Raw genomic sequence first — 111,295 nt, forward strand, 5'->3', positions numbered from 1 at the left:
CCGCGAAAGGCAGGGAGCCGAGCAGGTAGGCAAGCGCCGCCGCGAACAGCGCAAGGATCATCGATACAGGTTCCATCGCAGCGGATTCTAGTGTCGGCCCGGACGGCGAACAGCCCGTCAGGCGCCCAAGCCCTAAAATGCGGGAATGTCCGATGCGATCAACGCCGACCTGCACTGTCACTCCCTGGTTTCCGACGGAACCCTGGCCCCGGCCGTGCTGGCGCGGCGCGCGCGCGACAACGGCGTGCAACTGTGGGCCCTGACCGATCACGACGAACTCGGCGGCCTCGCCGAGGCCGCGCAGGCCTGCGCGGAGATCGGGCTGGACTTCGTCACCGGCGTGGAAGTGTCGGTGTCGGTGGACGACCAGACCGTGCATGTGGTCGGCCTGGGCGTGGACCCCTCCCACGAAGGTCTGCGCACCCAGCTGCGCGCCATGTCCGAAGGGCGCGACGCGCGCGCGCACCGTATTGCCGAGGCCTTGCGCGAGCACACCGGCGTCGAGGACGCCTACGCGGGCGCCAGCCGCCTGGCCGGCAACCCGGCGCTGATCTCGCGCACCCATTTCGCGCGCCATCTGGTCGAGCGCGGCGTGTGCTCGAACACCGGCGAGGTGTTCTCGCGCTTTCTCACGCCCGGCAAGCCCGGCTACGTGGAACACGCCTGGGCGACGCTGGAGCAGGCGCTGGGATGGATCCAGGACGCGGGGGGGCTGGCCGTGCTGGCCCACCCGGGACGCTACCGCTTCACGCCGCAGCGCGAGCGCGAACTGCTGACGCGTTTCGTGGACCTGGGCGGCACGGGTATCGAGGTGGTCACCGGCAGTCACAGCGCGGCCGACTGGCGCAAGTACGCCGCGCTGGCGGGCGAGTTCGGGCTTCGCGCCTCGCGCGGCTCGGACTTCCACTGCCCGCGGGAGAGCCGTTGCGACCTGGGGCGCCTGCCGGCGCTGCCGCAGGGCCTGCGCCCCATCTGGGATCTCCTGCACTGAACGGCGAGCGCCGTCCCTGCGACACCCTGCCCATGGCCCAGTACTTCAGCCTGCACCCTGACAACCCGCAACAGCGCCTGATCAAGCAAGCCTGCGCGATCCTGCACGCAGGCGGCGTGGCGGCGATTCCCACCGATTCCTCCTACGCGCTGGTCTGCCACCTGGACGACAAGGCCGCGGCCGAGCGGTTGCGGCGCATCCGCCAGGTCGACGCCAAGCACCATCTGACCCTGCTGTGCAGCGACCTGTCGGAGCTGGGCAACTACGCGGTGGTGGACAACCGCCAGTTCCGCCTGCTGCGCGCGGCCACGCCGGGGCCCTACACCTTCATCCTCGAAGCCACGCGCGAAGTACCGCGCCGGGTCTCGCACCCCTCGCGCAAGACCATCGGCGTACGCGTCCCCGAGCACGCGGTGGCGCGCGCGCTGCTGGTCGAGCTCGGACAGCCGCTGCTGGCCACCACGCTGATCCTGCCCGGCGACGTCGAACCCCTGAACGAAGCCTCGGAAATCCGCACCCGCCTGGAAAAACAGATCGACCTCGTGCTGGACGCCGGTCCCTGCCCGCGCCAGCCCACCACCGTCATCGACCTCAGCGGCGCCACGCCCGAAGTGCTGCGCCAGGGGCGCGGCGACGTCGAATCGCTCGGTCTGGAGCAGCCGGACTGAGCCGGCCCGCCCCATCCACTCCCACACCATGGACCAACTCATACAGGCCATCACCGTCTACGCGCTGCCCGTGCTGTTCGCGATCACGCTGCACGAGGCCGCGCACGGCTACGCCGCGCGCCATTTCGGCGACAACACCGCCTACATGATGGGGCGCCTGTCGCTGAACCCGGCGCGCCACATCGACCCCGTCGGCACCATCCTGGTACCCCTGGTGCTGTACTTCGCCACCGGCGGCTCCTTCCTGTTCGGCTACGCCAAGCCGGTGCCGGTGAACTTCGGCGCGCTGCGCAATCCCAAGCGCGACATGGTCTGGGTGGCGCTGGCCGGGCCGGCCTCGAACTTCGCGCAGGCCTTCCTCTACGGCCTGGCGGTCCTGGTGATGAACCGGCTGGGCGTGCGCGAATTGTTCTTTTTCGACGTCGCCCGCGCCGGCATCCTGGTCAACCTGGTGATGTTCGTGTTCAACCTGTTCCCGATCCCGCCGCTGGATGGCGGGCGCGTGCTGGTGGGCCTGCTGCCGCTGCGCCAGGCGCTGGCGCTGTCGCGCATCGAGCCCTACGGCTTTTTCATCGTCATGGCGCTGGTGCTGACCAACATCGCCACCACCGTGTGGCTGATCCCGCTGATGCGCGTGAGCCAGACCCTGCTCGGACTGCTGCTCAGCCCCTTCGGGATGATCCTCTAGTGTCCTGTCACCCGCGCGACGCCATGCCGGGGGTGGCGGCGCCGCGCGGCTTCCTTCCGCTTCATTCGCCCGAGGATCGAACATGAACCACAGTCCCCGCCCGCTCGCCGCCTGGCGCGCCGCAGCCGCTGCCGCGATGGCCGGCGCCCTGCTCGCGGCCGCGCCCGCGCACGCCTCCGAGGTCTCGCTGCTCGCCGGCTCCTTCGACGGCTACCACAACCTCAGCGCGGCCTGGCAAAGCGACGCGCTGTGGGCGCACGATTTCGGCTCCGATCGCCTGGACTTCAGCGTGGAAGCCTCGGCCGGCCGCGTGTTCGGGCCTGCCGGCAAGCCCGGCGCACCGCTGTGGCACGTGGGGCTCACGCCCTTCCTGCGCTGGTGGTTCACCCAGGACACGGCCGTGGAGGCCGGTATCGGGGCCAATTTCTTCTCCGGCACCTACATCGGGTCCAAGACCATTTCCACCTCCTACCAGTTCGGCGATTCGCTGGGGCTTTTCCATCGCATCCAGGACAGCCCCTGGGGCGTGGGGCTGCGCTTCACCCATTATTCGAACGCCGACATCAAGCGCCCCAACCCGGGGCAGAACTACCTGCAATTGCGTCTGAGCTATGAATTGCGCTGACACCTTTCCCGAACGCGTGTTGTCGGGAATGCGCCCGACCGGCGCGCTGCACCTGGGCCACTATCACGGCGCGCTGAAGAACTGGGTCCGGTTGCAGCAGGACAAACCCTGCTACTTCTTCGTCGCCGACTGGCACGCGCTGACCACCCATTATGAATCCCCCGAGGTCATCGCCAGTCATACCCATGACATGGTGATCGACTGGCTGGCCACCGGCGTGGACCCGGACAAGGCCACGCTGTTCGTGCAAAGCCGCCTGCCCGAGCATGCGGAGTTGTTCCTGCTGCTGGGCATGGGCACCCCGCTGGCCTGGCTGGAGCGCGTGCCCACCTACAAGGAGCAGATCTCCAACCTCAAGGACAAGGACCTGCTGACCTACGGTTTCCTGGGCTACCCGCTGCTGCAGGCGGCCGACATCCTGATCTACCAGGCTCGCTGGGTTCCGGTAGGCGCGGACCAGGTGCCGCACATCGAGATCAGCCGGGAGATCGCGCGGCGCTTCAACACCCTGTACGGCAAGGACCCCCAGATCGAAGCCAAGGCCCGCGCCGCCGCGGCGCATCTGCCCGACGAGGAGCGCCAGCGCCTGCTGGCGCTGCGCCGGGGCGCGGACCAGGAAGGCCACGTGGACATGCGCGAGCAGGCGCATGCGCTGATCTCGGCAAGCAAGCTCTCGCGCCCCGACAAGGACGCGCTGCGCGCGCAGGTTGACGGCGGCCGGCGCAGCATCCTGCGCGAACCCGAGGCGCTGCTCACGCCGGAATCGCGCCTGCCCGGGCTGGACGGGCGCAAGATGTCCAAGAGCTACGGCAACTCCATCGCCATCCGCGAGGAACGGTCCAGCGTGGAGCACAAGATCCGGCGCATGCCGACGGATCCGGCGCGCGTGCGCCGCACCGACCCCGGGGATCCCGAGAAATGCCCGGTGTGGCAGTTCCACCTCGCCTACAGCGACGAAGCCTGCCGCGAATGGGTGCGCCGCGGCTGCACCAGCGCCGGCATCGGCTGCCTGGAATGCAAGCAGCCGGTGATCGATGCGGTGCTGCGCGAGCAGCAGCCCATGCTCGAGCGCGCGCAGCCCTACGTGGACAACCCCGCGCTGGTGCGTGACATTCTGGATGCCGGCACGGCCAAGGCCCAGCAGACCGCGCGCGAGACCATGCGCGAGGTGCGCGACGCGATGGGCCTGCGCAGCGCCTGATCAGAGGCGGCGCGGCGGCCCGGAGGCGTCGCCGCGCGCGGAGCCGGCGCGGCGCGCCAGCGCGCGCCGCATCCACGCGCGCAGCGCCAGGCGCGCCAGCCACGAACCCAGCAGCACCAGGGCGAGCAACAGCAGCAGCCCGAATTCGAAACCGGCCAGGCGCCTGGACACATGTTCCCAGGCGTGCCCGAAACCCCAGCCCAGGCCGGCGACCAGCGGCGCCCACAGCAGCGCACCCAGCACGTTGAACACCGCGAAGCGCGCGGGCGTGACGCCGGCGGCGCCGATCAGGATGGGCCCGGCGATGCGCAGGCCGTAAAGAAAACGCACGGCCACCACCGCGCCGCCGGGATTGCGCCGCAACAACAGCAGCACGCGCTCCAGCTTGGCCTGCAGGCGCGGCAGCCGGCGCAGCAAGGCGCCTCCCCACAGGCGCCCGATCCAGTAGAAGGTCTGATCGCCTGCGCTGGCGGCGAGCACCGCCACGGCGATCACGCGCCAGAGTTCCAGCCACCCGGCACGCGACGCGTAGCCGGCGGCCAGCAGCACCGTCTCGCCCTCGGCGAAGGCGCCGACGGCCACCGCCAGGTAACCCCAATCCTTGACAAACTGGTCCAGCAAGTCCGGCTCCCGAAGCGGCGCCGCGGCGCCGCGCATGGACATGCATGATGCATCCGCCGGCGTGCGCGCGCGTGCCGGACACAAAAAAGCCGACCCTGCCGGGTCGGCTTCTCGACAACACAACACCTGCACGTGCCCGCGGGCGGGCACGCTCGGCGACACCAGCCGAACAATCCCGCGCCGCGATGCCGCGAGGGACGCCCGGAATGGCAAAACGCCCGGCTATCGCCAGGCGCTGTATCTACGATCCTGCGGAATACTCAGAGCACGCGGATCTGCGAGGCCTGCGGACCCTTCGGGCCGGCCTTCACGGTGAACTCCACGCGCTGGTTTTCTTGCAGCGTGCGGAAGCCCTTGGCCTGGATTTCGCTGAAGTGGGCGAACAAGTCCTCGCCGCCTTCGTCGGGCTTGATGAAGCCGAAGCCTTTGCTCTCGTTAAACCATTTGACGATGCCGGTGGGCATGATCTTCCTTTCAAGTACTGAATATCAATGACATGCAAATCTTCAACAAGCCCAGCCGGTTTATCGAGTGTCTCCAAACCCAAACTGTGCGCAGCAAAGCGCCCGTCTTGATGCGACTGCAGGGCTTACTATACACCGATTGGCGCTTTTGCAAGCATTCCCCGCACCCGCGCTTCCCAATCGCCGGACACCGGGGTGGCCGGCGTTGTCGCGGGGCCACAATCGTGGTGCTCCCGCCGGAGCACCGGCGAGGGGATCGCTGCTGCACAAGCCATCCGGCCCTACCCGGCCCGGTATAACCCACCATCTTCCCATGCAGGTATTCCGAGGTTTTCAGCACGCGGCGCTGCAGCAACCCAGCGCGGTCAGCATCGGCAATTTCGACGGCGTGCACCGCGGCCACCAGGCCATGCTGGCGCTGCTCGTGCACGAGGCCAGGCAGCGGGGCTTGAGCCCCTGCGCGCTCACCTTCGAACCCCATCCGCGGGATTATTTCGCCGCCGCGCGCGGGCAGCCCGAACTCGCTCCGGCGCGCGTGGCCGGGCTGCGCGACAAGCTCGACGGCCTGGCGCGCTGCGGTGTGGAGCGGGTCGTGGTGCTGCGCTTCGACGCCGCGCTGGCTTCGCTGGCCGCGCAGGATTTCATCCAGCGCGTGCTGGTCGACGGACTGCACGCCCGCTACGTGCTGGTGGGCGACGATTTCCGTTTCGGCGCGGGACGCGCGGGCGACTACGAGATGCTCGACGCCTGGGGTCTGCGCCTGGGCTTCGAGGTGGCGCGCATGAATGCCTACGAGGTGCATTCGCGCCGCGTGTCCAGTTCGGCCGTGCGCCAGGCGCTGGCCGCCGGCGACATGCGCCTGACCGCCAGCCTGCTGGACCGCCCCTACTGCGTCAGCGGACACGTCCAGCACGGCGCCAAGCTGGGCCGCGAACTGGGCTTCCCGACCCTGAACCTGCGCTTCGGCCACGCCCACCCGGCCGCGCAGGGCATCTTCGTCGCGCGGGTGCACGGCCTGCAGGCGCAGCCTCTGCCGGCGGTGGTCAGTTTCGGACGCCGGCCCAGCGTCGACGATTCGGGCCGCGTGCTGCTGGAGGCGCATGTCCTGGATTGGAGCGGGGACGCCTACGCTAAACTCGTGCGGGTGGAACTGCTGCACAAGCTGCGGGACGAAGTCCGCTACGACGGTCTGCAAGCCCTCACCGCCGCGATCGCCGCTGACGTGCGTGACGCGCGCGCGTGGTTCGCCGCCCAGGCCGCCGACTCCCCCTGAACCCAGGTGTCGCCCGGACCGCGCGGGCGTGGGCCTGCGCGACGCCGCGCGGGCAGCCTGCGCCGCCCGCCCGAACAGTCTCCCCAGCCCGTCCGAAGCCCGCCCGATCGCCCGCGCCGCCAGCGCGCAACCGCATGCCATGACCGAACCCGACGCGTCCGCCAAGCCCGATTACCGCTCGACCCTGAATCTTCCCGACACGAGTTTCCCGATGCGCGGCGACCTGCCGCGGCGCGAACCCGGCTGGGTGCAGCGCTGGCAGGACGAAGGCGTGTACCAGCGCCTGCGCGCGGCGCGCGCCGGGCGCCCGCGCTTCGTGCTGCACGACGGCCCGCCCTACGCCAACGGCCAGATCCACATCGGCCACGCGGTCAACAAGGTCCTCAAGGACATGATCGTCAAGGCGCGCCAGCTGGAGGGCTACGACGCCGTCTACGTGCCGGGCTGGGACTGCCACGGCCTGCCCATCGAGAACCAGATCGAGAAACTCTACGGGCGCAAGCTGGGACGCGACGAGATCCAGGCGCGCAGCCGCGCCTACGCGACCGAACAGATCGCCGGACAGATGGCCGACTTCAAGCGCCTGGGCGTGCTGGGCGACTGGGAGCACCCCTACCGCACGATGGACTTCGGCAACGAAGCCGACGAGATCCGCGCCCTCAAGCGCGTGGTCGAGCGCGGTTTCGTCTACCGCGGCCTCAAGCCCGTGCACTGGTGTTTCGACTGCCACTCCTCGCTGGCCGAGTTCGAGATCGAATACGCCGACAAGACCTCCCACACCCTGGACGTGGCCTTCCCCTGCGAGGAACCCGCGCGCCTGGCTGCCGCCTTCGGGCTGGACGCCCTGCCCGGGCCGGCCTTCGCGGTCATCTGGACCACCACCGCGTGGACCATCCCGGCCAACCAGGCCCTGAACCTGAACCCCGAACTGGACTACAGCCTGGTGGACACGCCGCGCGGCGTGCTGCTGCTGGCCAGCGCGCGCGTGGAGCCCTGCCTGAAGCGCTACGGTCTCGAAGGGCGCGTGCTGGCGACGGTGCGCGGCCAGGCGCTGGGCGGACTGCGCTTCCGCCACCCGCTGGCCGCCATGCACCCCGGCTACGAGCGCAGCAGCCCGGTGTACCTGGCCGAATACGCCACGGCCGACGACGGCACCGGCATCGTGCACTCCTCGCCCGCCTACGGCGTGGAGGACTTCAACTCCTGCATCGCGCACGGCATGCGCATCGAGGACGTGCTCAACCCGGTTCAGGGCGACGGCGTGTACGCGACGGAGCTGCCGCTGTTCGGCGGCCAGCAGATCTGGCGCGCCGCGCCGGCCGTGGTGCAGGCGCTTCGCGACGCCGGGCATCTGCTGGCCACCGAGGACATCCGCCACAGCTACCCCCATTGCTGGCGCCACAAGTCGCCGGTGATCTACCGCGCGGCCAGCCAGTGGTTCGTGCGCATGGACCAGGGCGAGGGCGTGTGCACGGTCGACAAGGCGCCGCGCACGCTGCGCGAGACCGCGCTGGAGGCGGTGGAGCAGACCGCCTTCTATCCGGCCGGAGGCAAGGCCCGGCTGCACGACATGATCGCCGGACGCCCCGATTGGTGCATCTCGCGCCAGCGGGCCTGGGGCGTGCCGCTGCCCTTCCTGCTGCACAAGGCCAGCGGCGAGCTGCACCCGCGCACGCTGGAGCTGATGGACCGGGCGGCCGAGCTGGTGCAGCGCGAAGGCGTGGAAGCCTGGTCGCGCCTGGACCTGCGCGACTGGCTGGGCGACGAGGCCGAGGACTACGAGAAGTCCCAGGACATCATCGAGGTGTGGTTCGACTCCGGCACCACCCACTGGCACGTGCTGCGCGGCAGCCACCGCGAACAGCTGGCCTGGCCGGCCGACCTGTACCTGGAAGGGCACGACCAACACCGCGGCTGGTTCCACTCCTCGCTGCTCACCGGCTGCGCCATCGACGGCCGCGCGCCCTACAAGGCGCTGCTCACCCACGGCTTCACCGTCGACGGGCAGGGGCGCAAGATGAGCAAGTCGGTGGGCAACGTGATCGCGCCGCAGAGCGTGAGCGACAAGCTCGGCGCCGAGATCATCCGCCTGTGGGTGGCCTCCACCGACTACTCGGGCGACCTGGCGATCTCCGACGCCATTCTCAAGCAGGTGGTGGAGAACTACCGCCGCGTGCGCAACACCCTGCGCTTCCTGCTGGCCAACGTGTCGGACTTCGATCCCGCCACGCAGGCCGTGGAGCCCTCGCAAATGGTGGAGATCGACCGCTGGATGCTGGCCCACGCCGGCGCCCTGCAGCGCGAGATCCTGGAGCATTACGCGGCCTACGAGTTCCATCCGGTGGTGGCGAGGCTGCTGGTGTTCTGCTCCGAGGACCTGGGCGGCTTCTACCTCGACGTGCTGAAGGACCGGCTGTACACCACGCAGGCCGACGGGCCGGCGCGGCGCAGCGCCCAGACCGCGCTGTGGCATCTGGCGGCGGCGATGCTGCGCTGGATCGCCCCCTTCCTCAGCTTCACCGCCGAGGAGGCCTGGGAGCACTTCGCGCCGCAACGGGCGCAAGCCGACCGCAGCATCTTCGTGCAGACCTTCCACGAACTGCCGGCCATCGACGACGCGGCCGGGCTGCTGGCGCGCTGGGCGCGCATCCGCGCGCTGCGTGACGAAGTCAACCGCGCCGTCGAGCAGGTGCGCGCGGAGGGCCGCCTGGGCTCCTCGTTGCAGGCCTGGGTGGACCTGGGCCTGAGCCAGCCGGACCTGCAACTGCTGGCCGGCCTCGGCGAGGAAGCTCGCTTCGCCTTCATCGTCTCCCGCCTGAAGCTGCACGCGGCCGACTCCACGCAGGTGCGCGTGCAGCCGGCCGAGGCCGCCAAGTGCGAACGCTGCTGGCACTGGGTGGACGATGCCGGCGCCGATGCCGCGCATCCCGGCCTGTGCGGGCGTTGCGCCGGCAACCTGTACGGCGACGGCGAGGTGCGGCGCCATGTCTGAGCCCCTGCCGCTCGCGGGCCGGCGCGAGGCCGCGTCGTGGCCCTGGCTGCTGCTCGCGCTGGCGGTGCTGGCGCTGGACCAGTTCAGCAAATGGCTGGTGGCGCGCGAGCTGCCGCTGGATGCCTCGATCCCGGTCACCGGCTTTTTCAACCTGGTGCACATCGAGAACCCCGGCGCGGCCTTTTCCTTCCTGGCCGGCCAGACGGGCTGGCAGCGCTGGCTGTTCACCGCGCTGGGCCTGGGCGCCTCGCTGCTGATCATCGTGCTGCTGTTGCGCCGGCGCCGGCGCCCGCTGCTCGGGCTGGCCCTGGGCCTGATCCTCGGCGGCGCCCTGGGCAACGTCGCCGACCGCGTGCTGTGGGGCCACGTCACCGACTTCCTGGACTTCTACCTGCGCACCGCGTCGGGATCCTGGCACTGGCCGGCCTTCAATCTCGCCGACACCTCGATCTTCCTCGGCGCCGTGGCCTTGCTGCTCGACGAGCAGCGCGAGGCACGACGGCGCGCCGTGCGCCCCGGGTAGACCCGGCCTTGCGGGGAACTCCCGGGGGTTATAACCTCGCACCCATCATGGTTGTATCCAGACATGACGGGACCCGCCGATGACCCCCGAGGAAGCCAGGCGCCAGCCTTTGGCGCGGCAACGATCCCCCCGTGTGAGCGTGTGCACCCTGGGCTGGCGCGACCCGCTGCGCTGGCTGGCGGCGGGAGCTCGCGACATGCGCGCCTGCCCCGCCCTCAGCCTGGGCTTCGGAGCCCTGTTCACCGCGGTGGCCTGGCTGCTGGGCCTGAGCCTGCGCAGCAGCCCGCAATACGCCCTGCTGCTGGCCAGCGGGGTCATGCTGCTCGGGCCCGCCCTGGCCATGGGGCTGATCCAGGCCAGCCGCAGTTGCGAGGCGGGCCAGCGTCCGCGCCTGCGCCCCTGCCTGCTGTGCTGGTGGCCGGCGCGCTCCAGCGTGGCGCTGTTCGCCGGCCTGCTGCTGGTGCTGGAACTGCTGTGGGCGCGCAGCGCGCTGATCGTGTTCGCGCTGTTCGCCGATTCCATGGCCCCGGAGCCCTCGCTGTCGGGCCTGTTGCTGGATCCGGCCAACCGGCCCTTCCTCGCCGCCTATGGCGCCATGGGTGCGCTGTTCGCCGGCTTCGCCTTCGCCTGCAGCGTGATCGCCGTGCCCATGCTGCTGGACCGCCCGGTGGACGCCATCACCGCCGCGCTGAGCAGCCTGCGCGCCTGCCTGGAGCACCCCTGGGTGCTGCTGCTCTGGGGCGCGCTGCTGACCCTGCTCACGCTGCTGGCGTTGCTGCCCGCGGGCCTGGGCCTGCTGTTGGTGGGCCCGCTGCTCGGGCATGCCAGCTGGCATGCCTACCGCGGCATCGTGTGCCCGGCCCAGGCGCAGCCCGAGCTCCAGCCGCGGCCCCATTGAGCGCAGGGCCGCGCGGGAGTTCAGGGCTGCAGCACGATGCTGCCGGTGGTCGCGCGGCTTTCCAGCGCGCGGTGCGCGTCGGCAGCGTCGCGCAGTGCGTAGCGTTGCCCGATCAGCGGCCGCACCTTGCCCGAAAGCACCACGTCGAACAATTCGGCGGCCATGTCCAGTTGGGTCGCGCGGTCGGCCAGATGGGTCATCAGCGTCGGGCGGGTCACGTACAGCGAGCCGCGCGCCGCCAGGTCGCCCAGGGTCACCGGGGGCACCGGGCCCGAGGCGTTGCCGAAGCTGACCATCAGCCCGAAGGGCTGCAGGCAGCCCAGCGAGCGCTCCCAGGTGTCGCGCCCGACCGAGTCGTAGACCACCGCGACGCCCTTGCCGCCGGTGAGTTCCCGGACCCGCGCCACCAGATCCTCGCTGCGATAGTTGATGCAATGGGCGTAGCCGTTGTCCAGCGCCAGGCGGCACTTCTCGTCGCTGCCGGCGGTGCCGATGAGCTGCACGCCCAGCGCCTTGGCCCACTGGCCGGCGATCAGGCCCACGCCGCCGGCGGCGGCGTGGAACAGCGCCACGTCGCCGGCCTGCAGCCGGCGCGTGCGGCGCAGCAGGAATTGCGCCGTCAGCCCCTTGAGCATCATGGCCGCGGCGGTCTCGAATTCGATGCCCTCGGGCAGCTTCACCAGCACGCGCGCCGGCATCACGCGCGCCTGCGCGTAGGCCCCGGTGGGCCCGTGGCAATAGGCCACGCGGTCGCCTTCGCGAAACTCGCTGACGCCCTCGCCCACCGCCTCGATCACGCCGGCCGCCTCCAGCCCGATGCCCGCCGGCAGCTGCAGCGGGTACAGCCCGGTGCGGTGGTACACGTCGATGAAGTTCACGCCCACGGCGGCGTTGCGCACGCGCACCTCGCCCGCGGCCGGCTCGCCCGGCTGCACCGGCTGCCACTGCAGCACCTCGGGTCCGCCGGTACGCTCGATGCGAATCGCATGGGTCATTGCAATCTCCGTTTTCCCTGGTTTCATTCGCGCGCGCCCCGCGGGCCCGCGCACAGGGAATAATTGTGCCCATTGCCGCGCGCCCCTGCACGCCCCCCTTGCCTCCGATTGCCTGGAACCTGCCCGATGCGCCTGCTGCTGGTCGAAGACGACATGATGATCGGCGAAAGCGCGCTCGACGCGCTGCGCGCCGAGGGCTACGCCGTGGACTGGGTGCGCGACGGCCGCGCCGCCGATGCCGCCTGGAGCAGCGAGCACTACGACCTGGTGCTGCTGGACCTGGGGCTGCCGGCGCGCGACGGCCTGCAGGTGCTGAAGGCCGCGCGCGAACGCCACGACGCCACCCCGGTGCTCATCGTCACCGCCCGCGACGCCGTCGACGAACGCATCCGCGGGCTCGATGCCGGCGCCGACGACTACCTGCTCAAGCCCTACGACCTCAACGAACTGCAGGCGCGCATCCGCGCGCTGGTGCGGCGCGCCGCCGGACGCGCCGAGCCCGCGCTGAGCCATGCCGGCGTGTGCCTGAACCCGGCCACGCGGGAGGCCACGCTGCACGGCCAGCCGCTGGTGCTGTCGCAGCGCGAATGGGCGGTGCTGGAGGCGCTGATGCGCCGCCCCGGGGTGATCCTGTCGCGCGCGCAGCTGGAGGAAAAGCTCTACGGCTGGAAGGACGAGATCTCCAGCAACGCGGTCGAGGTCTACGTGCACAGCCTGCGCAAGAAGCTGGGCGCCGAGTTCATCCGCAACATCCGCGGCATGGGTTATGTGCTGGCGCGTGACGACGGCGCCGCCGGCGGAGAGCCGGCATGAAATCCCTGCGCGCCAAGCTGCTGGTGCTGCTGACGGCGGCGGTGCTGACCGCCGCGCTGGTCCAGTCGGTCGCGGTGTTCCGCAACGCCATGCGCGAGGCGGACGCCGTGTTCGACTACCACCTGCAGCAGATCGCGCTGTCGCTGGCCACCGGCGAGCTCGGCCTGCCGGGCTTCGGCCCGCGCGGCCATGCGCGCGACGACCTCGACTACGTGTTCCAGGTCTGGGCTCCGGACGGCCAGCGCATCTACGTGTCGCGCCCGCGCGTGGAACTGCCCGACCAGGCGGTGCTCGGCTACGCCAACGTCGCCGTGAACGGGCAGAACTGGCGCGTGTTCTCGATGCAGGCGGGGGGCCGCACCATCCAGGTGGCGCAGCCCCTGCTGAGCCGGCGCGCGCTGGCGCTGACCTTCGCGCTGAACTCGGTGTGGCCGATGCTGCTCATCGTGCCGCTGCTGCTGCTGGTCGTGGCCTGGGTGGTGCGGCGCTCGCTGGCCCCGCTGCGCGCGCTGTCCACGGAACTGGAAAACCGCGCCGCGACCTCCTTCGACCCGCTGGACCCCGGAGCCGCGATGCTCGAGATGCGCCCGGTGGTGCGGGCCATGAACGGCCTGTTCGCACGCACGCGCCAGGCCTTCGACGCGCAGCAGATGTTCGTGGCCGACGCCGCGCATGAGCTTCGCTCTCCGCTGGCGGCCCTGAAGTTGCAACTGCAGATGCTCGAGCGCGCCTCCGACGATCCGGCGCGCCGCCTGGCCGCGCAGCGCCTGGACGCCGGCATCGACCGCGCCACCCATCTGGTCGAGCAGTTGCTGGCGCTGGCGCGCGCCGACTCCGGCGGGCGCGAGACCCCGGCGAGCAGTTCGCTGACCGACGCCGCGCGCCAGGCCCTGGCCGACACGTTGGACCTGGCCCAGGCGCGGGGCATCGACGCCGGGCTGGAACAGGCCGAGGAACGCACCGTGCTGGCGCCTCCACAGGGCCTGCGCATGCTGGCACGCAACCTGGTGGACAACGCCGTGCGCTACAGCCCGCGTGGCGCGAGGGTGGATGTGCGGGTGCGCGAACAGGACGGCAAGGTCCTGCTGGAGGTGGACGACTCCGGCCCCGGCATCCCGGCGGCCGATCGTCCGCGGGTGTTCGACCGCTTCTACCGCCGGGCCGACGCGCCCCCCGGCGGCAGCGGCCTGGGCCTGGCGATCGTGCGCAGCGTGGCCGAGCGCAGCCACGCCAGCGTCGAATTGCTGGATTCCCCGCTGGGCGGCCTGCGGGTGCGCGTGAGCTTCCCGCGGCCGTCCTGAGCCCCGTAGCCGCCTCTCAGGCGCCGGGCTGCGCGTCCAGGTCGAAGGCGCGGTGCAGCGCGCGCACCGCGAGCTCGAGATACTTTTCGTCGATCAGCACCGACACCTTGATCTCCGAGGTGGAGATCATCTGAATGTTGATGCCCTCCTCCGACAGCGTGCGGAACATGGTGCTGGCCACGCCGGCGTGCGAGCGCATGCCCACGCCGACGATCGAGACCTTGCAGGACTTCGGGTCGCCCAGCACGTCCTTGGCGCCGATGTGCGCCTGCACCTCGTTCTTCAGGATCGCCAGCGTGCGCGCGTAGTCGTTGCGTCCGACGGTGAAGGAGAAATCGGTGAACCCGGCCAGGCTCTGGTTCTGCACGATCATGTCGACTTCGATGTTCGCCTGGCCCACCGCGCTGAGGATCTGGTAGGCGATGCCCGGCCGGTCGGGCACGCCGACCACGGTGATCTTGGCCTCGTCGCGGGCGAAGGCGATGCCGGAAACCACGGCACGTTCCATGTTCTGGTCCTCTTCGAAAGTGATCAGGGTGCCGCTGCGCATCTCTTGCTCCAGCGGAATGTCCCAGGGCGTCAGGCTGGACAGCACGCGCAGGCGCACGCGGTACTTGCCCGCGAATTCCACCGAGCGGATCTGCAGCACCTTCGAGCCCAGGCTGGCCATTTCCAGCATCTCCTCGAAGGTGATCGAGGGCAGCTTCGAGGCTTCCGGCACCACCCGCGGGTCGGTCGTGTACACGCCGTCCACGTCGGTGTAGATCTGGCATTCGTCGGCGCCCAGCGCCGCCGCCAGGGCCACGCCCGAGGTATCCGAGCCGCCCCTGCCCAGCGTGGTGATGTTGCCTTGCGCGTCCATGCCCTGGAAGCCGGCGACCACGACGATCATGCCCTGGTCCAGGTCGGCGCGGATGCGCTGTTCGTCGATGGACTCGATGCGCGCCTTGGTGAAGGAGCTGTCGGTGTGCACCCCCACCTGGAAACCGGTGTAGCTGCGCGCCGGCTGGCCCAGCGACTTGAGCGCCATCGCCAGCAGCCCGATGGTCACCTGCTCGCCGGTGGCGGCCACCACGTCGAGCTCGCGCGGGTCGGGCTCGGGCTGGATCTCGCGCGCCAGCGCGATCAGGCGGTTGGTCTCCCCCGACATGGCCGACACGACCACCACGACCTGGTGGCCGGCCCCGGCCCATTTGATCGCGCGCCGGGCGACGTTCTTGATGCGTTCGACGGAACCGACCGAAGTGCCGCCGTATTTCTGGACGATGAGCGCCATGATGGGATGAGCACGCCGAACGCGGCGACGCAAAAAGCTGCCGATTATAGTTCGCCCCCAGGGCCGGGCTACGCCCCGCCCGCTTCGCAGCGCAACCACTCGCCGTCGCGCCACAGCCGCGCGCGCCCGATCCCCACCAGCACCGGCGCCTGCGCCGGCGCGTCGAGCTGGCGCAGCAAATTGTCCAGTTGCTCGGCGTTGCTGCGCAGCCCGAGTTCGGCCAGCCAGGCGCGCAGCACCTGCGCACGCCGCGGCGGCTCCCAGCCGGCCAGATCGGCCAGGCGCAGCCCGGCCTCGCCGCGGCAGGCGCGCAGGTCCCGCCCGGCCTGCGCGCTCAGCTGCTCCGCCGCCTGCGCGCACAGGGAGGCACTGCGCCCCAGAGTGCGGCGCCACGCGGGCTCCAGGCGATCGAGCACCGGCAGCAGTTCGCGGCGGATGCGCCCGCGGCGCAGCGCGGGGTCCTCGTTCATCGGGTCCAGCACATAGGGCACGCCGGCAGCGTCCAGCTGCGCGCGCAGCTGCGGCGCCGCGCATTCCAGCAGCGGACGTCCCAGCCACAGGCCCGCGCGGTTCGCGGCCGCCGGCATCGCCGCCAGCCCGGCCGGACCGGCGCCGCGCAGCAAGGCCAGCAACAGGCTCTCGGCCTGGTCGTCGGCATGGTGCCCGAGCAGCAGCCAGGCGCAGCCCAGCTCGCGCGCCGCGCGGTGCAACGCGGCGTGGCGCGCCAGCCGGGCCTGCTCCTCCACGCTGTCGCCGCGGGCCTGGCGCACCCGCACGTGCAGCACCCGGCAGTCCAGGCCCCAGTCGTCGCAGCGCGCCAGCGCGTGCGCGGCGAAGTCGTCGGCCGCGGGCTGCAGCCCATGGTGCACGTGCAGCGCATGCACCGCGCGCCCCGGCCACAGGCGCAACGCGGCCAGCAGCAAGGCAGTGGAATCGGCGCCGCCGCTGAAGGCCACGGCCAGCGGACGCGCCGCATCGGCCAGGGCCTCGCCCTCGGCGCGCGCGCTGCGCGCGCGCACGAAGCGGCGCAGCGCGGCCAGGGCGCCGCGCGTGGCCGCCGCCGGCGGCCTCAGCGCGCGGACTTCGTGTCCTGGAAGCGACCGAAGGCGCACAGCCGCTCGTAGCGCTGGCGCACCAGATCGGCGGGCTTGATGCCCTGGAACTGGCGCAGGCTCTCGCCCAGGGCGCGCTTGAGCGAGGCCGACATGGCCTGCGGGTCGCGGTGCGCGCCGCCCACCGGCTCGCTGACGATCTTGTCGATCAGCCCCAGTGCCTTCAGGCGGTGCGCGGTCAGGCCCAGCGCCTCCGCGGCGTCGGCCGCGCGCTCCGCGCTTTTCCACAGGATGGACGCGCAGCCCTCGGGGGAGATCACCGAGTACACCGAGAACTGCAGCATCAGCACGTGGTCGGCCACGGCGATGGCCAGCGCGCCGCCCGAGCCGCCTTCGCCGATGATGGTGGAGACGATCGGCACTTCCAGCTGCGCCATCTCCAGGATGTTGCGCCCGATGGCCTCGGACTGGTTGCGCTCCTCGGCGTCGATGCCCGGATAGGCGCCGGGGGTGTCGACGAAGGTGAACACCGGCAGGCCGAACTTCTCCGCCAGCTTCATCAGGCGCAGGGCCTTGCGGTAGCCCTCGGGCTTGCTCATGCCGAAGTTGCGCATCGCGCGCTCCTTCGTGTCACGCCCCTTCTGGTGCCCGAGCACCATGCAGGCCTGGCCGTTGAAGCGCGCCAGGCCGCCGACGATGGACAGGTCGTCGGCGAAATGGCGGTCGCCGTGCAGTTCGTGGAAATCGGTGAACAGGCTGGCCACGTAGTCCAGCGTGTAGGGACGCTGCGCGTGCCGGGCGATCTGCGTGACCTGCCAGGGACTGAGCTTGCTGTACAGGTCCTTGGTCAGCTGCAGGCTCTTTTTCTGCAGGCGCGAGATCTCCTCGGAGATGTCGACCGCCGACTCGTCCTGCACGAAACGCAGTTCCTCGATCTTGGCCTCGAGTTCGGCCACCGGCTGTTCGAAATCCAGAAAGACTTTCTTGCTCATGATGTGATCGGTTCGCCGAGAAAGGCCCCGCGGGGGCCCGCGGACCGCGCGCGCGGTCGGAATTCAGTATTCCACCGGAATCGGGTCCAGGCTGCGCCAAATATACCAAGTACCCACGGAACGCCAGGGTTCCCAGGCCGCGGCCACCTCGCGCAGCTCGCTGCGGCTGACCGCCTCGCCGGAAAAGTAGCACTGGCTGATGCCCTTGCGCAAGCCGAGGTCGTCCAGCGGCAGCACGTCCGGCCGCAGCAGGTGGAACATGAGGAACATCTCCGCGGTCCAGCGACCGATGCCGCGGATGGCCACCAGTTCCCCGATGATCGCCTCGTCGGGCATCTCGTGCCATTGCCCGGGATGCACCAGCCCCTGTTCGAAACGGGTGGCCAGGTCGCGCAGGTATTCGGCCTTGCGCTGGGACAGCCCTGCCTGGCGCAGGGACTGCGTGTCATGCGCCAGCAGGCGCTCCGGGCGCACCGGGCCGACCAGGGCGAGCAGGCGCTCCCACACCGATTGCGCGGCGCTCACCGAGATCTGCTGGCCCACGATGGAGCGCGCCAGGGTCTGGAAGGCGTCGCCGCGGCTTTGCAGCCGCGCCTTGCCGTACTCGGGAATGAGCCTGCGCATCACGCGATCGGCGCGCATGAGCTCGCCGCAGGCCTCGTCCCAATAGGACGGGGTTCCCGCGGCGGGCTGCCGGGTCCTGGGGCCCATGGCTCAGGCCCTGCGCCACAGCGTGATGCCGCCGGGCTTGTCCTCGAGCTGGATGCCGCGCTCGAGCAGAGCGGCGCGGATGCGGTCGGCGCTGGCGTAGTCGCGCGCCTGCTTGGCCTGCGCGCGCAGGCGCAGCTGCTCCTCGATCCAGGCCTTGTCGGCATCGTCGGTGCCGCCCTGCAGGAAAGCCTGCGGCGCGCTTTGCAGCAGGCCCAGCGTGGCGCCCAGCCCCTTGAGCAGCGCGGCCAGCGCGGGATCGCCACTGCGATTGAGTTCGCTGGCCAGCTCGAACAGCACCGCCAGCGCCTCCGGCGTGTTGAAGTCGTCGTCCATCGCGGCGCCGAAACGCCGGGCCAGCGGATGCTCCCAGTCCACCGCGGCGGGCACCGCCGCGTGCTCCTGCAGTGCGATGTACAGGCGCTCCAGCGCGCTGCGCGCGTCGCGCAACGCGTCGTCGCTGTAGTTCAACGGGCTGCGGTAATGGGCGCGGATGATGAAAAAGCGCAGGGTCTCGGGGTCGACGGTCTTGAGGACGTCACGGATGGTCAGGAAGTTGCCGAGGGACTTCGACATCTTCTCCTCGTCCACGCGCACGAAACCGTTGTGCATCCACGTGCCCACCCAGGGCTTGCCGGTCACGCCCTCGGTCTGCGCGATCTCGTTCTCATGGTGCGGGAACTGCAGGTCCGCGCCGCCGCCGTGGATGTCGAACTGCTCGCCCAGCAGCTCGCAGCTCATGGCCGAACACTCGATGTGCCAGCCCGGGCGCCCCTGGCCCCAGGGCGAGTCCCAGCGCACCTCGGCCGGTTCCTCCGGCTTGGCACGCTTCCACAGCACGAAATCCAGCGGGTCACGCTTGGCCGCGTCCACCTCGACGCGCTCGCCGGCGTGCAGCTCGTCCAGCGACTTGCCCGACAGGCTGCCGTAGCCGGGGAAGCTGCGCACCGCGAAATCCACGTCGCCGGCGGCATCCTGGTAGGCCAGGCCGCGCTCGACCAGCTGGCCGATCATGCGCTGCATGGCCGCGATGTGCTCGGTGGCGCGCGGCTCCATGTCGGGCCGCTCGATGCCCAGCGCGTCGGTGTCCTCGTGCATGGCCTGGATGAAGCGGTCGGTGAGCTCGCGCACGCTCACGCCGCTGTCTACCGCGCGGCGGATGATCTTGTCGTCCACGTCGGTGATGTTGCGCACGTAGGTCACGCGCAGGCCGCGCGCCTTGAGCCAGCGCTGCACCACGTCGAACACCGCCATCATGCGCGCATGCCCCAGGTGGCAGAAGTCGTACACGGTCATGCCGCACACGTACATGCGCACATGCCCGGGCTCCAGCGGCACCAGAGGCTGCTTGCTACGCGACAGGGTGTTGTAGATGTGGACGGTCATGGGGTACGCGGAGGGTGGCGCAGCGCGCAAGGGCGAAAACTTAGCACAGGCTGCCGCTTCACGGCGCCGGCGCCGCGGTCACGCGGCTGCGGAGTCAAAGCCCATGCTGTGGGAACTGAGCAATACCGGCGTGGGCATATCGAGGCCTCCGCACGCGGCGCAGCCAATCGGAGTGCAATCAAGCCGAAGCGCCGCAATGCGGCCGTACGCCAACGCCGGAGGATTCGCATGCCATCGCAGAGTTCCGTCGCACCGAAGGAGCGCGTCAACATCGTCTACCGCCCGGCCACCGAGGGCGCCCAGGCGGAGGTCGAGCTTCCCCTGAAGCTGCTGGTGCTGGGCGACTACACGCTGCGCGATGACGACACGCCGCTGGAGGATCTCGAGCCCGTCGCCGTGGACAAGGACAATTTCGACCACGTGCTCGCGGCGCAGGCGCCGCGCCTGCAGCTGCAGGTGCCGGACATGCTGCAGCGCCAGCGTGGGCGCACGCTGCAGGTGGATCTGCGCTTCGCCCGTCTTGACGACTTCTCCCCCGACGCCCTGCTCGCCCAGGTCCCGCAACTGCACGCACTGCTGGAGCTGCGCGAGGCGCTGAAGGCGCTCAAGGGCCCGCTGAGCAACATTCCCGCCTTCCGCAGGAAGCTGCAGCAGATCGCCGCCGAGCCCGAGCTGCGGCGCCGCCTGGCCACGGAACTGCGGCAGGCGGCCGCCCAGCCGGGCCAGGCCGCGCACGAAGGCCAGGACGCGCAGGAGGCCCAGGACGCGCAGCAAGCGCCCGCGGACCCGGCGGAGGCGCCATGAACGACACCGCGCAGCCCGCAAGCGCCCGGCACGACGCACCCGGCGAGACCACGCCCGTGCTCGACGAACTCGCGCTGAGCGCGCGGGTACGCCCCGGCGACGAGGCCTACGCGCTCACCCGCCGCGGCATCGAGGCCCTGCTCCAGCACCTGCTCGAACCCGAGGCGGATGCGCAGGCGGATGCGCAGGCGGGTGCGCAGGCGGGTGCGCAGGCCCCTGAAACGCCTCCGGCCCTGCAGGCCGCGGCGTCTCCCGCCGCCGCGCCGCAGCCGCCCGGCGCGGCGGCCGACCCGCGGCTGGTCGACGCGCTGATCGCCGAGATCGACCGCCAGCTCTCCGACCAGGTCGACGCCATCCTGCACCACCCCCGGTTCCAGAGCCTGGAATCGGCCTGGCGCTCGCTAAAGTTCCTGGTCGACCGCACCAACTTCCGCGAGAACACGCGCATCCACTTCCTGTCGCTGAGCAAGCAGCGCCTGATGCGCGACTTCGCCGACAGCCCCGAGATCGTGCGCAGCGGCCTATACCGGCTGATCTACACCGCCGAATACGGCCAGTTCGGCGGCCAACCTTATGGCGCCATCGTGGCCGACTACGAATTCGGCCCCTCGGCCCCCGACATCCGCCTGCTGGAGAACGCCTCCAAGGTGGCCGCGATGGCCCACGCGCCGCTGCTGGCGGGGGCCTCGCCGCAGTTCTTCGGGCTCGAGTCCATGCAGCAGCTTCCCGCGCTGAAGGACCTGGCCTCGCTGCTGGAGGGCCCGCAGTTCATCGCCTGGAACTCGCTGCGCGACAGCGAGGACGCCCGCTACCTGGGCCTGGCCCTGCCGCGCTTCCTGCTGCGCCTGCCCTACGGGCCCGACACCCTGCCGGCGCGCGCCTTCCAGTACCAGGAAAGCGTGGGCGAGGCCGGTGCCGGCTACCTGTGGGGCAACGCCGCCTTCGCGCTGGCCAGCAGGCTGTGCGACAGCTTCGCCGAATACCGCTGGTGCGCCAACGTGATCGGCCCGCAGGGCGGCGGCGAGGTCGGCGGCCTGCCGATCCACACCTACCCGTCGATGGGCACGCTGCAACATCGCCTGCCCACCGAGGTGCTGATCTCCGAACGCCGCGAGTTCGAACTCGCCGAGCAGGGGTTCATCGCGCTGACCATGCGCAAGAACAGCGACCGCGCGGCCTTCTTCTCCGCCAACTCGGTGCAAAGGCCCAAGTTCTTCGGCACCAGCGAGCAGGGCCGCGAGGCCGAGCTCAACTACCGGCTCAGCACCCAGCTTCCCTACATGTTCGTGGTCAGCCGCCTGGCCCACTACATCAAGGTGATCCAGCGCGAGAACATCGGCACCTGGAAGGAACGCGGGGATCTGGAGAACGCGCTCAACCTGTGGATTCGCCAGTACGTGGCGGACATGGACAACCCCGCGCCCGGCGTGCGCAGCCGACGCCCGCTGCGCCAGGCGCAGGTGCAGGTCAGCGACATCGAAGGCGAACCCGGCTGGTATCGCGTCGACCTGCGTGTACGCCCCCACTTCAAGTACATGGGGGCGTCCTTCACCTTGTCCCTCGTGGGCAAGCTCGAGAAACGTTGACACCAGGAGATCATCATGCCGATGCCGTGCTACCTCTCGCTCGAGGGCCAGACCCAGGGCGCCATCCAGGGCTCCAGCAAGGCCCAGGGACACGAAGGAAAGATCCTGGTGCAGGCCGTGGAGCACCTGGTCGAGATTCCCAGCAGCCCGCAGAACGGCCTGCCTTCGGGCAAGTGCGTGCTCGGGCCGATGACCCTGAGCAAGGAAGTGGACAAATCCTCGCCCAAGCTGTTCCAGGCGCTGAGCCAGGGCGAGCAGATGAGCAACGTCACCCTCGAATTCATGCGCATCTCCCCCAAGGGCACCGAGGAGAAGTACTACACCGTCAAGCTCAAGAACGCCATCATCACCCGGCTGCGCACCTGGGTGCCCCTGTGCATGGCCCAGGAGAACCAGCAGATGGGGCACATGGAGGACGTGTCGCTGACCTACGAGAAGATCACCTGGACCTTCGAGCCCGACGGCATCGAGGCCGAGGCCTCCTGCGTGGCCCCGCGCAACTGAGGCCGTCCGCGCCCACCGGGAGTTCCGCATGCACCGCGCACGCCTGCTCGAACGCGTGGCAGCCCGCGAAGCCGGCGTGTCCGGCGCGGCCGCCGCGCCAGGTGCGGGCCCCGGCGCCGCGCCCCTGGCGCCGGCCGCGCCGGCGCTGCTGCGTTCGGTGATCGCGCATCTCACCCGCGTGCTCAACACCCGGCGCGGCAGCGTGCCCATCGACGCCGGCTTCGGCATGCTGGATTTCGGCCCTGTCGACGCCGGAGCCAGCGACGTGGCCGATCTCGAGGCCCGCCTGCAGACCCTGATCGAGCGCTACGAACCTCGCCTGCTGCACCCCCGCGTACGCCTTCGCGGGGAACGCAGCGACGCGCTGTGCATGAGCTTCGACCTCGAAGCCTCCATCCTGCAGGCCGGTCGCGAGCAGCCCTGGTGCCTGGCCACCCGCATCGACGCCCAGGGTCGCGTACGCATCGACGATGCGCCCGAGTGAAAGCACAGGCCACGTGATGTTCAACCGGCATTTCGAGGATGAGCTCGGCCGCCTGAAGAATCTGGCCGCCGAATTCGCGCGCGACAACCCCGCGCTGGCGCCCATGCTGCTGGGCAGCAGTGCCGACCCCGACGTCGAACGCCTGCTCGAAGGCACCGCCTTCCTCACGGCCCTGCTGCGCCGCAGGCTCGACGACGGCCATCCGGAATTCGTGCAGGACCTCACGCGCCTGCTGTTCCCGCAGCACCTGCTGGCCCTGCCCGCGTCGGCCATGGTCGCCTTCGAGCCCACCATCGAGGACGCGGGCGAGGTGAAGGTCCCGGCGCACACCGAGTTGCTGTCCGTCCCGGTGGACGGAACCTGCTGCCGCTTTCGCACCAGCCACGAGCTGCAGTTGCAACCGGTGCGCATCGAGGACTGCGCGATGCACCACGCTCCCGGCGCGCCGCCGCTGCTGCGCCTGCGCCTGCGCGCCGCCACGCGCGCGGTGCGCCTCGACCATCTGCTGCTGTACATCGACGCCAGCCACGCCGAGGCCTGCCATCTGCTGCTCCTGCTCACGCGCCATCTGCGGCACCTGCGCCTGCGCGCAAGGGGCGCGCAGGCGGACGACGCGCTGGAATGCCTGCTGCCCGCGCACTGCGTGCAGCCCCGAGGCTTCGAGCACGCGCTGCTCGACTACCCGCCCCACGCCTTCGACGGCTACCGCGTGCTGCAGGAATACTTCGCGCAGCCCGCCAAGTTCCTGTTCGTGGGCGTCGAGGGGCTGCAGGGCCTCGCGGCGGGCTGGCGCGAACTGGAACTCGACTTCGAACTCGACCGCGCCTGGCCCTGGATGCCCGAGGTGCGCGCCGATACGCTGCGCCTGGGAGTGGTTCCCGCGGTGAACCTGTTCGACATCGACGCCGAGCCCATCGCCTGCGACCATCGGCGCAGCGAATACGCGCTACGCGTGCTGGACGAGCCGCACGAGCACTACGAGGTGCACGACATCCGGCGCGTACTCGGCAGCGCGCGAGGCGAGGCCCAGGCACGGTCCTGGCAGCCCTTCCAGCTTTACCCCGGCGCGGGCGAGCAGGGCCATCCCAGCTATCGCAGCGTGATCCGCCCGCATCCCCTGCGCGACACACCACAGACCTTTCTCGCACTGTGCTATCCGCCGGGGCAGGCCGCGCGCTCCGAGGTGCTCAGCGTGCGCCTGCGCTGCAGCAACGGCGCGCTGCCGGAGAACCTGGGCCGGGGCGATATCTGCCGTGCCGGCTCGAACACGCCCGACCGGGTGCGCTTCCACAACCTGCAGGCGCCGAGCGCCTACCGCCGCCCGCGCATCGATGCGGATCTCATGTGGCGCCTGCAGTCCCATGCCGCGCTGAACTACCTGTCCATCGCCGACGCCCCCACGCTGCGCAGCATGCTCCGGCTGCACGCCGACGCGCAGCAGGCCGGCGGCACGGCGGAGGCGGTGGCGCAGCACGCGGCGAACCGCAGGCGCATCGAGGGCATCGAGTCGGTGCAGGCGAGTGCGCAAACCCTGCTGGTCGGCAATTGCAGCCTGTTGCGCGGCCAGCGCCTGCGCGTTTGCTGCCGCGGCGAGCATTTCGGCGGGCTCGGCGACCTGTACCTGTTCGGCTGCGTGCTCGACGCCTTCCTGGCCGACTACGTGGGCATGAACAGTTTCGTGCTCCTCGAGCTCGAGGACACGCAGACCTCCCGGATCTTCACATGGCCAGCCAGAATCGGAACGCGCCCGACGCTGTGAGCTCGCCCACGCCGCAGGACCTCGAGCGCGACGCCACGCGCTACGAGTACCTGCAACTCCTGCGCATGCTGCGCCTGATCGGGGTGGCGCCCGACGACGCCGCGGCGCCGCGCGGCGTGCGTACGCGCCCTTCGCTCACGCTGGGCATCGAAGCCGGCGAGGTGGCGTCGGCGAAGCGCCTGCCCGACGGGCGCTGGAGCATCACGGCCAACGTGTTCGGCCTGTACGGGCCCGGCTCCCCGCTGCCGGTGTACTACACGGAGGATCTTCTGGAAGAGGCGCGCGAGGGGCGGCACGCGACCCGCGGACTGATCGACCTGCTGAACCACGTGTTGTATCCGCTGTTGTTCCGCTGCTGGGAGAAGGACCGCATCGCCCAGCGCATCGTGGAAGCCCTCGACACCCGGCTGTTGCAAGGCCTGCAGGGTTTCGCGGGAGTCGTGGCGCCGCGCCCCGCCGTGCTGCCCGCGCCGAAAGCGCTTCCGCCGTTGCTGTACCTCGCGCTGCTCCAGCAGCCCCCGGCACGCGTGCGCATGGCCACCCCCTACGCCGGCAGCCACCACGGCCTGCACCTGCCCCTGCTCGCCGGCACCGAGGTCCTCGTCGCCTTCCGCGACGGCGACCCCGACCAGCCCCTCATCACCGCCGCCGTCCCCAACTCCGAAAACCCCAGCCTCGCTCGCCACGACAACGCCTTCATCCACCAGCTGCACACCGCCGGCGGCAACACCCTGCTCCTCGACGACCGCGACGGCCGCCAGGCCCTGCGCATGCACTCCCCCTCCTCCAACTCCTCCCTCAGCCTCGGCTCCTCCAGCCCCGACTCCGACTCCGCCGGCATCGAACTGAGCACCAGCGGCGGCCGCGCGGCGGTGATCGCCGGCTCGCGCTACGACATCAGCTTCGGCGGCGCCCAGTCCACGTCCCTCGGCGTCACCGGGGTCCTGCATGGCGCCTACTCCATCGAGGCCTCGATCCTGTCGGCCTGCGAATGCAACCTGCGCGGCCGCGTCGCCTGGAGTCGCCAGCCGACCCAGGCGATCGGCAATGGCTCGTGGGAACAGCGCGGGCCCGAATGCCAGCTGCAGGCCGACTCGGACTTGCGCCTGGGCGCCGGCCTGGACGCGGCGACCGTGCAGGAGCTGGAGGGCTATCGCCGCCGCATCCGCAGGGCCATCGCCGCCGCCTCGCTGGGCTACCTGGGCATCGGCGCGTCGCTGGTGGCGGTCGACTTCTGGCGCAACCGCGGCCCCCAGGTGCCGAAACCTGATTCGGTGCACTGGCTGAAGACGGCCGCGATCACCCTCGTCCGCATGGCGCCGTCGCTAGCGCTGCATCGCGTGGTCGACGCGGCCTTGCGTGCGATCGACCAGCGCAGCAGCGGCCGCTACGCGTCGAGCCTGGAACTGCAAAGCCAGGGCTCGAATCTGCGCCACAGCGGCGAACAGGGACAAGAGCAATCCCTGCGGGTCGAGGCCGGGCTGCTGCAGCTGCGCAGCGAAACGCCCGAGGGCGCGGCTTCGGAGTTGCGCGTGGAGGCGGATGCGCTCGAGCACTCCTCCCCGAACACACGATTGCGCTGCGAGAGCGAGCCAGCCAGCCTGAAGCTGGCTGCGGGGCCCGGCACGAGGCTGGTGGCTCGCGAGGATTCGCTGCTTCTCGAGGCCGACCGGAGCCAAGCGCGAGTCCTGCTGCAAACCACGGGCGTGCGCGTCTCCTGCCGCCACCTGCAGGTGTTCGAATCCGAGCGAGTCCGGATCGACTGACGCCGAATGGCCGTTCCAGGCCTGCGAGCCACCATGCCCGTCCCTTCCGCCCCTTCCGCTCCCTTCGCCGCCGGTGCCGATGCTGCCGGGGCGCCGGGCTTCGTCTCCCAGGGCTGCGATCCCGGCAGCCTCGAGCTGCTCGAGGCCCGACCACGCGATGGCCGCCAGGCCCTGCGCATGCACTCCCCCTCCTCCAACTCCTCCCTCAGCCTCGGCTCCTCCAGCCCCGGCTCCGACTCCGCCGGCGTGCACATCGCCACCGAGGGCGAACAGCGCTCGATGATCGTCGGCGAGTCACTCAGCGTGACCGGCGGCACGGTCGACAGCCGCCTCGAACTCGACGCGGCAGGCGCCCGACTGGCAGCAGCGGCCCCGCCCGACGCCGCGCCGACCTGCCTGAGCGTGGACGATCACGGCGTCCTGCTGCGCAGCGGCCAGGCCGGCCTGCGGCTGAGCGCGAATCCCGCCTGCGTCCAACTGGGGGTCGAGGGCCGTGCCGGCATGCGGGCCGACGCGCAGCAGACCTCGCTGGAGGTCGGCGCCGACACGGTGGCGCGGCTTCTTGCCGACGATTCGGCGCTGCTGACCGCCAAGCCGCGGCGGAGCCGCGAAAACCGCAGAAGCCTGCTCTGAAGCCGCAAGACCACGACCAGCCTCGGACCATGCCCGTCCCTTCCGCCCCCTCCGCTCCCTTCGCCGCCGGTGCCGATGCTGCCGGGGCGCCGTGCTTCGTCTCCCAGGGCTGCGATCCCGGCAGCCTCGAGCTGCTCGAGGCCCACGGCAGCGAGGCCCTGGGCGAGCCCTTCGCCTTCGAGCTCACCCTGGCCAGCCCCAGCCCCGAGCTTGATCTGCACGCCCTGCTGCGCAGCCCCGCCTGCCTGCGCCTGCGCCACCTCCACCCCGAGCTGCCCGACCTCCCCTACCACGGCATGCTCGAGCGCTTCGAGCAACTCCACTCCACCCCCTCCCACACCCTGTATCGCGCCCGCCTCGTGCCCCGCCTGCAGCGCCTGGCCCTGTGCCGCCACTCCCGCAGCTTCACCACCGAGCGCAGCGTCCCCGACACCCTGCGGCAGCTCCTGCTCGACTCCGGCGTCCACCCCCTGCGCATGCAACTGCGCGCCTCCTACCGCCCCCGCAACTTCCTCTGCCAGTACGACGAGTCCGACCTCGACTTCCTCCACCGCTGGCTCCAGCGCGAAGGCCTGTTCTACCTCTTCGAACACGGCCCCGACGCCGAATCCCTGCTCCTGCTCGACCACCACGAGCTGCTGCCCCCCGACACCCTCGACGTCGCCTGGCAGCCCCTGCCCCACCTGCCAGGCTCCGACTCCCACCCCGCCGTGCACGATTGGCACGCCCTGCTCCAGCCCCTGCCCCGCCAGCTCGTGCTCCACCAGCGCAACCACCGCAAGGCCGCCGTCGAGCTCAGCGTGCGCCGCACCCTCGACCCCGACGGCCTGGGCGAACTCGTGCTCGAACACCTCGACTTCCGCGACCACGACGAAGGCCGCCACTACGCCGACATCCTCGCCCAGCAACTGCGCTGCCGCGCCCAGCGCTTCCTCGCCAGCTCCTCCTGCCGCGGCATGCGCTGCGGCCAGACCCTGCGCCTGCACGGCCACCCCCGCGCCGACTTCAACCGCTCCTACCTCGTCACACGCGTCACCCACCACGCCACCCGCTCCACCCCCGCGCTGCCCGGACGCGACAACGCCTACTCCTGCCAGCTCGAACTCATCGACCTCGCGCTGCCCTTCCGCCCCCAGCCGGGCGATGCGGATGCACAAGAGCCTCCAGGTCCGCGGCGAGCCGCGCCCCGATGCCGCCACCCCGGTGGACCTGCCCGAACTCGGCCCCCTGCAGGCGCGCCTGCCCGCCGACTCCCGGGCCCGCGACCAGGCCCGGGCTCACGCCGCGGCATGGTTGTCGGCATGGCCGCACGGGGCCGGCACGACCGGCCCCGTGGCCCCGGCCGATCAGTGCCTGGCCGAGGGCCTGGTCGGCGACGAAAGCCTGGAAATGCTGCACCTGCACCCGCTGCACCGGCTGCTTCGAACCCGGCTTCCCGGCCTGCGCCCGCGCTGCCTCTGGACGCTTCCCCCCGGACCTGCCGGTGCCGGGCACCCGGGCCCGATCGAGCTGCCGCTGCGGGCGTGCACGCTATGGCTGTTTCCCGACAGGCTGCGCGCCATCCTGGTCTTCGAGGCGCGCGTCGCGACCACCGCCGCGCACTCGGTGCGGGACGAGACCTTGCTGGCGCGCTGGGTGCCTTGCGCCGAGCAAGGCTCCTTTTCCATGAGTCCCTCCCCGCGCCAGGACGCGCCCGCCGGCCTCCCGTCCTTCGCCGGCGCGGCCGACGCCACGCCGAAGGCCTCCGATGCCAAGCCCCCTCCCCGCCCCGAGCCTGCCGCGCAGGCTCGCGAGATGCGCGGCCAGATGGCCGAAGCGGCGCGCCAGCGCCTGCGCGAGCAGGGGTGGAGCCAGGCACGCCTCGAGCAACTGGACGCAAGCGGCTGGACGGGCGACCCTCCCGAAGCCGCCCTTCCCCTCGAGGACCTGCTGAAGCAATTGAACGAGCAGACCGAGACCTTGCGTCGAACCCACGGCATCGACGACCCCACGCTGCAACGCTTCCTGTCGCTGGCCGAGCGCGAGCTGCAGGACTCCGCTCGGCAAGGCTCGGCGCCGCAAGCCCTGGCCCGGGCCCTGCAGGATCTCGATGCGGCCACGCACAAGGCCCTGGCCGACGCCGGCCTGGACGCCCAGCGGGCGCAGCGGATGCTGCGCCGCTACCAGCCCGAAGCGGCCGATGCGCTGCAGGCCGCGCTGGCCGAGGCGCCGCCCGCGTCGGGCGCCGCGGCCGGCCCGCGAGCTGCCCCGCCCCAGGACAAGGCCGAGCCGGCGCGCGGCGCGCGCGCAAGCGGCCCGTGCACGCGCGAACAAGTCCGCGAATGGCTGTCCGAGGGGCGTTCGCTGCGCGGCGCCAAGCTGGACGGACTGGACCTGCGCGGCCTCGACTTGTCCGGGGCCGATCTGCGAGAGGTCCAGGCGCGCGGCACCCTGCTGGCCGCGTGCACCCTGCGCCGCGCCGACCTGCGCGAGGCGCTGTTGCACGACGCCGACCTGCGCCGCGCCGATTTGCGCGAGGCCCGGCTCGGCGGCTGCAGCTGCGCGCGCGCCCGGCTGGACGGCGCGTGGCTCGACCAGGCCGATTGCGGCGACGCCGACTTCACGCAGGCCGGGCTGGCCCAGGCCTCGCTGCGCGGCGCCTGCCTGCGGGACTGTGTGTTCGAGCAGGCGGATCTGCGCGCGGTGTCGGCCGAGCGCTGCAAGGCCGACGGCGCCCAATTCGGAGAATGCACCCTCGACGACGGCGATTGGCGCGGCAGTTCCCTGCGTTCGGCCGCGTGGCTGGATTGCAGCCTGTCGCGCCTGCGCGCGCACCACGCAGACGCGCGCGACCTGGCGCTGCAAGGCTCGCGGGCACGCGAAGTCGTCTTCGAGCATGCTGACCTGCGCGGCTCGCGCGCCGGCGGGAGCACCCGGCTGGTCGGTGCGCGGCTGGAGGGAGCCGACCTGCGCGACGCCTGCTGGGAGGGCAGCGTGCTGGCGGCGGCCGATCTTCGTGCCTGCCGGCTCGATGGCGCCAATTTCTCCCGGGTGCGGGCGCGCGGCGCGCGCATGTCCGGCGTGCACGGGAGCTGGCTGCGCCTGGACGAAGCGGACCTGCGTGGCGTCGACCTGCGCGGTGCGAAGCTGCTCCAGGCCAGCCTGGCCGGTGCCGACCTGCGCGGTGCCAGCCTGGCCGGAGCCCTGTGCTTCGGTGCCGACCTCGCCGACACGCGCGGCCCGGCGTCCACCTGGCGCGGCGCTGATCTGCGCCGTACGGTACTGGCGGCACGCAGCGCGGCGTCCGCGCGCCCCGAGGGCCTCTGCGCGGAGCCCGCATCGTGACCCCCGAGCTACGCGAGATCCTGCAGGCGGCGCGGCCCCGGCGCCTGCTGCGCGGTGCGGATCTGCGGGGCCAGGACCTGCGCGGCGCCGACCTGCGCGGCTGGACCCTGCGGGAGTTGTGCCTGGACGACGCCGATTTGCGCGAGCTTCGCCTGGACGACGCCGTGCTGCAGAGCTGCACGCTGCGCTGCGCGGACCTCGGCGCCAGCACGCTGGGCGCGGCCTGGCTGACCGACTGTGATCTCGCGCGGGCGCGCCTGGCCGGCTGCCAGGCAGCGGCGGCGAGCTTCGAGCGCTGCGACCTGCGCGGCGCCGACTGCAGCGGCGCCGATTTGCGCAAGGCCTTGCTGCAGGACTGCGCCCAGGAGGGCGCCGATTACTCCGATGCCGATCTCGGGCGCTGCATGGCGGAGGGCTCCGACTGGCGCGGCGTGCGCCTGCGCGGCACGCGGCTGCAGACCGCCTTCCTGCAGGAGCTCCGCCTGGACGATCAGGACCTTCGCGCCTGCGATCTGCTGGCCTGCGACCTGGGCGGAGCAAGCCTGCGCGGCTGCCGCCTGGACGGCATGGAGCTGCTGCGCACCCGCCTGGCGGGGGCATGCCTGGACGGCGCGAATCTCGACCATGCGCGGCTGGAACTGGTCCGCCTGGAACAGGCCAGCTTGCGTGGCGCTCGACTGGCGGGGCTGCAGGCCCGCCGCGTGCAGGCCGAAGCAGCCTGCCTGGAGGCCTGCGCCGCCGACACCTCGATCTGGCGGGAATGCCAGCTCGCGCATGCCAGCTGGCGCGGCGCCCATCTGCGCGACACCACCTTCGAGGCCTGTGACTGGTCCTTCGCGCGGCTCGACGCCGCCGAGCTGGGCGGCTCCAGGCTGCACGACCTGAACCTGCACGCCTGCGATCTCGCGGGCATGCGATCGGGGCCGGCCGAGATGCTGCGCTGCCGCGCTACCGACGCGGCTCTGCTGGAGGCCCAGCAATGGCAGCCGCGCCCGCCTTCCACCCCCCCAGAAACCCAGGAGCCTGAACCATGAGCGCAGTCGCCTTGCATGCCCTCCATCCCGAGCAGGGTGCCGTACTCGCGCGCGGCATGGTCGAGCGCGAGCACGATGGCCTGTGCCGCGTGCTGTGCGAGGGCCGCTTCCTGGCCGCGAGCCCTGCGGTCAGTTGCCTGCTGCGTCCACGCCAGGGCGACGAGGTGCTGCTCGTGCTCTCCCCCGACCAGGCGCCCCTGGTGCTGGCCGTGTTGCTGCGCCAGCAGGACGAAGGACGGCTGCGCCTGCCCGGCGGCGCCGAACTGCAGGGCGATGCCGAGGGCTTGCGCGTGCGCGCGCCCGCGCTCGACCTGTGTTGCGAGCGCGTGGAGTTTCGCGCCACCCAGGTGCGCGCCCTGTTCGGGCGCCTGCAGGCGGCGGGGCACGAATGGCTGGCGCGCCTGGAACGCAGCCTGGTCGACGTGGGCGACAGCATGCGCAGGGTGCGCGGCATGGACGAGACACGGGCCGCGCAGCAGCGCGTGCACGTGCAAGGCCGCATGCACCTGCGGTGCGACGACGCCAGCCTGGTCGCGCGGCGCCGCGTGCGGATCGACGGCAGCCACATCGACCTCGGTTGAACTCACTCGAAGCGGAACACGCCATGTACGCGCTCACCCTCGAAGGCGGCCAGTGCCTGGCCGCGGCCGACCTGTGCCTGACCCCCACGCCCGGCGGCCCGGTGCCGGTGGCCTATCCCGACGCGGGCTTTCCCGGCATGGCCGCCAACACCTGCACCAAGGTGTTCGTGCGCGGCGTGGCCGCCTTGCACAAGGCCTCGCGCATCGCGCCTTCCAACGGCGACCAGGCCGGCACCGGAGGCGGCGTGATCAGCGCTAGCGTGATGGGCAGCGTCAGCTTCGCCCAGGCCAGCCGCATCGTGCGCCTGCAGGGACACCCCGCGGTGCGCCTGGGGGACGCCACGCGCCACAACGACGGCAACGCCGGCGGCGCCGTGGTCCAGCCCGGGCAGATCCAGTTGTCGATCGCGCGCTGAACCGAAGGCACCGATACGCGCAATGACCCGAGTACTTGCCTCGCTGCAAGGGTCTGGGGCTTGGGCCGATAGTGCCGGCATGCAACGTGATGGCTCCCGTCGTTTCGCTTCCCGGCTCGCCCCCGCCGCGCTGCGGCGCGGTTTGCGCCAGGCCCTGGGCCTGAGCCTGCTCGGCCTGGGCTGCGCCTCCTGCGGGCTGCTCGGATCCTCCCCGCAGGTCTCGCGCGAACAGGCGCTGGCCGCCCCCGACGCCCCCTTCGCCGCGCAGGCCATCGTCGTGCACGTGGAAGCCGCGCCGGAACTCAACGCGGTGCAGGGCCAGGCCCACACGCTGGTGCTCGGCGTGCTGCAGGCGGCCCGCTCCGACACCCTGTCCGCGCTGGCCAACCAGCCCGAGCAGGTGGAGCAGGCTCTGGTGGAGGCACGCGAGGCGCCCGGGCTGCTGCAGATCACCCGCTTCGTCATCCATCCCGGACAACGCTGCACCGCGCGCGTGGACCGCGTGCGCGGCACGCTGGCCGTCGCGCTGGCCGCCGGCTACGCGCAGCCGGGCTCCGGCCGCGCGCCGCGCGTGTTCGACATCGCGCTGGAGCTGCGCTCCAGCGGCTGGATCCGGCGCAGCTACAACGCCAGCGCGCGTCGCTTGGACCTTCGCCTGCGCCTCGGCCCCACCGGGGTGCTCGCCGCCGAGGCCATGGCGGGCGCCGAGGCGCCGGCGGCCGCGAGCTCGGCGCCCGGCCGCGCCGCGGCCCCGGCTTGCCAGGCCCTGGCCGACACCTGAGCCCCGTGGAGGAAACCGGCCGATGAACCGCCCCGAACCCGTGTTCTGGCACCAGGGCATGTTCCTGCAGCCCCAGCATTTCCAGGCCGATGCGCTGCACGCGCAGGCACGCCTGGGCGACCTGATCGACGCCATCGCGCCGGACCTGTGGGGCCTGGCCGAGCTGGAGATCGCGCAGGCGGCCTTGGCCAACCACAGTTTCCAGGTCCGGCGCGCGCGCCTGCGTTTCGCCCGCGGAGAGGTCCTGCACTATCCCGGCAACGCCGTCATCGCGCCACGCAGCTTCGACCCCGCGTGGTTCGACGCCGGCGCCAAGGTGGACGTGTACCTCGGCCTGCGCGCGATGACCGAGGACACCCCCAACGTCAGCCTGTGCGACGGAGCCGAGCCGGCCGCGCAAGCCGCCACGCGCCTGGCCACGCAACTGCGGCCGCCCGAACGCGCCGACCTGTATTCCGACGGCCCGGCGGCGCAGGTTCGCACGCTGCAGCACGTGCTTCGCGTGTCCTTCGAACCCGAGCTGGAACACCTGCACGGCTACGAGCTGCTGGCGGTCGCCCGCCTCGTGCACGACGGCGAAGGCGTGCGCCTGGACGAAAGTTTCATCCCGCCCTGCTACGCACTGGGCGCCTGCGAACCGCTGAGCCAGATGCTGGCGGACATGCGCGACGAGATCGGAGCACGTCTGCGGCAACTCGAGGAGCTCAAGAGCGATCCCGGCAGCCAGCCGGGCGAACGCACCGGCGCGCGTCGCGACGACCTGCAGCTGATGCTGGCCCTTCGCGCGCTGGCCGGCGCGAGCTGCTGGCTGACGCAGGCCTGCGACAAGCGCCACGAGCGGCCGGCGCTGGTGCATGCCCGCCTGCGTGAACTGGTGGCCGAGCTGAGCTGCTTCTCCACCCGCTGCGACGCCCTGGGCGCCACGCCGGCATGCCCGGAGGGCCTCGCTCCCTTCGACCCGCTGCATCTGCGCGAGTGCTTCTCGCAGCTCCGCCAGCTGCTGCGCCTGCTGCTGCAGGACATCAGCGTGGGCCCGGCCTACGTGCTGCCGCTGGTGCCCTGCGACGGCGCCCTGTGCGCCAAGGTGCCCGAGGCCGCATTCGGGCGGCGCAACGAATTCTTCCTCATGCTCAGCGCCGCCACGGCGCCGCCCCGGTGGGCGCCCCAGGTGGAGTTCCAGGCGCGCCTCGCGGCGCCGTCGACCATGGCGGCGCTGGTCACGCACTCGCTGCCGGGCATGGCACTGCACGCGCTGAGCGCGGTGCCCCCCGGGCTTCCCGCGAGACCGCGCAGCGCGTACTGGCGTGTCGGTCACTCCGGCTCGCTGTGGGATGCGGCGCAGCGCGAAGGCGCGCTGCAACTGCACTGGCCGGCCGCGCCCGCCGAGCTGCAGGCCAGTCTGGTCGTCGTGGAGCGTGCCCGGTGATGCGCCTGATCGACGCCTACGTTCCGTGGTTCGCGCGCGTGCAGGCCTTCCTGCAGGGGCCCACCGGCAGCGTCGACGAGGCGGCGGCGCGCATCGAAGAATGGTTCCGCGACGCCCGCGCGCAGGCGGCCGCGGCCAGCTGCCCGCGAGAACATGCCGAGCTGGCTGCCTACGCGGCGGCGGCGTGGGCCGACGAGCGCCTGCAGAGCGGCGATTGGGAGCATGCGCGCGCGTGGCATGCGCATCTGCTGCAGCGGCGCCATTTCGGGGTGGTCGACGCCGGGGAGGGTTTTTTCCGGCATCTGCGCCAGCTCGGCCCCCAGGAGCAGGAGGTGCGCGAGGTGTTTGCCCTGGCCTTGTTGCTGGGGCTGCGCGGCCAATTCGCGCTGGATGCCGACGAACGCGCGTGGAGAAAGACCCGCGACGCCGAGCTGGCCCGCGTTCTCGAGGCCTCGCCGGGCTCCGAGAGCCTGCTCGCGGGCCTCGCTGCGAATGCGGGCGCCCACGGGCCGCCGCGGCGGCGGCTGGCGCAACGGCTTCGCAGCCCCGGAGCCGCGGCCGCCGCGGCGATCGTCGCGCTGGGCCTGCTGTTCGGCCTGTACGCGCTGTGGCTGCACCAGGCCGTGCGCAACTGGTTCAACGCCTGAGGCTCCGTCGCGCATGGCGCCTCGGGCCTCGTCGCCCATGCCCCCATGACCACCCAATTGCTTCGTCTGCTCGCCATCCTGCTGCTGCTCGTGCTGGTGCAGGCCGGCGCGCTGGCTGCGGCCGTGCTGGCCCATGTGCCGCCCTGGTGGAGTCTGCTGATCCTGCCGGCGGCGCTGCTGGCCTGGGGCGGGTTTCGCCTGCTGCGCGCGACCGCGTCGTGGCTGCGCAGCCGGCGCCGCCGCCCCGCCTCCCAGGTTCCGCCCGACGCCGCGCTGGCCCGCGCCTGGCAGCGCGCGCTGGCTCAAGGGGGCGCCGCGCACGACGGCGCCCGCCTGCCCTGGATCCTGTTGCTGGGCCCGCCCGGCGCCGGCAAGACCACGGCGCTGAGCCAGGCCCGCATTTCCAGCCCGGTGGCGCCCATCCAGGACCGTGACGATGCCGAGGCGAGCTTCGGCTTGTGGTACCTGAACCGCCTGGTGGTGCTGGACTGCGGCGACTGCGTGCCGCGCCGCGACGCACCGGCGGCGGAAGGCGCGCGCTGGGCCTACCACCTGCGCATGCTGCAGCGCCTGCGCCGCCGCGAAGGCCTGGACGGCGTGGTCGTCGCGCTCAGCGCACGCGAGCTGCTGCGGGGCGACCGCGAAGCCCTGGCCGAGCAGGCCCGCTGCCTGCGCGGCTGCCTGGAGCAACTCATCCAGCTGCTGCGCGAGCGCTTCCCGGTCTATGTGCTGGTCACCCATTGCGACGCGCTTTACGGCCTGCAGGCCTGGGCGCAGGCGCTGCCGCCTCAGCGCCTGGAGCAGCCCCTGGGCTACCTCGAGCAGGGGGACGCGCCGCAGGCACAACACGACTTCGTGAACCGTGCATTCGACGCCGTGGGCGTCCGCCTGGACAGGCTGCGCTGGGAGCTGCTCACCGAGGGCCACGCGCCCGACGCGGGGCTGCTGGCCTTCCCGCTGGAATTGCAGCGCCTGCGCGCGCCCCTGCAGGTGTTCGCCGACAACGGACTGGCACCCCACCCCTACCTGGAACGCCTGATGCTGCGGGGCTTGTTCTTCAGCAGCGGCAAGCAGCAAGCCCCGGCCGATTCGCAGGTGCTGGGCGACGCTGCCAGCACGGCGGCGACGCAGCAGGCAGCAGCCCGCGGCCTGTTCCTGCACGAGTTGTTCGCCCGCGTGCTGCCGGCCGAGCGCGGCCTGCGCCGGGCCTCGGCCGCGCAGTTGCGGCGCCAGCGCCGCGCGCGCGGCGTGCTGCTCACGCTGGTGCTGGGCCTGGCGCTGCTCGGGGCCGCGGCGCTGAGCGCATCCTTCGCGGACAACCTGCGCGCCCTGAAGGGCTTGCGCGCCGCGGCGCCGTTGCCGCCGGCCGAAACCGCCGCGCCGCTGGCCCGGCGCGCGGCGCAACTGCTGGAGCGCGAACAGGCCATCCGGCGATTCGAGGCCGCCGGGGAACGTCCGCTGGCGCAGCTCACGCTGCCCGCCACCGGCTGGCACGAACTGCTGAGCGCGCAGAAGCTCCAGTTCGTGCAGGCTTGCCAGGGCCTGCCCGAGGCCGACTCGGCGGCGCTGCCGATGGAGCCGCAGCGCGGGCCCGGCACCACGGTGCTGGGCCTGCTGCGGCGCATGGCCGTATTGCAGGCCCGCAGCGAGGGCGCGGGTCTGGCACAGCTGGAACTGCTGGCGCCGGCGCGAGCGCCCGAGGGCCGCGCGGGCGAGCTCGCCAACACGCTTTGGCAGATCGAGCTGGCGCGCCTGGCCTGGAGCCCGGCGCAAGGCGTCGAGCGGCCCCTGCGCAGTGTGCGCGCGCGGCTGGACCAGTTCGGCCTGAGCGATCCGGCGCTGCAATGGTTGCGCCAGACCCCCGCCCTGGACGGCATCGCCGCCATCCACCTGGCGCCGCTGCTGCTTCCCGGTGAGTTGCCGGGCGAGCTTCCCGGCACCGGCTCGAGCCTCGAACTGCCGGCCGAATTCACGGCCGCAGGCTTCGCCCACATGCGCGAGGTGCTGGCCACGTGGCGCCGTCTCAGCGCCTCCCCGAGCCAGGTGGACGGGGCCTGGCAGGGTTTCGTCACCGACTGGCGGGAGCGCCAGCAGCTGGCGTTGCGCGCCCTGCTCGAGGGCCTGGTGTCGAAGCCTCCCGCGTGGCGCTCGCGCGCCGCATGGCGCGCGGCCCTGCCGCTGCTGGCCGGTCCCGGCAATCCGTACTGGGCCGTGAGCCGCAAGCTGCTGCTGCAGTTTCCCGATACCGCCGAGGCCGCGCCCGCGCAGGTCCCCGAAGGGAGCGAGCCGCGTTGGATCACCGGCCTGCGCGACCTGGAATCCTGGCGTGCCCAGGCCGCCGCTGCCAACCCGGGCGCCGTGCTGCAGTCCCTGCGCGACTGGAGCGAGCGCGGCTTGCGCGACGCAGCGGCGCGCGGAGCAGGCGGCGCCGCGACCGCCGTGCGCGCCAACTTGCAAGCGGCCGCGGACATGCGCGAATACCTCAAAGCCCTCGAACTGCTGGCCCGCCAGCTCCAGCTGGGGGACGCGCAGGCCACCGCAGTGGCGGCGGATTTCCAGACCTACGGCACGGATCCGAGGACCGACAAATCCCTGGCGCGCGACGCCCAACGGGCGCTGCAGCGCATGGACCGGCTGCTGGAGGACGCCAGCGCAGCGCCCGAAGCGGAGCCAGGCGCGCAAGGCCGCGAGGCGCCTGCGCCCGCGACCGGCGCGGCCCCGCCCACCTCCTCCACGGCAGCCTCCTCCACGGCCGCCTCCTCTACGGCTGACCGGCAGGCCGCGCCGGCCAGCTACCCGGCCGGCGCGCTGCTGGCGGCGCCCTGGCGCGAGCTCATGCGCTACGCCGACGCCGCCGCCGCGTGCACGCTGCAGCGCCGCTGGCAGGCCGAGGTGCTGTGGCCCCTGCAGACCGCGGCGACGCGCGCCGATGCACTGGGCCAGGTGTTCGGTCCGCAGGGCACGCTGTGGGCCTTCGTGCAGGGCCCGGCCGCGCCCTTCCTGCAACGCGACCAGCGCCTGTACCGCCCGACGCGAACCGCCGGCCTCGGCGTGGCCTTCACCCCCCAGTTCCTGGACCTGCTGAACCATGCCGCCGGCCAGCTCGCGTCGCAGCAACTGCGTAGCGAGACCGAGCAACGTCTCGCGCTGGAACAAGGCGCCCGGCAAAAGCGAACCCAGGCCGAGCTGCAGCAGGCCCAGGCGCAGGTTGAGCAAGCAGCCCGGCAGGCGCAGTCGGCGCAGGCCGCGCGCTCGACGGTGAGCATCACGGCGCTGCCCACCGACGTGGACCCCCCCGGCACCGCGACGGTGTCCCAGACCCGCCTGAGCCTGCGCTGCGGGGCCGGCAACTTCGAGCTGAACAACCTCAATCTGACGGTGCAGGGCTCCGTCACCTGGAGCGCCCAGGACTGCGCGGACCTGCGCCTGGCCGTGTCCATCGCCGGCATCCACCTGCAGCGGAACTACCCCGGGGCGCTGGGCTTCGCGGATTTCCTGGCCGACTTCCGCAGCGGCACCCGCGCCTTCACGCCGCAGGACTTCCCCGCGCAGTCGGCGCGACTGCGCGCCCTGGGGGTGCAGCGCATCGTGCTGCACTACCGCATCGAGGGGGCGGACGGCGTGTTGGGCTCCGCCGATGCGCTGCGTAGCGCGAAGCGCGCGGGCGACCAGGCCTCCCGCGCCCTGCAGAGCCTGGGACAGCGCCAGCAGCAGTTGCTGCAGGCCGCGGTCGCGGCCTCGGCGCCGCAGGCAGCCGGCAGCGGGCCCGCGGGCCCGCTGCCGCAGCTGCCTGCGCGCATCACCGACTGCGCGGATGACCCACGGCCCGCGCAGGCGCCAACATAGAATGGGCCGGCCTATCCCGTACGAACCCGTCATGATCCCCATCCCCGGCCTGCGTCGCTTCCGCCGAGCCTGCCTGCTGTGCCTGCTGCTGCTGGGCTGTGCGAGCGCGCCGGCGCAGGCCGACGCGCTCGACCCGATCCGGCAGGCCCAGGCCGCGGGCCACCTCGAGCAGGCGCTGCGCGAGCTGCGCGAGCTGATCCGGCAACGGCCCGGCGATCCCCAGTACCGGCTCACCGAGGCGCTGATCCTGCAGCAGCAGCATCACGACGGCCAGGCCATCGAGGTGCTGGAACAACTGAGCCTGAGCTATCCGGAACTGCCCGAGCCCCACAACAACCTGGCCGTGCTGTATGCGGCACGCGGGCAGACGGCGCGGGCGCTGGAGCAACTGAACATGGCGCTGCGCGCCAACCCCGACTACGCCACCGCACGCGCCAACCTGGGCGACGTGTACCTGCAACTGGCCGAACAGGCCTACCAGAAAGCCGCCGACAGCGCGGGCGACGCCGCGGCGCGGGCGCATGCGCTCGCCGCCCTGCAGGGCCTGCGCAAGCTGGGCACACCCCCACCGGAGATCCACCGATGAGCCTTTTCCGCCATGCCTGCCCCGCCAGGGGCTTCACCCGCCGGCTGTTCCTGGGCCTGGGCTGCGCCGCGGCCCTCGCCGGCGTGGCACCCGGCGCGTCGGCCGCACCCGCGGGCGCCGCGGCGAAGCCCCCCCGCGTGCAACTGGTGACCAGCCAGGGCACCATCGTCGTGCAGCTGGACCCGCAGCGCGCCCCGGCCACCGTGGCCAACTTCCTGCGCTACGTGAACAAGGGCTTCTACGCCGGCACCGTGTTCCACCGCGTGATTCCCGGCTTCATGATCCAGGGCGGAGGCTTCACCGAGCAGTTGCAGCAAAAGCCCACCGATGCGCCGATTCCGCTCGAGAGCCGCAACGGCTTGCGCAATCTGCGGGGCACCATCGCCATGGCCCGCACCAACGACCCGAATTCCGCCACATCCCAGTTCTTCATCAATCTGGTGGACAATTCGAGCCTGGACTATCCGCAACCCGACGGCAACGGTTATGCGGTGTTCGGCCAGGTGGTCTCCGGCATGGACGTGGTGGACCGCATCGCCGCGGTTCCCACGCATGACGTGGGGCCGATGCAGAACGTGCCGGTGAAGCCCGTGGTGCTCGAATCCGCGAAGCTTCTGCCCTGAGCCCGGGGGACTCCCCCCACATACGCCGCGCCGCCATTTCCCTTTTTCTCCGAGGCAAGCATCATGGTTGAACTGCACACCAACAAGGGCGTGATCCGCCTGCAACTCGACGCCGAGAAGGCGCCGAAGTCCGCCGAGAACTTCCTGGCCTACGTGCGCAGCGGGCATTTCGACGGCACCATCTTCCACCGCGTGATCGACGGTTTCATGATCCAGGGCGGCGGCTTCGAGCCCGGCATGAAGCAAAAACCCACGCAGGCGCCGATCGCCAACGAGGCCGACAACGGCCTGAAGAACAAGCGCTACACGGTCGCGATGGCCCGCACCAACGATCCGCACTCGGCCACCGCGCAGTTCTTCATCAACGTGTCCGACAACGCCTTCCTCGACCACAGTTCGCCGAGCCCGCAGGGCTGGGGCTACGCGGTGTTCGGCCATGTCGTGGAAGGCCAGGACGTGGTCGACGCGATCAAGGGCGTGAAGACCGGCAACAAGGGATTCCACCAGGACGTGCCGGTGGAAGACGTGGTCATCGAAAAAGCCGTTGAAGTCTGAATCGGCGCATGCGCGAGCGCAGGACTGTGCTCCCTGCGCCTCGCTGCGGGCGCCCGCGCATTGGCGCTGCCTGGCGCTGGTGTCGGACCTGCACCTGGGTCCGCAGGCCCCGCGCACCAGCGCCGCCTTCGTGCGGTGGCTGCGCGGCCTCGGCGGGCGTGCCGACGCGCTGCTGATCCTCGGCGACCTGTTCGAGGCCTGGATCGGCGACGACCTGCTGGAGCAGTCCCCGCGCGACGAGCACCACGCGGTGTGCGAGGCGCTGGCCGCGCTCGCCGCCAGCGGCTGCAGCATCGGCGTGCAGCGCGGAAACCGTGATTTCCTGCTCGGCCCCGGCTTCGCGCGGCGCAGCGGTGCCCGCCTGCTCGACGACCCCTGCATGCTGGAGCTCGGGGGGCAGCGCATCCTGCTCAGCCACGGCGACGCGCTGTGCATCGACGACCACGCCTACCTGCGCTGGCGCCAGACCTGCCGCGATCCGCGCTGGCAGGCCGGCTTTCTCGCCCAGCCCCTGGAGCAGCGCCGGCAGCAGGCGCTGGCCGCGCGCGAGCAAAGCCGCCAGAGCCAGGCCGCCATGGAACAGCTCGGCGACGCCGACCCCGGCGAGGCGCGCAACTGGTTGCTGCGCGAGCAGGCTCCCTGGATGATCCACGGCCACACGCACCGCCCGCGCGAGCACTGGCAGGGCGCGCAACTGCGCCAGGTGCTCAGCGACTGGGATCTGGACCATGCGGCCCCCGGGCGCGCGCAGGTGCTGTGGCTGCATCCACGCGCACGGTGGATCGGGGTGGAGCGCGAAAACCTGGGCGCCGGCCCCGCCCCTACTTGACCAGCTTCTCGAAGCTGTCCTTGTCGAAGTGCTCGGTGCGCATGGCGTCCTCCGGCGCCACCTGCGCCGAGCACACGCCGCGCTTTTCCAGCTCGCGCCACAGCAGCGCGACCTGGTGCTCCAGTTGCGCGGCGTGGTCCACCAGGCCGAGTACCGCCTGGCTCAGCGGGTCGTCGCCGTTCTGGGTCACCGCGTAGGCGGAAAAGCCCATGCGCGTGGCCGCGGCCTCGCGTTGCTGCTCGCCCTGCTTGTCGATGACCCGCGCCGGGTTGCCGACCGCGGTGGCGCCCGCCGGCACGGCCTTCACCACCACGGCGTTGGAGCCGATGCGCGCGCCGCGCCCGACGGTGAAGCCGCCCAGCACCTTGGCACCCGCGCCCACCACCACGCCTTCCTCCAGCGTGGGGTGCCGCTTGGTGCCCTTGTACAGCGAGGTTCCCCCCAGGGTCACGCCCTGGTAGATGGTGCAACCGTCGCCCACCTGCGCGGTCTCGCCGATGACCACGCCGAGTCCGTGGTCGATGAACACGCGCCGGCCGATCCGCGCGCCGGGGTGGATCTCGATGCCGGTGAGAAAGCGGCTCCAGTGCGAAGTCCAGCGCCCCAGCCAGTGGTAGCCGGCGCCCCACAGCCGGTGCGCGAGCCGGTGCATCCACAACGCGTGCAGCCCCGGATAACAGGTCAGCACCTCCCAGCGCGAACGCGCCGCGGGGTCGCGCTCGAGAATGACCTGGATGTCTTCGCGCAGGCAGCTGAACATGGGAGACGGACGGTGGTTGGCAAGGCCGCCGGGCCTGGCTGGGCAATGCCCGGACGGTTTGTCAGTGTATTGGACCCCGCCGCGGCGCGCTCGGCGGCGGCGCCGCGCTCAGTCGCCCTGCCCGGCGCGGCTTGCGGCCTGGCGCAGCGCGGCATGACAGATGCCCCGCAGGATCTGCACTTCCTGGCGGGTCAGCGCCGCCCTCGAGGCCAGCCGGCTCAGGCGCGGAAGCAGGCGCCGCGGCGCCTGCGGGTCCAGGTAGCCCAGCGCCAGCAGGGTCTGCTGCACATGCTCGAGCAGGCCTTCCACTTCGGCGTGGGTGGCGGGCGCCTCGGGCGCCGGCCCCGGCGCGGCGTGCTCGAAGGCGCCGACGGCCTTGCGCCATTCCCAGGCCACGATCTGCACCGCCTGCGCCAGGTTCAGCGAGCCGTACTCGGCCGAGGTGGGCAGGTTGAGCAGCGCGTCGCAGCGCCAGACGGTCTCGTTGTCCAGGCCGTAGCGCTCGCTGCCGAACACGAAACCCACGCGCCGCCCCTGCGCGGCAGCCATGCGCGCGAGGGCGGGCAGCCACTGCGGCCCCTGCAGCGGTGGGCCGAAATCGCGCACCCGCGCCGACAGCGCCACCAGCAGGCCGCAATCGCCCGCCACCTGGTCCAGGCGCTCGCCCTGGCGCGCCTCGCGCAGCACGTCGTCGGCACCGCTGGCCATGGCCAGTGCCTCCGGCTGGCTGCGCACGTCGGCGAAGCGCGGCGCCACCAGGCCGAGATGCCGGAAGCCCATGGTCTTGATGGCCCGCGCGGCCGCGCCGACGTTGCCGGCGCGACTGGTACCCACCAGCACGAACAGGGCCGGCGCGGGCGCATCGCCCGGGGACTCCCGCCCTTGGATAAAATCGTTCACGAAGTTCCGCTCTTTCACGACAACCCGCACATTCTCGTCGAGGCGCGCCCACCGCGTCCGCGCAGCCCACCATGCATCCCATGATCAACGTCGCCGTTCGCGCTGCCCGCGAAGCCGGCAAAATCATCAACCGCGCCAGCCTCGATCTCGACCTGCTGCGGGTGTCCGAGAAATCGGCCAACGATTTCGTCACCGAGGTCGACCGCGCGAGCGAGCAGGCGATCATCGAGGTCCTGCTCAAGGCCTATCCGCAGCACGGCATCCTCGGCGAGGAGACCGGAAGCACCCACGGCCGCGCCGATTCGGAGTTCCAGTGGATCATCGATCCGCTGGACGGCACCACCAATTTCATCCACGGGCTGCCGATGTACGCCGTGTCCATCGCCCTCGCCCACCACGGCGTGGTGCAGCACGGCGTGGTCTACGACCCCTCGCGCGACGAACTGTTCACGGCCAGCCGAGGCGCGGGCGCCTTCCTGGACAACCGGCGCCTGCGGGTGTCGCGGCGCACGCGCATCGAGGACAGCCTGATCGGCACCGGCTTTCCCTTCCGCCGCGGCGACGACCTGGACACCTACCTGGAGATGTTCAAGAAGATTTCCCAGCGCTGCGTCGGCCTGCGCCGGCCCGGCGCCGCGGCGCTGGACCTCGCCTACGTGGCCGCGGGGCGCTACGACGGCTTTTTCGAACAGGGGCTCAAGCCCTGGGACGTGGCCGCCGGCTCGCTGCTGGTGACCGAGGCGGGCGGCATGGTGGGCAACTTCACCGGCGAAGCGGACTTCCTGCACCGCGGCGAGGTCATCGCGGCCAATCCGCGTGTGTACGCGCAGATGGTGTCGCTGCTCAGGGTCTACGCCGGCCGCGGCCAGGCCGGCGACGCGGGTCCGGCCGCCTGAGCCCGCGCCGGGGGCGAATCCTGCCCCCGTTACATGCCGTTGCGTTCCTGCGGGTAACGGTATACCACGAAACGCAAATTTGTCGTAATTTCCGTCTGCGGCGGCTGGAACGTGCCCGCACATTCGTCGGCCGGCTTCGACAAGTCCCTGCCTTTCCATGAACTCGCCGAGTTTCGCCGGCCGACGCAGCGTCCCCCCGCGGCATCGGCGCAAGACAGCGTTATTTCCCTGTAATTCCCGCGAATAACTCTGTTAATCACCACTTGCCAACGGAACGATGCCAACCTAGTATCAACGCGAAAACCCGAGGAAAATGCGTCCGCGATCGCTTTCCCATGTCGCCACCCCGGTTAACGAAAGGAGCCCAGACAAGGACATTTCCAACCCGCTGAGCCGGACAGCCGGCTCCGATGCATGGCGGTGCCTCTCGCCCTTTCCTACCCAGGAACTCCCATGACGACGCAAGCCAAACGATCCAGGATCGAAATCCAATTCCTCGGCCAGGTCCAGGTCCACGCCGAAACCGGCTCGATCGTGATCAACGACAAGAAGGCCATCCTGTTGATGTTCGTGCTCGCGGTACGCGGTGCGACCAGTCGCCAGCAGATGGCTTCCCTGCTATGGCCGGGAACCGACGCCGAACATTCGCAAGGTAGTCTTCGCCTACGCATCCACAAGATCAACCGGCTTTGCCCGGGATTGATCCAGAGCCATTTGAATTCGATTTTCTTCAGCACCGCGACCGGACACGACATCGGATTCCTGACGGCCGACGAGGAGATACCCATTTCCGTGGCCCTGGATGCGCACAGGGATAATCTGATCGGCGCACTGGATTTTCCGGAGAATCCGCAGCTCAACGCGATCCTGAGCCATTACAAGAACCAACTGGTGAGCAAATCCACCAGCCTGCTCTACCGGCATGCGCGTGCCGCGGCCACCAGCCGCAGCCTGGACCAGGCCGTGTACTTCCTGAACCGCATCCTGTTACTGTCGCCGCATAACGAGACGGCCTGCCGCAACCTGATGCGGGTGCACGTGCTCAACGGCTGCCGGGCCACGGCCATCGAGACCTACGAGGCCTTCCGGCGCAACATGCGGGAAAGCCTGGGCATCGAGCCGGACTCGAAGACCAAGCGCCTGCACCTGGACATCCTGTCGACGCAGGAGGATCCCGAGTACCAGACCCGCATCAGCGAAGCACTGGACTCGATGATCCTGTAGTACGACCGGGTGTAGTACGACCGGGACGAAGGCGCTGCCCGGCCTGCGGCCAGGCTAGCGCCCGCGCGCCCAGGCCCCCAGCAGCGCCCTCTCCCACTGCGCCACGCCGCGCTCGAAGCGGCTGGCGTCGAGCAGGGACGCGGGCATCACGCCGCTGCGCACGGCGGCCGCGTACTGGGCCCGAAGTGCATCGAAGGGCAGCGCCGCGGCCCGGCGCGCCCACTGCTCCCAGGCCTGCCCGGCCTCGGAGCAGGCCGGAACCCAGGCGGGCAGGCCCAGCGGCGCGCCCGACAGGCGGCTCATCACCACGCCGCCTGGCCGGAATGGGCCAGGTGGTGCATGCGGCGCTCGAGTTCGTAGATGTCGCGCGACTGCGCGAGGTAGCTCTCGGCCTGCTCGCGCTCGCCGACGCCGGTCAGCAGCAGGGAATGGATCAGATTCAGAAGGGTGGTCATGGCAGGCTCCCGCTCGTGACGGTGGAAATTCGGGTTTTCCCCTATAGGGTTAACCCGAGTGTAGCAGCCTGCCGAAACTCCTGCACAACCCTGTTGCACCGCAACGCCGGCGCGCCTCGCCCCACCCTGCGAGCGGGCCCGGCTTGCGCCGGATCCGGGCGCCTACTGGCCCAGCTTGAGCACACGCAGATAGGGCTTGAGGGTCTTCCAGCCCTGCGGAAAGCGTTCGCGGGCCGCCTCGTCGCTGACCGAGGTCGGGATGACCACGTCACCGCCGGGGCGCCAGTTCGCCGGGGTGGCCACGCCATGACGCGCGCTGAGCTGCATGGCGTCCAGCAGGCGCAGGATTTCGTCGAAGTCCCGGCCGTTGCTCATCGGATAGGTCAGCATGGCCTTGACCTTCTTGTCCGGTCCGATGAAGAACACGCTGCGCACCGTCGCGTTGTCGTTGGCGCTGCGCCCCTCGGCTGCCCCGGTTTCGGTTTCCGGAAGCATGTCGTACAGCTTGGCCACGTTCAGGTCGGTGTCGCCGATGATCGGGTAGTTGGGCGCCATGCCCTGGGTCTCGGCGATGTCCTTGGCCCAGAGGTGGTGCCGGTCCACCGGGTCCACCGACAGGCCGATGAGCTTGCAACCGCGCTTGTCGAACTCGGGCTTCAGGCGCGCCACCGTGCCCAGCTCGGTGGTGCAGATGGGGGTGAAGTCCTTGGGATGGGAGAACAGGATCGCCCATTGGTCGCCGATCCACTCGTGGAAGCGGATCGGGCCCTCGGAAGTCTGGGCGGTGAAATCCGGGGCGGTACTGCCGATGCGCAGGCTCATGCTGGGGCTCCTCGTCGGTGGGACCGGCGCGGAAATCGCCGCGCCCGAGACCGCTAGCCTACGCCGAGCCCGCGCCCGCTGCCAACCAAGGCTTCGGCAGATGGATATGACTTCCAGTCAGAAGGCGCGGGGCGGCGCCCACTTCAGCCTCCCGGCTCACTGGTACGTGAGGGTGTAGGTCGCGGTGGCGGTCACCGCGCCCGGACTCACCGCGCCTGTCGCGAAATAGCGCGCGATGTAGGTCTGCGCCGACACCGCGCCCACCGCGTCCACCGTGCCGGCCTGCGTGCCCGCGGATACGCCGCTGCTCACCGGCGTGCCGCCGGCGTCGAGGATCTGCACGCCCACGTTGCCGGCGGGTGCCGCCGCGGCGTTGGCGATCACCGAGGGATAGCCAGGCACGGAATTGAAGCTCCAGCTCGCATAGACCGCGTAGGGAGTCGAGGCCACGGCCTGGCAGCTCTGCAGCGGGAAGCGGAACGCGGTGTCGCCCGCGCTCTGCCCCGGCGCCGCCAGCGCCGCCACGGAGACCTGCGGCAGCGTGACCGTCAGGGCCAGCGGGGAGACCGTGCAGCCCCCGCCCGACACCAGCGGGATGGCGGCCGAGAGTCCCAGGCTCACCGTGCTGCCGCCGGCCGCCACCGGAAACTTCATCCAGTCGGGGCCGGTGCCGCCCAGCGGATTGGTGGCGGCGATGTCGCTGCCCAGCGCGCTGGTTCCGCGCACGATCTCCACCGGCGCCACCAGGCTTCCGCTGCAGGTCCCCGCGGCCGTCGACACCATGCGGAAGCTCCAGGACCTGGCCCTCTGGGAAAGGTTGCCCAGGGTACAGCCCGGTGCGCTCAGGTTCAGCACGGGCGTGCCGGTGGACACGATGGACACGCCGTCGGAGGCTCCCGCCGAGGACACCATCGCCTTCTGGCTCGAGCCTCCCAGCGCGACCCCGCCCCCCAGCTTGGCCCCGCTGCCCGTGGCCGTGCAGGAAAAGCCCAGCGACAAGGTGCCTCCCCACAGCGCGGAGCCGGCGCTCATCGACGCCGGCACGATGATGCGCGGCGGCGCCGGGCTCAGCTGCGCGAAGCTGGCGGTGGTGCAGCTCATCGCCGCGCGCGCGGCGCGTGCCTGGGGGCCCAGCGCGGCCGGCGCCACCAGCAAGACGGCCATCGCTCGCCGCAGCACGCGGCCTTGCATGGCGCACCGCTTCATCGCGCGGCCTCCGGCCGCGGCGGCCCGCACACCGCGCCCTGCACGAGGACCGGGAGACTGCCGCCGGCGCCCGGCGGCAGCCGGTAGTCGATGCGGCAGCTGCGCTGCGCCGCGTCGCCCCAGCGCAGCAGCAGGCTGCCGGCATCGCGCAGCAAGTGGGCATCGATGCGGCTGCCCTGCCCCACGTAGCCGACCAGGCGGCCCCGGGTGTCGAACACCTGCGCCGCGAAGGGCAAGGGGGAACCATCGGCGAGCCTCCCCGACAACAGCGCCCAGCGACCGCGCCAGGCCCGCAGACGCACCGCCACCACGGCGCCGGCACGTGGAATCACGCTGGCCGAACTGCGCTCCAGCAGCGCGGTGTTGCTGGGATCGATGCCCACCGTGTCGGCCGCGTAAGGCGTCAGGTAGGGGGCGACGCCATAGCCCCTGGAATCGATGCGCGAACCGCCTCCGCCGAGCACCGCGGCACCCTCGGCGCCTTGCGCCTCCACCAGCGCGATGGTCTCGCCCAGGAAGGGCGTGAGGGTCAGCCCGCCGGCGAAGGCCACGAGGCCTCCACTGGCGCTCAGGGACAGCGAAGCCGCGGCGCCGCCGGCTCCCGCGGCCTGCGTGGCCGCGGCGCCGAGGCTGCCGCCGGCGCCGCGCCAGGTGGCCTGCACCGCGGCGCTGCGCGATCCCGCGCCGGCTCCCAGCTGCGTGCCGTAGCTGAACTCGCCATCGGGCCCCGCGCTCGCCGACAGCGACCACTGCGCGGAATCTCCACCCACGCTGTCGTGCTGCAGGCCGAAGGCGGACGTGGCCGATCCGGGCCGCGGCCCCAGGGGAAGGGAAAGCCCCAGGCTCAGCAGCTTGCGCGCCGCGCCGCCACCGCTGCCCAGCTGGCGCCCCAGCGACAGCGTCAGCTGCATCGTGCCCAGGCTGCGCACATAGCCGCACTGGTAGCTGCTCTGGCGCCCGGGGGTGCCCCAGTAGCGCGTACTCGAGCCGCTGCAATAGGCCGAGCCGCGCGGCCCGAGGGCCTGGGTGAGCCCGAGCTGCAGTTCATCGCGCACGCGCTGCAGCCCGCTCACCACCACACCGCCACCGTCCGCCGCGCCGAGCAGGGACAAGGCGTCCTGCGGGCCGTAGTAGCCGCGTGATCTGCGCGATGCGATCAGGCTCAGCCCGCCGCCGGCCGAGGCCAGGTTCCACATCACGCGCAGGCGCCGGCCCTGCCGATGGCCCAGCCAGGGCCGCGCGAAGCGGGCAAGGCCCAGGTCCAGCCCGAAGGCCCCGGCGCGGGTGTTGAAGGCCGCGCCCAGCACCTGGGCGTGGTAGCCGCGCGCGGCCACCACGCCGGCCTCGGCGGTGACGCTGTCATCGATTCCATACAGCAAGGTCCCCAGCAACACCGGCATCGCCGCTCCCGGCTCCGCCCCGCGCAGGCTCCCCGCCATCAGCTGGTAGCTGGCCTGGCCCGCCCGCTGCAGCTGCGCGAGCTCGGACATGGGCACCGTGAAACGGCTGGCGGCCCCGCCGATCGGAGTCACGGTGACCTGCAGCGCGCTGCCTGCCGCCGGTGCGTACAGGTCGTCGATCTCGAAGGCCCCGGCGGGCACCGAGGTCTGGTAAAGCAACACACCGTTCTGCGTGACGCGCACCGTCGAGGCCGCCGGCGCGAAACCGTGGATCACCGGCGCGTAGCCCTGCCGGGAAGCCGGTTGCATGCGCGAATCGCTGGCCAGCAGCACACCGCGAAACGCCACGCTGTCGAACAACTGCCCATCGGTCTGGCCCTGGCCGAGTTGCACGTAGCCGCCCAGGCGCGTCAGGTCGTGGCGCAGATCGGTGCGCGAGCTGCTGTAGTGCAGGCCCTGCTCCGTGCCGCCGTCCAGGGTGCCGGCGTGGCGCAGTTGCCAGGCGCCGGCATTGAGCCCCCCGGCCAGCCCCAGGAACACCTGGGTAGTGTCCCCGGCGGCCAGACCGGAGTGGCTGCGCACCGCGTTGAACTGGTAGTTCAGGCGCCCCGCCACGATGCCGTCGCTCCATGCACGCGGCGACACCCAGCCGCGCGGGCGGTGCTCGAGCAGCACGGCGGGAGCCTGGATGTCCACGCGCAGGCGCGCGAGGTCGAAGCTCGCGCGCAGCCCGTCGGCGACGCGGCCGGGCGGCAGGCACCGCGGCGCGGATGTGCCGGCGAGCCAGGACCGCGCCGACTCGCGCAGGCGCCGCGGCGCCAGGTCCAGCCGGCGCAGCAGCTCGCGGTCCAGGCAGACCTCGTCGACCGCGTCCGCCGCACCGGAGCTGCCGGCGCCGATGCGCACGTCGCGCGTGTCCACGTAGCGCCCGTTGAAATAGATCTCGCTGCGATAGCTCCCTGCCGGCACCGAAGGGGAGCCTTCGAAGCGCGACAAGGCGCCGGCGCCCGCGCCGCCCCCGAACACCAGGCGCGGATCGAAGCGCAGCCGCGGCGCCGGCTGCGCTTCGGCGCCGGCCGCGCCGACCAGCCAGGCAGCCAGACAGGCACCCAGCCACAGGCCCAGCCAGGCACCCGTGAGCTCCTTGTGCCCCTTGTGCCCGCCGGCGCGCGCGCGGCGTAGCCATGCGAGGCTGCTGCGCGGGTGCGAGCGCGGAGGCGAGCGCATGGCCTGCGCCCTTCAGGGAGCGAGCGCTTCGCGGGCATGCACCAGGGCTCCGTAATCGTTGATCACCGCATAGCTCACGGAACGGATCCTTTGCGAGGAATGCACCGGCCAGCGCGCCGAGCCGAAGGGCATGGCGGTGCCTTGCAGGTCTCGGGCCAGCACCTGATCCCCCGCCCGGCAGCGCAGCTCCACGATCGCGATCGCATAGGGGGTGGGGTTGTCCACCCGCAGCGAACAGCGCCCGGCCGAGCAGAGTTCGCGCCAGCGCAGCGCGTGCATGGCCTGCTCCGGGTTACCGTGCAGCGCCATCGGCCGGTACAGCAGCTTGATGCGGGTGCGCACCGCGAACTGCAGGTAGTTGTGCCCCGCCCCGGCCGCCGGCTTCGGGGGAATGTCCAGCACGTTGAGCCAGAACACGCTCTCGCGGTCGGCCGGCAGCGCGGGGCCGGTGAACACCACGCCGAGGGTCTGGCTTTGTCCGGGATCGATGCGGGCCATCGGCGGGGTCAGCACGAAGGGAACCTGGATGTCCTGCGGGCGGGCCTCGGGATCGCCGGCGTCGATCCACGCCTGCATCAGCGCAGGCTCGGTCCCGACGTTGAGCACGCCGATGCGCACCTGGCGCGCCGCCTGCGGGTAGATCAGGCGCGTGCCGGCGAGCACCAGCGCGCCATGCGCCGCCGGCAGCGCGCCGACCTGCAGCGCCAGCAGCAGGCTCAGCAGCAGCCTCAGGACTGGCAGCGCCCGTCGCCCGGGCTGGCGGCCGCGCTGCGCCATGGCTCCTGCCCCGCGCGGCCCTGGCGAATCACTGGTACACGACGGAATAGGTGACCTGGGAGGTGTAGCTGCCGGGCGTCGCGGCTCCGCCCGCCGCCGAGTACTGCACCAGGAAGGTGTCGGTTCCGGCGCTGGCGCTCAAGGTCGCCGCCGTGGCGCCTTGCGAACCGCTGGCCTTGCTCATGTCGATGGCGCTGCCGTCGGCATTGGTGAAGCACACCTCCACGTTGGTGGGGCTGGTGGCCGCCGTGTTCTTCAGGCATCCGGTGCCCTGGTCCACGTTCGCGCTGGCCTCGAAGTACATGGTGGCGCTGACCAGGCCGGCGGAGCAGGCCGAATAGCTCATGGTCACCGCGGTGGCCCCGGCCACGGCTCCAGCCGGCAGCGCCACCGTGGACACGGTGGGCAGGGTCACGGTCATGTTCGGCGTGCCTGCGTTGATCGTGCAGGTGTTGGCGGTGACCTGCCCGTTGACCGTGATGGTGCCGTCGCTGGCTTGCGCGTTCAGCGGAAGCAGCAGCCCCGCCAGCAGCGCCGACGCGGCCGCCAGGGCCCATGCGCCCGGGCTTCGAAGGTTCCTGAAGTTCATGACCATCCCCCTGCTCCATGCTCGACGAAAGGCGTGGGATCACGCTCTGAAACCATCATAGGATCGGGGTCGTTAGCCGGATGCGAGGGAATGCGGACCTGCGCGTTAGACCGGTTTGCAGCGCACCGTGCCCGCGGCCGCCTGGCGTGCGCGCGCATGTGAGAAACTTCGCGCTTGCCCAGTCCCGCTCTGCCCGGGCGCGCCCACCGTTTCCACTCCATGCCCCATCCCCAGCCCGCCCCCGACAGGGAGCTTGCCCAGCACACTCCGATGATGCAGCAGTACCTGCGCATCAAGGCCGAGCACACCGAGCACCTGCTGCTCTACCGCATGGGGGATTTCTACGAACTGTTCTACGCCGACGCCGAGAAGGCCGCGCGCCTGCTCGACCTCACGCTGACCCGGCGCGGCCAGTCGGCCGGGGAGCCGATCATCATGGCCGGCGTGCCGGCGCAGGCGCTGGACAACTACCTGGCCAAGCTGGTGCGCCTGGGCGAGTCGGTGGCCATCTGCGAGCAGATCGGCGACCCGGCCACCAGCAAGGGGCCGGTGGAGCGCCGGGTCGAGCGCGTGGTCACGCCGGGCACGCGCGTGCACGACGGCCTGCTCGACGAACGCAGCGACTGCGCTCTGCTGGCCGTGGCGCCTGCGGCCTCGCGGCGCCAGCAGGAGCTCGGGCTGGCCTGGCTGGTGCTGTCCAGCGGCGCGCTGCGCGTGGCGCAATGCCGCGCCGACGAGCTCGGCGCCTGGCTGGCGCGCATCCAGCCGGCCGAGGTGCTGTGGCCGGCCGGCGAGGCGCTGCCGGCGCTGCTGCAGGATCTGCCGCTGACCCAGCGCGCGCCCTGGCAGTTCGACACCGATGCCGGCCTGCAGCAGCTGCGCCGCGCCTTGGGCGTGCACGACCTCGATGCTTTCGGGGCGGAGGGTTTGCCGCGCGCGCACGCCGCCGCGGCCGCGCTGCTCAGCTACGCGCAGCAGACCCAGGGGCGCGAACTCGCGCACCTGGCCGAACTGCAGGTCGAGCGCTTCGAGGACTGCGTGCTGCTCGACGCCAATGCGCGGCGCAACCTGGAACTGTTCAGCACCCTGCGCGGCGAAAGCTCGCCCACGCTGCTGTCGCTACTCGACAGTTGCGCCACCGCCGCCGGCAGCCGGCTGCTGCGCGCCTGGATGGCGGCGCCGCCGCGCGACCAGGCGGTGGCGCGCGCGCGCCACGCGGCGGTGGCTGCGCTGCAGCAGCAGGGCTTCGATGCCCTGCGCGAGGCGCTGCGCGGCATCGCCGACCTGGAACGCATCGCAGCGCGCACCGCGCTGCAGCAGGTGCGCCCGCGCGAACTCTCGGCGCTGCGCGACACCCTGCAGCGCCTGCCACAGCTGGCCGCCTGCGTGCAGGCGCAGGACCCCATGCTCGAGGAACTGCGCGCAGCGCTGGGCCCCGGCCAGGCCGGACTGGACCTGCTGCAGCGCGCGCTGGCCGAGAGTCCCGCGCTGAACCTGCGCGACGGCGGGGTGTTCGGCGACGGCTTCGACGCCGAACTCGACGAGCTGCGCGCCATCGGGCGCGACTGCAGTTCCTTCCTGCTCGAGATGGAAGCGCGCGAGCGCGAGCGCACCGGCATCGCCAACCTGCGCGTGCTCTACAACAAGGTGCACGGCTTCGCCATCGAGGTCACGCGCGGCCAGGCCGACAAGGTGCCCGAGGACTACCGCCGGCGCCAGACCCTGAAGGGATCGGAGCGCTACATCACGCCCGAGCTCAAGGCCTTCGAGGACAAGGCGCTTTCCGCGCAGGAACGCTCGCTGGCCCGCGAACGCGTGCTGTGGGCCGAACTGCTGCAGGCGCTGCAGCCCGCGGTGGGCCCCTGGCAGCGCGCGGCGCGCGCGCTGGCGCGCCTGGACCTGCTGGCGGCGCTGGCCGAGCGCGCGCGCACCTGGGACTGGGTGCGTCCGGAGCTGTCGCCGCTGCCCGGCATCGAGATCCGCGGGGGGCGCCACCCGGTGGTGCAGGCGCAGGTGGATCGCTTCGTGCCCAACGACTGCGTGCTGCTGCCCGGCAGCCGCACCCACATCATCACCGGCCCCAACATGGGGGGCAAGTCCACCTACATGCGCCAGACGGCGCTGATCGCCCTGCTGGCCTGCATGGGCAGCTTCGTGCCGGCGACGAGCGCGCGCATCGGCCCGCTGGACGCGATCCACACCCGCATCGGCGCCTCCGACGACGTGGCCGGCGGGCGCTCCACCTTCATGGTGGAAATGAGCGAGGCTGCCTCCATCCTGCGCAGCGCGGGGCCGGACAGCCTGGTGCTGATGGACGAGATCGGCCGCGGCACCTCTACCTTCGACGGGCTGGCGCTGGCGCTGGCCATCGCCGCGCATCTGCACGAGCGCTGCCGCAGCTACACGCTGTTCGCCACCCATTATTTCGAGCTCACCGATTTCCCGGCGCATCATCCGCAGGCGCTGAACCTGCACGTCAGCGCCGCCGAGCACGAGGCCGGCATCGTGTTCCTGCACGAGGTGCAGCCGGGACCGGCCAGCCGCAGCTACGGCGTGCAGGTGGCGCAGCTCGCCGGCATGCCGGCGGCGGTGCTGCGCGACGCGCGCCTGCGCCTGCAGGCGCTGCAACAGGCGCAGGCCGAGCGCCTGGCCCAGCTCGACCTGTTCGGCGCCGCCGCGCAGGATCCGGCGGCCGCCGAGGCGCCCGCCGAGGCCGACCCGGCCGCGCAGGAACTGCTGCGCGAGCTGGCCACGCTGGACTGCGACGCCCTCAGCCCGCGCGAGGCGCTGGAGCAGCTGTACCGGCTGAGCCTGCGCGCGCGGGAGACCGATCTGTGAAGCCGGACATTGTCGTGCCGGGCGCTGCGCCGCCCGACGCGCCAGCCGCCGGCAAGGCCCGATCGGCGCCCGCGCCGGCCGCCCGCGAGCGCGATCTGCTGGTGTTCGCCCACGCGAACGGCTTTCCCGCCCCCTCCTACCGCGTGTTGCTGGAGCTGCTGGGGCGGCACTACGAGGTGCGCGCACCGGACATGCTGGGGCATGCACCTCGCTTCCCGGTCAGCGACAACTGGCCGCGCCTGCTCGAGGAACTCGCGGAATTCGTGCAGCAGCACCGCGGCGGGCGGCGCGTGGTGCTGGTGGGGCATTCGCTGGGCGGCCTGCTCGGACTCATGCTGGCCGCCGCGCACCCCGACTGGCTGCGCGCGCTGGTGTTGCTGGACTCGCCGGTGGTGGCCGGCTGGCGCGCCGGGCTGCTGTGGGCCTCCAAGCGCAGCGGGCTGATCTGGCGGGCTGCGCCGACCTCGCTGGCGCTGCGCCGGCGGCGCGTCTGGCCCGACATCGGGGCGGTGCGCGAGCACCTGGGGGCCAAGGCTCCTTTCGCGGGCTGGGACCCGCGCATGCTCGAGGACTACGCGCGCGACGGCACCGTCGATCAGGAAGGCGCGCGCGCGCTGCGCTTCCGACCCGAGGTGGAGGCCAGCATCTACGCCACGCTGCCGCACCACCTGTCCCGCCTGGGGCTGCGGCGCGCCGGCGTGCCCATCGGCTTCATCGGCGGCACCGAGTCGCGCGAACTGGCCATGGCCGGCATGCGCGCCACGCGCCGCCTGGTCGGCCCCCACCTGCGCTGGATGCGCGGCGGCAGCCACCTGTTCCCCTTCGAGCAGCCGCAGGCCACCGCGGGCGTGATCCTGGAACTGCTGCGCGAACTGGGCGCCTGAGACGGCCCGGGACGGGCCAGCCCGGGCGCCCGGCGCCCAGCTTCCTATAATGCCCATTTCCCGGTCCGATACGGCGTCATGACCCAATACGTTTTCGTCACCGGTGGCGTGGTTTCCAGCCTGGGCAAGGGCATCGCGGCCGCCTCGCTCGCCGCGATCCTCGAGTCGCGCGGCATCAACGTCACCCTGATCAAGCTCGACCCCTACATCAACGTCGACCCGGGAACGATGTCCCCGTTCCAGCACGGGGAGGTGTTCGTCACCGACGACGGCGCCGAGACCGACCTCGACCTCGGGCACTACGAGCGTTTCATCCGCCGATCCATGCGGCGCAGCAACAACTTCACCACCGGCCAGATCTACGAAAGCGTGATCCGCAAGGAGCGGCGCGGCGAGTACCTGGGCAAGACGGTGCAGGTGATTCCGCACGTCACCAACGAAATCCAGGAATTCATCCGCCGCGGCGCGGGCGAAGGCGGCCCCGACGAGGCGCAAGTGGCCATCGTCGAGATCGGCGGCACGGTGGGCGACATCGAATCCCTGCCCTTCCTCGAGGCGGTGCGCCAGATGAGCCTGCGCATGCCGCGGCACCACAGCGCCTTCGTGCACCTGACCCTGGTGCCCTTCATCCCGGCCGCCGGGGAACTCAAGACGAAGCCGACCCAGCACAGCGTGCAGAAGCTGCGCGAGATCGGGATCACCGCCGACGCGCTGCTGTGCCGTGCCGACCGCCCGATCCCCGACGACGAACGCGAGAAGATCTCGCTGTTCGCCAACCTGCCGCAGGACGCCGTGATCTCGGTGTGGGACGCCGACAGCATCTACAAGATCCCGCGCATGCTGCACGAGCAGGGCCTGGACGCGCTGATCTGCGACAAGCTCAAGCTGGAGGGCGGCCCCGCCGACCTGTCGGCCTGGGACGCGCTGGTGCAGGTCGAGGCGCATCCGCGCCACCATGTGCGCATCGCCATGGTGGGCAAGTACACCGACCTGTCGGACTCCTACAAGTCCCTCAACGAGGCACTGCGCCACGCCGCGCTGAAAAACGCCTCCCGGGTGGACATCGCCTACCTCGACTCCGAGACCCTGGCCGAGGACAACATCGGGCAGCTCGCGCGTTTCGACGCCATCCTGGTGCCCGGCGGCTTCGGCAAGCGCGGCATCGAGGGCAAGGTGCTGGCGGCGCGCTACGCGCGTGAGAACCGCATCCCCTACCTGGGCATCTGCCTGGGCATGCAGGTGGCCACCATCGAGTACGCGCGCAACATGGCGGGATTGCGCGACGCCAACAGCACGGAATTCGACGCCTCCACGCCGCACCCGGTGATCGCGCTGATCAGCGAGTGGAAGGACCGCAGCGGCGTGGTGCACGAGCGCAGCGCCGATTCCGACCTGGGCGGCACCATGCGCCTGGGCGCGCAGGAAGCCCGCGTGCAGCCCGGCACGCTGGCCCACCTGATCTACGGCGACGTGGTCAACGAGCGCCACCGCCACCGCTACGAAGCCAACGTGGAGTACCTGGACGCGCTGCAGAAGGCCGGTCTGGTGATCTCCGCCTACACCACGCGCGAGCACCTCACGGAAATCGTCGAGCTGCCGCAGCACGTGCACCCCTGGTTCATGGGCGTGCAGTTCCACCCCGAGTTCAAGTCCACGCCGCGCGACGCGCACCCGCTGTTCGACGCCTACGTGCGCGCCGCCCTGGCGCAGCACCAGGCGCAGGCCGGGGCCGCCAGCACGGCCGAGGCCTGAGCCGAAGCTCCCGGAGCCCCCGATGCAACTGTGCGGATTCGAGGCCGGCAATCGCAGCCCCATCTTCCTGATCGCCGGCACCTGCGTGATCGAGAGCCGCCAGCTGGCGCTGGACACCGCCGGCGAGCTCAAGGCCCTGTGCGCCGAGCTGGGCGTGCCCTTCATCTACAAGTCCTCCTTCGACAAGGCCAACCGCTCGTCCACCAGGTCCTTCCGCGGCCCCGGCCTGGAACAGGGCCTGGCGATCCTCGACGAGGTGCGGCGCCAGATCGGCGTGCCGGTGCTCACCGACGTGCACGAGGACACCCCGCTGGGCGAGGTGGCCAGCGTGGTCGACGTGCTGCAGACCCCGGCCTTCCTGTGCCGCCAGACCAACTTCATCCAGAACGTCGCGCGCCAGGGCAAGCCCGTGAACATCAAGAAGGGCCAGTTCCTGGCCCCCTGGGACATGGGCAACGTGGTGGACAAGGCGCGCGCCGTGGGCAACCAGCAGATCATGGTGTGCGAGCGCGGCGTGAGCTTCGGCTACAACACCCTGGTCTCCGACATGCGCGGCCTGGCGGTCATGCGCGACACCGGCTGCCCGGTGGTGTTCGACGCCACCCACTCGGTGCAGCAGCCCGGCGGGCTGGGCGAGCGCTCCGGCGGGCAGCGCGAGTTCGTGCCGGTGCTGGCGCGCGCGGCGGTGGCCGCCGGCGTGGCCGGCGTGTTCGCCGAGACCCACCCCGACCCGGAACGCGCGCTGTCGGACGGCCCCAACGCCATGCCGCTGCGCCATATGCGCGCCCTGCTCGAAGACCTCTGCGCGATCGACGCGGTGGTCAAGCGCCGCGACTACCTCGAACAGCAGCTGCGCTGAGCCCGGCGCCGCCTTCCTCGACCCGAAAACTCCACAGGACCCCCCATGAGTGCCATCGTCGACCTGAACGCCCGCGAGATCCTCGACAGCCGCGGCAACCCCACCGTGGAATGCGACGTCGTGCTGGAAACCGGATTCCTCGGACGCGCCGCCGTGCCCTCGGGGGCCTCCACCGGCACACGCGAGGCCGTGGAACTGCGCGACGCCAACCCGCAGCGCTTCGGCGGCAAGGGCGTGCTGCGCGCGGTCGAGCACATCAACACCGAGATCACCGAGGCCGTGATGGGCCTGGACGCCTCCGAGCAGACCTTCCTCGACCGCACGCTGATCGAGCTCGACGGCAGCGCCAACAAGTCGCGCCTGGGCGCCAACGCGATGCTGGCCGTGAGCATGGCGGTGGCCAAGGCCGCCGCCGAGGAAGCCGGCGTGCCGCTGTACCAGTACCTGGGGGGCTTCGCGGCCTGTGAACTGCCGGTGCCGATGATGAACGTGATCAACGGCGGCGCGCACGCGAACAACAGCCTGGACATGCAGGAGTTCATGATCATGCCGGTGGGAGCGCCCAGCTTCCGCGAGGCGCTGCGCTACGGCACCGAGGTGTTCCATGCGCTCAAGGGCATCCTGCACGACCGCGGCATGCCCACCACGGTGGGGGACGAAGGCGGCTTCGCGCCCAACGTGCCCAGCCACGAGGCGGCGCTGCAACTGGTGGTGGAAGCCATCGAGAAGGCCGGCTACAAGCCGGGCGAGCAGATCGCCATCGCGCTGGACCCGGCCTCCAGCGAGTTCTACCGCGACGGCAAGTACCACCTCGAAGGCGAGGGCTTGGTGCTGAGCTCCGAGGAGATGATCGCCATGTACGAGTCCTGGCTGGGCAAGTACCCGATCGTGTCCATCGAGGACGGACTGGCCGAGCAGGACTGGGACGGCTGGAAGAAGCTCACCGCGCAGCTCGGACGCAAGCTGCAACTGGTGGGCGACGACATCTTCGTCACCAACACCGAGATCCTGCGCCGCGGCATCGACGAAGGCGTGGGCAACTCCATCCTGATCAAGGTCAACCAGATCGGCACCCTGACCGAGACCTTCGCCGCCATCGAGATGGCCAAGCGCGCCGGCTACACGGCCGTCGTCTCGCACCGCTCGGGCGAGACCGAGGACACGACCATCGCCGACATCGCGGTGGCCACCAACGCCGGCCAGATCAAGACCGGCTCGCTGTCGCGCTCGGACCGCATCGCCAAGTACAACCAGCTGCTGCGCATCGAGGAGAATCTGGGCGACGTGGCGCGCTTCAGCGGACGCGGCACCTTCTACAACCTGCGCTGAACGCGCCAGCCCAACCCGAGATCCGGCCCCGCGGGGCCTCCTGTCCGATGCGCCGTCTTCGCTGGGTCACCGTGGTCTTGCTGGCGGCGCTGGCGCTGATGCAATGGCCGCTGTGGCTGGGCGAGCGCGGCTGGCCGGCGGTGCACCGGCTGCGCGACCAGCTGCGCGCGCAGCTGCAGGCCAACGAGCGCGCGCGCCAGGACAACGAGGCGCTTTCCGCGCGCGCGAACGACCTGCGCTCGGGCGCGCAGGCCGTGCAGGGCAGCGCGCGCAGCGAAATGGGCATGATGGAGCCCGACGAGGTGTTCGTGCAGGTGCTGCCGGCCTCCAGCCCGCTGCCGCCGGTGGCGGCGCCGTCGGCGCCGGCGCGCAAGCCCCGGCGCTGAAGCCGGCGCGGGCTTCGCCTCGCCCGCCCTACTGGGCCTGGGACGAAGCCGGCGGCTGGTCCACCCCGGCGTGGAACAGCTGCGCCGCGTCGACCAGGTCGAAGGCGTAGCCGGCGCCGCAGAACTCGCAGGTCACGTCGACCTCGCCGCGCTCGGCCAGCACCGACTCCACCTCCTCGCGGCCGAGCATGCGCAGCATCTGCGCCACGCGCTGCTTGGAACAGGTGCAGTGAAAGCGCGGGCGCAGCGGCTCGAACACCCGCGCGCCTTCCTCCCAGAACAGGCGGCGCAGCAGCTCCTGGGGGTCCAGTTCGAGCAACTCGGCACGCTGCAGCGTGGAGGCCAGGTGCACCGCGCGCGAGAAGTCCTCGTCGGCGCGCGCGGCGTCGGAGCCCCCCTTGCCGCCGGCGCCCGGCATGCGCTGCACCAGCAGCCCGCAGGCGGCGTGCTCGTCGGCCGCCAGCATCAGCCACGACGGAATCTGCTCCGACTGGTCCAGGTACTGGCGCAGCACCGCCGACAGGTCGCGCAGCGCATGCCCCTCGGCGTCGGCCAGGCCCACGATGCCCTGGTAGGGCTGCTGTCCGGGCTGGCGCGGATCCAGCGTGATCACGCAGCGCCCGCTGCCGTGGCGGTTGGCCAGGCCCACGAGGCCGCCGGTGCCCGCGTCCGCCTCCGCGTCCGAATCCGCCGCCGCATCCGCCTCCGCGCCCTCCTGCGTGTCCGGCTCCGCCGGCTGCGCTTCGAGTTCCTTGGCCGTGGCGCGCAGCCCGAAATCCGGCTGGCATTCGGCCACCGCCAGGCGCAGCGGGCCGTCGCCGTGGATCTGCAGGATCAGCGTGCCGTCGAACTTCAGGCTGCCGGCGAGCAGCGCCGACGCGGCGCTCATCTCCCCCAGCAGCTCCTGCACCGCGCTGCCGTGGCGGCGCCGGCGCAACATTTCCTGCCAGGCATCGCCCAGGCGCACCACGACGCCGCGCACGTTGCCGTCGCCCAGCATGAACTTGAACAGACTGTCGGTCATCGGCGCGGGCTCAGGGCTGGGACGGCGGCGGCACTTCGCGCAGCTCGCGGGCGTATTCGGCGCCCTTGTGCACGTAGACCTCGGCGGCACGGCGCAGGCCCTCGATTTCCTCCGGGCGCAGTTCGCGCACCACGCGCGCCGGGGTACCCAGGATCAGGCTTCCGTCCGGGAAGCTCTTGCCCTCGGGCACCAGCGAGCCGGCGCCGACCAGGCAGTCTCGCCCGATGGTCGCGCCGTTGAGCACCACCGCCTGGATGCCCACCAGGCTGCCGTCGCCGATGGTGCAGCCGTGCAGCATGGCCTGGTGGCCCACGGTGACCCCGGCCCCGATGCGCAAGGGGTAGCCCGGGTCGGTGTGCAGCACCGCGCATTCCTGCACGTTGCTGCGCTCGCCGATCTCGATGGGCTCGTTGTCTCCGCGCAGCACGGCGCCGAACCACACACTGGACTGCGGTGCCAGACGCACGTTGCCGATCACCCGCGCGGTGTCGGCCACGAACACGCCGGGGGCGACTTGCGGCGTCCTGTCGCCGATCTGATACATAGCCATGGAGCGATCCTGCCAGAACCAAGAATGAACGCGGCGAGAATAACCCATGCGCAGAGCCGGCGCCCGCGGGGGCGCCTCGCTCCACGCCTGTGCCCACGCCACGCACCACCTCACGCCCCGCGCACCTGCCCGCCTTCCCGAGCCACGCCCTTGAACTGGACCCTGCCACGCCTGCGCCCGGGCGAGCCCTTTCCGCCCGCGGAAGGCGCGCTGCCCGCCGAGGCCCCCTACCCCGGCCTGCTGGCCGCCGGCGGCCGCGTGGATGCGCCCACCCTGCGAGCGGCCTATGCCGGGGGCATCTTCCCCTGGTTCGGCGAGGACGAGCCGCCGCTGTGGTGGAGCCCCGACCCGCGCATGGTGCTGCTGCCCGGGGAACTGCGGGTGCGGCGTTCGCTGCGCCAGTCGGCGCGGCGCCTGAGCGCCGACCCGCGCTTCGAGCTGCGCGTGGACGGCGATTTCGCCGCCGTCATGCGCGCCTGCGCGCAACCGCGCGCGGGCGTGGCCGGCACCTGGATCGGCCCGTCCATCCTGCAGGCCTACGCGGAACTGCACGCGCAGGGGCTGGCGCACAGCTTCGAGCTGTGGCGCGACGGCGAGCTGGTGGCCGGGCTGTACCTGGTGGCGCTGGGCGCGGCGGCCTTCGGGGAGTCCATGTTCACCCGCGTGGACGACGGCTCCAAGCTGCTGCTGATGGCGCTGTGCGGATTCGCGCTGTCGCGGGGCCTGCGTTTCATCGACTGCCAGCAGCAGACCGGGCACCTCGCCAGCCTGGGCGCCCGCCCGTGGCCTCGCGGCCGATTCCTGCGCGAACTGGCCCAAGCCCGCGAGCTCGATGGGGTGCGAAGCTGGCAGTATGATTGGACGCAGTTCCGTCAGCATTGCGCAGCCTGGCTGTGACCCACCCGAACGACATACCGTTCAGCGCGCTGCAGTTCTACTCGACTGCCGCGTACCCCTGCAGCTACCTGCCCGACCGGCTTGCGCGCTCGCAAGTGGTGACGCCCGCGCACCGCGTGCGCGCCGGCGTGTACACCGATCTGGTGCAGGCGGGCTTCCGGCGCAGCGGGCTGTTCACCTACCGCCCCCAGTGCGACGGTTGCCGCGCCTGCATGGCGCTGCGCGTGCTGGCGCGGGAATTCCGCGCCGACCGCAGCCAGCGCCGCGCCTGGAAGCGCCACGGCGGCCTGCAGGCGCGCCTGATGGCCCCGGAGTTCGTGCTCGACCATTACGAGCTGTACCTGCGCTACCAGGCCCGGCGCCACGCCGGCGGCGGCATGGACCAGGACAGCATCGACCAGTACACCCAGTTCCTGCTGCAGAGCCGCGTGGACACCCGCCTGGTCGAGTTCCGCGACCCGGCGGGTACGCTGCGCATGGTCTCGGTCATCGACCTGCTCGGCGACGGCCTCTCGGCCGTCTACACCTTCTACGACCCCGACGCCGCCGGCGCCAGCCTGGGCACCTACGGGGTGCTGTGGCAGATCATGCAGACGCGCGCGCTGGGCCTGCCCCACACCTACCTGGGATACTGGATTCCCCAGAGTCCCAAGATGGCCTACAAGAGCCGCTTCCGGCCCCACCAGGTGCTGGTGGGCGAGGGCTGGGTCGACGGCGAGCCCGTGCAGGCATGACATCGCGACATTTCGGCATGTAAAATGAGGGCATGACCAAGCCCTCCTCTTCGCCGACCGGGCGACGCGAACAGCCGGCCATCCAGGTGATCGAGCGCATGTTCTCGATCCTCGAGGCGCTGGCCGAGCAGAGCGAGCCGGCGCCGCTCAAGCTGATCGCCGAACGCTGCGGTCTGCACCCGTCCACCGCGCACCGCATCCTCAACGACCTGGCCACCGGACACCTGGTGGACCGTTGCGCCCCCGGTGTCTACCAGCTGGGCATGCGCCTGCTGGAGCTGGGCAACCTGGTGAAGGCGCGCCTGAACGTGCGCGACGTGGCCCTCGGGCCCATGCGCGAGCTGCACCGCCTGACCCACCAGCCGGTGAACCTGAGCCTGCGCCAGGGCGACGAGATCATCTACATCGAGCGCGCCTACAGCGAGCGTTCGGGCATGCAGGTGGTGCGCACGGTGGGCGGCCACGCGCCGCTGCACCTGACCTCGGTGGGCAAGCTGTTCCTGGCGGGCGAGGACCCGCAGAAGGTCAAGGCCTACGCCATGCGCACCGGCCTGGCCGGCCACACCCGCAACAGCATCACCGACCTGCCGCGCCTGGAGGCCGATCTGGCGCGGGTGCGCCAGCTGGGTTTCGCGCGCGACAACGAGGAACTGGAGCTCGGCGTGCGCTGCATGGCCGCCGGCATCCTGGACGACTCCGGGCGCCTGGTGGCCGGGCTGTCGCTGTCGGCCCCGGCCGACCGCCTGCAGGAAGACTGGCTGGGCAAGGTGATCGAGACCGCCGGGCGCATCTCGGCCTCCCTCGGCTACCGGCCCAAGCCCGCGCAAGGCGTGGCGCGCCGGGCCTGAGAAGGCGGCGGCGCGCGGCTTATTCGTCGACCGTCTGCGGCCGGGCCTCGGCCGTGGGAATCGGATCCACGCGGGTCAGCAGCGTGCGCCCGGAGGTCTGCATCCAGTTGCGGATGCGCTCGGCGTCCACGAAGTGCGCGTAGCGGCCCCAGGCGTCGAGCAGCACGACGATCACGTTGCGGCCCTGCACGACGGTGTTGAGCACCAGGCAATGGCCCGCTTCATTGATGTAGCCGGTCTTCTGCAGCAGGATGTCCCAGCCGCGGTTGAACACCAGGTGGTCGGTGTTGCGGAACTGCAGCGCGTAGCGCCCCGCGGTGACCGTGCTCTTCGGGTGGGTCGAGAACTCGCGGATCAGGGGATAGGAGTACACCGCCGCCACCAGCTTGGCCAGGTCGCTGGCCGTGGACTGGTTCTGCGGCGACAGCCCCGTGGGCTCGATGTAGTGGGTCTGCAACATGCCCAGCGACGCGGCCTTGCGGTTCATGGCGGCGATGCAGGCGTCCAGGCCCCCCGGATAGTTGCGCGCCAGCGCGTGGGCGGCGCGGTTCTCCGACGACATCAGCGCCAGCTTGAGCAATTCCTCACGGGTGAACACCATGCCGGGGCGCAGGCGCGAGCTGCTCCACTTCAGGGTGTCGATGTCCGCGTCGGTGATCTCGATGGGCTGATCCATCGGCTGGTGCGCGTCCAGCACCACAGCGGCCGTCATCAGCTTGGTCAGCGAGGCGATCGGGCGTACGTCGCTGGCGTCCTTGCTCAGCAGCACCTGGTGGGTGCGCGCATCGATGACCAGCGCGGAACCCGAGGCCAGGGAGATCGGGTCGTCCCCGAAGGAGGTGCGGCGCAGTTCGGCATGGACCGCAGCGGGCGCGCGCCGCGCCTCGTGCACCACACGGTGCACCGGCTTGCGCACGGCATGGGATTCGTGATGCACCACGTGCCGCAACGGGCGGCGGGTGACGCCAGCCTTGCGCTCGACCACCTTGCGGCGCAGCACCTTGCGCGTGACGGCGTGCCGGACCGGCTTGTGCACCGCGGCCTTGTGCACCACGGCCTTGTGCACGCTGGCCGCGTGCGCGGCGTCGCCGGCTTGCGGCGCGCTGGCCGCCGGCGCCGCGTGGGCGCAACTCGCGAAGGCCGAGATCGCCAGCGCCCAACCCAGGATCACGGCCCGCAGGGCGTGGGAGCTGCCCTGTGCGGGCCGAAAGCCGGATCGGAAGATGCGCATGATGCCTCGCGATGATTGGAGCAGAGCGTAGCAAATTCAAAAAAATGCGGCAAGATCAAAAGTTTGCATCTTGCTCTTGATGCACGCTCCGAGCATCACCATGAATTTCGCGTGGAAATAGGCGTGGGGATCAGAACACGCCGCTCCTGGTGGTCGACGCAGGGATGGGCGGCGCCGGGGCGGGGGGCCGGGCGGGCGCGGGAGGCGCGGACAGCCCCCGCAGCGCGGACAGGGCGTCGGCGACACCCGCCAGGTTGAAGCGGTCGGCCTTGAAGGCACCGCTTTCCAGCGGATAGGCCACGCCCAGCATGCCGGCGCTGCGCCGGACCTCGTCCTCCACGATGCGCGGCTCCAGTACCACCTCGCGATAGAAGTCGGCGTCGCCGATCTGGAATCGCTTGCCGTCGCAGTACAGGGTGACGGGAGCCGCGCCGGCGCTGGCGTTGAGCAGCGCCGGGGCACGGGCGCCCGCCGCGCAGCCCTCCGGCGTGAGCAGCACCCACACGCAACCGGAGCCGTCGCGCGAACAGGACTTGCCCAGCACGTCTCCGGAATCGCCGCTGGTGGCGGCGTACACCGAGGCCCGATCGGCCGCCTCGCCCACGACCCAGGCCCCGAAGCTCGCCTTCTCCGGCGGCCTGGCCGCCGCGAGCGGCGCGAGCAGCCCGGACATCGCGGCCAGGCACAGCGCCGCTCGGACAACCCTCACTGCACGCATGATGCCTTCTCCCCGCCGATGCTTCCCCAGGCAGACAACTTACACCAGTCGGCGCGGCCGCGCGGCGAAGCTGCGCCGGCCTCGGGGCGCATGGCCGGGGCTGAGGAGCCTGGGCGGCTCCTAGCCCTCGCCGGTGGCGAGCCGGTCCTCGAAGGCGTCGATGCGGCGCTTGCCCTCGTCGATCGCCGCGCTCAGCATGGGGTCGTAGCTGCTCCTGGCGCGGGCCCCGTAGTCCCTGTAGCCGATGCCTTCGATCGAGTACGACCAGGTCCACTGGGCGTCGCTCGTTTCCTGCACACGGATCGTGATCGTGTGTCCGCGGTATTCGTGTCGTATGACGGACTCTGACATGCGTCGGGCCTCCAGGCGACATATTGTATTTCCCGCAGGCAGCGTCTCGAGGCCCCTGGCCCGGCCCCGGGGGCAGCGCCGCCGCGGCCGCCCCGGGGAAAGCATCACTTCACCAGTTTCCAGGCCCCGTGCTCGACCCGCACCATCACCACCGCGTCGGCGCCGGGGCCGTCGTGGTTGCTGGGGCTCATGGTGTAGATGCCGTCGGAGCCGGGCAGGTCCTTCAGGCCCTCGAGCGCATCACGCAGGGCGCTGCGCAGCGCGGGCGTGTCGCCGGGCCCGGCGGTCTTCAGGGCCACCGGCAGCGCGGCCTCGAGCAGCACTCCGCTGTCCCATGCATTGGCCGTGAACTGCGACACGGTGTTGCCGTGCACCTTCTCGTAGGTGCCGGCCATGCGCATCGCGGCCGCCTTGATCGGCGAGGATTCGGGCAACTGGGCCGCCACCACGCCGGGCGAAACCGGCACCAGCGTGCCCTCGCAGTCGGCGCCGCACACGCGCAGGAAGTCGGGGTTGGCCACGCCGTGGGTCTGGTACAGCTGGCCCTTGAAGCCGACCTGGTTCAGGGCCCGCGCCGGCAGCGCCGCCGGCGTGCCGGAGGCGGCGATCAGCACCGCCTGCGGCCTGGCCGCCGCGATGTGCAGTGCCTGGCCGGTCACCGAGGTGGCGCTGCGCGCGAACTCCTCCTTGTCGACGATCTCGATGCCGTGGGCCTTGGCGTCCGCCGAGAAGGCCTTCCACCAGCCTTCGCCATAGGCGTCGCTGAAGCCGATGAAGGCCACCTTCTTCAGCCCCTGCGCCAGCATGCTGCGCACCACCGCGCCGGCCATCAGGGCGTTGCTCTGCGGGGTGCTGAACACCCAGCGCGTGCGCTCGGTCACCGGCATCGAGATGCTGGGCACGATGGCGATGTCGGGCACCTTGGCGCCGGCCACGACGTCGATGATCGCCAGCGCGTTGGGGGTGATGCTGGGGCCCAGGATCACGTCCACGTGGTCCTGCTCGATGAGCTGGCGGGCATCCTTGACCGCGGTGGTGGGATCGCTGGCGTCGTCCAGGAAGATGTAATGGACCGCCTGCCCGGCGATGGTCTTCGGGAACAGCTCGATGGTCTTCCTCTCGGGAATGCCCAGCGACGCGGCGGGGCCGGTCATGGACAGGATCACCCCGACCTGCACGTCGGCCATCGCGGCCGGGGCCGCGGCCGCCAGCGCGGCTGCGAGAACTGCGGTTTTCCAGGCTTTCATCGTCTTGTCTCCCAAATGTTGAACCACGAAGGCGGCGCCTCAGCGCGCCGCCTGCACTTCGGGCAGGACCAGGTCCTGGCTCCGGATGCGTTGCCAATGCAGCGCGGCGCGCGGCAGCAGCCAGTCCACGCCGTAGCGCATGCGCGCCAGCAGGGCCTCGGCCCAGAGCGGGTCCTCGGCCGGCTCGCGCAGCGCGGCGCGCGCGCTGGCGGCGAAGGCCCAGGCGCACAGCAGCCACCACAGGCCGTCCATCGCGTCCTGCGCCAGCGCCAGCACCGCCCGCGGGTCGTCGCGCGCCAGCAGCGCGTCCAGCGCGGCCTCGGCCTGCTCGCATGACTCCTGCAGCGCCCGCGCGAAGGCCAGCAGGCGCGGCTGCCCCGAGCACTCCTGCGCCTCGGCGCGGAACTCCCGCAGCAGCGCACGCAGGGCCGCCCCGCCGTCGCCCAGCAGCTTGCGCTGCACCAGGTCGATGGCCTGGATCTCGTTGGTGCCTTCGTAGATCATCGCGATGCGCGCGTCGCGCACGCTTTGCTCGATGCCGTATTCGCGCACGTAGCCGTAGCCGCCGAAGACCTGAAGCGCCGCGCTGGCGCCCTCGAAACCCAGGCGCGTGAGTCCGGCCTTGAGCAGCGGGGTCAGCAGCGCGGCCTCCGCCTGGCGCGCCGCGCGCACCGCGGGGTCGGGATGGTGGGCCGCCAGGTCCAGCGCCAGCGCCGCGCGCGCGGCCATCACGCGACCGGCCTCCACCTGCGCCTGCAGCGCCAGCAGCGCGTGCCGCATCGCCGGGTGGCGCGCGATGGGGTCGGCCTCGGCATCGGCGTTGGCGCGCGGGCCGGGCACGCGCAGCTGCCGGCGCTCGCAGGCATGACGCAGGGCGTTCTGCGCCGCCATCTCGGCGTGACCCAGGCCCTGCAGCGCGACGTGCAGGCGGGCCGAGTTCATCATCACGAACATCGCCGCCAGCCCGCGCCCGGGCTCGCCGATCAGCCAGCCCGTGGCGCCTTCGTAGCGCATCGCGCAGGTGGCGCTCGCGCGCAGGCCCATCTTGTGTTCCAGCGAGTCGCAGTGCATCGCGTTGCGACTGCCGTCGGGCAGGAGCTTGGGCACCAGCGCCAGCGACAGCCCGCGCGTGCCGGGAGCAGCGTCGGGCAGGCGGCACAGCACCAGGTGCACGATGTTGTCGCTCAGGTCGTGGTCGCCGCCGGAGATGAAGATCTTGCTTCCGCGGACCCGCAGGCTGCCGTCGGCCTGCGGCTCGGCGCGCGTGCGCAGCAGGCCCAGGTCGCTGCCGGCCTGCGGCTCGGTGAGCGCCATGGCGGCCAGCCACTCGCCGCTGACCAGGCGCGGCAGGTAACGCTGGCGCAGTTCCTCGCTGCCATGCGCGGCCAGGGTCTCGACCGCGCCGTGCAGCAGGTCCGGGTACATGTTCCACGCGTGGTTGCAGGCGTCGAGCATCTCGCGCAGGCAGGCGTCGAGTACCAGCGGAAGTCCCTGGCCGCCCCAGCGCGGCTCGGCGGCCAGCGCCGGCCAGCCGGCCTCGACGAACTCCCGGTAGGCCCGGCCGAAACCCTCGGGGGTGCGCACCTGCCCGCCCTCGTCCAGGCGGCATCCGCCCAGGTCGCCGGAGGCGTTCAGCGGCTGCAGGCGCCCGGCGGCGAAACGCGCGCCCTGCTCGAGCACCGCGCAGGCGGTGTCCAGGTCCAGCTCGGCGTGCGCCGGGCAGGCCGCCCAGGCGGCGGGGGCGTCGAGCACCTGCCCGAGCACGAAACGCATATGGCGCAGCGGCGCCTCGTAGGTCCAGGCCATGCTCAGTCCTGCTCCAGGGTGGGGATGGTGGCGCGCGGTCCCTGCATCACGATTTCGCCACCTTGGCCGCGCGCTTGTGCAGGAAATCGCGCACCCGCTTCCAGCCCCCCGCCCACCACGGCGCCGTGCAGCACCGAGAGCACCGGAACCGGGCCGTACTGGATGGTCTCGAAGGCCGCGTGCCAGGCGCGGGAGTGGTGGATGCCCTGCACCACGTTGCGCTCGCTGACCTCGCCGAGGTCCAGCCCCGCGCAGAAATGCTCCCCCGCGGCGCTGATCACCACCACGCGCACGTCCGCGGGCAGGTTGACGAAGGCGCTATGCAGTTGCGCGAGCAATGCGTCATGGACCGAGTTGCGCTTGTCGGGGCGGTTCAGGCGCAGGTGCAGCACGGTGTCGTTGCGCTGAAGCTGCAGCAGGTCCAGCGCCGCCAGTGCGCCGGTGCAGGCTCGGAATTCCTGGAGCATGGGATTCATTCGGGAAGGATGATCTCGGGACCGCCGGCGTACAGCGCCTCGACCAGTGTCCTGTCCCGCTAATCACTGTCATTTCGCTGGGCCGTATCGGGGCCCAGCCCGAAGGGTTCGGCGCCGATACCAGGCGCACGCGCAGCGTACCCACCGACACCCAGGTGCCCGAGGCCAGCTTGAAATCCTCGGCCACGCGGCCGTCGAAGGCCCCGCCCTGCTCGGGCCGCGCCGGATCGGCGAGCAGCCCGGCGTCGCCGATGCCGTAGTGGCCCTCGGCGTCGAAGGCCTGGGCCGTGAGCTGCGGCGCGTCGCGGTAGCCGGGAAACACGTTGACCCCGCGCACCCGGCGGGCCAGCGCCTGCAGCCTGTCCCAGCTCGACTGCGGCAGGCCGGCGCCGGCGTAGAACACGCCCCGCAGGCGCGACAGCCAGGAGGCCGCGACTTCGTCGTCCGCCTCGAGCATGGGCAGCAGCATGTCCAGGCCGCGCGGCACGTTGAAATGCAGGGTCGGCCGCAGCTCGCAGGCATTGCGCAGCGAGCGCTCGATCTGCCCGGGCAGCGGGCGCCCGTCGTCCACGGCCAGGAATCCGCCGTTGCGCAGCACCAGGCCCAGGTTGTGGTTGCCGCCGAAGGTGTGGCTCCACGGCAGCCAGTCGCGCAGCACCGGCTTTTCCTGCTCCAGGAAGCGCCAGACCTGAGCGATCATCTGCTGGTTCGCGCACAGCACGCGATGGGTGTTGATCACCACCTTGGGGTGCCCGGTGGACCCGGAGGTCAGCAGGTACTTGGCATGGGTGTCGGGCGTGATGGCCTCGAAGGCGCGCATGACCTCCGGCCCCTCGGCGGTGCGCAGGAGGCTGTCGAAACGCAGCGCGCCGGGATAGGTGTCGGCTCCATCGCTGAACACCACCACCGCCTGCTGCCCGGAGCTGGCGATCGCCGGGCCGTACACCGCGGCGTCGCTGGCGTAGATCAGCGCCGGTCCCAGGGTGTTGAGAATGCCGTGGATGCGCGAATAGTCGCCGTCACGCACCAGGCGGCAATAGGCGCTGGACACGGCGCACACGACGCGGCCCACGTGCATCGCGGCCAGCATCAGCAGCAGGTGGTCCAGCGCGTTGTCCGACAGCACCGCGACCGGCGCCTGCGCCTGCAGCTTCAGGCCCAGCAGGCTTTGCGCGATGCGCCCCACCCCTTCGCGGGTCTGCGCCCAGCTCAGGCTGCGCCAGGCGCCGTCGGGCGCGCGCTCGGCGAAGGCCGGCGCATCCGGCGTCTCGCGCGCCCAGGTCTCCAGCCATTCCCCCACGCAGCGCGCGTAGGGGCACAGGGGCTCGGGCGAGCGCAGCACGAAACTGCCGTCGTCGAAACCCACGCGCACCACGCGCTGCGGCGCCAGGCCCAGGCGCCGCGCCCGGGCCGTCGCATCCAGCATGTCCACCTCGACGTCTCCCGCGTGTTTTTACCATACACATGCGTATGTGTTTGGTGACATGCTATGCCTACAATTCCGGCCCTCGATCAGGACAAACCCGCGGGGCCGGGCCCGCCCAGCCCCGCTCCTCCACCGCCTTCATGCCCGCCCTTCCGACGCCCCACCCGCCCTCCCCGCCGCGCAAGCGCCGGCAGGCCCCGCGGCGCGAGACCCTGACCCCGGAGCGCTGGATCGAGGCCGCCACCGCGGTGCTGGTGGACCACGGCATCGACAACGTGCGGGTGGACGTGCTGGCCACCGAACTCGAGGTCACGCGGGGCAGCTTCTACTGGCATTTCCGCGACCGCGAGGACCTGCTGCGCCAGGTGCTGCAAAGCTGGCGCGACCGCGCCACCGAGCAGCTCACAGCGCGCCTGAAACAGGCCAGCGGCGACGCGCGGGCGCAGTTGCGCGAGGTGCTGTCCCTGCCCTTTCGCGGCCGCGCGGCGATGCGCGCCGCGCGCATCGAACTGGCGCTGCGCGCCTGGGCCCGGCACGACGCGATGGCCCGGCAGGCGGTGGACGAAGCCGACGCCAGCCGCATCGACTACATCAGCGGCCTCATCGAGGCCATGGGCTTCGCGCCCACCGAAGCACGCCAGCGCGGCTTCCTGCTGTACAGCTACGTGGTCGCCGAATCGCAGATCGGCGGCGCGGGCAGCCACACCGAGCGCAGCGCGCGCCGCCGCCTGGTCGAGCGCCTCATCCTCGACTGTCCGAGCCCCCGCGAGAACGTCGGCCCCTGAAGCCAGGGATGGCCTCAGGATCGCCGCTCAGCCCTGATCCGCGCGGCCACGGCGCCGCGCTCGAAGTCGTTGAACGCGAGCGCGAAGAACTCCCGCATCCGGTCTCGCGTGGGGGCGTCGTCCAGAAGCTGCGCATAGCCCTCATCGGCGGCCGAGGGCTTGCAGGCCAGCAGCCGAGCCTTGACGATTTCGTACTGCTGCGGCTCGCCGACCCGCGTGCAGACCCACTCCAGATCGGCGACGCAATACCCGTGCCCCGTCATGAGCACGTAGAGGTCGAACCAATCACGGCTCTTGGACCGGTCGGCGATCGCCAGGACCTTCGTGGCGAAGATTTCATCCAGGCTCGCCACGCGCACGGCGCTGGCCGCATCGCCCGCGAGCAGGCTCGTCACCTGGTTACGCAGGCGCACAAAGGATAGTCTGGCAGCCCCTTGCACGGAGTAGTCCTGCTGACGGTCCTCCAGGTCCAGGCCGGCATCGATGGCCTCCTGCACTGCGACGGGATCAGCCATTGGCGCCAGGATCCAGCCCTCGGCCGACAGCCTGGCACGCAGCTGTTCGAGGGCCAGGCGGGGAAGCGTCTGTCCCGCCACGAAGGCGAAGTCCAGGTCCTCGCTTCTGCGGTGGCCGATGCGCATGGCCAATGCGGTTCCCCCCACGAGGACGAAGCCACGCAACAGCGCCTCGCCGCGCAGACGCTCCCACAATCGGGCGGTATCAGGCGGCAGCGAGCGCAAATCCATCCTGGATGTTCCTCAGGAGTTGCTCCGTGACCGCCCGCGCCCGAAGTGCCTCGGGATCGTCCGCGGCCAACAGTTCGTCCCACTCGCGTTGCAGCCTCGGCAAGCCGAACTCCACCGCCGCGTCGAGCAACATGCGAAACCCCGGGCGCACCAGCGCCCGGCGGAGCAGGACCTCGTCCGGGGCATCCGGGTTCGACCATAGCAAGGCACGATAGCGCTCCCGGAACCCTGGGGGCGGCGCTGGCGGCGCAGCGACGGTGGCGACGGCTTGCCGGCCAGCCGGCCTGCGAAGGACCAAGTCGGCGCCGACCGCCCGGGCCAGGGCTTCGGCCAGAGGCAACTGCAAGGACCCGCGCTTCTTGGCCCGCGAGAGCGTTTCCGCGCGCACGCCGGCCGCGGCCGCGAGTTGCTTCTGCGTGAGCCCGAGCTCCGCTGCTGCCGCGAGGATGTCCCGAAGAATTGCCGTGCTCATGACCACCGTTGATTGATCATTTGATCAATCAAACATAATCAAACTTGCACAAAACGTCAATTCCCCTTACAGCATGCGCAATCCGGCGCCCAGCAGTACGGTCGCCAGCAGCCCCCGTGTGACCCGCTCCGGCAGCCACGCGCTGGCGCGCGCGCCCAGCCAGATGCCCGGCAAGGACCCGAGCAGCAGCGCGGCGAGCACGCGCAGGTCCACGTGGCCCAGCCAGGCGTGCCCCGCGCCGGCCAGCAGGCTCAGCGGCACCGCGTGCGCGATGTCCGTGCCCACCAGCCTGCGCGCCCGCAAGCGCGGGTGCAGCAGCGCGATCAGCGTGGAGCCGATGGCCCCGGCGCCCACGGAACTCAAGGTCACGAGCACGCCCAGCAGTGCTCCCAGCACCACGGTCAGCACGTCGCGCAGCCCTGCGGGGACCCGGCGCCCCGCGCGAAGCGCGAAGCGGCTCCAGGCGCCGCGCCCGGCGATCATCACCGCCGTCAGCAGCAAGGCCACGCCCAGCGCCGTGCCCAGCACGCCGTGGCCCGAGCGCGCCCAGCCCAGCGCATGCATCGCCAGCAGGGTCCCCAGGCATGCCGGAAGGCTGCCCAGCAGCATGCGCCGCAGCAGCGCCCGATCCACGTGCCCCTGGCGCCAGTGCGCCACCGCCCCGCCGAACTTGGTGAGAGCCGCGAAGCACAGGTCGGTGCCGATGGCCACCGGCAGCGGAAGCCGGAACACCCCGATCAGCATCGGAGTCATGAGGGAGCCGGCGCCGACGCCGGTGGCGCCGATCAGGGCGCCCGTGAGCAGGCCCAGCAAGACCAGGGTGGGAAATAGCATCGCCGCAGCTCGAGGGGGAACAGGCCGTCGATGCTAGGCACGGAGCGCGTGAAACCCAACGATTCATGGCTCATGAGCTTATGCCGGCGGGCGCCGAGCGCATGCGCGATGCAGGCAAACCGTGACAATGCGCTCAAGCGCACAGCCGCGTGCGTGTCCTGAGCCGATCGTGGGTGGACTCACCATGCCTCGCAGCAGACTGTTCCTCTCCGGCGTCGCCGCCGTCGTCCTCCTGGCGGGAATCCGGATTTCGTTCGCAGCGCCCCGGGCGCCGGTCTATCTCGGCGTCCTCGAAGGCCCGCAGGTCGAGGCGACCGCGCCGAATCCGCCTGTGAGTTCGGGGCTGCACGTACGCGTCCTGTTTCGACGAGACGGCTCCAGATGGAAGCCGATGGAGGGCGCCTTCGGCACGCCGGCGGCCCTCGGCGGCACGAACCGCCTTGCCCCGCAAAGCGTGGCCTGGACGGTGTTCTTCCGCGGCAAGGCCATCGGCGACGTCAGGAGTCGGAATCCGGGCGTCGTCCGCTGGTACTCCGATGTCGGCGCGCAGATCATCACCACGCCCGAAGTGAACATCCCCGTGATTCGAAGCGGCGCGCGGGATTTCCCGGCGCCCGGCGCAGTCGCGCGCAGGAGGCCGCTGCTGCTGGTCTCCGCGCCGCAGGAGCGCAATCGCCAACCATGGAGGCCCACCGTGCTGACCCCCGCGCAAGCCGCCACGGCTGCAGCCGCGTTGCGCACGTGGGTTCACAGCTCGGAACGCTGCAGGACGCCGGAACAGGAGCCCGTGCGCCGGGTGCCGTATGGAAACGACAGGATCCATGTGCTTCGCGCCTACCGCGACAGGAACGGGCAAGTGCTGCTCGGCGAACGGCTCGAGGATCCCCGCGCGAACTGTGCATTCTTCGACGACCCGAACTTCGTCGACTACTGGTTCGTGATGGACAGACGGGGTTCCATTCGCTATCTGGGCCGCCGGATGACGCCGGTCGACGTGGCCAACGTCGACCCCGGCGGCAGGCCGGCCTGGTTGTTCCTCACGTCGCGTGGTGAAGACGAGAACGGATACAGGCTGTTCTACGACGACTTCAGAAAGGTCGCGTCCTTTCACTGGATCGACCACTGAGCGTACCGATGTTCGCAGTACGCGCGGCGACGCGGACCCCGGGTTTGCGCGGGCACGGGACTGAGCTGGCTGCCAACGGACCTTGCGCACTCCAGCGGCCATGAAAAAAGCCGCAAGCCCTTGATTTCTCATGGTCTTGCGGCCTCTGCCGGACGTTACCGGACTTGCGTCTGGTGGGTGGTACAGGGATCGAACCTGTGGCCCCTGCCGTGTGAAGGCAGTGCTCTACCGCTGAGCTAACCACCCGGGGCGAAAACCAAAATTATGCCATAGAAATTTCGCCGCGCATCAAGTCGGCGCAGCCGTGGGCTTCCACACCGCCTTGCCGCCCTTGTCCAGCACCTGCAGGATGGCCTCGTGCTCGCGCAGCTCGGCCTCGCTGGCCGCCAGCACGCGCAGTTGCAGGCCGGACAGGTCCGCGGCCTGCTCGGCGCCCGCCTGCTGCGAGTCCTCCAGTTCCATGACCAGGCTGTCCTGGCCGCGGGTGAGCCAGACGTAGACTTCGGCCAGCAGTTCCGCGTCCAGCAGGGCGCCGTGCAGCGTGCGCCGGGTGTTGTCCACGCCGAAACGCTTGCACAGCGCGTCCAGGCTGTTGAACTTGCCGGGGAACTGTTCGCGGGCGATGGCCAGGGAATCGGTGATGCCGGCGCAATGCGACTCGAAAGGGGCGCGGCCCAGGCGCTCGAGTTCGGCGTCGAGGAAGGCCACGTCGAAGGCTGCGTTGTGGATCACCACCTCGGCGCCGTGCACGAATTCCAGCAGATCGTCGACGACCTGCTCGAACAGCGGCATGCCGGAGAGGAACTCGTCGGTCAGGCCGTGCACCCGCAGCGCGTCGGGATGGCTGGAGCGCCTCGGGTTCACGTAGCGCTGGAAATGCCGGCCGCTGGGCCTGCGCTTGAGCAGTTCCACGCCGGCCACCTCGATGATGCGGTCGCCGGAGCCGGGGTTCAGGCCGGTGGTCTCGGTGTCGAGGATGACCTGCCGGGTCATGGGCGCCTCCCGGCGGCGAACTCGCCCCGCCCCTGCACGCTGTCGACGCCGCGATTGGCGAGCTCGTCGGCCAGTTCGTTGCCCGGGTTGCCGTCGTGGCCGCGCACCCAGATCCATTGCACGCGGTGCGCGCCGGCCGCCTGCTCCAGGCGCTGCCACAGGTCCACGTTCTTCACCGGCTTGCGGTCGGCCGTCTTCCAGCCGCGCGCCTTCCAGCCGGCGAGCCACTCGGTCATGCCCTTGAGCACGTATTGCGAGTCGGTGTACAGGCGCACCTCGCAGGGCTGCTTGAGGGTTTCCAGCGCGGTGATGGCCGCCAGCATTTCCATGCGGTTGTTGGTGGTGGCCGGCTCGCCGCCGAACATCTCCTTCTGCGCGCCCGATGCGCGCAGCACCACGCCCCAGCCGCCCGGGCCGGGATTTCCTCGACAGGCGCCGTCGGTATAGGCGTCCACTTGACTCATGCACGATCTCCGGATTCGCGGCGCTTGTGCGCCGCACGACGATGGGCCACCGGGCGCCCCACATGCGCCTTCGCGGCGCCCGGCTGCCAGGCCTTGCCGACCAGGCGCATGGAACGCACGCGCTTGGTCGCCACCAATACATACATGCCGCCCAGCATGGGCCACCAGCGCTCGCCCGCCTTGTCCATGAAGCGCCAGCGCTCCAGCCAGGCCTGAGTCTGCAGCGGCGGGCGCCAGCATCCGTAGGCGCCCGCGGTGACCTCGAAACTCAGCAGGCGCAGCCAGTCGCGCACCCGCCGCGGCGAGATGAACTCTCCGCTCTGCGGCAGGTAGGGCTCGCCGCCCAGGCGCGCCAGCGCCTGGCGCGCGCCCCACAGGCTCAGCGCGTTGAAGCCGGTGATCACCACCTGCCCGCCCGCCACCAGCACGCGGTCGGCCTCGCGCAGGCAGGCGTAGGGGTCGGAGGCCACCTCCAGCGTATGCGGCAGCACCACCAGGTCCAGGCTCTGGCCGGCCAGCGGCAGGTCGGTGAACTCGCACACCAGCGCGGCCGGCCCGGCGGCACCCGGCGCCTCCTCGACGCTGTCGGCGACGTCGCGCGCGAACCAGCGGTGGGGCATGCGGTTGTGGCGCAGCGCGGCCAGCCCGCCCATGCCCAGTTGCACCGCGTGGAACCCGAAGATGTCCGCGACCAGGCGGTCCATCTGCTGCTGCTGCCAGGCCAGCGCATGGTGTCCGCCCGGGCTTTGCATCCAGCGGTCGAGATTTATACTCGGGCGCACTTCGGGGGACTCATGCATATCGTCGCGCTGCAAGCCTTTCGGGACAACTACATCTGGATGATCCACGACTCGCGCAGCGCCGTGGTGGTGGATCCGGGCGACGCCGGCCCCGTGCTGGCCGCCTGCGAGTCCGGCGGCCTGCGACTCGCCGGCATTCTAGTCACCCACCACCACCCCGATCACACCGGCGGCATCGCCGCGCTGCTGCAGCGCGGGCCGGTGCCGGTGTGGGGCCCTGCCGGCGAGGACATCGGCGGCGTGTCGCATCGCGTGGCCGGGGGCGACAGCGTCGAGCTGCAGGCGCTGGGACTGCGCTTCGAGGTGCTGGACGTTCCCGGGCACACATTGGGACACATCGCCTACCACTGCGCGTCGCTGGGCATCCTGTTGTGCGGCGACACCCTGTTCTCGGCCGGATGCGGGCGTCTTTTCGAGGGCACGCCGGAGCAGATGCTGGCTTCGCTGGACCGCCTGGGGTCGTTGCCGGACGACACTCAGGTATTTTGTACGCATGAGTACACGCTGAGCAACTTACAATTCGCTCGCCGCGTGGAGCCGGGCAACTCCGACACCGAGGACTACGAGCGCTGGTGCCTGCGGCAGCGCAGCGAGCTTTTGCCCACGCTTCCCAGTAGCATCGCGCGGGAACGCCGGGTGAACCCCTTCCTGCGCTCGGACCAGGCTTCCATCCGGGCGCAGCTGCGGGAGCATTTCGGGCGCGAACCCGCCGACCGGGTCGACGCCTTCGCGATGCTGCGGCAGTGGAAGAACGATTTTTGAACCACAGGAACGCGGACCCCGGAGGGTCCGCAATGAGGAATACGGGATGCAGCGTTTTCGAGGAGTGAGGTTCTGGGCCCTGGCCGCGGTCGTCCTGATGGCCGCCGGTTGCGCCGCCCCCCCTCGCTCCCCGGTGTCGTCCTCGCTGCAGATCCCGCGCCCGGGCAGTTCCGCGCCGACGCCCGCCGGCGCCGCCAGCGCCACCGCCCTGGCCGACGGCGCCTCGGCCCCGCTGGCCGCCGCCAGCGCCGCGGCCGCGGTGCCCGCGACGGATGCCAGCGCCGCCGCGGCGGCGGCCGCACCTCGCTACACGGACATCTGGCAGCGCATCCGCGGCGGCTTCGGCATTCCCGACATGGACGGGCCGCAGATGCAGCCCTACGTCGAGCAGGCCGTGCACTGGTACACCACCCGCCCCGACTACGTGGCGCGCATGACCGAGCGCTCGCGCAAGTACCTCTACTACATCGTCGAGGAAGTACGGCGCCGCGGCATGCCCACCGAGCTGGCGCTGCTGCCGTTCATCGAGAGCGCCTTCAACCCCGATGCCCTGTCCAGCGCCAAGGCCTCGGGCATGTGGCAGTTCATCCCCAGCACGGGCAAGAACTACAACCTGCGCCAGACCATGTTCCAGGACGGGCGCCGCGACGTCATGGCCTCCACGCGGGCCGCGCTGGACTACCTGACCAAGCTGCACGCCATGTTCGGCGACTGGCAGCTTGCGCTGGCCGCCTACAACTGGGGCGAAGGCGGGCTGCAGCGCGCGGTGGCCTACAACCAGGCTCACGGCCTGCCGGTGGACTACGCGCACCTGCGCATGCCCCAGGAAACGCGCAATTACTACCCCAAGCTGCAGGCGGTGAAGGACATCATCGAGCACCCGGAGCAGTACGGCATCACGCTGCCGCCCGTGCCCGACCACCCCTACTTCCAGCCGGTGACCGTCACCCAGGACATCGACGTGTCGCAGGCGGCCCGCCTGGCCGGCATCTCGGTGGCGGATTTCCGCTCCCTCAACCCGGCGTTCAAGAAGCCGGTGATCCTGGCGGCCACGCATCCGCAGATCCTGCTGCCCTACGACAACGCCACCCAGTTCGAGCAGGCGCTGGCCGAGCACCAGGGCCCGCTGGCCCGCTGGACCGCCTACCGCGTCGAGCGCACCTCCACGCCGGCCGCGCTGGCCGAGCACCTGCACCTGACCGTGGCGACGCTGCGCGAGGTCAACGACATTCCCAGCCGCACCGTGATCAAGGCGGGCTCCACCGTGCTGGTGCCGCGTCCGCCGCAGGACGACGCCAACGTCAGCCGGCACGTGGCGGAGAACGCCGTGCTCACGCTGGCCCCGGTGGAGCCGCCGCTGCGCCGCCTGCGCCTGTACGCCGGGCACTACGACACGCCGGGCACGGTGGCGCGGCGCTACGGGCTCAGCGTGGCCGAGGTGGCGCGCTGGAACCACGTACGCGAGAGCACGCGTTTCCGGCCGCACGCGCTGGTGGTCGTGTACACCCGCGAATTGCACCCGCACCGCGAGTTGCGCCTGGCCGAGCAGCGCCGCGCGCATGAGCGCAGCGTGCGCATGGCGCAGCGCCGGCGCGGCCCCGGCCATACCGTGCGCGTGGCCACGCGGCCGTCGCGCCCTCTGATCAGCGTCGCCGAGCGCTGAAGCCTCGAAGGGGCGCCGCCGACGCCCCGCTGCCTTTGCCCATGTCCGAATCCGTCCGCGAATACCTTCTCGAGCTCCAGTCGCGCATCCTCGCCGAGCTGGAGCGCGCCGACGGCCATGCCTTCCGGCGCGATGCCTGGACCCGCCCGGCCGGCGGCCGCCTGGAGGGCGACGGCCTGAGCAGCGTGCTGGAGGAAGGCGCGCTGTTCGAGCGCGGCGGCTGCAATTTCTCGGCGGTGCGCGGCGCCAGCCTGCCTCCATCGGCCACCCAGCAGCGCGCGGAGCTGGCGGGAGCTCCCTTCACCGCCATGGGCGTGTCGCTGGTGCTGCACCCACGCAACCCCTACGTGCCCACCGTGCACCTGAACGTGCGCCTGCTCAGCGTGCACCCGCCGGGCAAGGAGCCGCTGAGCTGGTTCGGCGGCGGCATGGACCTCACCCCCTACTACGGCTTCGAGGAAGACGCGGTGCATTTCCACCGCAGCTGCAAGCAGGCGCTGGACCCGCTGGACCCGGGCTACCACCCACGGTTCAAGGCCTGGTGCGACGAATACTTCTTTCTCAAGCACCGCGGCGAGGCGCGCGGCATCGGCGGCATCTTTTTCGACGACTTCCACGCCGGGGGCTTCGAAGCCGGCTACGCGCTGATGCGCGCCACCGGGGACGCCTTCCTCGGTGCCTACCTGCCCATCGTGCAGCGCCGGCGCGACATGCCCTACGGCGATCGCGAGCGCGAATTCCAGGCGCTGCGCCGCGGGCGCTACGTGGAATTCAACCTGGTGTGGGACCGCGGCACCCTGTTCGGCCTGCAGTCGGGCGGGCGCACCGAGTCCATCCTGATGTCCATGCCGCCGCAGGTGCGCTGGCGCTACGACTGGAAACCCGAGCCGGGTACGCCGGAAGCTCGCCTGAGCGAGCAGTTCCTGCCGCCGCGCGACTGGGTCTGATCCGACGTGGCCCCCACCATCGGGCTGCTCGGCGGCAGCTTCGACCCCATCCACCTCGCGCACCTGGAACTGGCGCGCTGTGCCGAGGGTCAACTCGAACTGGACGAGGTCTGGCTGATCCCGGCCGGTCGCCCCTGGCAGCGCGGCGACCTGGGCGCCGACGCGGGCCAGCGCGAGCAGATGGTGCGCCTGGCCGCGCAGGGCGAGCCGCGCCTGCGGGTGCTCGACCTGGAGCTGCGGCGCAGCGGCCCGAGCTACACGGTGGATACGCTGCGGGAATTGCAGGCCGCCCACCCCGGCCATCGCTTCGTGCTGCTGCTGGGCGCCGACCAGCTGGAGAACTTCCGCACCTGGAAGGACTGGCGGCACATCGCGGCCGGCGCCGACCTGGCCGCCGCGCCGCGCCCCGAGCACGAACTTCGGCCCGACGCCGAACTGCTGGCCGCGCTGCAGGCCGCCGGGCACCGGCTGCTGCAGTTGCGCATGCCCCCGCTGGCCGTGTCGGCCACGGCGGTGCGCGAACACGCCGCGCAGGGTCTGGACCTGCGCGGACTCGTGCCGCCGGCCGTGGCGGACTATATTGAACGACATCACCTCTACCGAAACCACCCTGCCCCGCATGGACATCCGTAAACTGCAACGCATCATCGTCGGCGCCCTGGAAGACGTGAAAGCCCAGGACATCCAGGTTTTCAACACGGAGACGCTGACCAGCCTGTTCGACCGCGTGATCGTCGCCAGCGGCAGCTCCAACCGCCAGACGCGCGCGCTGGCGGCGACCGTGCGCGACAAGGTGCGCGAGGCCGGCGGCACGGTGAAGAACCCGGAGGGCGCCGAGAGCGGCGAGTGGGTGCTGGTGGACTGCGGCGACGCCGTGGTGCACATCATGCAGCCGGCCATCCGCGCCTACTACAAGCTGGAAGACATCTGGGGCGGCAAGAGCGTGCACCTGAAGGTGCGCCAGCCGCCCGAACCCCAGCCTGGCGTGCGCCGCGCCGGCGACGGCCAGGCCGCGAAACCGGCGGGCAAGGCGCCGGCGAGCAAGACGCCTGCCAGGAAGGCCCCGGCAGGCAAGGCAGCGGCGAACAGGGCACCGGCGAAGCGAGGCGCGGGCAGCGCCCTGGACGAGGCGCCGGCACGGGCCTCCAGGGCACCGGCCCGCAAGAGCGCCGCTCCCCGGGCTGGCGCCAGCGGCGCGGGCCGCAGCGCCGCGGCACCAGCCGCGAAACGCGCAGGCCCGGCGGCGAAGACCTCCGCGAAATCCGCCGAGACCTCGGCCGTCAAGAGCGCCGCGCCCTCGGCCGCCGCTCGCGCGCGCCGGCCGGCGGCCAAGGCCACGGCGGGAACCGCCGCGCCGCGCCGGGCCGCGACCTCGCGCGCCAAGCCCAAGGCCTGAGCCGGCGTGTGAACCTGGGCAGGCGCGCGCGGTGAAGTACTGGCTGATCGCGGTCGGCCAGCGCATGCCCGCCTGGGTGGACGAGGCCTACGCCGAGTATGCCCGGCGCATGCCGGCCCAGACCCCGCTGCAGCTGCGCGAGCTGCGCGCGGAGTCCCGCGGGGCCGGGCTGGACACCCAGAGCGTGATGGAGCGCGAGGCCCAGCGCATCGAGGACGCCCTGCCCGCGCAGGCGCTGCGCGTGGTGCTGGACGAACGCGGCCAGCGCATGAGCACGCTGCAACTGGCCGAGGCCATGCGCGGCTGGCGCCAGCAGGGGCGCGACGTGGCCTTCGTGGTGGGCGGCGCCGACGGTCTGGCACCCGCCATCAAGGCCTCCGCCGACCTGCTGCTGCGCCTGTCCGACCTCACGTTGCCCCACGGCCTGGTGCGCGTGCTGCTGGCCGAGCAGATCTACCGCGCCCACAGCGTGATCACGGGGCACCCGTACCACCGGGCGGGGTGAGGTCGGCGACGGCGCCTACGTGCTGCGGAACCGACCCACTCCGCGAAGCTTGTGCAGTGTTCACCAGAGGTAATACACGATGGTGAAGCTTCCGACCAAGGTGGCGCTCACGAGGAAGACCGAAAAGAAGATCCGCGCGAGCCAGCGATCGAGGCGGGTCGTGTGGGCATACACCGCGTCGCAATCGGCGAACAGATCACCCATCGGGCCTGATCGGACCCACCGTGTGTAGCTCCGCGGCAAGGCGATGGCCGCCGCTACATTCGGGATCTCGCCGCCGGGATAGAGCGGCATTCCGAGCCGGAACCGCGTCTGGGGGTTCTTGCGCAGCTTGCGCACCGTGACGACCGCGAATACGCCAAACAAAAGGAAGCTAAGGAACGCGCCTCCCATGGCCAGGAGAAAGAGTGGGAGCGCAAACGCGGGCTCGCTCACGGCAGCGCTCCCTGGAACTTGACGATGTCGTCGTAATGTTCTCGCGCAAACTCCTCGGCCGCCAGCCCCGCAGCAATGCTTCCCGCGGCGGCCATCCCCGCAGCTGCCAGACCCACCAGGATCAGCGCCCACCCCGCGGGGGTCAACATCGCGACGGCGCCGATGGCGCCCGCTCCAACCAAGGTAGACGCAGCTCCCGCGATGGATGCCCCGCCGAACCCTGCCGCCTCGATGGCCATCTGCCGACGCCAGTCCCCGCCGCTCTGCTCGACGTCGTAGACATTTTGGATCCGCCGGCCCAGATCGATGACCAGGACCCCGCGGCTCAGGTACCTGGCGTATCTGGCAAGCTCGGCCAGCTTCCAGGCCTGCGCCTTCGAGCGTACGTCCAGACGCGAGATCTTGGGTATTTGCCACACCCGATCGGGCACCAGGACCTTTCCGGACACGAGCATCATGGCGCGTGGGAACCAGTTTGTGGTTAGCAGCGCCAACTCCTGCCGGAACATGCTGTTGAGCTCGGCCCCCGAACGCTGCAGTGCCGCGCGAGCCGCGGCTCGGAGCGGGCCTTCCGGGGCTCCCTTGCGCGTGGCGCGGTGATAGGCGTCGATGGCATCCTGGTGCTGCCGCATGGCTTCGAGAAATCGCTCCATGCGCCCACGGTACGTATCGGCAGCGGCCTGGGCAACGCTCAGGCCGTTCAGGACGTGGTTGCGCAGATCGACGCTGAGTTCGGCCAGCGCCACGGTCGCCGCGCCGCCGAAGTCCTGGCACATGTCGCACAGCAGGCCGCCGTGGGGCTCCAGCATGCGGCAGTAGTCCAGTTCGTCGAGGCCGTGGTCGGATCCGAGCAGGTAGGGAACCCTGGCGGACAGCCAATCGGGCTCGCGGCCCCAGCGGTCGAGCAGGCTGCCCTCGGGAACTCCGTGGAATTGGACCAGCGACCGCAGGTCGGAGCGATGGGGGCACATCAGCAGCGTGGGCATGGGAACTCGATGCATGGCGCGGCGCCATGCGCCGCCGATGCATCCAGCCTATGCGGGATGAATGTCCCCCATAGCCCTTGCGCCGCAATGGCGGGACGCCCATGCGGGTTCACCCCGCGGGACCAAGGTCCTCCAGGTCCTGCCAGCGCTGCAGCGCGGCTCCCAGTTCCTGTTCGATGGCGTCGAAGCGCGCGCGCATCGCCCCCACCTGCTGCGCCTGCTCGCGGTACAGCGCGGGGTCGGCCAGGCGCTGGGTGAGTTCGCGCTGCTCCTGCTCGAGCTGCTCGATGCGCGCGGGAAGCTGTTCGAGCTCGCGCTGCTCCTTGTAGCTGAGCTTGCGCCGCGCGGCGGGCGCGGGCGCCGCGCGCTGCGCGGCGTTCGGGCTCGTCCCGGATGGGTTCGCGCCGGCCGCGCCGCCGGCGGCCGGCGCCTGGGCCGCGCGCTGGCGCTGCGCCAGCCAGTCCTCCACGCCGCCCTCGTACTCGCGCCAGCGGCCCGGCGACTCCCAGGCCAGGGTGCTGGTGACCACGTTGTCCACGAAGCGGCGGTCGTGGCTGACCAGGAACACCGTGCCGGGGAAATCCTGCAGCAGCTGCTCGAGCAGCTCGATGGTGTCCATGTCCAGGTCGTTGGTGGGCTCGTCGAGCACCACCACGTTGGCCGGGCGGGCGAACAGGCGCGCCAGCAGCAGGCGGTTGCGCTCGCCGCCGGACAGGGATTTCACCGGTGAGCGCGCGCGCGAGGGCGGGAACAGGAAATCCCCCAGGTAGGCGCTGACGTGCTTGCGCGTGCCGCCGATCTCGATCCACTCGCTGCCGGGGCTGATGGTGTCGGCCAGCGTGGCCTCGGGGTCGAGCGCGGCGCGCATCTGGTCGAAATACGCCACCTGCAGGCGGGCGCCCTGGCGCACGCTGCCGCGGTCGGGCGCCAGTTCCCCGAGCAGCAGCTTGAGCAGCGTGGTCTTGCCGGCGCCGTTGGGCCCGAGAATGCCCACCTTGTCCCCGCGCAGCACGATGGCGGAGAGGTCCCGCACCACCTGCTGCTCGCCGAAGGCCTTGCTCACGCCCTGGAGCTCGGCCACCACCCGCCCGCTGGCCTCGCCGCGGTCGAGCTCCAGGCGCACGCTGCCCAGCGCCTCGCGGCGCTGCGCGCGCTGCTGGCGCAAGTGCTGCAGGCGCTGCACGCGGCCGACGCTGCGCGTGCGCCGCGCCTCGACGCCGCGGCGGATCCACTCTTCCTCCTGGGCCAGCAGCTTGTCGGCGCGGCCCTGCGCCAGCGCCTCGTCGGCGAGTTCGCGCGCCTTGCGCTGCTCGAAGGCGGCGTAGTTGCCCGGATAGCTGCGCAGCACGCCGCGGTCGAGCTCGATGATGCGCGTGACCACGGCGTCGATGAAGGCGCGGTCGTGGCTGATCACCAGCACGCTGCCGCGAAAGCCCGCGAGCAGTTGCTCGAGCCACTGGATGGCGTCCAGATCCAGGTGATTGGTGGGTTCGTCGAGCAGCAGCACGTCGGGGCTGGCGGCCAGCGCCTGGGCCAGCGCCACGCGCTTTTGCTGGCCGCCCGACAAGGCCGCCACCTCGGCCTGCGGATCCAGCTCCAGGCGCTGCAGCACCTCCTGCACGCGCTGCTCCCAGTTCCAGCCGCCGAGCAGTTCGATGCGGGTCTGCAGGGCGTCCAGGTCCTCGCCGGGCGCGTGGGCCTCGAAGCGCTGGCGCAGCGCGCGGGCCTCGGCCACGCCTTCGGCCACCGCGTCGAACACGGTGGCATAGCCCTGCAGCTGGGGCTCCTGCGCCACGTAGACCAGGCGCAGCCCCTGCTGGCGACGCAGTTCGCCGGAATCGGGGGACTCGGTGCCGGCGATGATGCGCAACAGCGAGGACTTGCCGCTGCCGTTGCGGCCGATCAGGCCCACGCGCTCGCCGGCCTCCAGGCTCATCGAGGCCCGGTCCAGCAAGGCGTGCACGCCGTAGGCCAGGCTCAGCTCCTGGCAGCTCACGATGGACATGGTGGCAAGGCGCGCCGGGCGCGCAAAAACCGTCATTGTGCCAGCCGTGCCGGGAAGCCTGCAGCACCGGGGCGTGCAGGCGTTCGGCGCTCGGGCGCAGGCCGTATGATGCCGAGCTTGCCCCGCCCGCCCCTCCATGACCCGCCGCCCAGCACTCTATCTCGCCTCCGCCAGCCCGCGGCGGCGTGAGTTGCTGCAGCAGATCGGCGTGGACTTCCAGCCCTTGCTGGCCGGCGAGGACGAGGACGTCGAGGCCCTGGAAGCCGAAAGACCGTCGGAGCCCCCCGCGCGCTACGTGCGCCGCGTGGCCAGGGCCAAGCTGGAGGCGGCGCTGCTGCGCCTGCGCCGGCGCGGCCTGGCCCCCGGCGCAGTGCTGTGCGCCGACACCACGGTGGCGCTGGGCACACGCATCCTGGGCAAGCCCCTGGATGCCATGCAGGCCCGCGACATGCTGGGCGATCTGGCCGGTACCGAGCATCGCGTGCTCAGCGCCGTGGCGCTGGCGTGGCCGCAGCCCGCAGGCGGCTGGCGGCGGGCCGAGGCGCTCAACGTCAGCCGCGTGCGCATGAGCGCGCTGCCCGCGCAGGCCATCGACGACTACGTGGCCAGCGGAGAGCCTTTCGGCAAGGCCGGGGCCTACGCGGTGCAGGGGCGCGCGGCCGCCTTCATCCAGCACATCAGCGGCAGCTATTCGGGAGTGATGGGCCTGCCGCTGTTCGAGACCGCCGCGCTGTTGCGCCAGGCGGGCATTCTTTCCTGAGCCGGGGCGACGCTCGCCATGCAAGAAGACCTGCTGATCAACATCACCCCGCAGGAGACGCGGGTCGCGCTGGTGGCCCAGGCCGCGGTGCAGGAAATCCACATCGAGCGCACCCTGGAGCGCGGGCTGGCCGGCAACGTGTACCTGGGGCGGGTGGCGCGGGTGCTGCCGGGCATGCAGTCGGCCTTCGTCGACATCGGCCTGGAGCGCGCGGCCTTCCTGCACGTGGCCGACCTGTGGCAGCGCATGAACGCGGGCGGCGAGGCGCGCCAGGGCGGCGGCGCACCGCAGGTGCCGATCGAGAAACTGGTGTTCGAGGGCCAGTCCCTGCTGGTGCAGGTGATCAAGGATCCCATCGGCGCCAAGGGCGCGCGCCTGTCCACCCAGATCAGCCTGGCCGGGCGCCTGCTGGTGCACCTGCCGCAGGACAGCCACATCGGCGTGTCGCAGAAAATCGACGACCCGGCGCTGCGCGACAGCCTGCGCCAGCGCCTGACGGTACTGGCGCAGCAGCACGATGCGCAGGCCGGCATGGGTTTCATCGTACGCACGAATGCCGAGGACGCGAGCGACGCCGAACTGCTGGAGGACATCGCCTACCTGCGCAAGACCTGGGGGGTGCTGCAGCAGCGCGTGCGCGCGGCGCAGGCGCCGGTGCTGCTGTACCAGGAACTCAGCCTGGCGCAGCGCGTGCTGCGCGACCTGGTCACCGAATCCACGCGCAGCATCCAGGTGGACTCGCGCGAGAACCACGAGCGTCTGCGCGAGTTCGCCGCCGAATACATGCCCGGGGTGCTCGATCGCCTGCAGCTGTACCGAGGCGAGCGCCCGCTGTTCGACCTCTACAACATCGACGGCGAGATCGAGAAGGCGCTGGGCCGGCGCGTGGACCTGAAGTCGGGCGGCTACCTGATCATCGACCAGACCGAGGCGATGACCACGGTGGACGTGAACACGGGCGGCTACGTGGGCGCGCGCAATTTCGACGATACGGTGTTCAAGACCAACCTGGAGGCGGCGCAGGCCATCGCGCGCCAGCTGCGCCTGCGCAACCTGGGCGGCATCATCCTCCTCGACTTCATCGACATGCACAGCGCCCAGCACCGCGCGGCGGTGCTGGAGGAGCTGAAGAAGTCCCTGTGGCGCGACAAGGTGAAGGTGACGGTCAACGGCTTCTCCCAGCTCGGGCTGGTGGAGATGACCCGCAAGCGCACCCGCGAGTCGCTGGCGCACCTGCTGTGCGAGCCCTGCCCCACCTGCGCCGGGCAAGGCCAGGTGAAGACCGCCCGCACGAGCTGCTACGACATCCTGCGCGAGATCCTGCGCGAGGCGCGCCAGTTCAACCCGAAGGAATTCCGCATCCTGGCCTCCAACGCGGTCATCGACCTGCTGCTGGAGGAGGAGAGCGCGCACCTGGCCGAGTTGTCGGACTTCATCGGCAAACCCATCGCGCTGCAGGTCGAACCGGCCTACCACCAGCACCAGTTCGACATCGTGCTGCTCTGATCAGCTCCCCGGGCAGCTCGCGCTGGAGCCGGGCACCTTGCCCAGCAGCAGCAGGAAACTGGCGAAAGGCTTGATCGCGCGCATGGCCACCAGCTTGGGGCCCTGGAACTGCAGCTTGCCGCTCATCATCGCCCACATGGGCCCGGGGTCGCCGCGGCCCATCGCCTCCCAATTGGCGGTGGTGGCGTGCATCAGGAAGTCCACCCCGAAGTCGGCCGGGGTGTTCGGCGTGCCGCCGTAGCTGCACCAGGCCTGCCCGTCCTTGAGCACGATCTTCAGCTCCACGGTGCCGGGGGCGCCGCAGTCGTCGCGGTACATCTGCACGATCTTGTAGCCGCGGCCTTTGTCGTCGTGCAACCACTCGCCCGAAAGGCCCTTGGCCAGTTCCGGGGTCTGGTTCCAGGCCTGGCAGAAGTTCGCCGCCCAGGCGGGAGACATCAGCACCGGCGGGTCGGCGGCATGCGCCTGGGAAGCCGCCAGCAGGCAGCAGGCGCCGAGCAGGCGCGGCAAACGGGTCATACCCCAAGAAACGGCCATGGACACTCCTCCTTTACGGGGCGGAGTATGCGGGGACTCCCCGGGGATCGCACTCGGGGCTTACCAGAATACCCCTTGCAGTGTCTGCGGAAGAAACGACGCCCATCAAGCAAAAGCCCGGGCACGGCCCGGGCTTGTTGCGGAGCGAGCGCGGGCTCAGGCGAATTCGGCCAGGCTCTTGCGCATCTTCTTCATGGCCGCCACCTCGATCTGGCGGATGCGCTCGGCCGACACCCCGTACTCGGCGGCCAGGTCGTGCAGCGTGCGTCCGCCACTGCCGTCGTCGTTGACGGCCAGCCAGCGCTGCTCGACGATGCGCCGGCTGCGCTCGTCCAGCGCCTGCAGCGCATGCTCCAGCCCTGCTCCCTGCAGGCGCTCGCGCCCGCGCGCCTCGAGCACGGCCTCGGGCGCATCGCTGCTGTTGCTGAGGTAGGCGATGGGCGAGAAACTCTCCGAGGCGTCGTCGGCGGGTTGCAGCGAGACGTCGCCGCCGGCCATGCGCTGCTCCATCTCGATCACGTCGGAGCGCTTGACCTGCAGCTTGCTGGCCACGGCGTCGATTTCCGCGTCGTGGAAGCTTTCCAGGCCCTGCTTGAGCGAACGCAGGTTGAAGAACAGCTTGCGCTGCGCCTTGGTGGTGGCCACCTTCACCAGGCGCCAGTTGCGCAGGATGTATTCGTGGATCTCGGCCTTGATCCAGTGCAGCGCGTAGCTCACCAGGCGCACGCCCTGCTCCGGGTCGAAGCGGCGCACCGCCTTCATCAGGCCGATATTGCCTTCCTGGATCAGGTCGGCGTGGGGCAGGCCGTAGCCCAGGTAGCTGCGCGCCACCGAGACCACCAGCCGCAGGTGCGACATCACCAGTTTCCCCGCGGCTTCGCGGTCCTCGCGCTCGCGCCAGGCGCGCGCCAGCTGCTGCTCCTCCTCGAGGGACAGCATCGGCATGCGGTTCACCGCCGAAATGTAGGATTCCAGGTTGCCCAGGCTGGGAACCTGCGCCGGAAAGCCGACCCCTTGCGCTCGCAGCGCCAGGCCGCCGGAAAGGGTGAGAGCACCGGTTTGCGCCATCTGCAGACTCCTCCTCATGTCAGGGGGTATTTTAGCACTCCTGGACCTGGAGTGCTAAAGACCCGGAAAGTTCCATGGGCTGGATCAAGCGCGGGCCTGGGGCCGCGGTGCCGCGCGCTTGCGGCGCGAAGGCGCTAGGCTCTCGGATCGTCCTCGCGCCGGCCGGCCCGTGCCGCCCGGCGCCCAGAACGCCGTCCCCGCCCCTTCATGCCCGACTCCTCCCCGCATCCGCCCTCCCCGGCGCCGGAGGCCGCCGTGCCCGGCGTGCGTTTCCCGGTGCTCGTGGCCCTGGTCGTGGCCATCGCCTTCCTGATGGAGCAGCTCGACGCCACCATCGTCACCACCGCGCTGCCGGACATGGCGCGTGCGCTGCATACCAACGCCGTGGACATGAACCTGGCGATCAGCAGCTACGTGCTGACCCTGGCGGTGTTCATTCCCCTGAGCGGATGGTTCGCCGACCGCTTCGGCGCGCGCCGCGTGTTCATGGCGGCGCTGGCCCTGTTCACCACCGGCTCGGTGCTGTGCGGCGCCGCGCAGGACTTCGGCATGCTGGTGGCCACCCGCGTGCTGCAGGGCCTGGGCGGCGCCATGATGACCCCGGTAGGCCGCCTGATCCTGCTGCGCAGCTTTCCGCGCAGCCAGTTGGTGCGCGCGATGACCTACATGATCGTGCCGGCCATCGTCGGGCCCGTGCTGGGTCCGCCGGTGGGCGGCTACCTGAGCACCTATCTGTCGTGGCGCTGGATCTTCTACGTCAACGTGCCCTTCGGGCTGCTGGGCATGCTGCTCGCGTGGTACCTGGTGAGCCCGCAGGCCGAGGAGCCCGACGCCCGCTTCGACTTCACCGGTTTCGCGCTGTTCGGCTGCGCCATCGCGCTGCTGCAGTTCGTCATGGAGTCGCTGGGCCGGGCACGCCCCGCGCTGCTGCTGGCCGCCGCGGCCGGCTGCGTGGCGCTGCTGCTGGCCCTGCTGCGCCACAACCGCACTCGCGCCCGCCCGGCGGTGGACCTCGGGCTGCTGCGCCAGCGCGCCTTCGGCACCGCCACGCTGGCGGGCGGGCTGTGCCGCGTGGCCATGAACGCGCCGGTGTACCTGCTGCCGCTGATGCTGCAGCTGGGCATGGGCCTGTCGGCGGTGCAATCGGGTTCGCTGACCTTCCTGTCCGCCATCAGCGCCCCGGGGATCCGGGCGGTGATCAGCCCGGCGCTCAGGCGCTGGGGCTTCCGCGGGCTGCTCACGGGCAGCGCGGTGGCCTGCTCGGCGATGCTGTGCGTGTTCTCGCTGCTCGGTCCGCACACGCCGAAGGCCTGGATCGCGGCCTCGATCATCGCCTACGGCGCGGTGCGCTCGACCCAGTTCATGAGCTCCAACACCCTGGCCTATGCCGACGTGCAGGCCGAGCGCCTGAGCCGCGCCACCAGCCTGGGCGGCCTGCTGCAGCAGCTCACGGTGAGTTTCGGGGTAGCGATGGCGGCCACGCTGCTGCGCCTGTTGTCGCCGGGCGATCTGCAGCCCGGCATGGGGCAGTTCCACACCGCCTTCGTGCTGCTGGCGGCGTTGCCGCTGCTCACGCTGCCGGTGTTCCTGCGCCTGCGCGCCCAGGACGGCGCCACGGTCAGCGGCCAGGCCCCCGCGCGCGACGCGGATTGATCGGACTCAGTCGGCGCAGGGCCGCCCCAAGCCGACTGAGCCCCCTCGGGGGGCAGCGAGCGAAGCGAGCGTGGGGGCCGTCACTCAGTCGGCGCAGGGCCGCCCCAAGCCGACTGAGCCCCCTCGGGGGGCAGCGAGCGAAGCGAGCGTGGGGGCCGTCACTCAGTCGGCGCAGGGCCGCCCCAAGCCGACTGAGCCCCCTCGGGGGGCAGCGAGCACAGCGAGCGTGGGGGCCGTCACTCAGTCGGCGCAGGGCCGCCCCAAGCCGACTGAGCCCCCTCGGGGGGCAGCGAGCACAGCGAGCGTGGGGGCCGTCACTCATTCAGTCCACCAGCGCGCGGGCGAAGGCGCGCGCATCGAAGCTCTGCAGATCTTCCAGGGATTCGCCGACGCCGATGAAATAGATCGGCACCGGGCGCTCGCGCGCGATCGCCGCGATCACCCCACCCTTGGCGCTGCCGTCGAGCTTGGTCAGGATGATCCCGCTCAGGCCCAGCGCGTCGTCGAAGGCTCGCAGCTGGGCCAGCGCGTTCTGGCCGTTGGTGGCGTCGATCACCAGGATCGCCTCGTGGGGAGCGCCGTCCATGGCCTTGCCGATCACGCGCTTAACCTTGCGCAGTTCCTCCATCAGGTGCACCTGGGTGGGCAGGCGGCCGGCGGTGTCGACGATCACCACGTCGACGTCGCGCGCCCGCCCCGCCTGCACGGAATCGAAGGCCACGGCGGCGGGGTCGCCGCCCTCCTGCGCGATCACCTGCACCTCGTTGCGCTGCCCCCAGGCGGCGAGCTGCTCGCGCGCGGCGGCGCGGAAGGTGTCCCCCGCGGCCAGCAGCACCTTGCAGTCGGCGGCCTGCAGATGGCGCGTGAGCTTGCCGATACTGGTGGTCTTGCCGGCCCCGTTGACCCCCACCATCATGATCACGGTGGGGCGGGCCCGGCCGATGTCCAGGGGCTTTTGCAGCGGCTCCAGCAGTTCCGCGAGCAGGTCGCGCAGCAGTTCGCGCACCTGCTGCGGGGTCTCGGCGCGCGCGGCGCGCACGCGCCGGCGCAGTTCGTCCAGCAGGTAGCTGGTGGCCGAACTGCCGGCGTCGGCCAGGATCAGCGCGGTCTCGAGTTCCTCGAACAGTTCCTCGTCCACCCGCGTGCCGCCGAACAGGCCGGAAATGCCGACCCCGGTCTTGCGCAAGCCCTGGCGCAGACGTCCGAACCAGCCCGCGGGGGGCTGTTCGACCCGCAGTTCCACGTCGGCTTGCGCATCGGCCTCCACCTCGCGTCCCACGACGGCCGCGGCGGCGGCGGCGGCCGCCTCGGGTGCCGCAAGGGGCGGCTCCTGGCGCTCGCCGGTCGCGGCTGCTGGCGCCGGGCCGGTCGCGGCGTGGGCTTCGGCGGCGGCTTCGGCCGCGGCCGGCACGGAGGCGGCGGCTTCGGCGGGCGCGGACTTGCGCTTGAAGAATCGGAACATGTCGAAGAGTTTGCGAAGGAATCCATGCACGGCATCGCCTGCCGGCCAATCCCCTATTGTCGCCTCTGGCGCACGCCGCGGTTCGGGCGGCGCTCCGGGGACACGCTGCGGCCCCCGGAGCAACCGGGCTTGCGGGGAGCTTGTCCGATCGGCGCTATGCTGGCGCCCCCGCCGCCCGCCCGAGCCAGCCGCGCATGAAAGCCACCCCGAGTCCACCCCGCCACCCGCGCGCCGGGCCCGGCAGCGTGCGCATCATCGGCGGGCGCCTGCGCGGCAGCAAGCTGCGCGTGCCCGATGTGCCGGGGCTGCGGCCCACGCCCGACCGGGTGCGCGAAACCCTGTTCAACTGGCTGGGCCAGGACCTGCAGGGCCTGCGTTGCCTGGACCTGTACGCCGGCAGCGGCGCGCTGGGGCTGGAAGCCGCCTCGCGTGGCGCCAGCCGGGTCGACATGGTCGAGCGCCACCCGGCCCTGGCCCGCGCCCTCGGCGAGGCGGCGCAGCGCCTGGGGGCGCAGGCCGTGCGGGTGCACGCCGGCGATGCCGGGGCCTTCGCCGCCGCGCAAGCGCCGGGCAGCTACGACGTGGTGTTCGTCGACCCTCCCTTCGCGCTGGCCGGCGCCCACGAGCGCGCGCTGGCGCAGGCCGCGCGCCTGCTCGCCGGGCAGGGCCGGGTGTACCTCGAGGCCCCTGACGCCGCCAGCCTGGGGCGCTGGGCCGCCGCCGGCTGGGAGGTGCTGCGCAGCGCGCGCGCCGGCCAGGTGCACTACGCCTTGCTGCGCCGCGACGCCGGCGCGGCCCCGACGCTAGACTTGGGCCTGGACTCGAACCGGCCCCCGGGCTGCGACGTAAGGCCCACAGACACGCCATGCTGACCGCCGTCTACCCAGGAACCTTCGACCCCCTCACCCGAGGCCACGAGGATCTCGTGCGCCGGGCGAGCGGCCTGTTCCCGCGCGTGATCGTCGGCGTGGCCGCCGGGCACCACAAGAATTCCCTGTTCAGCGTCGACGAACGCCTCGACCTGGCCAGGGCAATCCTGGCGCCCTATCCGAACGTGCGGGTGGAGGGCTTCACGGGGCTGCTCAAGGACTTCGTCGAACAGCAGGGCGCCCAGGTGATCGTGCGCGGCCTGCGCGCGGTGAGCGACTTCGAATACGAATTCCAGATGGCGGGCATGAACCGCCAGCTGATGCCCCAGGTGGAGACGCTGTTCATGACCCCGGCGGATCAGTACCAGTTCGTATCGGGCACCTTCGTGCGGGAAATCGCCATGCTCGGCGGCGATGTCGGAAAATTCGTGATGCCGCTGGTGACCGAGCGACTGGCCGAGAAGCTGGCGGCGCGCCGCCAGGCCGAAATGGCTGAAATCGCCGCACAGGCGCAGGCGCCCGGGCAGGCGGGCCGATCTGCCGCGGCCTGAACGCCGCGGTACCCGTTGCGCTGGGCCCGTTGCGCCGCGCGTTTCCCTTCCCTTCCCTTCGAGAACCCCAAGCGCCATGGCCCTGTGGATCACCGACGAGTGCATCAACTGCGACGTCTGCGAGCCCGAGTGCCCGAACCAGGCCATTTCCATGGGCCCGGAGATCTACCGCATCGACCCGGGTCGATGCACGGAGTGCGTGGGCCACTTCGACAAGCCGCAATGCGTGCAGCTGTGTCCGGTGGATTGCATTCCCGTGCACCCTGAGCACGTGGAAAGCCGCGAGCAGTTGTGGGAACGCTATCTGCGCCTGCAGCGCGAGGCGCAGCAGCCTGCGCCCGAGCCTGGCGCGGCCGTGGCGAAGGCCGCGGGCGCCTGAGCGGGCGGCGCTTGCAGGCGCCTACGGGCGCGGCGTGTTGCCGCGGTGCAGTTCCATGACGGCCGCGTCGAACTCGCCGCGCAGCACGCGCGCAAGCGCGTCCAGCGCGCGGTCCATCGCCTGCTCGATCAGTTCCAGTTCGCCGCGCTGGGGCCGCCCCAGCACGAAGCCGATCACCGCCTCGCGGCTGCCCGGGTGGCCGATGCCCAGGCGCAGGCGCCAGAACATCGGCGTGCCGAGCTGCGCCGCGATGTCGCGCAGGCCGTTGTGGCCGGCGTGGCCCCCACCGCACTTGAGCTTGACCTGCCCGGGCGGCAGGTCGAGTTCGTCGTGCACCACCAGGATCTCTTCCGGGGTGATCTTGTAGAAGCGGGCCATCGCGCCCACCGATTGCCCGGAACGGTTCATGTAGGTGCCCGGCTCCAGCAGCCACACCTCGCCGTGCGGGCCGCGCAGGCGCGCGACGTGACCGAAGAAGCCCTTTTCCGGGCGCAGATCGACGCGCTCGCGCCGGGCGAGCTGGTCGACCCACCAGAATCCGGCGTTGTGGCGCTGTTGCGCATGCTCGGGGCCTGGATTGCCCAGGCCCACGATCAGGCGGATCAAGACGCGTCCCCCGACTCGGGCGATTCGGACTCGGTGCGGGGCTCGCGCGCGAGCAAGGCCTCCAGCGCGCCGGCGGCATCCGTGCGCCGCTCGAGCAGCGCGCACACCTGTTCGGTGATGGGCATCTGCAGGCCCTGGCTGCGCGCCAGTTCCAGCACGGTGCGCGCGGTGTAGACCCCTTCGGCGACATGGCCGAGATCGCGCACCACGGCCTGCAGGTCCTTGCCGGCCGCCAGTTGCAGGCCCACGCGGCGATTGCGCGAGAGCTCCCCGGTGCAGGTCAGCACCAGGTCGCCCATGCCACTGAGCCCCATGAAGGTCTCCTGGCGCGCGCCCAGCGCGTGGCCCAGGCGGGCCATTTCGGCCAGGCCGCGGGTGATCAGCGCGGCACGCGCGTTGGCCCCCTGCTGCAGGCCGTCGCTGACCCCGCAGGCGATGGCCAGCACGTTCTTCACGGCCCCGCCCACCGCCACGCCGGCCAGGTCGTCGCTGGCGTACACGCGCATCGCCGCGCCATGCAGGGCGCGCACCGCGCATCGGGTCAGCGCCGGCGCGCCCGCCGCCACCAGGGCCACCGGCAGGCCGCGCGCCACCTCCTGCGCGAAACTCGGCCCGGACAGCATGCCCACCGCGGGCGCACGGGCCAGGCCCTGCAACTCCTGCGCGACCACCTGGTGCGGCAGCGCCGCGCTGCCCTGCTCGAAGCCCTTGGCGAGGATCAGCAGGGCCGCCGGGGCCTGCGCGTCGCCGCGCGCCCAGCAGTCGCGCAGCGAACGCGCCAGCTCGCGCAGCGCGGCCACCGGCACGGCGAGCACCACCAGGCCCTGCCCGGCCGCATGGCGCAGCGCAGCGACCGTCGACTCCTCGAAGCGCAGCCCCTGCGGCAGCTCGATGCCCGGCAGGTAACGGGTGTTCTCGCCGCGGCGGCGCATCTGCGCCAGCAGCTCGGCGTCGCGCGCCCACAGCACGGTGTCGCCGCGGCAGGCCGCATGCACGGCCAGCGCGGTCCCCCAGGCGCCGGCACCGAGCACGCATACCGGCACGCCCGGCTTCATCGCGTCCCCTCGCCCGCCGCGCCCGCGCGCATCAGTTCAGCGTCGCGCCGGCGGCCTCGCCACCGGCCTGCTGCGCCTGCTGCGCCTGCTGCGATTCGTACATGGCCTGGAAGTTGATCTCGGCCAGGTGTACCGGCGGGAAGCCGGCGCGGGTGATCATGTCGGCCAGATTCGCGCGCAGGTAGGGATAGACGGTCTGCGGGCAGGCGATGCCCAGCAGCAGGTCCGCGTGTTCCTGCGGCACGTTGCGCAGTTCGAAAATGCCGGCCTGCTTGCCTTCCACCAGGAACAGCGTGCGCTGATCGATGCGCGCGGTGATGGTGGCGGTGACGCACACCTCGACCACGCCCTCGGCCAGGCTCTGCGATTCCACGTTCATCTGCACGTCCACCGTGGGCTGCGCCTGCTCCAGCAGGATCTGCGGGGAATTGGGCTGTTCCAGCGACAGGTCCTTCAGATAGCAACGCTGCAGCGCGAAAACCGGTTGCCGCTGCTGTGCGGCGTCTGCGGGTTGGGGGGTGCTCATGCAGGATGACTCCAGGCTAGGTTGAGGTCCGCCGCGCGGACCCTCGCGGGCCCGCTCGCGCGGTGTCCGGGCATTGTAGGTGGCGCTGCCGCGACCCCGACGCCACGCGGGTGGCCGCGCGGCCCGGCGAGGCTCAGGCCTGGTCGGCCTGGCGCAGCAGGGGCAGCAGCCCGCCGGCCGCGTCCAGCGCGTACAGGTCGTCGCAGCCGCCGACGTGGTGCTCGCCGATGTAGATCTGCGGCACGGTGCGGCGCCCGGTATCGCGCATCATGGCTTCGCGCAGCGCGGGATCCAGGTCCACGCGCAGTTCCTCGAGCTGCTCCACGCCGCGCCGGCGCAGCAGGTCCTTGGCCCGCAGGCAGTAGGGGCACACCGCGGTGGTGTACATGCGCACGAAGGAATGGGCCATGGTCCGCTCAGCTCTTCTCGACCGGCAACCCGGCCTCGCGCCACGCGCGCAGCCCGCCGCTGACCGGCACCGCGCGTTCGTAGCCCAGCTTGCGCAGCTTGCCCGCGGCGCGCGCCGCGCGCGCACCGCTCTGGCACATCAGAAGCACCGGAAGCTGCTTGTTCTTGGGCAATTCGGAGGCACGTTGCTCGAGTTCGCCCAAAGGAATGTTGCGCGCGCCCACGCAATGCCCCGCCGCGTGCTCGGAGGCCTCGCACACGTCGATCATCACGCCCTTCTCGCGGTTGATCAGGCGCACGGCCTCGGCCGCGGGCACGCCGCCGGAGCCGCCGCCGCGGGAAAAGGAACTCCACAGCAGCATGCCGCCCGAGACCACGGCGATGGCGATCAACGCGAGGTTGTCGATGATGAACTTCAAATTGCTCTCCGCAGGCCAGGAAACGAGCCTCCTATTGTAGGGAGGAACGCCGCGCCCCCGCGGAGGTGCCGCCGCCGTCCACTACGATAGGGGCTTCACCTTGCGATCCCGAACCATGCACAAACTCGTGATGATTCGCCACGGCGAATCGACCTGGAACCAGGAGAACCGATTCACCGGCTGGGTGGACGTCGACATCACCGACAAGGGCGTCGCCGAAGCGCGCCGCGCCGGGCAGTTGCTGAAGGCCCACGGGCTGGATTTCGATGTCGCCTACACCTCCGTGCTCAAGCGCGCCGTGCGCACGCTGTGGCTGTGCCTCGACGAGATGGACCGCATGTGGCTGCCCACCGTGCACAGCTGGCGTCTCAACGAGCGCCACTACGGCGCGCTGCAGGGCCTGAACAAGGCCGAGACCGCCGCCAAGTACGGCGACGAGCAGGTGCTGCAATGGCGCCGCAGCTACGACGTGCGTCCGCCGCTGATGAACGAGGCGCACCGCCATGAACTGGCGGCCGACCCGCGCTACGCACGGGTCAACGCCGACGAGCTCCCGCTGGCCGAATGCCTGCAGGACACGGTGCGCCGGGTCATGCCGCTGTGGGAGGAATCGCTGGCGCCGGCCATCCGCGCCGGGCGCCGCGTGCTGGCGGTCTCGCACGGCAACTCCATGCGCGCCATCGTCAAGCACCTGGACGGCATCTCGGACGCCGACATCGTGGGCCTGAACATCCCCAACGGCGTGCCGCTGGTGTACGAACTCGACGCCGAGCTCAAGCCCATCCGCCGCTATTACCTCGAGGACCCGAAGGCCGCGACCTGAGGCCCCGGGGGCCGCGGCGGCGGTGCCTGCGGGCACGGCCCTGGACCTATACTCTCGACCTATCTCCGGGACCGGGCACGGGCCCGGTCCTGGGGGCGCTCGGCACCCGGATTCGAAGGACACCGCATGGCAGGCAAACTCAAGATCACGGCGTGGATCGGCGCCGGCATGCTCACGGGCGCGCTGGCGACCCTGCAGCTCCAGGCCTTCGCGCGGGGCTCGGTATCCCCGTTGCCGCTGGAGGAACTGCAGCAACTGGCCGCGGTGTACGGCCTGGTCAAGGCCGACTACTTCGAGCCGGTGCATGGCAAGAAGCTCGTGCAGGATGCCATCAACGGCATGGTCAACGGGCTGGATCCGCATTCGGAATACCTGGATGCGAAGGATTACAAGGAGTTTCGCGAGAGCACCAGCGGGAAATTCGTGGGCGTGGGCATCGAGATCGCGCCCAAGGACGGGCTGATCCAGGTGGTCTCGCCGATCGAGGGCTCGCCGGCGGCGCGCGCGGGCATCCAGGCCGGGGACCTGATCACGCGCATCGACGACGCCGCCGTGAAAGGCCTGCCGCTGGACAAGGCGGTCAAGCTCATGCGCGGCAAGCCGGGCACCCAGGTGCGCCTGACCCTGCTGCGCAAGAGCGCGAACCGCACGATGACCCTGGTCATCACCCGCGAGGAAATCCACGTGCAGAGCGTGCGCGGGCGCATGATCGAGCCCGGCTACGGCTGGGTGCGCATCAACCAGTTCCAGTCCGACACCCTGCCCGAATTCGTGGCCAAGGTGGACGCGCTGTACAAGGCCGACCCCGGGCTCAAGGGCCTGGTGCTGGACCTGCGCAACGACCCGGGCGGGCTGCTGGAGAGCGCGGTGGGCGTGGCCTCGGCCTTCCTGCCCTCCGAATCGGTGATCGTGTCCACACGGGGCCAGATCCCCGAGGCCAACGTGAGCTACCGCAACACGCCCAGCGACTACTCGCGGGTGCCGGGGCAGAACCCGCTGGCCTCGCTGCCGTCCGCCGTGAAGAAGGTGCCGCTGGTGGTGCTGGTCAACGGCGGCTCGGCCTCGGCCTCGGAGATCGTCACCGGCGCGCTGCAGGACTACAAGCGGGCCCAGGTGATGGGCGAGCTGACCTTCGGCAAGGGCTCGGTGCAGACGGTGCTTCCGCTGGGGCCGGAAACCGCGCTGAAGCTGACCACCGCGCGCTACTTCACGCCCAACGGGGAGTCGATCCAGGCTCGCGGCATCACGCCCAACTACATGGTGGGTCCGCTGCCCGGCGGCGACCCCTACGCGGCACTGCGCATGCGCGAGGTGGACTACAAGAACCAGATCGGCACCGGCGTGCAGGCCGCGAGCTCGCCGCAGCTGCGCCAGGAAATCCAGCACCAGGACGAGGCCCGGCAGGAACTGGAAGCGGCCATCGAGAAGAACCCGAAGAAGTTCCCCAAGCTGCCCGAATACGGCAGCAAGCAGGACTGGCAGCTGGAGCAGGCGCTGAACCTGCTGCAGCACAAGCCGGTGGTCACCGAGAAGCTGCCCGCAGCGCAGGCGGCCGCCAGCGCGGCCTCGACCGCGGCGCAACCGGCGCCCACGCACTGAAGCCGTCCGCGGGGCCGCGCCGGCAGGCTCGGCCCCGCCCGCCCACGCGGCCCGCCGCATGAACGATTCCGAACTGCTGCGCTACTCGCGCCATATCCTGCTCGATGCCCTGGGCATCGACGGCCAGCAGCGCATCCTGGACGCGCACGCCGTGGTGCTGGGCGCCGGCGGACTGGGTTCTCCGGTCGCGCTGTACCTGGCCGGCGCCGGCGTGGGCCGCATCACCCTGGTCGACGACGACCGGGTCGACGCCACCAACCTGCAACGCCAGATCGCCCACACCGAGCAGCGCCTGGGCATGCCCAAGGTGGAGTCCGCGCGCATCGCGATGCAGCAGATCAACCCCCACCCGAACATCCGCACGGTGGCGCGCCGCGCCGACGCGGCGCTGCTGGACGAACTGCTGGCCGATGCCTCCGTGGCGCTGGACTGCAGCGACAACTACGCCACCCGCCATGCGCTGAATGCGGCCTGCGTGCGCCGCGCGGTGCCCCTGGTCAGCGGCGCGGCGATCGGCTTCGACGGCCAGGTGGGAGTGTTCGACACGCGCCCCGGCGAGACCGGGCCGGGGCCCTGCTACGCCTGCCTGTTCGCCCCCGATGCGCCGGTCGAGGAGGTGCGCTGCGCGGTGATGGGCGTGATCGCCCCGCTAGTCGGCGTGGTGGGCAGCCTGCAGGCCCTGGAAGCGCTGAAGCTGCTGGCCGGCGCCGGACGCAGCCTGGCCGGGCGCCTGCTGTTGATCGACGCGCTGGACATGGACATCCGCACCCTGCGCCTGCAGCGCAATCCGGACTGTCCGGTCTGCGCGGCGAGGGCCCGGCATCCGGCAAGCGCCTGAGCTGCGCGGGGCGCCCGCGCCGGCTCGGGGCTGAGGCGGGTCAGTCGTCCTGGGGAGCGTTGCCGCTGGCGTCGCCGATGCCCGGCCACAGCGTGGTGGGCGCGTCGTCGCGCCAACGCCCGGTCAGGCTCCAGTCGCCTCCCTGCAATTGCGCGGCATACACCACCGGGTCGAGTACCGCGGTGGCCTGGTAGACGCCTGGCCCGGTACGCTGCAACAGCAGATCGAGGTCGCCGCTGCGCCGCAGCGGATGGCGCAGGCGCAGGTGCAGCAACGCGTCGGCCGGGGCCGGCTGCAGTTGCACGCGGAGCAGCCCCGCATGCCAGGAGAGCCGGGCGCTCAGGCCCATCTGGCGGGCGCGCTGCGCCTGTTCCAGGCTGCTGCCCACGCGCAGCCCGCGCTCGTAGGGATGGCTGGTGACCAGGCTGTCGCGTCCGTGCATGGCCACGGCCAGCAGCGTGAAGCCGATGACCACCATGGTCGCCGGCAGCGCGATCAAGGCCCAGGGCCAGGGCTGGCGCCACCAGGGCGTGGAGACGGGAGAGGCTTGCACGGCGGGGAAGGCGGGTGGAAAGGCCCGACTCTAGCCGGGCCGGTACGCGCGCCCCATGATCCAGGACAAAGCGCGCGGCGCAAGCCCCGGCTGGCCCCCGATACGCTACAGGTCGACCCGCGGCACCCGGCGCGCCACGAACACCGCCGCCAGCGCCACCAGCGCCGCCGCGCCGAAGCCGATGTGAAAGGCCTGCGTGACCCGCTGGGCAGCGGCCGCTCCGGCGCTGCCGCTCAGGTTCAGCGCGGCGCGCAGATCACCCGGCGAGGCGATGCCGAACACCAGGCTGCCGAACACCGCGGTACCCACCGAGGCGCCGGTGGAACGCGCCAGCGAGATGGTGGCGGCAGCCGCGCCCAGCCGGCTGCGCCCGGCCACCGCCTGCACCAGCAGCTGCGAGCTGGGCATGACGCTGCCGAATCCCAGCCCCGCGATCAGGCCCAGCACCCCCACCGTCAGCCCGCTGGGCGGCGCCAGCGCCAGCGCCAGCAGGGCCAGCGCGGACAGCACCAGGCCGTAGCGCGGCGGCAGGTCCGGGCGCCCGCTGCGGGCGATGATCCTGCCGGTGACGTTGGAGCCCAGCACGAGGCCGGCCGTCAGCGGCAGCAGCAGCAGCCCGGCGCGCGCGGCGCTGCCGTGGCGCGCGATCTGCAGGTACACGGGCAGGAAGAACACCAGCGCGAACATGCAGGCCGCGAACAGCACCACGGTCAACGCGGTCCAGGCGGTGGCCGGGATGCGCAGCAGTTCCACCGGCAGGAAGGGGTGGCGCTGGCGCCGCTCGTGGCGCAGCAGCAGCCAGCCCAGCAGCAGCGCGCAAGCCGCCATCGCCAGGCTGGGCAGCGAAAGCCAGCCGAAACGGTGTCCGGCCAGGGTCAGCCACAGCAGCGAAAGTCCGGCACAGCCCGCGAACATCAGTACCCCGGCCGCGTCGTGGCCCTGCCCCGGCTCGGCGTGCCCGGCGCCCTTGGCAAGCAGCCCGACGCGCCAGGCGGCGAGCGCGCACAGCGGCAGGTTGGCCACGAACAGCCAGCGCCAGCTGTAGCGGCTGACCACGAGGCCGCCCAGCACCGGACCCACCACGCTGGACAGCACGAACACCCCGCTGAGCCAGGCCTGGAAGCGCGGACGCTGGCGTGGCGACACCACCTCGCCGATCAGCGCCTGGCTCATGACCATCAGCCCGCCGCCGCCCAGGCCCTGCAGCACGCGCGCGGCGATCAGCCACCACATGCCGGGGCTGGCCGTGCAGGCCAAGGAGCCCAGCGCGAACAGCCCGAGCGCGCCGAGCAGCGCCTCGCGGCGTCCGTAGCGGTCGCCCAGGCGCCCGTACAGGGGCGCCATGATGGTGGAGGCCAGCAGGTAGCCGACGGCGATCCAGGTGCTGTCGTGCAGGTTGTCGAAGTCGCGTGCGATGGCCGGCGTCGCGGTGGCCAGCAGGGTCTGGTCGATGGCCGCCAGCAGGATGGGCAGCATCACCGCCGTGAACAGCTCGACGAAGCGCGCCAGGCTCAGCGGCTCCTCGGCCGTGCCGCTTGCCTGCGCGATCGGGTCCGGCGGTGCCGCCGGACCGGGCGTGGATGGGGACGACATGGGCCTGCCCGTTCCGAAACCCACAGTCTATCGCCGCGGCTGCGCGGCCGTGTCCCCCCAGGAACCGCCCAGCGCGGCGATCAGGTTCACCGCCGCCGCGTAGCGCCGGTTGCGCAGGCTCAGCACCGCGTTGCGCGCGCTGGTCGCCGTGGTCTGCGCGGCGATCACGCCGAGGTAGTCCGCGGTGCCGGCCTTGTACTGGTTCAGGGCCAGGCGCAGCGAGACCTCGGCCGCGCGCACCACCTCGTCCTGCTGCTCGGCCTCGTGGCTCAGCACGGCCTGCGCGTACAGGTTGTCCTGCACCTGCTGCATGGCCTGCAGCACGTCCTGCCGATAGGTGGCCACGGCCTGGCGGTAGGCGGCGCGCCCGGCGCGCAGTTTCGCATCGCGCAGCCCGCCGTCGAACAGGGTGGCGGCCAGGCTGGGGCCCAGCGACCAGTACAGCGTGGGCGCGCTGAACAGCTGCGCCAGCGTGGCCGCCTGGGCTCCGCCGGAGGCCCCCAGCGTGATGCCCGGCAGCCAGGCGCGCTGGTCGATGCCCACCTGCGCGTTGGCGGCCAGCACCTGCTGCGCGGCCGCGGCCAGGTCGGGCCGGCGCAGCAGCAGCTGTGCCGGCACGCCGGCCGGAATGCTCGGCAGCGCGGGCAGCTGCGCATCCGGCGCGATGCGCAAACCGGGCGCCGGCCGGCCGGCCAGCACCGCCACGGCATCGAGCAGTTGGCGGCGCGTGACCTGCAGATCGGTGCGCGTGGTCTGCGCCTGCAGCAGCTGGGTGCGGGCCTGCGCGACGTTCGCCGCGGTGTCCACGCCGGCGCGGTAGCGTCCCTGCGTGAGCTGCAGGGCGCGGGCGTAGTCGCGCTCGGTGGCCTCGGCCAGGCGGGTCTGGGCGTCGACGGTGCGCAGTTGCAGGTAGGTGCTCGCCAGGCTGGCCTGCAGGCTCAGCCGCGTGTAGCGCAACGTGCCGGCGGCAGCCTGCAAGTTGGCCCGGCCCTGCTCCACCTGCAGGCGCACGCTGCCCCACAGGTCGGGCTCCCAGCTGGCCTGCAGCCCGGCGCTGAAGCTGTTCTGCGCCGCCTGCGCCCCACCCTGTGAAGGCAGGCTGCGCGAACGCGTGGCGCCGGCCGTGGCCTGCAGCACCGGCGTATAGGCGGCGCGCGCCTGCTCCAGCGCGGCCTGCGCCTGCTCGTACACGGCGAGCTGCGCGGCCAGGCTCTGGTTGTGCTGGTTCAGCTCGGTTTCCAGCCGGTTCAGCACCGGGTCGCCGAACACCTGCCACCAGGCGCCGTCGCCGGGCATCGGCGAAAGCTCTCCCAGCTCGCGCCACCCGGCGTCACTGGCGTAGGAAGCGGGCAGGCGCTCGCGCAGCGGGGGCATCGGCGGGCGCGCCGCGCAGGCAGCCAGGACGAGGGCGCAGAGGCCGGCGCAGGCCGCGCCTGCGGCGCGCCGGGCGGTGGGATGCGTGACGGACTTCATGGTCGGGGGTCCAGGGGCAACGGCCGGCCGCTGCGCCCGAAGCGCTTCAGGGTCCAGCGGCGCAGGCGGTCGAGTTCGAGGTAGATCACCGGCGTGGTGTACAGGGTCAGCACCTGGCTGACCAGCAGCCCGCCGGCGATGGCGATGCCCAGCGGCTGGCGCAGTTCCGCCCCATTGCCGGTGACCAGGGCCAGCGGAAGCGCCGTGAACAGCGCGGCCAGGGTGGTCATCAGAATGGGCCGCAGGCGCAGCGTGGCGGCCAGGTAGATGGCCTCGCGCGGCTCCAGCCCCTGGTCGCGCTCGGCCTGCAGCGCGAAATCCACCATCAGGATGGCGTTCTTCTTGACGATGCCGATGAGCAGGAACACGCCGATCAGCGCGATGATCGAGAACTCGGTGTGGAACAGCATCAGCGCCAGCACCGCGCCCACGCCCGCCGGCGGCAGCGTGGACAGGATGGTCAGCGGGTGCAGCGTGCTTTCGTACAGCATGCCCAGCACGATGTAGATGGCGAAGATCGCGGCCAGGATGAACAGCGGCTGGTTGCGCAGGGTCTGATCGAAGACCTGCGCGGTGCCCTGGAAGCCCCCGTGGATGGCCGGGGGCAGCTGGATCTGCGCCAGCGCCTGCTGGATGCGCGGCTGCACCTCGCTGAGCGTGACTCCGGGGTCGAGGTTGAAGAACAGGGTCGACGAGGCGAACAGGCCCTGGTGGTTCACCGCCAGCGGCGTGTTGCTCAGGCGCAGGTGCACCAGTTGCGACAGCGGCACCACGGCGCCCGACGGCGCCACCACGTGCAGGCGCTGCAGCGCGTCGCGATCGGCGCGCCACCGCGGCGCGGCCTCCATCACCACGCGATACTGGTTCAGCGGCGCGTAGATGGTGGAGATCAGGCGCTGGCCGAAGGCATCGTTGAGCGTGGCGTCGATGGTGGCGATGGGAATGTCCAGGCGCGCCGCGGCCGTGCGGTCGATGGCCAGGCGCAGCTCCAGGCCCCCGGCCTGCTGGTCGCTGTTGACGTCGTTCAGCCCGGGGATGTGCTGGAAGGCCGCCAGCACCCGCGGCTCCCACTGCAGCAGGCTTTCCAGGTCGTCGGACTGCAGCGTGTACTCGTAGGTGGCCTGCGCCGGCCTGCCGCCCACGTGGATGTCCTGGCCGGGGAACAGGAACACCTGCACGCCGCCCAGCCCCGACAGCGCGCGGCGCAGTTGCGCCATCACCTGCTGCACGCCCGCGCGCTCGGAAATGGGCTTGAGCTGCATGTACAGGAAGGCGCCGTTGCCGCTGCTGGAAAAGGCCATCACGTCCTGCACCGCGGGGTTGCGGCGCACGATGTTCTCGAGGGTCTGCAGGCGCCGGCTCATGGACTGGAAGGAACTGGACTGGTCCGCCTGCACCCCGCCCAGCAGCAAGCCGGTGTCCTGCGTGGGGAAGAAGCCCTTGGGCACCACCGCGTACAGGTAGCCGCTGAGCGCGATGCTGCCCAGGAACACCAGCAGCATGAGCAGCGGATGGCGCAGCGCCACGCGCAGGCTGCGGGCATAGGCCTCGTGCACGCCGTCCCAGATGCGCTCCAGGCGCGGCACCCGCGCCCCGGCCGGGCGCGGCGCATGCGCCCTCAGCCAGCGCGAGGCCAGCATCGGCGTGACCGTCAGCGACACCAGCAGGGAAATGCCAATGGCTACCGACAGGGTCATCGCGAACTCGTGGAACAGGCGCCCGACGATGCCCCCCATGAACAGCACGGGCAGGAACACCGCGACCAGCGACAGGCTCATCGACAGCACCGTGAAACCCACCTCGCGGGCTCCGCGCAGCGCCGCCTGCATCGCCGGCATGCCGGCCTCGACGTGGCGCGAGATGTTCTCGGTGACCACGATGGCGTCGTCGACCACGAAACCCGTGGCGACGATCAGGGCCATCAGCGACAGATTGTCCAGCGAGTAGCCGAGCAGCCACATGGCGGCGAAGGTGCCGACCAGCGACAGGGGCACGGCCAGCGCGGGAATCAGCGTGGCCCGCCAGTCGCGCAGGAACAGCCAGACCACCAGGACCACCAGCAGCACGGCGACCACCAGCGTGCTCTCGACGTCGCGCAGCGAGGCGCGGATGGTGGTCGTGCGGTCCGACAGCACGCGCACGTCGATGGCCGCGGGAATCGAGGCCTGCAAGCGGGGCAAGGCCGCCTTCACGCCGTCGACGGCCTGGATGATGTTGGCCCCGGGCTGGCGGAACACGATCAGCAGCACCGCCGGCTTGCCGTCGGCCAGGCCCACGTTCTGGGTGTCCTGCAGGCCTTCGCTCACCGAGGCCACCTGCGACAGCGGCACCGCGACTCCGTTGCGCCAGGCCACCACCACGTGGCTGTACTGCTCCGGCAGGCTGATCTGGTCGTTGGCGCCCACCTGCCAGCGCCTGCCGCCGCTGTCGAGGGCGCCCTTGGGCCCGTCCACGTTGGCCGCGGCAATGGCCTGGCGCACCTGTTCCAGCCCCAGCCCGAGGCCGTCCAGGCGCGGCAGGTCGAGCTCGACGCGCACGGCCGGCAGCGCCGAGCCGCCCACGTTGACCTGGCCGATTCCCGGGAGCTGCGAGATCTTCTGCGCCAGGATGGTGGAAGCCGCGTCGTACATCTGCCCGCGCGACAGGGTCCTGGAGGTCAGCGCGATGATCATGACCGGCGAATCCGCGGGATTCACCTTGCGGTAGGTGGGGTTGCCGGCGAGGCCGCTGGGCAGCAGCGGACGCGCCGCGTTGAGCGCCGCCTGCACCTCGCGCGCCGCGTCGTCGATGTTCTTGGACAGGTCGAACTGCAGCACGATGCGGGTCGAGCCCTGGTCGCTGCTGGAGCTCATCTGGGTGATGCCGGAAATCGTTCCCAGCGCGCGCTCCAGCGGCGTGGCCACGGTGGCGGCCATGACCTGCGGGCTGGCGCCGGCCAGGCTGGCCTGCACCGTGATGGTGGGGAAGTCCACCTGCGGCAGCGGGGACACCGGGAGCTGGCGGAAGGCGATGGCCCCCGCCAGCAGCACGGCCAGCGCCAGCAGCGTGGTGCCCACGCTGCGCCGGATGAACGGCGCGCTCAGGTTCACGCGCCCTCCTGCGCGCCGGTGCCGCGCGCGGCCCGCAGCCGCGCGGCCAGACGGTCGAAGCCCAGGTAGATGACCGGCGTGGTGAACAGGGTCAGCAGCTGCGACAGCAGCAGGCCGCCGATCAGCGCGATGCCCAGCGGCTGGCGCAGCTCGGCGCCCATGCCCCCGCCGACCACCAGGGGAACCGCGCCGAACAGCGCGGCGAAGGTGGTCATGAGAATGGGCCGCAGGCGCAGGCGCGCCGCCTGCAGCATGGCCTGCTCGGCCGGCATGCCCTGGCGGCGCTGCGCGTCGAGGGCGAAGTCCACCATCAGGATGGCGTTCTTCTGCACGATGCCGATGAGCAGCACGATGCCGATGATGGCGATCACGCTGAGGTCGTGCCCGGTGGCCATCAGCGCCAGCAGCGCGCCGATGCCGGCCGACGGCAGGGTCGACAGGATGGTCACGGGGTGGATGTAGCTCTCGTACAGCACGCCCAGCACGATGTACATGGTCGCCACCGCCGCCAGCAGCAGCCACAGCTCGTTGGCCAAGGCCGCCTGGAAGGCGCTGGCCGCGCCCTGGAACTGCAGGCTCACGGCAGGCGGCAGGCCGGCCCGGACGGCGGCGTCCTGGATGGCCTGCACCGCCGCGCCCAGCGAAGTGCCGGGGGACAGGTCGAAGGACAGCAGCGCGGCCGGGAACTGCCCCAGGTGGTCCTGCGCCAGCGGGATGCGGCGCTGCTCGATGCGAGCCACCGCGCGCAGCGGAACCTGCTGCCCGCTGGAGTTGCCGACGTAGACCTTGTCGAAGGCCTCCAGGCCGGCGCCCGTGGGCACGCGCACGCCCAGCACCACGCGGTATTGCTTGGACTGGGTGAACACGGTGGACACCAGGCGCTGCCCGAAGGCGTCGTACAGCGCGGCGTCGATGGCGCTCATGCTCAGGCCCAGGCGCGCGGCGCTGGCGCGGTCCACGTCCACGTAGGCCTGCAGTCCGTCGTCCTGCAGGTCGTCGCTGACCCCGGACAGCTGGGGCAGCTCGCGCAGGCGCGGCAGCAGGCGCTGCACGGCCACGCGCAGATCGGCCGCGCTGGTGGCCGACAGGCTGAACTGATAGGTGTAGCGGCTGAGCAGGTCGTCGATGCTCAGGTCCTGCACCGGCTGCAGGTACAGCCTGACGCCGGGCACCGCGTCGGCGCGCTGCTGCAGGCGCTGCTGCACCGGGCCGACCCGCTCGCCGCGCTGGGCCAGCGGCTTGAGGCTGATCAGCAGGCGCGAGCTGTTCATGGTGGTGTTGGTGCCGTCGATGCCGGCGATGGCCGACACGCTGGCCACCGCGGGGTCGCGCAGCAGCGCCTGCACCAGCGCCGACTGGCGCTGCTCCATGCCGCGGAAGGACACGTCCTGCGCGGCCACCGCCGTGCCCTCGACCAGCCCGGTGTCCTCCATCGGGAAGAAGCCCTTGGGCATCAGCGCGTACAGCAGCCCGGTGAGCAGCACCAGGCCCACCGAGGCGGCGAGCACCGCGCGCTGGTGGCGCAGCACCCAGCCCAGCGCGCGGGCGTAGGCATCTGCCAGGCCGTCGAGCGCCCGGCCCGAGGAGCGGAACCAGCGCCCCTGCTCGGCCTCGGGCACGTGGCGCAGCAGGCGCGCGCACAGCATCGGCGTGAAGCTCAGCGACACCCCGGCGGAGACCACGATGGCCACCGCCAGCGTGATGGCGAACTCCCGGAACAGGCGGCCGACCACGTCGCCCATGAACAGCAGCGGGATCAGCACGGCGATCAGCGAGAAGGTCAGGGAGATGATGGTGAAGCCGATCTGCGCGGCACCCTTGAGCGCGGCCTGCATGGGCGGCTCGCCGTCCTCGATGTGGCGGGCGACGTTCTCGATCATCACGATCGCGTCGTCCACCACGAAGCCCGTCGCGATGGTCAGGGCCATCAGGGTCAGGGTGTTGATGGAAAAGCCCAGCAGGTACATGGCACCGAAGGTGCCCACCAGCGACAGCGGCACCGCGGTGGCCGGGATGAAGGTGGCGCGCGCGCTGCGCAGGAAGGCGAAGATCACCAGCACCACCAGCACCACCGAGAGCACGAGCTCGAAGCTCACGTCGGAGATCGCCGCACGGATGGTCACGGTGCGATCGGACAGCACGTCCAGCGCGGCGGACTCCGGCAGCTGGGCGCGCAGCTGCGGCAGCAAGGCGCGGATCTGGTCCACCACCTGGATCACGTTGGCCCCGGGCTGGCGCTGCACGTTGATCACGATGCCCGGCCGCCCGTTGACCAGCGCGGCCTGCCAGGCGTTCTCCGCGCCCAGGCTGACCTGCGCGACGTCGCCCAGGCGCACCGCCGCGCCGCCGCTGTAGCCGATGATCAGGTCGCGGTACTGCTGCGGCGTGCCGATCTGGTCGTTGGCGTCGATGGTGAAGGCCTGCAGCCGGCCGTCGATGCTGCCCTTGGGGCTGTTCACGTTGGCGTTGCCGATGGCCGTGCGCACGGCGTCCAGGCCGATGCCGCGCGCGGCCAGCGCGCGCGCGTCCACCTGGATGCGGATGGCCGGCTTGTTGCCGCCCGACAGCGTGACCAGGCCGACCCCCGGAACCTGCGAGAGCTTCTGGCTCAGGCGGGTATCGGCCAGGTCGTACAGCGTGGTCAGCGGCAGCGTGCCGGAGGTCAGCCCAAGGGTGATCACCGGGGCGTCGGCCGGATTGACCTTGGCGTAGACCGGCGGCTGCGGCAGGTCGGTCGGGAGCAGCGAACCGGCCGCGTTGATGGCGGCCTGCACTTCCTGCTCGGCCACGTCCAGCGGCAAGGACAGGTCGAAGCGCAGGGTGATCACCGAGGCGCCGCCCGAGCTGACCGACCACATCTGCCCCAGGCCGGGCATCTGGCCGAACTGCCTTTCCAGCGGCGCGGTCACCGACGAGGACATCACGTCGGGGCTGGCGCCGGGGTAGAGGGTGCTCACCTGGATGGTGGGATAGTCGACCTCGGGCAGCGGCGCCTGGGGCAGCAGGCGCAGTCCGACCAGGCCCGCCACCAGCACCGCGATCATCAGCAGCGAGGTCGCGATGGGGCGCAGGATGAAGATGCGCGACGGGCTCGGCCGCTGGGCGCCTTCCTGCCCGGGCGCCTCGCGGGGGGAGTCACCGGACATGTCAGCGATTCGCGGGAGGCGCGCCGGCCGGCCTGGCCGCGGATGCGCCGTGGGCCTTGCCGGCGCCGCGGCGGACGGCCGCCCCGGCCGCCGAGGCCCCGCCTCGCGGCACGCTGGCTCCGCGCGCCGGCGCCGACGCCGCCTGCACGACCCTCACCCTGGCACCCTCGCGCAGGTGGTCCAGCCCGGCCGTCACCACG

Annotated in this window: 105 protein-coding genes, 1 tRNA gene and 3 pseudogenes (2 of these 109 cut by a window edge); 58 read left to right on the forward strand and 51 right to left on the reverse strand. The window is 71.4% G+C overall.

Annotated elements, in window-relative coordinates:
• Positions 1-61, reverse strand: partial view of a glycerol-3-phosphate 1-O-acyltransferase PlsY gene (plsY, locus tag D466_RS0100255; RefSeq protein ID WP_018911677.1) — the beginning only. The gene continues 587 nt to the left of window position 1, outside the view; 61 of the gene's 648 nt are visible here — the first part of the coding sequence; it begins with the start codon at positions 59-61; its stop codon lies beyond the left edge, outside the window.
• Positions 62-145: 84 nt separating this feature from the next.
• On the opposite strand from plsY, the gene D466_RS0100260 reads away from it, so the two are divergent.
• The 5 genes from D466_RS0100260 (at position 146) to D466_RS0100280 (ending at position 4,173) form a co-directional block, all read left to right on the forward strand.
• The gene (locus D466_RS0100260) at positions 146-991 is read left to right on the forward strand and encodes a PHP domain-containing protein (RefSeq protein WP_018911678.1); all 846 of its coding nucleotides are present in this window, start codon (positions 146-148) and stop codon (positions 989-991) included.
• Positions 992-1,023: 32 nt separating this feature from the next.
• Complete coding sequence (locus D466_RS0100265; RefSeq protein ID WP_018911679.1) at positions 1,024-1,659, forward strand: L-threonylcarbamoyladenylate synthase; 636 nt, start codon at positions 1,024-1,026, stop codon at positions 1,657-1,659.
• A 28-nt stretch (positions 1,660-1,687) separates the two neighbouring features.
• Entirely contained in the window at positions 1,688-2,347 is a 660-nt protein-coding gene (locus D466_RS0100270; RefSeq protein ID WP_018911680.1) for a site-2 protease family protein, read from the forward strand.
• An 82-nt stretch (positions 2,348-2,429) separates the two neighbouring features.
• Complete coding sequence (locus D466_RS0100275) at positions 2,430-2,972, forward strand: acyloxyacyl hydrolase (RefSeq protein WP_018911681.1); 543 nt, start codon at positions 2,430-2,432, stop codon at positions 2,970-2,972.
• Positions 2,959-4,173 carry a tryptophan--tRNA ligase gene (locus tag D466_RS0100280; protein WP_038164695.1) on the forward strand — a complete coding sequence of 405 codons (1,215 nt, stop codon included), beginning with the start codon at positions 2,959-2,961 and terminating at the stop codon, positions 4,171-4,173. Before D466_RS0100275 ends, D466_RS0100280 begins: the two co-directional genes overlap by 14 nt.
• Here the strand turns inward: D466_RS0100280 and D466_RS20020 are convergent, their stop codons facing one another.
• Both D466_RS20020 and D466_RS0100290 read right to left on the reverse strand, forming a co-directional pair.
• Positions 4,174-4,836 carry a DedA family protein gene (locus tag D466_RS20020; RefSeq protein ID WP_018911683.1) on the reverse strand — a complete coding sequence of 221 codons (663 nt, stop codon included), beginning with the start codon at positions 4,834-4,836 and terminating at the stop codon, positions 4,174-4,176. It lies immediately after the preceding gene.
• Positions 4,837-5,054: 218 nt separating this feature from the next.
• Positions 5,055-5,258, reverse strand: coding sequence for a cold-shock protein (locus D466_RS0100290; protein WP_018911684.1), 204 nt, complete (start codon positions 5,256-5,258; stop codon positions 5,055-5,057).
• A 313-nt stretch (positions 5,259-5,571) separates the two neighbouring features.
• On the opposite strand from D466_RS0100290, the gene D466_RS0100295 reads away from it, so the two are divergent.
• From D466_RS0100295 to D466_RS0100310, 4 genes are all read left to right on the forward strand, one after another.
• The gene (locus D466_RS0100295; RefSeq protein ID WP_018911685.1) at positions 5,572-6,531 is read left to right on the forward strand and encodes a bifunctional riboflavin kinase/FAD synthetase; all 960 of its coding nucleotides are present in this window, start codon (positions 5,572-5,574) and stop codon (positions 6,529-6,531) included.
• Between the two features lie 139 nt (positions 6,532-6,670).
• Positions 6,671-9,523 (forward strand): isoleucine--tRNA ligase, encoded by a 2,853-nt coding sequence (gene ileS / locus D466_RS0100300; protein WP_018911686.1) that lies wholly within the window; start codon positions 6,671-6,673, stop codon positions 9,521-9,523.
• Entirely contained in the window at positions 9,516-10,046 is a 531-nt protein-coding gene (gene lspA, locus D466_RS0100305) for a signal peptidase II (RefSeq protein WP_018911687.1), read from the forward strand. The genes ileS and lspA overlap by 8 nt, the downstream gene beginning before the upstream one ends.
• 133 nt (positions 10,047-10,179) lie before the next feature.
• A complete protein-coding gene (locus tag D466_RS0100310; protein ID WP_018911688.1) occupies positions 10,180-10,944 on the forward strand; it encodes a DUF2189 domain-containing protein in 765 nt (254 codons plus the stop codon).
• Positions 10,945-10,964: 20 nt separating this feature from the next.
• Here D466_RS0100310 and D466_RS0100315 read toward each other — a convergent pair whose 3' ends face one another.
• Positions 10,965-11,939 carry a quinone oxidoreductase gene (locus D466_RS0100315; protein WP_018911689.1) on the reverse strand — a complete coding sequence of 325 codons (975 nt, stop codon included), beginning with the start codon at positions 11,937-11,939 and terminating at the stop codon, positions 10,965-10,967.
• Positions 11,940-12,065: 126 nt separating this feature from the next.
• Here D466_RS0100315 and D466_RS0100320 point away from each other — a divergent pair, with 126 nt between their 5' ends.
• Positions 12,066-12,752, forward strand: a complete 687-nt coding sequence (locus D466_RS0100320; RefSeq protein ID WP_018911690.1) for a response regulator — start codon at positions 12,066-12,068, stop codon at positions 12,750-12,752.
• Positions 12,749-14,053 (forward strand): ATP-binding protein, encoded by a 1,305-nt coding sequence (locus D466_RS0100325; RefSeq protein WP_018911691.1) that lies wholly within the window; start codon positions 12,749-12,751, stop codon positions 14,051-14,053. Before D466_RS0100320 ends, D466_RS0100325 begins: the two co-directional genes overlap by 4 nt.
• Before the next feature lie 16 nt (positions 14,054-14,069).
• Here D466_RS0100325 and D466_RS0100330 read toward each other — a convergent pair whose 3' ends face one another.
• The 5 genes from D466_RS0100330 to cysS all read right to left on the reverse strand — a co-directional run bounded on the left by D466_RS0100330 (position 14,070) and on the right by cysS (position 19,467).
• Positions 14,070-15,329 carry an aspartate kinase gene (locus D466_RS0100330; protein WP_018911692.1) on the reverse strand — a complete coding sequence of 420 codons (1,260 nt, stop codon included), beginning with the start codon at positions 15,327-15,329 and terminating at the stop codon, positions 14,070-14,072.
• Between the two features lie 68 nt (positions 15,330-15,397).
• Entirely contained in the window at positions 15,398-16,441 is a 1,044-nt protein-coding gene (tilS, locus tag D466_RS20025; protein ID WP_018911693.1) for a tRNA lysidine(34) synthetase TilS, read from the reverse strand.
• The gene (locus D466_RS0100340; protein WP_018911694.1) at positions 16,399-17,373 is read right to left on the reverse strand and encodes an acetyl-CoA carboxylase carboxyltransferase subunit alpha; all 975 of its coding nucleotides are present in this window, start codon (positions 17,371-17,373) and stop codon (positions 16,399-16,401) included. Before D466_RS0100340 ends, tilS begins: the two co-directional genes overlap by 43 nt.
• 63 nt (positions 17,374-17,436) lie before the next feature.
• Positions 17,437-18,084, reverse strand: a complete 648-nt coding sequence (locus D466_RS0100345; protein WP_026284715.1) for a DNA-3-methyladenine glycosylase — start codon at positions 18,082-18,084, stop codon at positions 17,437-17,439.
• A gap of 3 nt (positions 18,085-18,087) precedes the next feature.
• Positions 18,088-19,467, reverse strand: coding sequence for a cysteine--tRNA ligase (cysS, locus tag D466_RS0100350; RefSeq protein WP_018911696.1), 1,380 nt, complete (start codon positions 19,465-19,467; stop codon positions 18,088-18,090).
• Positions 19,468-19,695: 228 nt separating this feature from the next.
• Between cysS and tssB the strand changes: the two are divergent.
• The 19 genes and pseudogenes from tssB to D466_RS20055 form a co-directional block, all read left to right on the forward strand.
• A pseudogene (gene tssB, locus D466_RS0100355) lies at positions 19,696-20,166 on the forward strand (type VI secretion system contractile sheath small subunit); the annotation flags it as partial.
• 401 nt (positions 20,167-20,567) lie between these two features.
• Positions 20,568-21,857 (forward strand): annotated as a pseudogene (gene tssC / locus D466_RS0100360) (type VI secretion system contractile sheath large subunit); the annotation flags it as partial.
• A gap of 15 nt (positions 21,858-21,872) precedes the next feature.
• Positions 21,873-22,361: an Hcp family type VI secretion system effector gene (locus D466_RS0100365; protein ID WP_018911699.1), complete on the forward strand. Its 489-nt coding sequence runs from the start codon at positions 21,873-21,875 to the stop codon at positions 22,359-22,361.
• Positions 22,362-22,389: 28 nt separating this feature from the next.
• Positions 22,390-22,845, forward strand: a complete 456-nt coding sequence (gene tssE, locus D466_RS20030) for a type VI secretion system baseplate subunit TssE (protein WP_018911700.1) — start codon at positions 22,390-22,392, stop codon at positions 22,843-22,845.
• Positions 22,832-24,604 (forward strand): type VI secretion system baseplate subunit TssF, encoded by a 1,773-nt coding sequence (gene tssF, locus D466_RS0100375; protein ID WP_081629766.1) that lies wholly within the window; start codon positions 22,832-22,834, stop codon positions 24,602-24,604. The genes tssE and tssF overlap by 14 nt, the downstream gene beginning before the upstream one ends.
• The gene (locus D466_RS22600) at positions 24,568-26,370 is read left to right on the forward strand and encodes a type VI secretion system baseplate subunit TssG (protein ID WP_018911702.1); all 1,803 of its coding nucleotides are present in this window, start codon (positions 24,568-24,570) and stop codon (positions 26,368-26,370) included. Before tssF ends, D466_RS22600 begins: the two co-directional genes overlap by 37 nt.
• Before the next feature lie 662 nt (positions 26,371-27,032).
• A pseudogene (locus tag D466_RS25060) lies at positions 27,033-28,082 on the forward strand (type VI secretion system Vgr family protein); the annotation flags it as partial.
• A 70-nt stretch (positions 28,083-28,152) separates the two neighbouring features.
• The gene (locus tag D466_RS0100390) at positions 28,153-30,327 is read left to right on the forward strand and encodes a pentapeptide repeat-containing protein (RefSeq protein WP_018911703.1); all 2,175 of its coding nucleotides are present in this window, start codon (positions 28,153-28,155) and stop codon (positions 30,325-30,327) included.
• The gene (locus D466_RS20040; RefSeq protein WP_018911704.1) at positions 30,324-31,361 is read left to right on the forward strand and encodes a pentapeptide repeat-containing protein; all 1,038 of its coding nucleotides are present in this window, start codon (positions 30,324-30,326) and stop codon (positions 31,359-31,361) included. Before D466_RS0100390 ends, D466_RS20040 begins: the two co-directional genes overlap by 4 nt.
• Positions 31,358-31,942, forward strand: a complete 585-nt coding sequence (locus D466_RS0100400; protein WP_018911705.1) for a DUF3540 domain-containing protein — start codon at positions 31,358-31,360, stop codon at positions 31,940-31,942. Before D466_RS20040 ends, D466_RS0100400 begins: the two co-directional genes overlap by 4 nt.
• A 23-nt stretch (positions 31,943-31,965) precedes the next feature.
• Positions 31,966-32,358 (forward strand): DUF4150 domain-containing protein, encoded by a 393-nt coding sequence (locus D466_RS0100405; protein ID WP_018911706.1) that lies wholly within the window; start codon positions 31,966-31,968, stop codon positions 32,356-32,358.
• Positions 32,359-32,437: 79 nt separating this feature from the next.
• A complete protein-coding gene (locus D466_RS0100410) occupies positions 32,438-33,139 on the forward strand; it encodes a type VI secretion lipoprotein TssJ (RefSeq protein ID WP_018911707.1) in 702 nt (233 codons plus the stop codon).
• Between the two features lie 22 nt (positions 33,140-33,161).
• Positions 33,162-34,565, forward strand: a complete 1,404-nt coding sequence (tssK, locus tag D466_RS0100415) for a type VI secretion system baseplate subunit TssK (RefSeq protein WP_018911708.1) — start codon at positions 33,162-33,164, stop codon at positions 34,563-34,565.
• A complete protein-coding gene (locus D466_RS22605; RefSeq protein WP_018911709.1) occupies positions 34,565-35,212 on the forward strand; it encodes a DotU/TssL family secretion system protein in 648 nt (215 codons plus the stop codon). Before tssK ends, D466_RS22605 begins: the two co-directional genes overlap by 1 nt.
• Positions 35,213-35,257: 45 nt before the next feature.
• Complete coding sequence (locus tag D466_RS0100425; RefSeq protein WP_018911710.1) at positions 35,258-39,058, forward strand: type VI secretion system protein; 3,801 nt, start codon at positions 35,258-35,260, stop codon at positions 39,056-39,058.
• 31 nt (positions 39,059-39,089) lie between these two features.
• A complete protein-coding gene (locus D466_RS20050) occupies positions 39,090-39,644 on the forward strand; it encodes a tetratricopeptide repeat protein (protein ID WP_018911711.1) in 555 nt (184 codons plus the stop codon).
• Positions 39,641-40,267, forward strand: a complete 627-nt coding sequence (locus D466_RS0100435) for a peptidylprolyl isomerase (protein WP_018911712.1) — start codon at positions 39,641-39,643, stop codon at positions 40,265-40,267. Before D466_RS20050 ends, D466_RS0100435 begins: the two co-directional genes overlap by 4 nt.
• 63 nt (positions 40,268-40,330) lie before the next feature.
• Positions 40,331-40,822 carry a peptidylprolyl isomerase gene (locus tag D466_RS0100440; protein WP_018911713.1) on the forward strand — a complete coding sequence of 164 codons (492 nt, stop codon included), beginning with the start codon at positions 40,331-40,333 and terminating at the stop codon, positions 40,820-40,822.
• The gene (locus D466_RS20055; RefSeq protein ID WP_018911714.1) at positions 40,812-41,651 is read left to right on the forward strand and encodes a UDP-2,3-diacylglucosamine diphosphatase; all 840 of its coding nucleotides are present in this window, start codon (positions 40,812-40,814) and stop codon (positions 41,649-41,651) included. Before D466_RS0100440 ends, D466_RS20055 begins: the two co-directional genes overlap by 11 nt.
• Here the strand turns inward: D466_RS20055 and cysE are convergent.
• Together cysE and D466_RS0100455 are read right to left on the reverse strand one after the other, a co-directional pair.
• Positions 41,644-42,411 carry a serine O-acetyltransferase gene (cysE, locus tag D466_RS0100450; RefSeq protein ID WP_018911715.1) on the reverse strand — a complete coding sequence of 256 codons (768 nt, stop codon included), beginning with the start codon at positions 42,409-42,411 and terminating at the stop codon, positions 41,644-41,646. The genes D466_RS20055 and cysE overlap by 8 nt on opposite strands.
• A 108-nt stretch (positions 42,412-42,519) precedes the next feature.
• Positions 42,520-43,311, reverse strand: a complete 792-nt coding sequence (locus D466_RS0100455) for an RNA methyltransferase (protein WP_018911716.1) — start codon at positions 43,309-43,311, stop codon at positions 42,520-42,522.
• Between the two features lie 71 nt (positions 43,312-43,382).
• Between D466_RS0100455 and D466_RS20060 the strand changes: the two genes are divergently transcribed.
• Both D466_RS20060 and D466_RS0100465 read left to right on the forward strand, forming a co-directional pair.
• Positions 43,383-44,207 carry an inositol monophosphatase family protein gene (locus D466_RS20060; RefSeq protein WP_018911717.1) on the forward strand — a complete coding sequence of 275 codons (825 nt, stop codon included), beginning with the start codon at positions 43,383-43,385 and terminating at the stop codon, positions 44,205-44,207.
• A gap of 453 nt (positions 44,208-44,660) precedes the next feature.
• On the forward strand, positions 44,661-45,431 hold the full coding sequence (locus D466_RS0100465; protein WP_018911718.1) for a BTAD domain-containing putative transcriptional regulator: 771 nt from the start codon (positions 44,661-44,663) through the stop codon (positions 45,429-45,431).
• A gap of 54 nt (positions 45,432-45,485) precedes the next feature.
• Here the strand turns inward: D466_RS0100465 and D466_RS20065 are convergent, their stop codons facing one another.
• From D466_RS20065 to D466_RS0100500, 7 genes are all read right to left on the reverse strand, one after another.
• Entirely contained in the window at positions 45,486-45,734 is a 249-nt protein-coding gene (locus tag D466_RS20065; protein WP_018911719.1) for a hypothetical protein, read from the reverse strand.
• On the reverse strand, positions 45,734-45,886 hold the full coding sequence (locus tag D466_RS23060; protein ID WP_018911720.1) for a DUF3563 family protein: 153 nt from the start codon (positions 45,884-45,886) through the stop codon (positions 45,734-45,736). Before D466_RS23060 ends, D466_RS20065 begins: the two co-directional genes overlap by 1 nt.
• A 162-nt stretch (positions 45,887-46,048) precedes the next feature.
• Positions 46,049-46,708: a peroxiredoxin gene (locus tag D466_RS0100480; RefSeq protein WP_018911721.1), complete on the reverse strand. Its 660-nt coding sequence runs from the start codon at positions 46,706-46,708 to the stop codon at positions 46,049-46,051.
• A 156-nt stretch (positions 46,709-46,864) separates the two neighbouring features.
• On the reverse strand, positions 46,865-47,914 hold the full coding sequence (locus tag D466_RS0100485; protein WP_156003876.1) for a fimbrial protein: 1,050 nt from the start codon (positions 47,912-47,914) through the stop codon (positions 46,865-46,867).
• Entirely contained in the window at positions 47,911-50,541 is a 2,631-nt protein-coding gene (locus D466_RS0100490; protein WP_018911723.1) for a fimbria/pilus outer membrane usher protein, read from the reverse strand. Before D466_RS0100490 ends, D466_RS0100485 begins: the two co-directional genes overlap by 4 nt.
• 12 nt (positions 50,542-50,553) lie before the next feature.
• Positions 50,554-51,318, reverse strand: a complete 765-nt coding sequence (locus tag D466_RS0100495) for a molecular chaperone (RefSeq protein ID WP_018911724.1) — start codon at positions 51,316-51,318, stop codon at positions 50,554-50,556.
• A gap of 28 nt (positions 51,319-51,346) precedes the next feature.
• Positions 51,347-51,907 (reverse strand): fimbrial protein, encoded by a 561-nt coding sequence (locus D466_RS0100500; protein WP_196803393.1) that lies wholly within the window; start codon positions 51,905-51,907, stop codon positions 51,347-51,349.
• A gap of 219 nt (positions 51,908-52,126) precedes the next feature.
• Between D466_RS0100500 and mutS the strand changes: the two genes are divergently transcribed.
• The 6 genes from mutS to D466_RS0100530 all read left to right on the forward strand — a co-directional run bounded on the left by mutS (position 52,127) and on the right by D466_RS0100530 (position 59,955).
• The gene (gene mutS / locus D466_RS0100505) at positions 52,127-54,745 is read left to right on the forward strand and encodes a DNA mismatch repair protein MutS (protein ID WP_026284722.1); all 2,619 of its coding nucleotides are present in this window, start codon (positions 52,127-52,129) and stop codon (positions 54,743-54,745) included.
• The gene (locus tag D466_RS0100510; protein WP_018911727.1) at positions 54,742-55,629 is read left to right on the forward strand and encodes an alpha/beta fold hydrolase; all 888 of its coding nucleotides are present in this window, start codon (positions 54,742-54,744) and stop codon (positions 55,627-55,629) included. The genes mutS and D466_RS0100510 overlap by 4 nt, the downstream gene beginning before the upstream one ends.
• Before the next feature lie 78 nt (positions 55,630-55,707).
• Positions 55,708-57,381 carry a CTP synthase gene (locus D466_RS0100515; RefSeq protein ID WP_018911728.1) on the forward strand — a complete coding sequence of 558 codons (1,674 nt, stop codon included), beginning with the start codon at positions 55,708-55,710 and terminating at the stop codon, positions 57,379-57,381.
• A 22-nt stretch (positions 57,382-57,403) separates the two neighbouring features.
• Entirely contained in the window at positions 57,404-58,240 is an 837-nt protein-coding gene (gene kdsA / locus D466_RS0100520) for a 3-deoxy-8-phosphooctulonate synthase (RefSeq protein ID WP_018911729.1), read from the forward strand.
• A gap of 45 nt (positions 58,241-58,285) precedes the next feature.
• On the forward strand, positions 58,286-59,569 hold the full coding sequence (gene eno / locus D466_RS0100525) for a phosphopyruvate hydratase (protein ID WP_018911730.1): 1,284 nt from the start codon (positions 58,286-58,288) through the stop codon (positions 59,567-59,569).
• A gap of 47 nt (positions 59,570-59,616) precedes the next feature.
• Entirely contained in the window at positions 59,617-59,955 is a 339-nt protein-coding gene (locus D466_RS0100530; protein ID WP_018911731.1) for a septum formation initiator family protein, read from the forward strand.
• A 28-nt stretch (positions 59,956-59,983) separates the two neighbouring features.
• Here the strand turns inward: D466_RS0100530 and D466_RS0100535 are convergent, their stop codons facing one another.
• Positions 59,984-60,979, reverse strand: coding sequence for an Hsp33 family molecular chaperone HslO (locus D466_RS0100535; RefSeq protein ID WP_018911732.1), 996 nt, complete (start codon positions 60,977-60,979; stop codon positions 59,984-59,986).
• A 10-nt stretch (positions 60,980-60,989) separates the two neighbouring features.
• Entirely contained in the window at positions 60,990-61,529 is a 540-nt protein-coding gene (locus tag D466_RS0100540) for a gamma carbonic anhydrase family protein (protein WP_026284724.1), read from the reverse strand.
• Positions 61,530-61,679: 150 nt separating this feature from the next.
• Between D466_RS0100540 and aat the strand changes: the two genes are divergently transcribed.
• From aat to D466_RS0100555, 3 genes are read left to right on the forward strand one after another with little or no spacing between them, the layout of a single operon-like run.
• On the forward strand, positions 61,680-62,426 hold the full coding sequence (aat, locus tag D466_RS0100545) for a leucyl/phenylalanyl-tRNA--protein transferase (protein ID WP_018911734.1): 747 nt from the start codon (positions 61,680-61,682) through the stop codon (positions 62,424-62,426).
• The gene (locus tag D466_RS0100550; RefSeq protein ID WP_026284725.1) at positions 62,423-63,160 is read left to right on the forward strand and encodes an arginyltransferase; all 738 of its coding nucleotides are present in this window, start codon (positions 62,423-62,425) and stop codon (positions 63,158-63,160) included. Before aat ends, D466_RS0100550 begins: the two co-directional genes overlap by 4 nt.
• Positions 63,161-63,192: 32 nt before the next feature.
• Positions 63,193-64,008, forward strand: coding sequence for an IclR family transcriptional regulator (locus D466_RS0100555; protein WP_018911736.1), 816 nt, complete (start codon positions 63,193-63,195; stop codon positions 64,006-64,008).
• Between the two features lie 19 nt (positions 64,009-64,027).
• Here the strand turns inward: D466_RS0100555 and pbpG are convergent, their stop codons facing one another.
• The 7 genes from pbpG to D466_RS0100590 form a co-directional block, all read right to left on the reverse strand.
• Positions 64,028-65,239 carry a D-alanyl-D-alanine endopeptidase gene (pbpG, locus tag D466_RS0100560; RefSeq protein WP_018911737.1) on the reverse strand — a complete coding sequence of 404 codons (1,212 nt, stop codon included), beginning with the start codon at positions 65,237-65,239 and terminating at the stop codon, positions 64,028-64,030.
• A gap of 130 nt (positions 65,240-65,369) precedes the next feature.
• Positions 65,370-65,957: a hypothetical protein gene (locus D466_RS0100565; RefSeq protein WP_156003878.1), complete on the reverse strand. Its 588-nt coding sequence runs from the start codon at positions 65,955-65,957 to the stop codon at positions 65,370-65,372.
• A gap of 120 nt (positions 65,958-66,077) precedes the next feature.
• Positions 66,078-66,308 (reverse strand): hypothetical protein, encoded by a 231-nt coding sequence (locus D466_RS0100570; RefSeq protein ID WP_018911739.1) that lies wholly within the window; start codon positions 66,306-66,308, stop codon positions 66,078-66,080.
• Between the two features lie 104 nt (positions 66,309-66,412).
• A complete protein-coding gene (locus D466_RS0100575) occupies positions 66,413-67,555 on the reverse strand; it encodes an ABC transporter substrate-binding protein (RefSeq protein ID WP_018911740.1) in 1,143 nt (380 codons plus the stop codon).
• Positions 67,556-67,594: 39 nt separating this feature from the next.
• Entirely contained in the window at positions 67,595-69,361 is a 1,767-nt protein-coding gene (locus D466_RS0100580; RefSeq protein ID WP_018911741.1) for an acyl-CoA dehydrogenase family protein, read from the reverse strand.
• 2 nt (positions 69,362-69,363) lie between these two features.
• Positions 69,364-69,753: an enoyl-CoA hydratase-related protein gene (locus D466_RS24610; protein ID WP_369759387.1), complete on the reverse strand. Its 390-nt coding sequence runs from the start codon at positions 69,751-69,753 to the stop codon at positions 69,364-69,366.
• A complete protein-coding gene (locus tag D466_RS0100590; protein WP_018911743.1) occupies positions 69,704-71,263 on the reverse strand; it encodes an AMP-binding protein in 1,560 nt (519 codons plus the stop codon). Before D466_RS0100590 ends, D466_RS24610 begins: the two co-directional genes overlap by 50 nt.
• A gap of 140 nt (positions 71,264-71,403) precedes the next feature.
• On the opposite strand from D466_RS0100590, the gene D466_RS0100595 reads away from it, so the two are divergent.
• Complete coding sequence (locus D466_RS0100595; protein ID WP_018911744.1) at positions 71,404-72,048, forward strand: TetR/AcrR family transcriptional regulator; 645 nt, start codon at positions 71,404-71,406, stop codon at positions 72,046-72,048.
• A gap of 14 nt (positions 72,049-72,062) precedes the next feature.
• Here D466_RS0100595 and D466_RS0100600 read toward each other — a convergent pair whose 3' ends face one another.
• The 3 genes from D466_RS0100600 to D466_RS0100610 all read right to left on the reverse strand — a co-directional run bounded on the left by D466_RS0100600 (position 72,063) and on the right by D466_RS0100610 (position 74,100).
• A complete protein-coding gene (locus tag D466_RS0100600; protein ID WP_018911745.1) occupies positions 72,063-72,794 on the reverse strand; it encodes a nucleotidyl transferase AbiEii/AbiGii toxin family protein in 732 nt (243 codons plus the stop codon).
• On the reverse strand, positions 72,769-73,266 hold the full coding sequence (locus D466_RS0100605; RefSeq protein ID WP_018911746.1) for a hypothetical protein: 498 nt from the start codon (positions 73,264-73,266) through the stop codon (positions 72,769-72,771). Before D466_RS0100605 ends, D466_RS0100600 begins: the two co-directional genes overlap by 26 nt.
• A 66-nt stretch (positions 73,267-73,332) precedes the next feature.
• Complete coding sequence (locus tag D466_RS0100610; RefSeq protein WP_018911747.1) at positions 73,333-74,100, reverse strand: sulfite exporter TauE/SafE family protein; 768 nt, start codon at positions 74,098-74,100, stop codon at positions 73,333-73,335.
• 169 nt (positions 74,101-74,269) lie between these two features.
• Between D466_RS0100610 and D466_RS0100615 the strand changes: the two genes are divergently transcribed.
• Positions 74,270-75,226 carry a hypothetical protein gene (locus tag D466_RS0100615; RefSeq protein ID WP_156003880.1) on the forward strand — a complete coding sequence of 319 codons (957 nt, stop codon included), beginning with the start codon at positions 74,270-74,272 and terminating at the stop codon, positions 75,224-75,226.
• 171 nt (positions 75,227-75,397) lie between these two features.
• Here D466_RS0100615 and D466_RS0100620 read toward each other — a convergent pair.
• From D466_RS0100620 to D466_RS0100635, 4 genes are all read right to left on the reverse strand, one after another.
• A tRNA-Val gene (locus D466_RS0100620) sits at positions 75,398-75,472 on the reverse strand.
• A 42-nt stretch (positions 75,473-75,514) separates the two neighbouring features.
• Entirely contained in the window at positions 75,515-76,219 is a 705-nt protein-coding gene (gene dnaQ, locus D466_RS0100625; RefSeq protein ID WP_018911749.1) for a DNA polymerase III subunit epsilon, read from the reverse strand.
• Positions 76,216-76,683: a ribonuclease HI gene (gene rnhA / locus D466_RS0100630; RefSeq protein WP_026284729.1), complete on the reverse strand. Its 468-nt coding sequence runs from the start codon at positions 76,681-76,683 to the stop codon at positions 76,216-76,218. The genes dnaQ and rnhA overlap by 4 nt, the downstream gene beginning before the upstream one ends.
• Positions 76,680-77,483 carry a class I SAM-dependent methyltransferase gene (locus tag D466_RS0100635; RefSeq protein WP_231385639.1) on the reverse strand — a complete coding sequence of 268 codons (804 nt, stop codon included), beginning with the start codon at positions 77,481-77,483 and terminating at the stop codon, positions 76,680-76,682. Before D466_RS0100635 ends, rnhA begins: the two co-directional genes overlap by 4 nt.
• Here D466_RS0100635 and gloB point away from each other — a divergent pair.
• The 6 genes from gloB (at position 77,478) to rlmH (ending at position 82,756) form a co-directional block, all read left to right on the forward strand.
• Positions 77,478-78,245: a hydroxyacylglutathione hydrolase gene (gene gloB, locus D466_RS0100640; RefSeq protein ID WP_018911752.1), complete on the forward strand. Its 768-nt coding sequence runs from the start codon at positions 77,478-77,480 to the stop codon at positions 78,243-78,245. The two genes, D466_RS0100635 and gloB, sit on opposite strands and share 6 nt — an antisense overlap.
• A 133-nt stretch (positions 78,246-78,378) precedes the next feature.
• Positions 78,379-79,908, forward strand: a complete 1,530-nt coding sequence (locus D466_RS0100645) for a transglycosylase SLT domain-containing protein (RefSeq protein ID WP_231385640.1) — start codon at positions 78,379-78,381, stop codon at positions 79,906-79,908.
• A gap of 41 nt (positions 79,909-79,949) precedes the next feature.
• Positions 79,950-80,855, forward strand: a complete 906-nt coding sequence (hemF, locus tag D466_RS0100650) for an oxygen-dependent coproporphyrinogen oxidase (RefSeq protein ID WP_018911753.1) — start codon at positions 79,950-79,952, stop codon at positions 80,853-80,855.
• Between the two features lie 6 nt (positions 80,856-80,861).
• Positions 80,862-81,488, forward strand: a complete 627-nt coding sequence (nadD, locus tag D466_RS0100655) for a nicotinate (nicotinamide) nucleotide adenylyltransferase (protein ID WP_018911754.1) — start codon at positions 80,862-80,864, stop codon at positions 81,486-81,488.
• Positions 81,475-82,251, forward strand: a complete 777-nt coding sequence (rsfS, locus tag D466_RS0100660; protein ID WP_018911755.1) for a ribosome silencing factor — start codon at positions 81,475-81,477, stop codon at positions 82,249-82,251. Before nadD ends, rsfS begins: the two co-directional genes overlap by 14 nt.
• Before the next feature lie 31 nt (positions 82,252-82,282).
• Positions 82,283-82,756, forward strand: coding sequence for a 23S rRNA (pseudouridine(1915)-N(3))-methyltransferase RlmH (rlmH, locus tag D466_RS0100665; protein WP_018911756.1), 474 nt, complete (start codon positions 82,283-82,285; stop codon positions 82,754-82,756).
• Positions 82,757-82,816: 60 nt separating this feature from the next.
• Here the strand turns inward: rlmH and D466_RS20075 are convergent, their stop codons facing one another.
• From D466_RS20075 to D466_RS0100680, 3 genes are all read right to left on the reverse strand, one after another.
• Positions 82,817-83,191 (reverse strand): hypothetical protein, encoded by a 375-nt coding sequence (locus D466_RS20075; protein ID WP_018911757.1) that lies wholly within the window; start codon positions 83,189-83,191, stop codon positions 82,817-82,819.
• Positions 83,188-84,177, reverse strand: coding sequence for a hypothetical protein (locus tag D466_RS0100675; protein WP_018911758.1), 990 nt, complete (start codon positions 84,175-84,177; stop codon positions 83,188-83,190). Before D466_RS0100675 ends, D466_RS20075 begins: the two co-directional genes overlap by 4 nt.
• 109 nt (positions 84,178-84,286) lie before the next feature.
• Positions 84,287-86,182, reverse strand: coding sequence for an ABC-F family ATP-binding cassette domain-containing protein (locus tag D466_RS0100680; RefSeq protein ID WP_026284731.1), 1,896 nt, complete (start codon positions 86,180-86,182; stop codon positions 84,287-84,289).
• A gap of 136 nt (positions 86,183-86,318) precedes the next feature.
• Here D466_RS0100680 and D466_RS0100685 point away from each other — a divergent pair, with 136 nt between their 5' ends.
• Together D466_RS0100685 and rng are read left to right on the forward strand one after the other, a co-directional pair.
• Positions 86,319-86,942 carry a nucleoside triphosphate pyrophosphatase gene (locus D466_RS0100685; protein ID WP_026284732.1) on the forward strand — a complete coding sequence of 208 codons (624 nt, stop codon included), beginning with the start codon at positions 86,319-86,321 and terminating at the stop codon, positions 86,940-86,942.
• Between the two features lie 18 nt (positions 86,943-86,960).
• Positions 86,961-88,448 (forward strand): ribonuclease G, encoded by a 1,488-nt coding sequence (gene rng, locus D466_RS0100690; protein ID WP_018911761.1) that lies wholly within the window; start codon positions 86,961-86,963, stop codon positions 88,446-88,448.
• Here the strand turns inward: rng and D466_RS0100695 are convergent, their stop codons facing one another.
• Positions 88,449-88,985 (reverse strand): SCP2 sterol-binding domain-containing protein, encoded by a 537-nt coding sequence (locus D466_RS0100695; RefSeq protein WP_156003881.1) that lies wholly within the window; start codon positions 88,983-88,985, stop codon positions 88,449-88,451.
• Positions 88,986-89,141: 156 nt separating this feature from the next.
• Positions 89,142-90,053 carry an RNA polymerase sigma factor RpoH gene (gene rpoH / locus D466_RS0100700; RefSeq protein WP_018911763.1) on the reverse strand — a complete coding sequence of 304 codons (912 nt, stop codon included), beginning with the start codon at positions 90,051-90,053 and terminating at the stop codon, positions 89,142-89,144.
• A gap of 207 nt (positions 90,054-90,260) precedes the next feature.
• On the opposite strand from rpoH, the gene D466_RS20080 reads away from it, so the two are divergent.
• Positions 90,261-91,706: an MDR family MFS transporter gene (locus tag D466_RS20080; RefSeq protein WP_018911764.1), complete on the forward strand. Its 1,446-nt coding sequence runs from the start codon at positions 90,261-90,263 to the stop codon at positions 91,704-91,706.
• Positions 91,707-92,028: 322 nt separating this feature from the next.
• Here D466_RS20080 and ftsY read toward each other — a convergent pair whose 3' ends face one another.
• Positions 92,029-93,168, reverse strand: coding sequence for a signal recognition particle-docking protein FtsY (ftsY, locus tag D466_RS0100710; protein ID WP_018911765.1), 1,140 nt, complete (start codon positions 93,166-93,168; stop codon positions 92,029-92,031).
• Positions 93,169-93,362: 194 nt separating this feature from the next.
• On the opposite strand from ftsY, the gene rsmD reads away from it, so the two are divergent.
• The 3 genes from rsmD (at position 93,363) to D466_RS0100725 (ending at position 94,967) form a co-directional block, all read left to right on the forward strand.
• On the forward strand, positions 93,363-94,040 hold the full coding sequence (gene rsmD, locus D466_RS20085; RefSeq protein WP_051083645.1) for a 16S rRNA (guanine(966)-N(2))-methyltransferase RsmD: 678 nt from the start codon (positions 93,363-93,365) through the stop codon (positions 94,038-94,040).
• Positions 94,034-94,588 (forward strand): pantetheine-phosphate adenylyltransferase, encoded by a 555-nt coding sequence (coaD, locus tag D466_RS0100720; protein ID WP_018911767.1) that lies wholly within the window; start codon positions 94,034-94,036, stop codon positions 94,586-94,588. Before rsmD ends, coaD begins: the two co-directional genes overlap by 7 nt.
• 76 nt (positions 94,589-94,664) lie before the next feature.
• Positions 94,665-94,967: a YfhL family 4Fe-4S dicluster ferredoxin gene (locus D466_RS0100725; RefSeq protein ID WP_018911768.1), complete on the forward strand. Its 303-nt coding sequence runs from the start codon at positions 94,665-94,667 to the stop codon at positions 94,965-94,967.
• Positions 94,968-94,988: 21 nt separating this feature from the next.
• Here D466_RS0100725 and pth read toward each other — a convergent pair whose 3' ends face one another.
• The 5 genes from pth to D466_RS0100750 all read right to left on the reverse strand — a co-directional run bounded on the left by pth (position 94,989) and on the right by D466_RS0100750 (position 97,981).
• Positions 94,989-95,573 carry an aminoacyl-tRNA hydrolase gene (gene pth / locus D466_RS20090; protein ID WP_018911769.1) on the reverse strand — a complete coding sequence of 195 codons (585 nt, stop codon included), beginning with the start codon at positions 95,571-95,573 and terminating at the stop codon, positions 94,989-94,991.
• Entirely contained in the window at positions 95,570-96,628 is a 1,059-nt protein-coding gene (locus D466_RS0100735; RefSeq protein ID WP_018911770.1) for an NAD(P)H-dependent glycerol-3-phosphate dehydrogenase, read from the reverse strand. Before D466_RS0100735 ends, pth begins: the two co-directional genes overlap by 4 nt.
• Positions 96,629-96,659: 31 nt before the next feature.
• Positions 96,660-97,154, reverse strand: a complete 495-nt coding sequence (gene secB, locus D466_RS0100740; RefSeq protein ID WP_018911771.1) for a protein-export chaperone SecB — start codon at positions 97,152-97,154, stop codon at positions 96,660-96,662.
• 133 nt (positions 97,155-97,287) lie between these two features.
• Positions 97,288-97,563: a glutaredoxin 3 gene (grxC, locus tag D466_RS0100745; protein WP_018911772.1), complete on the reverse strand. Its 276-nt coding sequence runs from the start codon at positions 97,561-97,563 to the stop codon at positions 97,288-97,290.
• A 7-nt stretch (positions 97,564-97,570) separates the two neighbouring features.
• Positions 97,571-97,981, reverse strand: a complete 411-nt coding sequence (locus tag D466_RS0100750) for a rhodanese-like domain-containing protein (RefSeq protein WP_018911773.1) — start codon at positions 97,979-97,981, stop codon at positions 97,571-97,573.
• Positions 97,982-98,096: 115 nt separating this feature from the next.
• Between D466_RS0100750 and gpmA the strand changes: the two genes are divergently transcribed.
• The 3 genes from gpmA to D466_RS0100765 all read left to right on the forward strand — a co-directional run bounded on the left by gpmA (position 98,097) and on the right by D466_RS0100765 (position 101,241).
• Positions 98,097-98,804 (forward strand): 2,3-diphosphoglycerate-dependent phosphoglycerate mutase, encoded by a 708-nt coding sequence (gene gpmA / locus D466_RS0100755; RefSeq protein WP_018911774.1) that lies wholly within the window; start codon positions 98,097-98,099, stop codon positions 98,802-98,804.
• A gap of 126 nt (positions 98,805-98,930) precedes the next feature.
• The gene (locus D466_RS0100760; protein ID WP_018911775.1) at positions 98,931-100,403 is read left to right on the forward strand and encodes a S41 family peptidase; all 1,473 of its coding nucleotides are present in this window, start codon (positions 98,931-98,933) and stop codon (positions 100,401-100,403) included.
• A 58-nt stretch (positions 100,404-100,461) separates the two neighbouring features.
• Positions 100,462-101,241 (forward strand): molybdopterin-synthase adenylyltransferase MoeB, encoded by a 780-nt coding sequence (locus D466_RS0100765; protein ID WP_018911776.1) that lies wholly within the window; start codon positions 100,462-100,464, stop codon positions 101,239-101,241.
• A gap of 40 nt (positions 101,242-101,281) precedes the next feature.
• On the opposite strand, the gene D466_RS20095 is transcribed toward D466_RS0100765, so the two are convergent.
• The 6 genes from D466_RS20095 to D466_RS0100795 form a co-directional block, all read right to left on the reverse strand.
• Positions 101,282-101,794, reverse strand: a complete 513-nt coding sequence (locus D466_RS20095) for a FixH family protein (protein ID WP_156003884.1) — start codon at positions 101,792-101,794, stop codon at positions 101,282-101,284.
• A gap of 105 nt (positions 101,795-101,899) precedes the next feature.
• A complete protein-coding gene (locus tag D466_RS0100775; RefSeq protein WP_018911778.1) occupies positions 101,900-103,387 on the reverse strand; it encodes an MFS transporter in 1,488 nt (495 codons plus the stop codon).
• A 27-nt stretch (positions 103,388-103,414) separates the two neighbouring features.
• A complete protein-coding gene (locus tag D466_RS0100780; protein WP_018911779.1) occupies positions 103,415-104,860 on the reverse strand; it encodes an efflux transporter outer membrane subunit in 1,446 nt (481 codons plus the stop codon).
• Positions 104,857-107,949, reverse strand: coding sequence for an efflux RND transporter permease subunit (locus tag D466_RS0100785; RefSeq protein ID WP_018911780.1), 3,093 nt, complete (start codon positions 107,947-107,949; stop codon positions 104,857-104,859). The genes D466_RS0100780 and D466_RS0100785 overlap by 4 nt, the downstream gene beginning before the upstream one ends.
• The gene (locus D466_RS0100790; protein WP_018911781.1) at positions 107,946-111,095 is read right to left on the reverse strand and encodes a multidrug efflux RND transporter permease subunit; all 3,150 of its coding nucleotides are present in this window, start codon (positions 111,093-111,095) and stop codon (positions 107,946-107,948) included. Before D466_RS0100790 ends, D466_RS0100785 begins: the two co-directional genes overlap by 4 nt.
• A gap of 1 nt (position 111,096) precedes the next feature.
• A protein-coding gene (locus tag D466_RS0100795) for an efflux RND transporter periplasmic adaptor subunit (protein ID WP_026284738.1) crosses the window boundary here: on the reverse strand, positions 111,097-111,295 show its end. The gene runs 1,202 nt beyond the window's last position; the window shows 199 of its 1,401 coding nt (coding positions 1,203-1,401); the start codon falls outside the window, past its right edge; its stop codon occupies positions 111,097-111,099.

It is taken from the genome of Thiomonas sp. FB-6 (assembly GCF_000377645.1).
Taxonomy (GTDB): Bacteria; Pseudomonadota; Gammaproteobacteria; order Burkholderiales; family Burkholderiaceae_C; genus Thiomonas_A.

What these genes read in the sequence shown, in the direction of transcription:
- D466_RS0100260 (WP_018911678.1), top strand. Translation starts at nt 146, where the DNA reads ATGTCCGATGCGATCAACGCCGACCTGCACTGTCACTCCCTGGTTTCC.
- D466_RS0100265 (WP_018911679.1), top strand. Translation starts at nt 1,024, where the DNA reads ATGGCCCAGTACTTCAGCCTGCACCCTGACAACCCGCAACAGCGCCTG.
- D466_RS0100270 (WP_018911680.1), top strand. Translation starts at nt 1,688, where the DNA reads ATGGACCAACTCATACAGGCCATCACCGTCTACGCGCTGCCCGTGCTG.
- D466_RS0100275 (WP_018911681.1), top strand. Translation starts at nt 2,430, where the DNA reads ATGAACCACAGTCCCCGCCCGCTCGCCGCCTGGCGCGCCGCAGCCGCT.
- D466_RS0100280 (WP_038164695.1), top strand. Translation starts at nt 2,959, where the DNA reads ATGAATTGCGCTGACACCTTTCCCGAACGCGTGTTGTCGGGAATGCGC.
- D466_RS20020 (WP_018911683.1), bottom strand. Translation starts at nt 4,836, where the DNA reads ATGTCCATGCGCGGCGCCGCGGCGCCGCTTCGGGAGCCGGACTTGCTG.
- D466_RS0100290 (WP_018911684.1), bottom strand. Translation starts at nt 5,258, where the DNA reads ATGCCCACCGGCATCGTCAAATGGTTTAACGAGAGCAAAGGCTTCGGC.
- D466_RS0100295 (WP_018911685.1), top strand. Translation starts at nt 5,572, where the DNA reads ATGCAGGTATTCCGAGGTTTTCAGCACGCGGCGCTGCAGCAACCCAGC.
- ileS (WP_018911686.1), top strand. Translation starts at nt 6,671, where the DNA reads ATGACCGAACCCGACGCGTCCGCCAAGCCCGATTACCGCTCGACCCTG.
- lspA (WP_018911687.1), top strand. Translation starts at nt 9,516, where the DNA reads ATGTCTGAGCCCCTGCCGCTCGCGGGCCGGCGCGAGGCCGCGTCGTGG.
- D466_RS0100315 (WP_018911689.1), bottom strand. Translation starts at nt 11,939, where the DNA reads ATGACCCATGCGATTCGCATCGAGCGTACCGGCGGACCCGAGGTGCTG.
- D466_RS0100320 (WP_018911690.1), top strand. Translation starts at nt 12,066, where the DNA reads ATGCGCCTGCTGCTGGTCGAAGACGACATGATGATCGGCGAAAGCGCG.
- D466_RS0100325 (WP_018911691.1), top strand. Translation starts at nt 12,749, where the DNA reads ATGAAATCCCTGCGCGCCAAGCTGCTGGTGCTGCTGACGGCGGCGGTG.
- D466_RS0100330 (WP_018911692.1), bottom strand. Translation starts at nt 15,329, where the DNA reads ATGGCGCTCATCGTCCAGAAATACGGCGGCACTTCGGTCGGTTCCGTC.
- D466_RS0100340 (WP_018911694.1), bottom strand. Translation starts at nt 17,373, where the DNA reads ATGAGCAAGAAAGTCTTTCTGGATTTCGAACAGCCGGTGGCCGAACTC.
- D466_RS0100345 (WP_026284715.1), bottom strand. Translation starts at nt 18,084, where the DNA reads ATGGGCCCCAGGACCCGGCAGCCCGCCGCGGGAACCCCGTCCTATTGG.
- cysS (WP_018911696.1), bottom strand. Translation starts at nt 19,467, where the DNA reads ATGACCGTCCACATCTACAACACCCTGTCGCGTAGCAAGCAGCCTCTG.
- D466_RS0100365 (WP_018911699.1), top strand. Translation starts at nt 21,873, where the DNA reads ATGCCGATGCCGTGCTACCTCTCGCTCGAGGGCCAGACCCAGGGCGCC.
- tssE (WP_018911700.1), top strand. Translation starts at nt 22,390, where the DNA reads ATGCACCGCGCACGCCTGCTCGAACGCGTGGCAGCCCGCGAAGCCGGC.
- tssF (WP_081629766.1), top strand. Translation starts at nt 22,832, where the DNA reads ATGCGCCCGAGTGAAAGCACAGGCCACGTGATGTTCAACCGGCATTTC.
- D466_RS22600 (WP_018911702.1), top strand. Translation starts at nt 24,568, where the DNA reads ATGGCCAGCCAGAATCGGAACGCGCCCGACGCTGTGAGCTCGCCCACG.
- D466_RS0100390 (WP_018911703.1), top strand. Translation starts at nt 28,153, where the DNA reads ATGCACAAGAGCCTCCAGGTCCGCGGCGAGCCGCGCCCCGATGCCGCC.
- D466_RS0100400 (WP_018911705.1), top strand. Translation starts at nt 31,358, where the DNA reads ATGAGCGCAGTCGCCTTGCATGCCCTCCATCCCGAGCAGGGTGCCGTA.
- D466_RS0100405 (WP_018911706.1), top strand. Translation starts at nt 31,966, where the DNA reads ATGTACGCGCTCACCCTCGAAGGCGGCCAGTGCCTGGCCGCGGCCGAC.
- D466_RS0100410 (WP_018911707.1), top strand. Translation starts at nt 32,438, where the DNA reads ATGCAACGTGATGGCTCCCGTCGTTTCGCTTCCCGGCTCGCCCCCGCC.
- tssK (WP_018911708.1), top strand. Translation starts at nt 33,162, where the DNA reads ATGAACCGCCCCGAACCCGTGTTCTGGCACCAGGGCATGTTCCTGCAG.
- D466_RS22605 (WP_018911709.1), top strand. Translation starts at nt 34,565, where the DNA reads ATGCGCCTGATCGACGCCTACGTTCCGTGGTTCGCGCGCGTGCAGGCC.
- D466_RS0100425 (WP_018911710.1), top strand. Translation starts at nt 35,258, where the DNA reads ATGACCACCCAATTGCTTCGTCTGCTCGCCATCCTGCTGCTGCTCGTG.
- D466_RS20050 (WP_018911711.1), top strand. Translation starts at nt 39,090, where the DNA reads ATGATCCCCATCCCCGGCCTGCGTCGCTTCCGCCGAGCCTGCCTGCTG.
- D466_RS0100435 (WP_018911712.1), top strand. Translation starts at nt 39,641, where the DNA reads ATGAGCCTTTTCCGCCATGCCTGCCCCGCCAGGGGCTTCACCCGCCGG.
- D466_RS0100440 (WP_018911713.1), top strand. Translation starts at nt 40,331, where the DNA reads ATGGTTGAACTGCACACCAACAAGGGCGTGATCCGCCTGCAACTCGAC.
- cysE (WP_018911715.1), bottom strand. Translation starts at nt 42,411, where the DNA reads ATGTTCAGCTGCCTGCGCGAAGACATCCAGGTCATTCTCGAGCGCGAC.
- D466_RS20060 (WP_018911717.1), top strand. Translation starts at nt 43,383, where the DNA reads ATGCATCCCATGATCAACGTCGCCGTTCGCGCTGCCCGCGAAGCCGGC.
- D466_RS0100465 (WP_018911718.1), top strand. Translation starts at nt 44,661, where the DNA reads ATGACGACGCAAGCCAAACGATCCAGGATCGAAATCCAATTCCTCGGC.
- D466_RS20065 (WP_018911719.1), bottom strand. Translation starts at nt 45,734, where the DNA reads ATGAGCCGCCTGTCGGGCGCGCCGCTGGGCCTGCCCGCCTGGGTTCCG.
- D466_RS23060 (WP_018911720.1), bottom strand. Translation starts at nt 45,886, where the DNA reads ATGACCACCCTTCTGAATCTGATCCATTCCCTGCTGCTGACCGGCGTC.
- D466_RS0100480 (WP_018911721.1), bottom strand. Translation starts at nt 46,708, where the DNA reads ATGAGCCTGCGCATCGGCAGTACCGCCCCGGATTTCACCGCCCAGACT.
- D466_RS0100485 (WP_156003876.1), bottom strand. Translation starts at nt 47,914, where the DNA reads ATGAAGCGGTGCGCCATGCAAGGCCGCGTGCTGCGGCGAGCGATGGCC.
- D466_RS0100490 (WP_018911723.1), bottom strand. Translation starts at nt 50,541, where the DNA reads ATGCGCTCGCCTCCGCGCTCGCACCCGCGCAGCAGCCTCGCATGGCTA.
- D466_RS0100495 (WP_018911724.1), bottom strand. Translation starts at nt 51,318, where the DNA reads ATGGCGCAGCGCGGCCGCCAGCCCGGGCGACGGGCGCTGCCAGTCCTG.
- D466_RS0100500 (WP_196803393.1), bottom strand. Translation starts at nt 51,907, where the DNA reads ATGAACTTCAGGAACCTTCGAAGCCCGGGCGCATGGGCCCTGGCGGCC.
- mutS (WP_026284722.1), top strand. Translation starts at nt 52,127, where the DNA reads ATGCCCCATCCCCAGCCCGCCCCCGACAGGGAGCTTGCCCAGCACACT.
- D466_RS0100515 (WP_018911728.1), top strand. Translation starts at nt 55,708, where the DNA reads ATGACCCAATACGTTTTCGTCACCGGTGGCGTGGTTTCCAGCCTGGGC.
- kdsA (WP_018911729.1), top strand. Translation starts at nt 57,404, where the DNA reads ATGCAACTGTGCGGATTCGAGGCCGGCAATCGCAGCCCCATCTTCCTG.
- eno (WP_018911730.1), top strand. Translation starts at nt 58,286, where the DNA reads ATGAGTGCCATCGTCGACCTGAACGCCCGCGAGATCCTCGACAGCCGC.
- D466_RS0100530 (WP_018911731.1), top strand. Translation starts at nt 59,617, where the DNA reads ATGCGCCGTCTTCGCTGGGTCACCGTGGTCTTGCTGGCGGCGCTGGCG.
- D466_RS0100535 (WP_018911732.1), bottom strand. Translation starts at nt 60,979, where the DNA reads ATGACCGACAGTCTGTTCAAGTTCATGCTGGGCGACGGCAACGTGCGC.
- D466_RS0100540 (WP_026284724.1), bottom strand. Translation starts at nt 61,529, where the DNA reads ATGGCTATGTATCAGATCGGCGACAGGACGCCGCAAGTCGCCCCCGGC.
- D466_RS0100555 (WP_018911736.1), top strand. Translation starts at nt 63,193, where the DNA reads ATGACCAAGCCCTCCTCTTCGCCGACCGGGCGACGCGAACAGCCGGCC.
- pbpG (WP_018911737.1), bottom strand. Translation starts at nt 65,239, where the DNA reads ATGCGCATCTTCCGATCCGGCTTTCGGCCCGCACAGGGCAGCTCCCAC.
- D466_RS0100565 (WP_156003878.1), bottom strand. Translation starts at nt 65,957, where the DNA reads ATGCGTGCAGTGAGGGTTGTCCGAGCGGCGCTGTGCCTGGCCGCGATG.
- D466_RS0100570 (WP_018911739.1), bottom strand. Translation starts at nt 66,308, where the DNA reads ATGTCAGAGTCCGTCATACGACACGAATACCGCGGACACACGATCACG.
- D466_RS0100575 (WP_018911740.1), bottom strand. Translation starts at nt 67,555, where the DNA reads ATGAAAGCCTGGAAAACCGCAGTTCTCGCAGCCGCGCTGGCGGCCGCG.
- D466_RS0100580 (WP_018911741.1), bottom strand. Translation starts at nt 69,361, where the DNA reads ATGGCCTGGACCTACGAGGCGCCGCTGCGCCATATGCGTTTCGTGCTC.
- D466_RS0100590 (WP_018911743.1), bottom strand. Translation starts at nt 71,263, where the DNA reads ATGCTGGATGCGACGGCCCGGGCGCGGCGCCTGGGCCTGGCGCCGCAG.
- D466_RS0100595 (WP_018911744.1), top strand. Translation starts at nt 71,404, where the DNA reads ATGCCCGCCCTTCCGACGCCCCACCCGCCCTCCCCGCCGCGCAAGCGC.
- D466_RS0100600 (WP_018911745.1), bottom strand. Translation starts at nt 72,794, where the DNA reads ATGGATTTGCGCTCGCTGCCGCCTGATACCGCCCGATTGTGGGAGCGT.
- D466_RS0100605 (WP_018911746.1), bottom strand. Translation starts at nt 73,266, where the DNA reads ATGAGCACGGCAATTCTTCGGGACATCCTCGCGGCAGCAGCGGAGCTC.
- D466_RS0100610 (WP_018911747.1), bottom strand. Translation starts at nt 74,100, where the DNA reads ATGCTATTTCCCACCCTGGTCTTGCTGGGCCTGCTCACGGGCGCCCTG.
- dnaQ (WP_018911749.1), bottom strand. Translation starts at nt 76,219, where the DNA reads ATGACCCGGCAGGTCATCCTCGACACCGAGACCACCGGCCTGAACCCC.
- rnhA (WP_026284729.1), bottom strand. Translation starts at nt 76,683, where the DNA reads ATGAGTCAAGTGGACGCCTATACCGACGGCGCCTGTCGAGGAAATCCC.
- gloB (WP_018911752.1), top strand. Translation starts at nt 77,478, where the DNA reads ATGCATATCGTCGCGCTGCAAGCCTTTCGGGACAACTACATCTGGATG.
- D466_RS0100635 (WP_231385639.1), bottom strand. Translation starts at nt 77,483, where the DNA reads ATGCATGAGTCCCCCGAAGTGCGCCCGAGTATAAATCTCGACCGCTGG.
- hemF (WP_018911753.1), top strand. Translation starts at nt 79,950, where the DNA reads ATGTCCGAATCCGTCCGCGAATACCTTCTCGAGCTCCAGTCGCGCATC.
- rsfS (WP_018911755.1), top strand. Translation starts at nt 81,475, where the DNA reads ATGGACATCCGTAAACTGCAACGCATCATCGTCGGCGCCCTGGAAGAC.
- D466_RS0100675 (WP_018911758.1), bottom strand. Translation starts at nt 84,177, where the DNA reads ATGCCCACGCTGCTGATGTGCCCCCATCGCTCCGACCTGCGGTCGCTG.
- D466_RS0100680 (WP_026284731.1), bottom strand. Translation starts at nt 86,182, where the DNA reads ATGTCCATCGTGAGCTGCCAGGAGCTGAGCCTGGCCTACGGCGTGCAC.
- D466_RS0100685 (WP_026284732.1), top strand. Translation starts at nt 86,319, where the DNA reads ATGACCCGCCGCCCAGCACTCTATCTCGCCTCCGCCAGCCCGCGGCGG.
- rng (WP_018911761.1), top strand. Translation starts at nt 86,961, where the DNA reads ATGCAAGAAGACCTGCTGATCAACATCACCCCGCAGGAGACGCGGGTC.
- D466_RS0100695 (WP_156003881.1), bottom strand. Translation starts at nt 88,985, where the DNA reads ATGGCCGTTTCTTGGGGTATGACCCGTTTGCCGCGCCTGCTCGGCGCC.
- rpoH (WP_018911763.1), bottom strand. Translation starts at nt 90,053, where the DNA reads ATGGCGCAAACCGGTGCTCTCACCCTTTCCGGCGGCCTGGCGCTGCGA.
- D466_RS20080 (WP_018911764.1), top strand. Translation starts at nt 90,261, where the DNA reads ATGCCCGACTCCTCCCCGCATCCGCCCTCCCCGGCGCCGGAGGCCGCC.
- ftsY (WP_018911765.1), bottom strand. Translation starts at nt 93,168, where the DNA reads ATGTTCCGATTCTTCAAGCGCAAGTCCGCGCCCGCCGAAGCCGCCGCC.
- rsmD (WP_051083645.1), top strand. Translation starts at nt 93,363, where the DNA reads ATGAAAGCCACCCCGAGTCCACCCCGCCACCCGCGCGCCGGGCCCGGC.
- coaD (WP_018911767.1), top strand. Translation starts at nt 94,034, where the DNA reads ATGCTGACCGCCGTCTACCCAGGAACCTTCGACCCCCTCACCCGAGGC.
- D466_RS0100725 (WP_018911768.1), top strand. Translation starts at nt 94,665, where the DNA reads ATGGCCCTGTGGATCACCGACGAGTGCATCAACTGCGACGTCTGCGAG.
- D466_RS0100735 (WP_018911770.1), bottom strand. Translation starts at nt 96,628, where the DNA reads ATGAAGCCGGGCGTGCCGGTATGCGTGCTCGGTGCCGGCGCCTGGGGG.
- secB (WP_018911771.1), bottom strand. Translation starts at nt 97,154, where the DNA reads ATGAGCACCCCCCAACCCGCAGACGCCGCACAGCAGCGGCAACCGGTT.
- grxC (WP_018911772.1), bottom strand. Translation starts at nt 97,563, where the DNA reads ATGGCCCATTCCTTCGTGCGCATGTACACCACCGCGGTGTGCCCCTAC.
- gpmA (WP_018911774.1), top strand. Translation starts at nt 98,097, where the DNA reads ATGCACAAACTCGTGATGATTCGCCACGGCGAATCGACCTGGAACCAG.
- D466_RS0100760 (WP_018911775.1), top strand. Translation starts at nt 98,931, where the DNA reads ATGGCAGGCAAACTCAAGATCACGGCGTGGATCGGCGCCGGCATGCTC.
- D466_RS0100765 (WP_018911776.1), top strand. Translation starts at nt 100,462, where the DNA reads ATGAACGATTCCGAACTGCTGCGCTACTCGCGCCATATCCTGCTCGAT.
- D466_RS0100775 (WP_018911778.1), bottom strand. Translation starts at nt 103,387, where the DNA reads ATGTCGTCCCCATCCACGCCCGGTCCGGCGGCACCGCCGGACCCGATC.
- D466_RS0100780 (WP_018911779.1), bottom strand. Translation starts at nt 104,860, where the DNA reads ATGAAGTCCGTCACGCATCCCACCGCCCGGCGCGCCGCAGGCGCGGCC.
- D466_RS0100790 (WP_018911781.1), bottom strand. Translation starts at nt 111,095, where the DNA reads ATGTCCGGTGACTCCCCCCGCGAGGCGCCCGGGCAGGAAGGCGCCCAG.